General features: G+C 67.7%; 99 protein-coding genes and 1 pseudogene (1 of these 100 cut by a window edge). 65 read left to right on the plus strand and 35 right to left on the minus strand.

The genetic code is table 11. From position 1 onward, the window contains the following. A protein-coding gene (locus AC06G6_RS03685) for a hypothetical protein (RefSeq protein ID WP_479826462.1) crosses the window boundary here: on the plus strand, positions 1–697 show its 3' portion. It extends 329 nt beyond the left edge of the window; the window shows 697 of its 1,026 coding nt (coding positions 330–1,026); its start codon lies beyond the left edge, outside the window; the stop codon is at positions 695–697. A gap of 100 nt (positions 698–797) precedes the next feature. Here the strand turns inward: AC06G6_RS03685 and AC06G6_RS03690 are convergent, their stop codons facing one another. Continuing rightward, complete coding sequence (locus AC06G6_RS03690) at positions 798–1,451, minus strand: hypothetical protein (protein WP_479826464.1); 654 nt, start codon at positions 1,449–1,451, stop codon at positions 798–800. A 100-nt stretch (positions 1,452–1,551) separates the two neighbouring features. On the opposite strand from AC06G6_RS03690, the gene AC06G6_RS03695 reads away from it, so the two are divergent. From AC06G6_RS03695 to sucD, 6 genes are all read left to right on the plus strand, one after another. Then, a complete protein-coding gene (locus AC06G6_RS03695) occupies positions 1,552–2,406 on the plus strand; it encodes an inositol monophosphatase family protein (RefSeq protein ID WP_479826466.1) in 855 nt (284 codons plus the stop codon). Between the two features lie 331 nt (positions 2,407–2,737). Further along, complete coding sequence (gene pcrA, locus AC06G6_RS03700) at positions 2,738–5,254, plus strand: DNA helicase PcrA (protein ID WP_479828524.1); 2,517 nt, start codon at positions 2,738–2,740, stop codon at positions 5,252–5,254. Positions 5,255–5,262: 8 nt separating this feature from the next. Beyond that, complete coding sequence (locus AC06G6_RS03705; RefSeq protein ID WP_479826468.1) at positions 5,263–6,591, plus strand: glycosyltransferase; 1,329 nt, start codon at positions 5,263–5,265, stop codon at positions 6,589–6,591. Positions 6,592–6,664: 73 nt separating this feature from the next. After that, complete coding sequence (locus AC06G6_RS03710) at positions 6,665–7,372, plus strand: hypothetical protein (RefSeq protein WP_479826470.1); 708 nt, start codon at positions 6,665–6,667, stop codon at positions 7,370–7,372. Positions 7,373–7,597: 225 nt separating this feature from the next. After that, complete coding sequence (sucC, locus tag AC06G6_RS03715) at positions 7,598–8,767, plus strand: ADP-forming succinate--CoA ligase subunit beta (protein ID WP_307463594.1); 1,170 nt, start codon at positions 7,598–7,600, stop codon at positions 8,765–8,767. Positions 8,768–8,779: 12 nt separating this feature from the next. Further along, a complete protein-coding gene (sucD, locus tag AC06G6_RS03720; protein WP_307463597.1) occupies positions 8,780–9,682 on the plus strand; it encodes a succinate--CoA ligase subunit alpha in 903 nt (300 codons plus the stop codon). Between the two features lie 185 nt (positions 9,683–9,867). On the opposite strand, the gene AC06G6_RS03725 is transcribed toward sucD, so the two are convergent. Then, complete coding sequence (locus tag AC06G6_RS03725; protein WP_479826473.1) at positions 9,868–10,350, minus strand: SRPBCC family protein; 483 nt, start codon at positions 10,348–10,350, stop codon at positions 9,868–9,870. Beyond that, on the minus strand, positions 10,347–10,709 hold the full coding sequence (locus tag AC06G6_RS03730; protein WP_479826475.1) for an ArsR/SmtB family transcription factor: 363 nt from the start codon (positions 10,707–10,709) through the stop codon (positions 10,347–10,349). Before AC06G6_RS03730 ends, AC06G6_RS03725 begins: the two co-directional genes overlap by 4 nt. Before the next feature lie 293 nt (positions 10,710–11,002). Here AC06G6_RS03730 and AC06G6_RS03735 point away from each other — a divergent pair, with 293 nt between their 5' ends. The 9 genes from AC06G6_RS03735 (at position 11,003) to AC06G6_RS03775 (ending at position 21,596) form a co-directional block, all read left to right on the plus strand. Beyond that, positions 11,003–11,407: a tautomerase family protein gene (locus AC06G6_RS03735; RefSeq protein WP_479826477.1), complete on the plus strand. Its 405-nt coding sequence runs from the start codon at positions 11,003–11,005 to the stop codon at positions 11,405–11,407. Positions 11,408–11,624: 217 nt separating this feature from the next. Continuing rightward, positions 11,625–12,626 (plus strand): 5-dehydro-2-deoxygluconokinase, encoded by a 1,002-nt coding sequence (gene iolC / locus AC06G6_RS03740; protein WP_479826479.1) that lies wholly within the window; start codon positions 11,625–11,627, stop codon positions 12,624–12,626. Continuing rightward, the gene (locus AC06G6_RS03745) at positions 12,623–13,588 is read left to right on the plus strand and encodes a Cgl0159 family (beta/alpha)8-fold protein (RefSeq protein WP_479826481.1); all 966 of its coding nucleotides are present in this window, start codon (positions 12,623–12,625) and stop codon (positions 13,586–13,588) included. Before iolC ends, AC06G6_RS03745 begins: the two co-directional genes overlap by 4 nt. Before the next feature lie 39 nt (positions 13,589–13,627). Beyond that, on the plus strand, positions 13,628–15,556 hold the full coding sequence (iolD, locus tag AC06G6_RS03750) for a 3D-(3,5/4)-trihydroxycyclohexane-1,2-dione acylhydrolase (decyclizing) (RefSeq protein WP_479826483.1): 1,929 nt from the start codon (positions 13,628–13,630) through the stop codon (positions 15,554–15,556). A gap of 47 nt (positions 15,557–15,603) precedes the next feature. After that, complete coding sequence (locus AC06G6_RS03755) at positions 15,604–17,115, plus strand: CoA-acylating methylmalonate-semialdehyde dehydrogenase (RefSeq protein WP_479826485.1); 1,512 nt, start codon at positions 15,604–15,606, stop codon at positions 17,113–17,115. A 92-nt stretch (positions 17,116–17,207) separates the two neighbouring features. Then, a complete protein-coding gene (locus AC06G6_RS03760) occupies positions 17,208–18,119 on the plus strand; it encodes a sugar phosphate isomerase/epimerase family protein (RefSeq protein WP_479826487.1) in 912 nt (303 codons plus the stop codon). A 27-nt stretch (positions 18,120–18,146) separates the two neighbouring features. Continuing rightward, on the plus strand, positions 18,147–19,160 hold the full coding sequence (locus tag AC06G6_RS03765) for a Gfo/Idh/MocA family protein (RefSeq protein ID WP_479826489.1): 1,014 nt from the start codon (positions 18,147–18,149) through the stop codon (positions 19,158–19,160). A gap of 92 nt (positions 19,161–19,252) precedes the next feature. Further along, the gene (locus AC06G6_RS03770; protein WP_479826491.1) at positions 19,253–20,125 is read left to right on the plus strand and encodes a sugar phosphate isomerase/epimerase family protein; all 873 of its coding nucleotides are present in this window, start codon (positions 19,253–19,255) and stop codon (positions 20,123–20,125) included. A gap of 10 nt (positions 20,126–20,135) precedes the next feature. Next, the gene (locus AC06G6_RS03775) at positions 20,136–21,596 is read left to right on the plus strand and encodes a sugar porter family MFS transporter (RefSeq protein WP_479826492.1); all 1,461 of its coding nucleotides are present in this window, start codon (positions 20,136–20,138) and stop codon (positions 21,594–21,596) included. 28 nt (positions 21,597–21,624) lie between these two features. On the opposite strand, the gene AC06G6_RS03780 is transcribed toward AC06G6_RS03775, so the two are convergent. Beyond that, the gene (locus AC06G6_RS03780) at positions 21,625–22,074 is read right to left on the minus strand and encodes a MarR family winged helix-turn-helix transcriptional regulator (RefSeq protein ID WP_307463632.1); all 450 of its coding nucleotides are present in this window, start codon (positions 22,072–22,074) and stop codon (positions 21,625–21,627) included. 172 nt (positions 22,075–22,246) lie between these two features. Here AC06G6_RS03780 and AC06G6_RS03785 point away from each other — a divergent pair, with 172 nt between their 5' ends. The 7 genes from AC06G6_RS03785 (at position 22,247) to AC06G6_RS03815 (ending at position 29,898) form a co-directional block, all read left to right on the plus strand. Beyond that, positions 22,247–23,518: an MFS transporter gene (locus tag AC06G6_RS03785; protein ID WP_479826495.1), complete on the plus strand. Its 1,272-nt coding sequence runs from the start codon at positions 22,247–22,249 to the stop codon at positions 23,516–23,518. Positions 23,519–23,779: 261 nt separating this feature from the next. Next, complete coding sequence (locus tag AC06G6_RS03790) at positions 23,780–24,775, plus strand: substrate-binding domain-containing protein (RefSeq protein WP_479826497.1); 996 nt, start codon at positions 23,780–23,782, stop codon at positions 24,773–24,775. Positions 24,776–24,828: 53 nt separating this feature from the next. Continuing rightward, positions 24,829–25,878, plus strand: a complete 1,050-nt coding sequence (locus AC06G6_RS03795) for an ABC transporter permease (protein ID WP_479826499.1) — start codon at positions 24,829–24,831, stop codon at positions 25,876–25,878. 16 nt (positions 25,879–25,894) lie between these two features. Next, positions 25,895–26,809, plus strand: a complete 915-nt coding sequence (locus tag AC06G6_RS03800; RefSeq protein ID WP_479826501.1) for an ATP-binding cassette domain-containing protein — start codon at positions 25,895–25,897, stop codon at positions 26,807–26,809. A gap of 148 nt (positions 26,810–26,957) precedes the next feature. Further along, positions 26,958–28,073 carry a Gfo/Idh/MocA family oxidoreductase gene (locus AC06G6_RS03805; RefSeq protein WP_479826503.1) on the plus strand — a complete coding sequence of 372 codons (1,116 nt, stop codon included), beginning with the start codon at positions 26,958–26,960 and terminating at the stop codon, positions 28,071–28,073. After that, on the plus strand, positions 28,073–28,867 hold the full coding sequence (locus AC06G6_RS03810; RefSeq protein ID WP_479826505.1) for a TIM barrel protein: 795 nt from the start codon (positions 28,073–28,075) through the stop codon (positions 28,865–28,867). Before AC06G6_RS03805 ends, AC06G6_RS03810 begins: the two co-directional genes overlap by 1 nt. Continuing rightward, complete coding sequence (locus tag AC06G6_RS03815) at positions 28,864–29,898, plus strand: Gfo/Idh/MocA family protein (RefSeq protein ID WP_479826507.1); 1,035 nt, start codon at positions 28,864–28,866, stop codon at positions 29,896–29,898. Before AC06G6_RS03810 ends, AC06G6_RS03815 begins: the two co-directional genes overlap by 4 nt. A gap of 126 nt (positions 29,899–30,024) precedes the next feature. Here the strand turns inward: AC06G6_RS03815 and iolB are convergent, their stop codons facing one another. From iolB to AC06G6_RS03830, 3 genes are all read right to left on the minus strand, one after another. Beyond that, complete coding sequence (gene iolB / locus AC06G6_RS03820) at positions 30,025–30,921, minus strand: 5-deoxy-glucuronate isomerase (protein WP_479826509.1); 897 nt, start codon at positions 30,919–30,921, stop codon at positions 30,025–30,027. A gap of 130 nt (positions 30,922–31,051) precedes the next feature. Continuing rightward, positions 31,052–31,792: a GntR family transcriptional regulator gene (locus AC06G6_RS03825; RefSeq protein WP_479828525.1), complete on the minus strand. Its 741-nt coding sequence runs from the start codon at positions 31,790–31,792 to the stop codon at positions 31,052–31,054. A 131-nt stretch (positions 31,793–31,923) separates the two neighbouring features. Continuing rightward, a complete protein-coding gene (locus AC06G6_RS03830) occupies positions 31,924–32,709 on the minus strand; it encodes a gamma-glutamyl-gamma-aminobutyrate hydrolase family protein (RefSeq protein WP_479826511.1) in 786 nt (261 codons plus the stop codon). Between the two features lie 53 nt (positions 32,710–32,762). Between AC06G6_RS03830 and AC06G6_RS03835 the strand changes: the two genes are divergently transcribed. The 5 genes from AC06G6_RS03835 to AC06G6_RS03855 all read left to right on the plus strand — a co-directional run bounded on the left by AC06G6_RS03835 (position 32,763) and on the right by AC06G6_RS03855 (position 37,699). Continuing rightward, positions 32,763–33,248 (plus strand): SRPBCC family protein, encoded by a 486-nt coding sequence (locus AC06G6_RS03835; protein WP_479826513.1) that lies wholly within the window; start codon positions 32,763–32,765, stop codon positions 33,246–33,248. A 116-nt stretch (positions 33,249–33,364) separates the two neighbouring features. After that, positions 33,365–34,072, plus strand: coding sequence for a FadR/GntR family transcriptional regulator (locus AC06G6_RS03840; protein WP_479828526.1), 708 nt, complete (start codon positions 33,365–33,367; stop codon positions 34,070–34,072). Between the two features lie 195 nt (positions 34,073–34,267). Beyond that, positions 34,268–35,650, plus strand: coding sequence for an MFS transporter (locus AC06G6_RS03845; RefSeq protein ID WP_479826515.1), 1,383 nt, complete (start codon positions 34,268–34,270; stop codon positions 35,648–35,650). 29 nt (positions 35,651–35,679) lie between these two features. Then, positions 35,680–36,453, plus strand: coding sequence for an SDR family NAD(P)-dependent oxidoreductase (locus AC06G6_RS03850; RefSeq protein WP_307463672.1), 774 nt, complete (start codon positions 35,680–35,682; stop codon positions 36,451–36,453). A gap of 112 nt (positions 36,454–36,565) precedes the next feature. Then, complete coding sequence (locus AC06G6_RS03855) at positions 36,566–37,699, plus strand: LOG family protein (RefSeq protein ID WP_479826517.1); 1,134 nt, start codon at positions 36,566–36,568, stop codon at positions 37,697–37,699. A gap of 4 nt (positions 37,700–37,703) precedes the next feature. Here the strand turns inward: AC06G6_RS03855 and AC06G6_RS03860 are convergent, their stop codons facing one another. Both AC06G6_RS03860 and AC06G6_RS03865 read right to left on the minus strand, forming a co-directional pair. Next, complete coding sequence (locus AC06G6_RS03860) at positions 37,704–38,612, minus strand: matrixin family metalloprotease (RefSeq protein WP_479826519.1); 909 nt, start codon at positions 38,610–38,612, stop codon at positions 37,704–37,706. Then, positions 38,612–39,765 (minus strand): annotated as a pseudogene (locus AC06G6_RS03865) (VIT1/CCC1 transporter family protein). The gene AC06G6_RS03860 and the pseudogene AC06G6_RS03865 overlap by 1 nt, the downstream one beginning before the upstream one ends. A 263-nt stretch (positions 39,766–40,028) precedes the next feature. Between AC06G6_RS03865 and AC06G6_RS03870 the strand changes: the two are divergent. Next, positions 40,029–40,265: a hypothetical protein gene (locus AC06G6_RS03870; RefSeq protein ID WP_479826521.1), complete on the plus strand. Its 237-nt coding sequence runs from the start codon at positions 40,029–40,031 to the stop codon at positions 40,263–40,265. A gap of 138 nt (positions 40,266–40,403) precedes the next feature. Here the strand turns inward: AC06G6_RS03870 and AC06G6_RS03875 are convergent, their stop codons facing one another. After that, the gene (locus tag AC06G6_RS03875) at positions 40,404–41,927 is read right to left on the minus strand and encodes a sodium:solute symporter family protein (protein ID WP_332691341.1); all 1,524 of its coding nucleotides are present in this window, start codon (positions 41,925–41,927) and stop codon (positions 40,404–40,406) included. A gap of 308 nt (positions 41,928–42,235) precedes the next feature. On the opposite strand from AC06G6_RS03875, the gene AC06G6_RS03880 reads away from it, so the two are divergent. Beyond that, entirely contained in the window at positions 42,236–42,811 is a 576-nt protein-coding gene (locus tag AC06G6_RS03880; protein ID WP_160667531.1) for a helix-turn-helix domain-containing protein, read from the plus strand. A 166-nt stretch (positions 42,812–42,977) separates the two neighbouring features. On the opposite strand, the gene AC06G6_RS03885 is transcribed toward AC06G6_RS03880, so the two are convergent. After that, the gene (locus AC06G6_RS03885; protein WP_479826524.1) at positions 42,978–43,802 is read right to left on the minus strand and encodes a DUF559 domain-containing protein; all 825 of its coding nucleotides are present in this window, start codon (positions 43,800–43,802) and stop codon (positions 42,978–42,980) included. Between the two features lie 313 nt (positions 43,803–44,115). Between AC06G6_RS03885 and speB the strand changes: the two genes are divergently transcribed. The 4 genes from speB to AC06G6_RS03905 all read left to right on the plus strand — a co-directional run bounded on the left by speB (position 44,116) and on the right by AC06G6_RS03905 (position 49,337). Beyond that, positions 44,116–45,201 (plus strand): agmatinase, encoded by a 1,086-nt coding sequence (gene speB / locus AC06G6_RS03890; RefSeq protein WP_479826526.1) that lies wholly within the window; start codon positions 44,116–44,118, stop codon positions 45,199–45,201. Further along, positions 45,198–46,898, plus strand: coding sequence for a thiamine pyrophosphate-binding protein (locus tag AC06G6_RS03895; RefSeq protein ID WP_479826528.1), 1,701 nt, complete (start codon positions 45,198–45,200; stop codon positions 46,896–46,898). The genes speB and AC06G6_RS03895 overlap by 4 nt, the downstream gene beginning before the upstream one ends. Before the next feature lie 200 nt (positions 46,899–47,098). After that, positions 47,099–47,578 (plus strand): MarR family winged helix-turn-helix transcriptional regulator, encoded by a 480-nt coding sequence (locus AC06G6_RS03900; RefSeq protein WP_479826532.1) that lies wholly within the window; start codon positions 47,099–47,101, stop codon positions 47,576–47,578. Between the two features lie 10 nt (positions 47,579–47,588). After that, positions 47,589–49,337 (plus strand): MFS transporter, encoded by a 1,749-nt coding sequence (locus AC06G6_RS03905; protein WP_479826534.1) that lies wholly within the window; start codon positions 47,589–47,591, stop codon positions 49,335–49,337. Positions 49,338–49,399: 62 nt separating this feature from the next. Here the strand turns inward: AC06G6_RS03905 and AC06G6_RS03910 are convergent, their stop codons facing one another. Beyond that, positions 49,400–50,152 (minus strand): class F sortase, encoded by a 753-nt coding sequence (locus tag AC06G6_RS03910; protein WP_479826536.1) that lies wholly within the window; start codon positions 50,150–50,152, stop codon positions 49,400–49,402. A 104-nt stretch (positions 50,153–50,256) separates the two neighbouring features. Beyond that, the gene (locus AC06G6_RS03915; RefSeq protein ID WP_479826538.1) at positions 50,257–50,994 is read right to left on the minus strand and encodes a hypothetical protein; all 738 of its coding nucleotides are present in this window, start codon (positions 50,992–50,994) and stop codon (positions 50,257–50,259) included. 445 nt (positions 50,995–51,439) lie between these two features. Between AC06G6_RS03915 and AC06G6_RS03920 the strand changes: the two genes are divergently transcribed. The 6 genes from AC06G6_RS03920 (at position 51,440) to AC06G6_RS03945 (ending at position 59,703) form a co-directional block, all read left to right on the plus strand. Then, the gene (locus AC06G6_RS03920) at positions 51,440–53,173 is read left to right on the plus strand and encodes an ABC transporter ATP-binding protein (RefSeq protein WP_479826540.1); all 1,734 of its coding nucleotides are present in this window, start codon (positions 51,440–51,442) and stop codon (positions 53,171–53,173) included. A 155-nt stretch (positions 53,174–53,328) separates the two neighbouring features. Further along, entirely contained in the window at positions 53,329–55,272 is a 1,944-nt protein-coding gene (locus tag AC06G6_RS03925) for an ABC transporter ATP-binding protein (RefSeq protein WP_479828527.1), read from the plus strand. Positions 55,273–55,319: 47 nt separating this feature from the next. Beyond that, on the plus strand, positions 55,320–55,748 hold the full coding sequence (locus AC06G6_RS03930; RefSeq protein ID WP_479828528.1) for an acyl-CoA thioesterase: 429 nt from the start codon (positions 55,320–55,322) through the stop codon (positions 55,746–55,748). 96 nt (positions 55,749–55,844) lie between these two features. Beyond that, positions 55,845–56,120, plus strand: a complete 276-nt coding sequence (locus AC06G6_RS03935; RefSeq protein ID WP_479826542.1) for a hypothetical protein — start codon at positions 55,845–55,847, stop codon at positions 56,118–56,120. A gap of 93 nt (positions 56,121–56,213) precedes the next feature. Beyond that, positions 56,214–58,445, plus strand: coding sequence for an McrB family protein (locus AC06G6_RS03940; RefSeq protein WP_479826544.1), 2,232 nt, complete (start codon positions 56,214–56,216; stop codon positions 58,443–58,445). Continuing rightward, on the plus strand, positions 58,432–59,703 hold the full coding sequence (locus AC06G6_RS03945; RefSeq protein WP_479826546.1) for a 5-methylcytosine restriction system specificity protein McrC: 1,272 nt from the start codon (positions 58,432–58,434) through the stop codon (positions 59,701–59,703). Before AC06G6_RS03940 ends, AC06G6_RS03945 begins: the two co-directional genes overlap by 14 nt. A gap of 32 nt (positions 59,704–59,735) precedes the next feature. Here AC06G6_RS03945 and AC06G6_RS03950 read toward each other — a convergent pair whose 3' ends face one another. From AC06G6_RS03950 to AC06G6_RS03960, 3 genes are all read right to left on the minus strand, one after another. Then, entirely contained in the window at positions 59,736–60,041 is a 306-nt protein-coding gene (locus AC06G6_RS03950; RefSeq protein WP_479826549.1) for a hypothetical protein, read from the minus strand. Between the two features lie 187 nt (positions 60,042–60,228). Beyond that, entirely contained in the window at positions 60,229–60,660 is a 432-nt protein-coding gene (locus AC06G6_RS03955) for a very short patch repair endonuclease (protein WP_479826551.1), read from the minus strand. Positions 60,661–60,700: 40 nt separating this feature from the next. Beyond that, the gene (locus tag AC06G6_RS03960) at positions 60,701–61,135 is read right to left on the minus strand and encodes a pyridoxamine 5'-phosphate oxidase family protein (protein WP_479826553.1); all 435 of its coding nucleotides are present in this window, start codon (positions 61,133–61,135) and stop codon (positions 60,701–60,703) included. Positions 61,136–61,357: 222 nt separating this feature from the next. Here AC06G6_RS03960 and AC06G6_RS03965 point away from each other — a divergent pair, with 222 nt between their 5' ends. After that, positions 61,358–62,014, plus strand: a complete 657-nt coding sequence (locus tag AC06G6_RS03965; protein ID WP_479826555.1) for a DUF6318 family protein — start codon at positions 61,358–61,360, stop codon at positions 62,012–62,014. A 110-nt stretch (positions 62,015–62,124) separates the two neighbouring features. Then, positions 62,125–62,937, plus strand: a complete 813-nt coding sequence (locus AC06G6_RS03970; protein ID WP_479826557.1) for a PKD domain-containing protein — start codon at positions 62,125–62,127, stop codon at positions 62,935–62,937. A 49-nt stretch (positions 62,938–62,986) separates the two neighbouring features. Here the strand turns inward: AC06G6_RS03970 and AC06G6_RS03975 are convergent, their stop codons facing one another. Both AC06G6_RS03975 and AC06G6_RS03980 read right to left on the minus strand, forming a co-directional pair. Then, the gene (locus tag AC06G6_RS03975) at positions 62,987–63,382 is read right to left on the minus strand and encodes a hypothetical protein (protein WP_479826559.1); all 396 of its coding nucleotides are present in this window, start codon (positions 63,380–63,382) and stop codon (positions 62,987–62,989) included. Between the two features lie 182 nt (positions 63,383–63,564). Beyond that, complete coding sequence (locus AC06G6_RS03980) at positions 63,565–64,329, minus strand: GAF domain-containing protein (RefSeq protein WP_479826561.1); 765 nt, start codon at positions 64,327–64,329, stop codon at positions 63,565–63,567. A 197-nt stretch (positions 64,330–64,526) separates the two neighbouring features. On the opposite strand from AC06G6_RS03980, the gene AC06G6_RS03985 reads away from it, so the two are divergent. The 12 genes from AC06G6_RS03985 (at position 64,527) to AC06G6_RS04040 (ending at position 77,371) form a co-directional block, all read left to right on the plus strand. Continuing rightward, positions 64,527–66,317, plus strand: a complete 1,791-nt coding sequence (locus tag AC06G6_RS03985) for an NAD(P)-binding domain-containing protein (protein ID WP_479826563.1) — start codon at positions 64,527–64,529, stop codon at positions 66,315–66,317. 132 nt (positions 66,318–66,449) lie between these two features. Further along, positions 66,450–67,505 (plus strand): 2,3-butanediol dehydrogenase, encoded by a 1,056-nt coding sequence (locus tag AC06G6_RS03990; protein ID WP_479826565.1) that lies wholly within the window; start codon positions 66,450–66,452, stop codon positions 67,503–67,505. Between the two features lie 82 nt (positions 67,506–67,587). Next, positions 67,588–68,661 (plus strand): alkene reductase, encoded by a 1,074-nt coding sequence (locus tag AC06G6_RS03995; protein ID WP_479826567.1) that lies wholly within the window; start codon positions 67,588–67,590, stop codon positions 68,659–68,661. 260 nt (positions 68,662–68,921) lie between these two features. Next, positions 68,922–69,632 carry a GntR family transcriptional regulator gene (locus AC06G6_RS04000; RefSeq protein ID WP_479826569.1) on the plus strand — a complete coding sequence of 237 codons (711 nt, stop codon included), beginning with the start codon at positions 68,922–68,924 and terminating at the stop codon, positions 69,630–69,632. A 215-nt stretch (positions 69,633–69,847) separates the two neighbouring features. Beyond that, positions 69,848–70,852, plus strand: a complete 1,005-nt coding sequence (locus AC06G6_RS04005; RefSeq protein ID WP_479826571.1) for a sugar phosphate isomerase/epimerase family protein — start codon at positions 69,848–69,850, stop codon at positions 70,850–70,852. A gap of 94 nt (positions 70,853–70,946) precedes the next feature. After that, positions 70,947–72,704: a dihydroxyacetone kinase subunit DhaL gene (dhaL, locus tag AC06G6_RS04010; RefSeq protein WP_479826574.1), complete on the plus strand. Its 1,758-nt coding sequence runs from the start codon at positions 70,947–70,949 to the stop codon at positions 72,702–72,704. Further along, complete coding sequence (locus tag AC06G6_RS04015; RefSeq protein ID WP_479826576.1) at positions 72,701–73,183, plus strand: ribose-5-phosphate isomerase; 483 nt, start codon at positions 72,701–72,703, stop codon at positions 73,181–73,183. The genes dhaL and AC06G6_RS04015 overlap by 4 nt, the downstream gene beginning before the upstream one ends. A gap of 2 nt (positions 73,184–73,185) precedes the next feature. Continuing rightward, entirely contained in the window at positions 73,186–74,172 is a 987-nt protein-coding gene (locus tag AC06G6_RS04020; protein WP_479826578.1) for a 3-hydroxyacyl-CoA dehydrogenase family protein, read from the plus strand. Between the two features lie 33 nt (positions 74,173–74,205). Continuing rightward, positions 74,206–74,973 carry an SDR family NAD(P)-dependent oxidoreductase gene (locus AC06G6_RS04025; protein ID WP_479826580.1) on the plus strand — a complete coding sequence of 256 codons (768 nt, stop codon included), beginning with the start codon at positions 74,206–74,208 and terminating at the stop codon, positions 74,971–74,973. 12 nt (positions 74,974–74,985) lie between these two features. Then, positions 74,986–75,111, plus strand: coding sequence for a hypothetical protein (locus AC06G6_RS04030; protein WP_307463754.1), 126 nt, complete (start codon positions 74,986–74,988; stop codon positions 75,109–75,111). 64 nt (positions 75,112–75,175) lie between these two features. Next, positions 75,176–76,561, plus strand: a complete 1,386-nt coding sequence (locus AC06G6_RS04035; protein WP_479826582.1) for an MFS transporter — start codon at positions 75,176–75,178, stop codon at positions 76,559–76,561. A gap of 12 nt (positions 76,562–76,573) precedes the next feature. Next, the gene (locus AC06G6_RS04040) at positions 76,574–77,371 is read left to right on the plus strand and encodes a triose-phosphate isomerase family protein (protein ID WP_479826584.1); all 798 of its coding nucleotides are present in this window, start codon (positions 76,574–76,576) and stop codon (positions 77,369–77,371) included. A gap of 200 nt (positions 77,372–77,571) precedes the next feature. Here AC06G6_RS04040 and AC06G6_RS04045 read toward each other — a convergent pair whose 3' ends face one another. Then, on the minus strand, positions 77,572–81,213 hold the full coding sequence (locus tag AC06G6_RS04045; RefSeq protein ID WP_479826586.1) for a TM0106 family RecB-like putative nuclease: 3,642 nt from the start codon (positions 81,211–81,213) through the stop codon (positions 77,572–77,574). Positions 81,214–81,441: 228 nt separating this feature from the next. On the opposite strand from AC06G6_RS04045, the gene AC06G6_RS04050 reads away from it, so the two are divergent. The 5 genes from AC06G6_RS04050 (at position 81,442) to AC06G6_RS04070 (ending at position 88,274) form a co-directional block, all read left to right on the plus strand. Further along, positions 81,442–82,056, plus strand: a complete 615-nt coding sequence (locus AC06G6_RS04050) for an SOUL family heme-binding protein (protein WP_479828529.1) — start codon at positions 81,442–81,444, stop codon at positions 82,054–82,056. 137 nt (positions 82,057–82,193) lie between these two features. Further along, the gene (locus AC06G6_RS04055) at positions 82,194–84,656 is read left to right on the plus strand and encodes a Tex family protein (protein ID WP_479828530.1); all 2,463 of its coding nucleotides are present in this window, start codon (positions 82,194–82,196) and stop codon (positions 84,654–84,656) included. Positions 84,657–84,825: 169 nt separating this feature from the next. Further along, complete coding sequence (locus AC06G6_RS04060; RefSeq protein WP_479828531.1) at positions 84,826–86,220, plus strand: OFA family MFS transporter; 1,395 nt, start codon at positions 84,826–84,828, stop codon at positions 86,218–86,220. Between the two features lies 1 nt (position 86,221). Beyond that, positions 86,222–86,353, plus strand: coding sequence for an MFS transporter small subunit (locus tag AC06G6_RS04065; RefSeq protein ID WP_479826588.1), 132 nt, complete (start codon positions 86,222–86,224; stop codon positions 86,351–86,353). Between the two features lie 100 nt (positions 86,354–86,453). Then, positions 86,454–88,274: a gamma-glutamyltransferase family protein gene (locus AC06G6_RS04070; RefSeq protein WP_479828532.1), complete on the plus strand. Its 1,821-nt coding sequence runs from the start codon at positions 86,454–86,456 to the stop codon at positions 88,272–88,274. 104 nt (positions 88,275–88,378) lie between these two features. Here AC06G6_RS04070 and AC06G6_RS04075 read toward each other — a convergent pair whose 3' ends face one another. The 7 genes from AC06G6_RS04075 to AC06G6_RS04105 form a co-directional block, all read right to left on the minus strand. Continuing rightward, on the minus strand, positions 88,379–88,543 hold the full coding sequence (locus AC06G6_RS04075; RefSeq protein WP_479826590.1) for a hypothetical protein: 165 nt from the start codon (positions 88,541–88,543) through the stop codon (positions 88,379–88,381). A gap of 109 nt (positions 88,544–88,652) precedes the next feature. Beyond that, positions 88,653–89,693: an alpha/beta hydrolase gene (locus AC06G6_RS04080; RefSeq protein WP_479826592.1), complete on the minus strand. Its 1,041-nt coding sequence runs from the start codon at positions 89,691–89,693 to the stop codon at positions 88,653–88,655. Between the two features lie 111 nt (positions 89,694–89,804). Then, positions 89,805–91,502, minus strand: a complete 1,698-nt coding sequence (locus tag AC06G6_RS04085; RefSeq protein WP_479826594.1) for an HNH endonuclease signature motif containing protein — start codon at positions 91,500–91,502, stop codon at positions 89,805–89,807. A gap of 88 nt (positions 91,503–91,590) precedes the next feature. Beyond that, a complete protein-coding gene (locus AC06G6_RS04090; RefSeq protein WP_479828533.1) occupies positions 91,591–92,445 on the minus strand; it encodes a YqjF family protein in 855 nt (284 codons plus the stop codon). Between the two features lie 149 nt (positions 92,446–92,594). After that, the gene (locus tag AC06G6_RS04095) at positions 92,595–92,984 is read right to left on the minus strand and encodes a DUF1622 domain-containing protein (RefSeq protein ID WP_479826596.1); all 390 of its coding nucleotides are present in this window, start codon (positions 92,982–92,984) and stop codon (positions 92,595–92,597) included. Between the two features lie 45 nt (positions 92,985–93,029). Next, a complete protein-coding gene (locus tag AC06G6_RS04100; protein ID WP_479826598.1) occupies positions 93,030–93,968 on the minus strand; it encodes an SDR family oxidoreductase in 939 nt (312 codons plus the stop codon). 46 nt (positions 93,969–94,014) lie between these two features. Continuing rightward, positions 94,015–94,917, minus strand: a complete 903-nt coding sequence (locus AC06G6_RS04105; protein WP_479826600.1) for an MSMEG_6728 family protein — start codon at positions 94,915–94,917, stop codon at positions 94,015–94,017. A 215-nt stretch (positions 94,918–95,132) separates the two neighbouring features. Here AC06G6_RS04105 and AC06G6_RS04110 point away from each other — a divergent pair, with 215 nt between their 5' ends. After that, positions 95,133–95,660 carry a hypothetical protein gene (locus AC06G6_RS04110; protein WP_479826602.1) on the plus strand — a complete coding sequence of 176 codons (528 nt, stop codon included), beginning with the start codon at positions 95,133–95,135 and terminating at the stop codon, positions 95,658–95,660. Between the two features lie 190 nt (positions 95,661–95,850). Here AC06G6_RS04110 and AC06G6_RS04115 read toward each other — a convergent pair whose 3' ends face one another. Both AC06G6_RS04115 and AC06G6_RS04120 read right to left on the minus strand, forming a co-directional pair. Next, a complete protein-coding gene (locus AC06G6_RS04115) occupies positions 95,851–96,537 on the minus strand; it encodes a transglycosylase family protein (RefSeq protein WP_479826604.1) in 687 nt (228 codons plus the stop codon). Positions 96,538–96,725: 188 nt separating this feature from the next. Beyond that, entirely contained in the window at positions 96,726–99,362 is a 2,637-nt protein-coding gene (locus AC06G6_RS04120) for an excinuclease ABC subunit UvrA (protein ID WP_479826606.1), read from the minus strand. Positions 99,363–99,410: 48 nt separating this feature from the next. Between AC06G6_RS04120 and AC06G6_RS04125 the strand changes: the two genes are divergently transcribed. Beyond that, a complete protein-coding gene (locus tag AC06G6_RS04125; protein WP_479826608.1) occupies positions 99,411–100,502 on the plus strand; it encodes an adenosine deaminase in 1,092 nt (363 codons plus the stop codon). Between the two features lie 78 nt (positions 100,503–100,580). Here the strand turns inward: AC06G6_RS04125 and AC06G6_RS04130 are convergent, their stop codons facing one another. Then, positions 100,581–101,006 (minus strand): helix-turn-helix transcriptional regulator, encoded by a 426-nt coding sequence (locus AC06G6_RS04130; protein ID WP_479826610.1) that lies wholly within the window; start codon positions 101,004–101,006, stop codon positions 100,581–100,583. A gap of 9 nt (positions 101,007–101,015) precedes the next feature. Continuing rightward, positions 101,016–102,065, minus strand: a complete 1,050-nt coding sequence (locus AC06G6_RS04135; RefSeq protein WP_479826613.1) for a TerC family protein — start codon at positions 102,063–102,065, stop codon at positions 101,016–101,018. A gap of 357 nt (positions 102,066–102,422) precedes the next feature. Between AC06G6_RS04135 and AC06G6_RS04140 the strand changes: the two genes are divergently transcribed. Next, positions 102,423–104,156 (plus strand): SulP family inorganic anion transporter, encoded by a 1,734-nt coding sequence (locus tag AC06G6_RS04140; RefSeq protein WP_479826616.1) that lies wholly within the window; start codon positions 102,423–102,425, stop codon positions 104,154–104,156. Positions 104,157–104,187: 31 nt separating this feature from the next. On the opposite strand, the gene AC06G6_RS04145 is transcribed toward AC06G6_RS04140, so the two are convergent. The 3 genes from AC06G6_RS04145 to AC06G6_RS04155 are packed head-to-tail and all read right to left on the minus strand — an operon-like array spanning position 104,188 to position 106,945. Further along, positions 104,188–104,622 (minus strand): DUF2177 family protein, encoded by a 435-nt coding sequence (locus AC06G6_RS04145; RefSeq protein ID WP_479826618.1) that lies wholly within the window; start codon positions 104,620–104,622, stop codon positions 104,188–104,190. After that, positions 104,619–106,487 carry an AMP-dependent synthetase/ligase gene (locus tag AC06G6_RS04150; protein WP_479826620.1) on the minus strand — a complete coding sequence of 623 codons (1,869 nt, stop codon included), beginning with the start codon at positions 106,485–106,487 and terminating at the stop codon, positions 104,619–104,621. Before AC06G6_RS04150 ends, AC06G6_RS04145 begins: the two co-directional genes overlap by 4 nt. Further along, a complete protein-coding gene (locus tag AC06G6_RS04155; protein WP_479826622.1) occupies positions 106,484–106,945 on the minus strand; it encodes a MarR family winged helix-turn-helix transcriptional regulator in 462 nt (153 codons plus the stop codon). The genes AC06G6_RS04150 and AC06G6_RS04155 overlap by 4 nt, the downstream gene beginning before the upstream one ends. 164 nt (positions 106,946–107,109) lie before the next feature. Between AC06G6_RS04155 and AC06G6_RS04160 the strand changes: the two genes are divergently transcribed. From AC06G6_RS04160 to AC06G6_RS04170, 3 genes are all read left to right on the plus strand, one after another. Then, positions 107,110–107,976 carry a DUF1295 domain-containing protein gene (locus AC06G6_RS04160; RefSeq protein ID WP_479826624.1) on the plus strand — a complete coding sequence of 289 codons (867 nt, stop codon included), beginning with the start codon at positions 107,110–107,112 and terminating at the stop codon, positions 107,974–107,976. Between the two features lie 276 nt (positions 107,977–108,252). Then, complete coding sequence (locus AC06G6_RS04165) at positions 108,253–109,215, plus strand: pullulanase X25 domain-containing protein (RefSeq protein ID WP_479826626.1); 963 nt, start codon at positions 108,253–108,255, stop codon at positions 109,213–109,215. A gap of 129 nt (positions 109,216–109,344) precedes the next feature. Next, positions 109,345–110,139 (plus strand): alpha/beta fold hydrolase, encoded by a 795-nt coding sequence (locus tag AC06G6_RS04170; protein WP_479826629.1) that lies wholly within the window; start codon positions 109,345–109,347, stop codon positions 110,137–110,139. A gap of 278 nt (positions 110,140–110,417) precedes the next feature. Here AC06G6_RS04170 and AC06G6_RS04175 read toward each other — a convergent pair whose 3' ends face one another. After that, positions 110,418–112,202, minus strand: a complete 1,785-nt coding sequence (locus tag AC06G6_RS04175) for a glycoside hydrolase family 13 protein (protein WP_479826631.1) — start codon at positions 112,200–112,202, stop codon at positions 110,418–110,420. Between the two features lie 126 nt (positions 112,203–112,328). Next, complete coding sequence (locus AC06G6_RS04180; RefSeq protein WP_479826634.1) at positions 112,329–113,594, minus strand: mechanosensitive ion channel family protein; 1,266 nt, start codon at positions 113,592–113,594, stop codon at positions 112,329–112,331. Positions 113,595–113,645 lie beyond the last annotated feature (51 nt).

Raw genomic sequence — 113,645 nt, forward strand, 5'->3', positions numbered from 1 at the left:
GAAAGCTGCCCGGGCGGCGTCCCTCCTAGTGATGGACCACGACGACATCGAGATCCACGTCAAGGCCCGCCAAGCACTGATCGCAGCACTGGCAGACAGCGGAAGGCTGGATGAGGCGTGGACTGAGTGTCTTGAACTGGCGGAAGTGGTTGCCGCCGAAGTCGACGACCAAGTTATCGGCAAGGTCTACTGGGTCATCGGAAACGTCGCATTCCTCTGCAACAAAGTGCAGGAGGGTCTTGACTATCACGAGCTTGCGGCGGCGACTTTTTCCCCGGCAAGGAATCTCGACGTCTGGGCAAAATTCAACAAAGCATCCGCTGCCATGCGCCTCGCGGCGGACGTCGCAGACGCCGACACCCTGCGCTGTATCGAACGCGCAGAGCTGGCCACGGACGTGGTAGGCGGAAGCGTCAGCGATTTGCTGCTGCTGAGGCTCAACCGCGGGCACTGGACGTTTCTGGCAGGCGACGTGGAGGAAGCGATCCAGATCCTGGAAAGCATCTGCGTTGAGGTGGACAATACCGGGCCCCAAATTCTCGGCGAGGCGTGCCTATTGCTCGGAAGGGCCAAGGCCGCTACGGGTGACCATGATGCCGCTCAGGAGCAACTTCTGAAGGCGGCCGACCACTTCGAGATGGCCGGCGCCCACCACCGCGCGGAACAGGCCCGGGGGTATCTCGCAGACCAGGCCTGAGCTCGCCGCGCTGACTCTGAGCCCTCTGGTTCCAGTGAGGGGCATGCCCTCCGGGTTCCGCAGCGGATGGACATAGCGGGACTACGTCCAGTGGCTCTGCCTAGGACTGGGCATGTCCCGCGGTGGGAGCCGCGGCGGGGGCGCGCTTGCGACCCAGGAACACCGCGGCGCCGCCGGCCACCAGGCTCAGCACCAGCAGCACCCAGCCTGCGACGGTGAGCCCCGAGGCCAGGGCAACCTGGCCGGCGTCGACCGTTTCCGCGGACATCATCGAGTCGATGGCCGCGTTGCCCCACAGCCGGACGGCCGCGAACAGCAGGGGCACGGCCCACAGCGCCCAGCGCAGCCCCTTGCGTGCCACGTTTATGCCGATGAGCAGCAGCCAGGTGAAGCCGAAGATCAGCGGGAAGAGGGTGCCGGCCGTCTTGTGCACGTAGTTGAGCTGGCCCCGGGCAGCCTCATCCATCGCGAGGCGCAGTTGCTCCACAAAGCCCAGATCGAAGCCCCCGACTAGGGAGTCCGGCATGGCCAGGCCGCCGCTGAGCTGGGTGAGCTGGTTCAGGGTGAGCAGGTGGACGTACCAGAACAGGAACAGGCTCACCACGACACCGGCGATCAGGATCAGGTTGCTGTTGTTCTGGGCCTTCTGCGGGGTCCGGCTGGTGCTGGGGTTGATCACCGACGGCAGATGATGCTGGGGGACGACGGCGTTGGCGCCGTGCTTCTTCATTCGCTGTGCGGGTGTCTTGGCCATGGCACCATTATCGCCCGTGCCGACCGGGAGGCGGGCGCGGCCGGGCGCCGGCCGGACTGGCGCCTGTTCACTGCCGGCGGGCGCCGATAGGCTGGAGCGCGTGACCGAACTAGGAAAGCACCGGCTCGGCCGGCACAGCACCGCTGAACTCAACCCCGCCTTGGACGACTATCAGCTCGCCGAGGCCCTCGTGCGCGAGGCCGGGACCCTGGCGCTGCTTATGCGGCAGGCAGGGCTCGAAGGCCGGCAAAAGACATCCGTTTCCGACGTCGTCACGGCCGCGGACCACGCGGCCGAGGCCTATGTGCTCGAACAGCTCCAGCGCTGCCGGCCCGACGACGGCATCCTCGGCGAAGAGGGCGCCTCCGTGGCGGGCACCAGCGGCAGGACCTGGGTGATCGACCCCGTCGACGGGACCTACAACTTCCTGCACGGCTCCACGTACTGGTGCTCCGCCATTGCGCTCAAGGACCCTTCCGGGGTGCTCCTCGGCGGGATCTACCAGCCGGAGGAGGACAAACTCTGGCTCGGCGGCACAGAGCGCCCCTCCACGCTCAACGGCGAACGGCTGACCACCTTCGGGCCGGACGGCGTTCCGGGCGGTCGTTCCAACACCCCGTTAGCCGAACTTGGTGCCGCAACCTACATCCACCCCACCTGGCTCGCCGACCCGATGTGCGCCATGCCGTGGCACGCCGCCGCGACCTCAGCCGCCGCGCTGCGCATGTTCGGCTCCGGGTCCTGTGACCTCGGCCGGGTGGCCGACGGCGGGCTGGGCTGCTGGTTCCAGCACAGCTGCCCGGAGTGGGACTGGCTGCCGGGCCAGGCGATTGTCCTAGCGGCCGGCGGCGCCGCCGACGTCGTCCGGGTCAACGGGCTCGACTGGTTCATGGCCGGGGGTTCGACGGCGGTCCGGGAGCTCCGCGCCGCCCTGGAATCCGGCTCCGCGGGTTAAGTCCGGGCGGAGAACACCCCCGCCCTCGGCACATGCCTAGTCCTCGCTTCGCCCTCCGGGGGACATGCCAAATCTTCGCTTCGCCCGCCGAGGGACATGCCCATTATTGGCCGCGGAGCATGGACATACTGCCCTTATGCCCAGTGGCCGCGGGCAGGGGAGGGCATGTCCCGCGGGGTGCACTGGGAAGGCCGGGGGACATGCTCATTGTTGGTGGCGGGGCATGGACATGGTGGCATTGTGCCCAGTGGCCGCGGGCAGGGGAGGGCATGTCCCGCGGGGGCGGACGCCGGTGTCAGTGGCACCGCCTAGACTTGTTAACACCATGGATATGTTGTTTGACCCCTACGCCGACGGACCCTTCCAAGCTGCCACGAAGACGGCGGCGAGCACGAAAGCGCCTGCGGGAACGGGGACTGCGACCCTGCACTCCGCGGGAAATGCCGGGCCCCACGGCGTTCACGGGCCTAACCCTGCAGGGGACGCGGACCACCACCGGCTCCCGGGCGCGGCCGAGCTGCTCGAGGGACTGAACCCGCAGCAGGAAGAGGCCGTCAAGCATGCCGGCAGCGCCCTGCTGATCGTCGCCGGCGCCGGATCTGGCAAGACCCGGGTGCTCAGCAACCGGATCGGCTACCTGATCGCCACGCGGCGCGCCCACCACGGCGAGATCCTCGCCATCACCTTCACCAACAAGGCCGCCGCCGAAATGCGGGAGAGGGTCGAAGCCCTCGTAGGCCCCCGGGCCAAGACCATGTGGGTCTCCACCTTCCACTCCTCCTGCGTCCGGATCCTGCGCCGCGAAGCCAAGAACGTTGGCCTGAACTCCAACTTCTCCATCTACGACTCCGCAGACTCGCTGCGCCTCATCACCCTCGTGGCCAAGAACCTGGACATCGACCCGAAGCGCTTCGCCCCCAAGGCCATCCAGCACAAGATTTCGGCGCTCAAGAACGAACTGATCGACGCGGACAGCTACTCCTCCAGCGCCAACCACAACGACCCCTTCGAACAGTCCGTCGCCGAGGTGTTCAAGGGCTATACGCAGCGGCTGCGCCAGGCCAACGCCATGGACTTCGATGACCTGATCGCCGAGACGGTCTACATGTTCCGCGCCTTCCCCGCGCTCGCCGAGTCGTACCGCCGCCGTTTCCGGCACGTTCTCGTCGACGAATACCAGGACACCAACCACGCCCAGTACGCCCTGGTGCGCGAGATCGTGGGCGAAGGCCCCGGCGCGGCCGAACTGACCGTTGTCGGCGACTCGGACCAGTCCATCTACGCCTTCCGCGGCGCCGACATCCGCAACATTGTGGAGTTCGAGAAGGACTACCCGGATGCCCGCACCATCAAGCTCGAGCAGAACTACCGCTCCACCCAGACCATCCTCAGCGCCGCCAACTCGGTCATCTCCCGCAACCCCAACCGGCCGGAGAAGCGGCTGTGGACCGCGGAAGGCGACGGCGAGAAGATCGTCGGCTACGTCGGCGAGAACGAGCACGACGAGGCCCAGTTCATCGCCAAGGAAATCGACCGGCTGCAGGACGAGGGCGATCTGCGCCCCGGCGACGTCGCGATCTTCTACCGCACCAACGCCCAGTCCCGCTCGATCGAGGATGTCCTGGTCCGCGTCGGACTGCCCTACAAGGTGGTCGGCGGCACCCGGTTCTACGAACGCAAGGAAATCAAGGACGCGCTCGCCTACCTGCGGGTCCTGGTCAACCCGGACGACGACGTCAACCTGCGCCGCATCCTGAACGAGCCCAAACGCGGCATCGGCGACCGGGCCGAAGGCGCCGTGGCTTCCCTCGCACAGCGCGACCGGATCTCGTTTATGGCCGCGGCCCGCCGCGCCGACGAGGCGCCCGGGATGGCCACCCGTTCGGTCAACGCGGTCCAGGGCTTCGTGAAACTCCTCGACGACCTCGCCGAGGTCGCCTCCGGATCCGGCGCGGCCGCCGCCCTGGAGGCCGTCCTGGAACAGACCGGCTACCTCGCCACCCTGCGCTCCAGCACCGACCCGCAGGACGAGTCCCGGGTGGAGAACCTCGCGGAACTCGTCGCCGTCGTGCGTGAATACGAGCGCGACAACCCCGAGGGTTCGCTCGGGGCCTTCCTGGAGGGGGTCTCCCTCGTCGCCGACGCCGACCAGATCCCGGACGCCCCGGCCGGGTCCCCCGACCAGCTGGCCGCCGCCGTCGCCGAAGCCAAGCGGCTCGGCGTCGTCACCCTGATGACCCTGCACACCGCCAAGGGACTCGAGTTCCCGGTGGTGTTCCTGACCGGCATGGAGCACGGCCTGTTCCCGCACCAGCGCTCCGCCACCGACCCCAAGGAACTCGCCGAGGAACGCCGGCTGGCGTACGTGGGCCTGACCCGGGCACGGAAACGCCTCTACCTGACCCGCTCCGAGGTGCGCAGTATGTGGGGCCAGAGCCAGTACAACCCCGCCAGCCAGTTCATCGAGGAAATCCCGGCCGAGCTGGTCGAGTGGAAGCGCGAAGGCTCCACCCGCCAGGCCGGCGGCTGGGGCGGCGGGGCCTCCATCGGCTCCAGCCGGTACGGCGGATCCTTCTGGGGGGCCGGCACGGCCCGCGGAACCGAGGCCAGCCCGTCCGCGGGTTTCAACGCCGACGTTCCCGCCGCCATCGCCAAGAACCGCGTGCAGCCGCAGAAGGAAATCGTCGCCGTCAGTGTGGGCGACAAGGTCAACCACACAAGCTTCGGCAACGGCACTGTGCTGGCCGTCGAGGGCGCGGGGGACAAAATGGTCGCGAAGGTGAAGTTCAGCATCGGCGAAAAGCGGCTCCTGCTCCGGTACGCCCCGCTGACCAAGATCGACGCCTAAACTCAGGCATGAAAGTTTTGCTGGCCAGCCAGGCCATCGCCGGACACTTCAATCCCATGACCGGCATCGGCGTCCGTCTGAAGGACGAGGGCCACGAGGTCGGCTGGTACACCGGCCGCACGTTCGCGGGCAGGCTGGACGTGCTGGGCATCCCGCACTACCCGTTCGACCGCGCCATTGAGCACACCGGGGACAACCTCAACGAGCTCTACCCGCAGCGCGCAAAACTCAAGGGACCGATGGCCATCCGGTTCGACGGGGAGCGGATCTTCGCCAGCAACGTCGGGAATTTCTTCGAAGACATCCGGGACGTGCACCAGCGGTTCCCGTTCGACGCCGTCGTGATGGACAGCAGCATGTTCATCCAGCGGCTCGTCGCCGTGGTGCTGGACAAAACGGTGGTCAGCGTCGTCGCCATCGGCAACATGGAAAGCGATCCGCTGGTGCCGCCCTTGTTCTTCGGCTTCTCCCCGGCGCGTACCCCGGCCGACAAGATCCTCCATGCCGGCGCGCGGCTGGTCTCGGAGCAGATCGTCACCAAACCGGCGCGGACCAGCTACGCGCGGCAGCTCCGGGGCTACGGTCTCGTGACCCCCAAGGGGACCCCGATCACCGACGAGACCTACCGGTGGTCGCACGCGATCATCCAGACGGGCACCGCGTCGCTGGACTTCCCGCGGCGGAACATCAACCCGAAAGTCCACTACGTTGGCGCGTTGCTGCCGTACCGGGCGGCCGTTGACCCGGCCGCGACGACCGCTCCAGCCTCCGCGGACGCTGCCGCCGCGGACATCCGGCAGCCGACGGCGGCGCACGGAACCTACCGCCGGACCGTCGTCGTCACCCAGGGAACCGTTGACAACAGGGACCCGGCCAAACTGATCATCCCCACCATCGAGGCGCTGAAAGACACGGACTCGCTTATCGTCGTGGCGAGTGGCGGTGCGAACACCGAAGCTCTGCGACGGCGGTATCCGCAGCCCAACGTGGTTGTCGAGGACTACGTCGACTTTGCCCGGGTCTTTCCCTTCACGGACGTGTTCGTCACCAACGGCGGATTCGGCGGGGTGCTGTTGAGCCTGTCCCACGGCGTTCCCCTGGTGACGGCGGGACTCAACGAGGGCAAGAGCGACGTCAATGCTCGGGTGGCATACGCCGGCGTCGGGGTGAACCTCAAGACTGAGAACCCCAGCGCCGCTGCGATCCGCTCCGCCGTCGACACCGTGCTGGGCGATCCGGCCTGGCGGGAACGGGCGCAGGCGATGCGGGGGCAGTTCGAGGCCGACGACAGTGTCGGCGCCGCCGTCGAGGTCATCAAAGCCGCCGTCGCGGGCTGACGCAGCACCCGGAAGCCCCCGGCATCGGGGCTGACGCCGACAGCCGCCGTTGCACGCCGTCCCTGCAGGCATAATGGAGCCCATGCGACGGACACTTCTGGGGATCCTGGCCGCCCTCATCCTGCTGGCGGCCACGGCGTGCACCGTCACGCACAAGGACCCGGACTATGTCCCGCCCGCACCGCTGCCTGCCCTCGAGCAGCTCACGCAGGCGCCGCTCGCCGATGCGGCCACGTATGCCGTGGGCCAGGACATCCTCAGCTTTGTCACCGACGACCGGAACGTCGTCTGCTCCCTGACCTCGGCCCGCGGCGAGCACGTGAACCTGCCGTATGAGCAGAACGGCTATGCCGACCCCGCCAACAACAAACTGGCGACCGTCCCGGTGGCGCACTGCGAACTGGCGGCCTACCCCGCGCCGGCCGCGAAGGACATCACGGACGACTGCGGCGGGACGGGCCTGGGATACCTCGGCGGCGCCGCGCTGCTCACCCCAGAGCACGCCGGCTACGGCGAATGCCGCTCCGGCGTCACACAGCAGGAAGCCGAATCCGGGCCCCGGGGAAGCCGCAAGGGCCCGATATCCGAGCTTCCCGTCCTCGGCGAGGGCCAGAACCTGGAGCGCAACGGACTGCGCTGCTCGGCCTACAACGGCGGAGTCGCCTGCGGAAACGTCTCCGCCGGCGTCGCATTCTTCGTGTCGCGCGAGCGTTACGAACTGATCTCCGACGCCGGGAAAACAGCCACCCAGGCACCATCAGAGGCCCCAAAAACCCCGTAATCTAGGGGTTTTTCTACGCTCCATAGAATAGTGTCCTTACTCACATAACGGGTACTCTGGGACAGGCCCCTCCCAAGGAAGGGCTAGAGTTCGAAAGAGGAGCATTGCGCCGTGTGGCTCGTTTCCAAGCCAGTCGCAGGGTGCGTTTATTCCGCAGCCCGGTAACCGCGATAACGTGGGGTCCGGCTGTACAGAAACTACTTCGACGTAGAAGGACACTAAACCGTGGACCTGTTTGAATACCAGGCGCGCGATATGTTCGAGGCGCACGGTGTACCCGTGCTTGCTGGCATCGTGGCGCACACCCCTGAAGAAGCAAAGGCAGCTGCCGAGAAAATCGGCGGCGTAACTGTCGTAAAGGCGCAGGTCAAGGCCGGAGGCCGCGGCAAAGCCGGCGGCGTCAAGGTCGCCAAGACCGCTGACGAGGCGTTTGAACACTCCACCAACATCCTCGGGATGGACATCAAGGGTCACACCGTCCACCGCGTGATGATCGCCCAGGGTGCGGACATCGCCGAGGAATACTACTTCTCCGTTCTTCTGGACCGGGCCAACCGCAACTACCTGGCCATGTGCTCGGTTGAAGGCGGCATGGAAATCGAGCAGCTCGCCGTTGAGCGCCCCGACGCCCTGGCCAAGATCGCGATCGACCCGGCCGTCGGCATCGACCAGGCCAAGGCCGACGAAATCGTCGCCGCCGCAGGCTTCTCCGAGGAACTGCGCGGCAAGGTCGCCGGCGTCATCCTGAAGCTCTGGGACGTTTTCAAGAAGGAAGACGCCACCCTCGTGGAGGTCAACCCGCTGGTCCTGACCGGCGCCGGTGACATCGTTGCCCTCGACGGCAAGGTCTCCCTCGACGAGAACGCCGGCTTCCGCCACCCCAAGCACGCGCACCTTGAAGACAAGGACGCTGCTGACCCGCTCGAGGCCAAGGCCAAGGCGCAGGACCTCAACTACGTCAAGCTGGACGGCTCCGTCGGCATCATCGGTAACGGTGCCGGCCTGGTCATGTCCACGCTCGACGTCGTCGCCTACGCCGGCGAGAACCACGGCGGCGTCAAGCCCGCCAACTTCCTGGACATCGGCGGTGGAGCTTCCGCCGAGGTCATGGCAGCAGGCCTCGACGTCATCCTGGGCGACCCGCAGGTCAAGTCCGTCTTCGTCAACGTCTTCGGCGGCATCACCGCCTGTGACGCCGTCGCCAAGGGCATCGTCGGTGCCCTGGCCGAGCTGGGCCACTCCGCGAACAAGCCGCTGGTAGTCCGCCTCGACGGCAACAACGTTGAGGAAGGCCGCCGCATCCTGGCCGAGGCCAACCACCCGCTGGTTACCCTGGCCGCCACCATGGACGAGGGCGCCGACAAGGCTGCCGAGCTCGCCAACGCAGCGAAGTAAAGGGACTCGACTATGTCTATTTATCTGAACAAGGACTCCAAGGTCATCGTCCAGGGCATCACCGGCGGCGAAGGCACCAAACACACCGCCCTGATGCTGAAGGCCGGCACCAATGTCGTCGGCGGCGTCAACGCCCGCAAGGCCGGCTCGACCGTCCTGCACGGCGACACCGAGATCACCGTTTTCGGCACCGTCAAGGAAGCCATGGCCGAGACCGGCGCTGACGTCTCCATCGTCTTCGTCCCCCCGGCCTTCACCAAGGACGCCGTCGTTGAGGCGATCGAGGCCGGCATCGGCCTGGTCGTCGTCATCACCGAAGGCGTGCCGGTACAGGACTCTGCAGAGTTCTGGGCCCTGGCACAGTCCAAGGTCGACGCCAACGGCAAGCAGGTCACGCGCATCATCGGACCGAACTGCCCCGGCATCATCACCCCCGGCGAGGCCCTCGTGGGCATCACCCCGGCCAACATCACGGGCAAGGGCCCCATCGGCCTCGTCTCCAAGTCAGGCACCCTGACCTACCAGATGATGTACGAACTGCGCGACCTGGGCTTCTCCACCGCCATCGGCATCGGCGGCGACCCGGTCATCGGCACCACCCACATCGATGCGCTCGAAGCCTTCGAGGCTGACCCGGAAACCAAGGCGATCGTTATGATCGGCGAAATCGGCGGCGACGCCGAAGAGCGTGCCGCCGACTACATCAAGGCACACGTCACGAAGCCGGTTGTTGGCTACGTCGCAGGCTTCACCGCCCCGGAAGGCAAGACCATGGGCCACGCAGGCGCCATCGTCTCCGGCTCCGCGGGCACCGCCCAGGCCAAGAAGGAAGCCCTCGAGGCTGCCGGGGTCAAGGTCGGCAAGACGCCGTCCGAGACCGCCAAGCTCCTGCGCGAGGTCTTCGCAACCCTCTAGGGCCGAAGCACCACCCAGCACCAACACAACGCGGGGTCATCTCCGGCCCGTCCCACTCGCTGGGATGGACCGGAGGTGACCCTGCGTTGTTTGTTTAAGCACGACGGCGGCAGGCCACCTTCCCCGGGGAGGTGGCCTGCCGCCGTCGTGCTTTCCCGCTTAGCCCGTTCTGCCGGGGCCGGGCCTCAGACTTTGGCGCCGGCCAGGAGTTCGTCGAGCCGTTCGTAGCCTTCGGTCAGCCCGCCTTCCATGCCGGACTGCGCCATGCCGTCGCGGGCCTCCATGCTCGGATAGACGCCGTGGGCCTTCAGCCGGGTGCGTCCGCCGCCGAGATCCTCGAAGGTGAGGAACTCGATGCTGACGACGTCCGGGTAGCCGTCGAACTCGAAGGTCTGGATGGCGAAGTCGTTTTCCCGGACCGTGTGGAAGACGCCGTTGAAGCCGTAGGCGGCGCCGTCCGGTCCCGTGTGGGTGTAGCGGTAGCTGCCGCCGGTCCGGAAATCGTAGTGGTCGATGTCCATCTTCAGCCGCCGCGGGCCGAGCCACTGGGCGACGAGGGCGGGCTCTTTGTGGGCCCGGAACACGTCGGCGACGGGAAAGTCGAACTCCCGCTCGCAATCGATGAAGGGCAGTCCCTCCGGGACACTGAGTTTCAGGGCGTTGGTCATGATGACTCCTCTGCCGGTGTGCCGCGTGCCGCGGCGTTTGATTGGAGCACGGCGTCCAGGCTGCGGAACTGCTCCTCGCGGACCAGCCGGTACTGGTCGATCCAGGCGGTGAGCGCCTCCAGCCGTGCGGGGTTCAGGTGGACGGGCCGGCGCTGGGCGTCACGGGTGCGCGTGACCAGCTGCGCCTGCTCGAGGACCTGGATGTGTTTCGAGACCGCCTGCTTGGTGATCGCGAAAGGTTCCGCCAAATCATTCACGGTGGCCGGGCCCCGGCTGAGCCGGGAGATGATGCGGCGACGGATCGGATCGGCGAGGGCCAGGAAGGCCAGGTCGAGCTGATCGTCGTCGCGTTCGTCCACTGGGTGCCCACCTCCCGTCCCGGATTCAACAGTGAATCTGTTCGTCAACTGCTAATCAACCGCGTAATGAACCTGTGTTCAATCGCGTAATCAACCACATCATTGATCAATCTCTAGGTTGTTAACGCTACGCCTGGCCCCCGGCCCGCGCAAGAGTCCGGTGCGGGGTTGCTGCGCGCCCATCCCGCGACCCTGGGCGGACGCGCAGTGACCGCGCGCCGCTGTTGGCCGCTCTTGCGTCGGCGATTCGAGCTTTGTTAGTATGTCAGGACAAACTAATGAAGGAGTAACGAGTGCCACTCGTGCGAATCGACGTCAACCAGGGCCGGACCCCGGAGCAGCTCCAGGCGCTCAGCCGGGGAATCCACGACGCTATTGTGGCCGAATACGGCATTCCGGAGCGGGACTATTTCCACGTCCTGACCGAACATCCCGCGGGGCAGATCCTGGCCCAGGACGCTGGCCTCGGCTTCGAGCGGACGCCGGACGTGGTGATGATCCAGATCTTCACCCAGGCCGGACGGAGCCAGGAGGCCAAGGAGTCGCTGTTTGCCGCCATTGCGGAAAAGCTGGCCGCGGTCGGGGTCGCCGGCGAGGACGTGTTCATCGGCTATGTCGAGAACACTGCGGGGGACTGGTCGTTCGGTTTCGGCCGGGCGCAGTACGTCACCGGCGAGCTGGGTGTGCCCAGCAGATAGCCCGCCGTGGCGTATCGGCTGCCGCCAAAAACGGCCGCGACGTGCGGGCATTTAGCCCCTCAGTGTCAAGTTGTAAATATGTCAGTACAAACCTTTGACAGTACATGGATTCTAGGGCAGAGTAGTGGATGTGGCCCGGCTCACGCCGGCTTCCTAAGCACCGAAGCTCAGGCTGCGCAAAGGTACCGAGTTCACACCAGAAAGGTCCGCGATCACCGTGACCCACGAACTGCTCACGATCGGGCGCATCAGCGTTGATATCTACCCGAACGACATCGGGGTGGATCTGGAGGATGTCACGTCCTTCGGAAAGTACCTTGGCGGATCACCGTCCAACGTCGCGGTCGCCGCCGCCCGCCACGGCCGCCGCACCGCTGTCATCACCCGCACCGGCGACGACGCCTTCGGCCGCTACCTGCACCGCGAACTGCGCAAGTTCAACGTGGACGATTCCTTCGTCACCGCGGTCAAGGAATGGCCCACCGCCGTCACGTTCTGCGCGATCAAGCCGCCGGAGGACTTCCCGCTCTACTTCTACGGGCGCTTCCCCACGGCCCCGGACCTGCAGATCAACGCCGAGGAGCTGGACCTGGAGGCCATCAGGGATGCCGGCATCTTCTGGTCCACCGTCACCGGCCTCTGCCAGGAGCCCAGCCGCACCGCCCATCTCGCGGCCCACGAGGCGCGGCCCCGCACCGGGCTGAAGCCCGGCCAGTTCACCATCCTGGACCTCGACTACCGGCCGATGTTCTGGGCCTCCGAAGCCGAAGCCCGGGAACAGGTCGCCAGGATCCTCCCGCACGTCACCGTGGCCATCGGCAACGACAAGGAATGCGCCGTCGCCGTCGGCGAAGGCACCCCGGACGAACAGGCGGACCGGCTCCTCGCGGCCGGCGTCGAGATCGCCGTCGTCAAACTCGGCCCGGAAGGCGTCATGGCCAAAACCCGCACCGAGCGCGTCGTCTCCGCCCCGGTGCCGGTGGAAACCGTCAACGGCCTGGGCGCCGGCGACTCCTTCGGCGGAGCGTTCTGCCACGGGCTGCTCTCCGGCTGGCCGCTCGCCCAGGTCCTCGACTTCGCCAACGCCGCCGGCGCGCTGGTCGCCTCCCGGCTGTCCTGCGCCGACGCGATGCCGACGCCGGACGAAGTCACCGGCCTGCTCGCCGAACGCGGCCGTCTCGTACCGGGCACCTACGCCACCGAAGGAGCAACCCTGTGAGTGTCAACCCCGCCGCCGCCACCCTCGCGGTGGACGATGATCCCCGCCGCTACGAACACCTGAGCATCATCCGGCTCGAGGACCCCGACGCGATCGCCCGCGCCGCGAAGGCCCGCCGCCGCCACCCCGGCGTCAAGGCCGGCAAGCAGAACTTCATCGTCGCCGCCGACCACCCGGCCCGCGGCGCCCTCGCCGTCGGCAGTGACCCCGTGGCGATGGCCGACCGCCGGCAGCTGCTGGACCGGCTCCAGATCGCCCTGGCCAATCCCGACGTCGACGGCGTACTGGCCTCCCCGGACATCATGGACGACCTGCTCCTGCTCGGCGCTCTCGAGGGCAAGCTGCTCTTCGGCTCGATGAACCGCGGCGGTCTCTCCGGGCTGGTCAACGAACTCGATGACCGCTTCACCGGCCACACCGCGGCCGCCCTCGAGGCGCTGGGCGCCGACGGCGGCAAGATGCTCACGCGCATCTGCCTGGGCGACCCGGACACCGTGGCCACCCTGGAAGCCACCGCCAAGGCGATCGACTCCCTTGCCGGGCGCAAGCTCATCGCGATGGTCGAGCCGTTCCTGTCCCTCTGGGAGAACGGCAGGGTCCGCAACGACCTCTCCACCAACGCCGTCATCAAATCCGTCGCGATCGCCGAAGGCCTTGGCTCCACCAGCGCCTACACCTGGATGAAGCTCCCGGTGGTGGCCGAAATGGAACGCGTCATGGCGTCCACCACAATGCCCACCGTGCTCCTCGGCGGCGACCCGGACAGCAGCCAGGACGACGTCTTCGCGAGCTGGGAAGCAGCCCTCGCGCTGCCGGGCGTCCAGGGCCTGACCGTCGGCCGGACCCTGCTCTACCCGCAGGACGGCGACGTGGCCGGGGCCGTGGCAACCGCCGCCTCGCTGCTGCACCACACCGCATCCGCCCGCCCCGCATCCGCCCGCGCCGCAGAAGTATCGGAGTAACGTCCCATGGGAACCAGAACTGCCTCAGGAACACGCAGAATGACCGTCGCGCAGGCGGTCGTGGAATACCTGTCCCAGCAGTACACCGTCGATTCGATCGGCGGTGTGGACTTCCGCGAACGGCTGATCCCGGGCACCTTCGGGATCTTCGGCCACGGCAACGTCGCCGGCGTCGGCCAGGCCCTCAAGCAGTACCAGCAGCTCGACCCCACGATCATGCCGTACTACCAGGGCCGGAACGAACAGGCCCAGGCGCACCAGGCCGTCGGCTACGCCCGGCACACCCGGCGCCGGCAGACCTTCGCGATCAGCACCTCGATCGGGCCGGGGTCCTCGAACCTGCTCACCGGCGCCGCGCTGGCTACCACCAACCGGCTGCCCGTGCTCCTGCTGCCGAGCGACACCTTCGCCACCCGCGCCGCGGACCCCGTCCTGCAGCAGCTTGAGCAGCCCTACGCCTACGACATCACGGTCAACGACGCCTTCCGTCCGCTGTCCAAGTTCTTCGACCGCGTGAACCGGCCCGAGCAGCTGTTCTCCGCGTTCCACCACGGCCTCCGGGTGCTGACGGACCCGGCCGAGACCGGCGCCGTGACCATCTCGCTGCCCCAGGACGTCCAGGCCGAGGCCTTCGACGTGCCCGGGGAGTTCCTCGCCGAACGCGAATGGCGGATCCGCCGCCCGGACGCCGACGACGCGGACATCCGCCGCGCCGCCGACGCCATCCGCGCCGCCAAACGCCCGCTCATCATCGCCGGCGGCGGCGTCCTCTACGCCTACGCCAACGAGGAGCTCGCAAGGTTCGCCGAGCTGACCGGCATCCCGGTCGGCAACACCCAGGCCGGCGTCGGCGTCCTGCCCTGGGACCACAAGTTCTCCCTCGGTGCGATCGGCTCCACCGGCACGACGGCGGCCAACGCCATCGCCGCCGACGCGGACCTGATCATCGGCATCGGCACCCGCTACGAGGACTTCACCACCGCGTCCCGGACCGCGTTCCAGAACCCGGACGTGAAGTTCATCAACATCAACGTCGCCGCGATCGACGCCTACAAGCACGGCACCTCCCTGCCGATCGTCGCGGACGCCCGCAAGGCCCTGGTCAAGCTGAACCAGGCCCTCGGCGGCTACCGGATCGGCGCGGACCTGGAGCAGCGGATCGCGGCCGAGAAGGCCCGCTGGGACGCCACCGTCGACGAGGCCTTCGACACCCGCTTCACCCCGCTGCCGGCCCAGAACGAGATCATCGGCGCCACGAGCCGGGCCATGGACGCCCAGGACGTGGTCATCTGCGCCGCCGGGTCCCTCCCCGGGGACCTGCACAAGATGTGGCGCGCCCGGGACCCGTTCGGCTACCACGTCGAATATGCCTATTCCTGCATGGGATACGAGATTCCCGGCGGCCTCGGCGTCAAGCGCGCGGCACTGGCCGAAGCCGCGAGGGGCGGGGCGCAGCGCGACGTCGTTGTGATGGTGGGGGACGGTTCCTACCTCATGATGCACACCGAACTCGTCACCGCCGTCGCCGAACGGATCAAGCTGATCGTGGTCCTGATCCAGAACCACGGCTACGCCTCGATCGGCTCGCTCTCCGAATCGCTCGGCTCCCAGCGCTTCGGCACCCAGTACCGCGCCCTCGACGAGGACCAGCACAGCTTCGACGACGGCGAGCGGCTCCCCGTGGACCTGGCGCTGAACGCCGAAAGCCTCGGCGTGAAGGTGATCCGGATCGAACCGGGGGAGAAGGTCATCGCCGAGCTGGAACAGGCCGTCCGCGACGCCAAGGCGGCGCCCGAACGCGGCGGCCCGATCCTCATCCACGTTGAATCCGACCCGCTGCTGGACGCCCCCAGCTCCGAGTCCTGGTGGGACGTTCCGGTCTCCCAGGTCTCCGAGCTCGACTCCACGAAGCAGGCCTTCCAGACCTACGTCGACCACAAGAGCCGCCAGCGCAAGCTGCTCGGCTGACCCCGGCTTCCTCAGCCACCCCAGATCCCGACCCCCAAGGACATTCCATGAGCACCCTCACCACCACCAAAACCATCCACCACTTCATCAACGGCGCTGAGTCCGCCGGTGACGGAACCCGCACCCAGCCTGTCTACAACCCCGCCACCGGCGCCGTCACCGCAGAGCTGCGGCTGGCCAACCGGGCGGACCTGGACGCCACCGTCGCCGCCGCCCGCGCCGCCGCCGACAGCTGGGGCGACATTTCCCTGGCCAAGCGCACCAACGTGCTGTTCAAATTCCGCGAACTTGTCGCGGCCCACGTCGACGAGCTCGCCGAACTGATCACCGCCGAGCACGGCAAGGTCCTCTCCGATGCCAAGGGCGAGATCGGCCGCGGCCTGGAGGTCATCGAGTTCGCCTGCGGCATCCCGCAGCTGCTCAAGGGCGACTACTCGGATCAGGTCTCCACCGGCATCGATGTGTTCTCGTTCCGCGAACCGCTGGGCGTCGTCGCCGGCATCACTCCGTTCAACTTCCCGGTCATGGTGCCGCTGTGGATGGCGCCGATGGCGATCGCCACGGGCAACGCCTTCATCCTCAAGCCCTCCGAGCGGGATCCCTCCGCCTCGATGCTGCTGGCCAAGCTGTGGAAGGACGCGGGCCTGCCCGACGGCGTCTTCCAGGTCCTGCACGGGGACAAGGAAACCGTCGAGGGCCTCCTGACCCACCCGGACGTGGACGGCATCTCCTTCGTCGGCTCCACCCCGATCGCCCAGTACGTCCACGAGACCGCCACCAAGCACGGCAAGCGCGTCCAGGCCCTGGGCGGCGCGAAGAACCACGCCATCATCATGCCCGACGCCGACCTCGACAACGCCGCGGACCACCTCGCCGCGGCCGCCTTCGGCTCCGCGGGGGAACGGTGCATGGCCATCTCGGTCGCCGTCGCCGTCGGCGAGGCCGCCGACCTGCTGGTCAAGAAGGTCGAGGAGCGCGCCCTGGCCGTCAAGGTCAACAACGGCACCGTGCCTGACGCCGAAATGGGCCCGGTCATCACCCCGGCGTCCAAGGACCGCATCGTGAAGATCGTCACCGAAGCCGAAGCCGCGGGAGCGGCGATGGTGGTGGACGGCCGCGACCTCGTCGTCCCCGGCCACGAGGACGGCTTCTGGGTCGGCCCCACCGTCCTGGACCACGTCAAGACCGAAATGACCGCCTACAGCGAGGAGATCTTCGGACCCGTCCTCGTCGTCGTCCGCGTCGAGGACCTGGACGCCGGCATCGCGCTGATCAACGCCAACCCCTACGGCAACGGCACCGCCATCTTCACCTCCTCCGGCGCCAACGCCCGCAAGTTCCAGCGCTCCGTCACCGTCGGCATGATCGGCATCAACGTCCCGCTGCCCGTCCCGGTGGCGTACCACTCCTTCGGCGGCTGGAAGGCCTCGCTCTTCGGCGACAAGCACATGTACGGCCCGGAGGGTGTGTCCTTCTACACCCGTGGCAAGGTGGTCACCTCACGCTGGCCCGAACCCACCCACGCCTCCGGCGCCTCCTACAACTTCCCGTCCAACTGAGCGTCCCGACTACCCCCAATCGACTGCTCCGCAACCGCCGTTTTGAGCGTCCAAAACGGCACCTGCGGAGCAATCGATGAGAAGGAATGGCAATGACTGAGAACAAGCTGATCATCGGCACCGCGCCGGACTCCTGGGGCGTCTGGTTTCCGGATGACCCCAGGCAGACCCCGTGGGAACGGTTCCTCGACGAGGTCGCCGAGTCCGGCTACAAGTGGATTGAACTGGGCCCCTACGGCTACCTCCCCACCGACCCCGCACGGCTCGCCGAGGAGCTCAAGGCCCGCGACCTGCAGATCTCGGCCGGCACCGTGTTCACCGCCTTCCACCGCGGCCTGGACCAGTGGGAAACCGCGTGGGAACCGGCCCGCAAGGTCGCAGAACTCACCGCCGCGATGGGCGGGGAACACATGGTGGTCATCCCCGCCATGTGGCGCGACGACGTCACCGGCGAGGCCGTGGAAAGCGGCGAGCTCACCGAGAAGGCCTGGGCCGACCTCTTCGCCGGGCACAACCGCCTCGGCAAGACCCTGCTGGAGGACTTCGGCCTGAAGCAGCAGTTCCACTCCCACGCCGACTCCCACGTCGGCGCGCAGGAGGACATCGAGACCCTGCTCGGCGCCACGGACGGCCAGTACCTCAACCTGTGCCTGGACACCGGGCACGCCGAGTACTGCGGGGCCTCGAGCCTGGAGCTGATCAAGAACTACCCGGACCGGATCGGCTACCTGCACCTCAAGCAGATCAACCCGGACATCCTCAGAAAGGTCAACGCGGAAAACATGACCTGGGCCGCCGCCAACCTGGCCGGCGTGATGACCGAACCGCCGAACGGCCTGCCGGACCTGCGCGCCGTCATCGAAGCCGTCGAGGCGCTGAACCGGCCGATCTTTGGCATCGTGGAGCAGGACATGTACCCCGTGGCCTTCGACGTCCCGATGCCGATCGCCAAGCGCACCCGGAACTACCTGCTTTCCTGCGGCTCCCGCACCGCCGTCAACTAGACGTCAACCAGAACTGAGGACAAGACCATGACCAAGACCCTCCGCGTAGCTGTCATTGGCGCCGGCCGTATGGGCGCAGACCACATCCAGCGGCTCAACATCCGCATCCACGGCGCGGAAGTTGCCGCCGTCGTCGACGTCGACCTCGCCCGTGCGCAGGCCGCCATCGAAGGCATCCCGGGCGCCGTCGCCCTGGCCGACGCCGACGAGGCCCTCAACAACGGCGACGTCAACGCCGTGCTGATCGCCACCCCCGGCTTCCTGCACGAGGACATCCTGCTCAAGGCGATCGCCAAGGACATCCCGATCCTCTGCGAGAAGCCGCTCACCCCGGATGCCGAGACCTCCTGGAAGATTGTCGAGGCCGAGCAGAAACTGGGCTGCAAGCGCATCCAGGTCGGCTTCATGCGCCGCTTCGACGCCGAATACGCCGCCCTCGGGAAGATCATCCGCGACTCCGAACTCGGCGAACTGCTGATGCTGCACCACCAGCACCGCAACCCCACCACCCCGGCCGGCTTCACCAACGAGATGCTGATCAACGACTCCGTGGTCCACGAATTCGACGCGATCCGCTACTTCACCGGCGAGGAAATCACGTCCGTCCAGGTCCGCCTCGGCAAGGCCACCCGGAACGCCCCTTCCGGCCAGCACGACCCGCAGCACGTGCTGATCGAAACCGAATCCGGCGTCCTGGCCGACGTCGAGATCTACGTCAACGCCAAGTTCGGCTACGAGGTGGCCACCCAGGCCTCCTTCGAGGACGGCATTGTCAGCATCGGCGGGGACAAGGGGCCCTACACCCGCAGCAACGGCCGCTGGGGCGGCACCATCACCCCCGGCTTCGAGGAGCGCTTCGGCGCCGCGTACGACGTCGAAATCCAGTCCTGGGTGGACGCCGCCCTGCGCGGTGAAATCGGCGGCCCGACGGCCTGGGACGGGTACGCCACCGCCGCCTGCTGCGAGGCCGGCGTCGAGGCGCAGAAGAGCGGCGAAAAGGTCGCCGTGAAGCTGAACGCCAAGCCCGACCTTTACCGCTAACCGCCAGGACGAACGTGTTGGGGGCCGCGGTCTCCATCCCGTTCCGTTCCGTCCCGCGCACAACCTGACTGATCCACCATGGAGTGTCCCACGTGAAAATTGCACTTGATCCAACGCCCTTCCACCACTCGCACAGCCTGCTGGAGTTTCCCCGGGTGGTGGCGGACCTCGGCTACAAGTACATGCAGATGACCCCGCACGCCGATTTCATCCCGTTCTATAACCACCCGAAGGCCGACGACGAACTGGTGGGCCAGCTGGCCAAGGCCTGCAAGGACGCCGGGATCGAGATCGCGTCCGTTCTGCCGGTGCTGCGCTGGTCCGGCCCGGATGAGGACGCCCGCGAAGCGGCCGTCCGGTACTGGAAGCGTGCCATCCAGATTGCCGTGGACCTCGGCGTCAGCACCATGAACACCGAATTCAGCGGACGCCCGGAGAAGGCGGAGGAATCCGAGCGCGCGTTCTACCGCTCGATGGAGGAACTGCTGCCGATCATCGAACGCGAAGGCATCGACCTGCTGATCGACCCGCACCCGGATGACTTCGTCGAGGAGGGCCTGGCGGCGATCCGGGTGATCCGTGGCCTGAACTCCAAGAACGTCGGCCTGGTCTATGTCGCCTCGCACAGTTTCCATATGCAGAACGCGCCGCTGGACATCATGCGCGCCGCGGGGGACAAGCTCCGCCTGGTCCACGTCGCGGACACCATGGACCACCACGCCTCGCACGGGCTGCGCTACATCACCAACCCGCCCGGAAACCCGGTCCGGGTGCACCAGCACCTGAAAATCGGCGACGGCGACGTCAACTGGGATGAGTTCTTCGGCGGTCTCAAGGAGATCGGCTTCCTCGACCGGGAGGACACCGTGATGGTCTCCAGCGTCTTCGCCGAGGACGACAACGCTGCCGAGGTCTCCCGCTACCAGCTGGACACGATGAACAACTACATCGAAAAGGCACGGTAGCGGCCGCCCTATGCAGAAGACGGAAAACACCCTCCCCAGCGCTTCGACCCAGGCCGGGCCCGGCCCCGCCGGCCCGCCCGGTGCTCCCGCGCACCCGAAGCGTTTCATGCGGAAGGTCGCGCTGTTCTCGACCTTCGGCGGCCTGCTCTTCGGCTACGACACCGGCGTGATCAACGGGGCCCTGCCGTTCATGCAGCGCGACCTCGGGCTGACGCCGCTGACCGAAGGCCTGGTCACGTCGACCCTGCTGTTCGGCGCGGCGTTCGGTGCCATCACCGCCGGCCGGCTGTCCGACCGTTTCGGCCGCCGCAAGACCATCATGGGGCTGGCCCTCATCTTCGCCGTCGCCACCATCGCCTGTTCCCTGGCCCCCACGACGGAACTGCTGGTGCTGGCCCGGACCGTCCTTGGCCTGGCCGTCGGCGGGGCGTCGGTGATCGTGCCGGTGTACCTCGCGGAAATGTCGCCGGCAGCCCAGCGCGGGCGGATCGTCACGCAGAACGAGCTCATGATCGTCACGGGGCAGTTCCTGGCCTTTACGTTCAACGCGGTCCTGGGCAACGCCTTCCCCGAGGCCTCGAATGTGTGGCGCTGGATGCTGGTCATCGCGACACTGCCGGCCGTGGTGCTGTGGTTCGGGATGCTGGTCCTGCCCGAAAGCCCCCGCTGGCTGGCATCGGCCGGACGCTTCGGCGAGGTCCTCGAAGTCCTGCGCAAGACCCGCGCGCCGGCCGATGTCTCGACGGAATTCGATGAGGTGCGGCAGGCGGCCCGGGAGGACTACCAATCCAAGCTCGGAACCTTCCGGGACCTCACGGTGCCCTGGATCCGCAGGATCTTTGTGGTGGGCCTGGGCATGGCGGTCATCAACCAGATCAGCGGCGTCAACGCCATCATGTACTACGGCACCTCGATCCTCTCCAGCTCGGGATTCGGGGACCAGGGCGCACTCCTTGCCAACGTCGTCAACGGCGTCACCTCCGTGGCCGCCGTCATCGTCGGCATGTCCCTGATGACACGCGTCCGCCGGAAGTCGATGCTGATCGTCGGCCTGACCGGGACGTCGTCCTCGCTGCTGGCCATTGGCCTGATTTCAATGCTGATCCCGGAAAGCACCCTCCGCGGCTATCTGGTGCTGCTGTTCATGGTGACCTTCCTGGCCTCCATGCAGTCCTGCATCGGCACCGTGACCTGGCTGACGATGTCCGAAATCTTCCCGATGCATGTCCGCGGGATCGGCATGGGCATCTGCGTGTTCGTGCTGTGGATGATCAACTTCCTGATCGGTTTCTTCTTCCCGCAGATGGTCGCCTGGATCGGTGTTTCCATGACGTTCTTCATCTTCGTGGCGATGCAGCTGGCAGCGATCGTCTGGGTGAAACGCGTCGTCCCGGAAACCAAGGACAAGAGCCTGGAAGACCTGGAGCACTACTTCAAGAACGCGGCCGCCAAGCAGCCTGTCAGCGTGTAGCGGTCAGCACAAAGCCCTGCCCCCGGCGCTACACGTGAGCGTGCAGCGTCGGGAGCGCAGCGACCAGCGGCGCCAGTTCCGGCACCTCCTGCGCCTCGGCCAGCGCACGCTCCAGCGTGGCGTCATGGCTGGGCCGGGCCTCCTCGAGCAGCTTGATGCCGCTCGGCGTGAGTTCGGTGTAGATCCCGCGGCGGTCATCGGCGCACAGGATCCGGGTCAGCAGGCCGCGGTCCTCCAGCCGGTTGACCAGGCGGGTGGTGGCGCTGGCGCTCAGTGCCGTGGCGCGCGCCAGTTGCTGCATGCGCATGTGCCAGCCGTCCTGGCGGCTCAGCGCATCCAGCACGGTGTACTCAACGACGGACAGTTGCGCCACAGCCTGCAGGGAGCGCTCCAGCTCCGCCTCGATCAGCCCGTGCAGGGCCGCCAGGGTCCGCCAGCCTTGCGCCCGGACCTCGACGGCGTCGTCCTTGATGCCCATCAGTTCTTCCCTTCCGATCAGCCTGCCCAGCCCCGAAAAACCCCGGAACGACGACAGCCCACAAATTAGTTGCTTGCGCGGCATAGTTGCTTGTGCAACAATAAATAACGCGTCTGCAACTAATAGCTTACGCTTCGCTTTTCTTTCCGTACAGTTTTGAAGGAGCTCCTCCATGCCCATCGGCCTGATAGCACTTGCCCTCGGAGGGTTCGGGATCGGACTCACCGAGTTCGTCATCATGGGCCTGCTGCCCGAAGTGGCCGCAGACTTCCAGGTCAGCGAGGCCACGGCGGGCTGGCTCATCTCCGGCTACGCGCTCGCCGTCGTCGTCGGGGCCCTGCTCCTGACCGCCGCCGTGACCCGCTTCGAGCGCAAACCGGTGCTGGCCGTGCTGATGGTGCTGTTCATCGCCGGCAACCTGGTCTCGGCCGTGGCGCCCGACTACCTGCTGATGATGATCGGCCGCATCATTGCGGCACTCGCGCACGGCGCCTTCTTCGGCATCGGCGCGGTGGTCGCGGCCAGCATGGTCGCCCCCACGAAGAAAGCCGGTGCGATCGCCATTATGTTCACCGGGCTCACGGCGGCTAACGTCCTGGGCGTTCCCTTCGGCACGATGCTGGGCCAGGCCGCCGGCTGGCGGTCCACCTTCTGGGCGATCACGGGCATCGGTGTGCTCGCCCTGGTCGGCATCCTCACCCTGGTTCCAAAAACCGGCTCGGGCCAGGCGGGCGATGGTTCTGCCTCCGGTTCCGCCTCCGGTGCTGCCTCCGGCGGGCTGCGCGGGGAACTGCGGGCCTTCCGCTCCGGGCAGGTCTGGCTCTCCATCCTGGTCACCATCCTGGGCTACGGCGGCATGTTCGGCGCCTTCACATACATCGCCTTCACCCTCACCGAGGTCACCGGGTTCTCCGCCTCCACCGTGCCGTGGCTGCTCATCCTCTTCGGCGTGGGCCTGTTCATCGGCAACACCGTGGGCGGCAAGGCGGCGGACCGGAACGTGGACCGCACCCTGCTCGTGGCGCTCGCCGTGCTGGTCGTCGTCCTCGTGGTCTTCGCCCTGACCGCCGCCAGCCAGCCGATGACCATCGCCTCCATGGTGCTGCTGGGCGGCTTCGGCTTCGCCACGGTCCCCGGGCTGCAGATGCGCGTCATGAAATACGCCGCGGCCGCCCCCACCCTGGCGTCCGGGGCCAACATCGGGGCCTTCAACGTGGGCAACGCGCTCGGCGCATGGATGGGCGGCGTGACCATCACCGCCGGCCTCGGCTACACCTCACCCATCTGGGCCGGTGCCGGGATCACCCTGCTGGGCCTGGGGGTCATGGTGTTCGCCGCGGCCGCCGCGAAGCGGCACGACGGCGGACGCGACGGCGGCACCTCCAGAACCGGCGTCACGGGTCAGGACAGCGAACGGGAAGGTGTGGAACTCCAGCCGGCCTAGCGGCCCTGGGCGCACGATGGATTTGACGACGACGGCGGCCCCCGGCTGCCGTCGTCGGCGTTTTGCGGGCTGCGTTCACCGCCCCGAAAACCCCGCGGTCAGGCGACTTTCTTACGCACCCCACCCCCTTAGTTACGTGATTACATCCTAATGTCAGGACAAACTATTGACATGCGTGAGCTAAATCACCATGATCGAGGTAGGCATTATTCCGGCGGCTGCAAGGTAGCAGCCCGGAGCTGAAATCAAAGGAGATTCACGGTGGCTAAATTTTCCTGGCGCAAGGCGACCCTGGTGGCGGCGGTTGTGCCGATGCTGGCAATGAGTGCATGTTCAAGCACCGGCGGCAAGCCCGCTGACACAGGCAATGCGGCCGGAGGCGGCCAGGTTGCCACGACGGAACGGATGAAGATCGCCCTGATCACCCACGCCCCCGCCGGCGACACCTTCTGGGACACCGTCCGGAAGGGCGCCGAGGAGGCGGCAGCGAAGGACAACGTCGAACTGCTTTACACGGGCGATCCCGAGGCCGGCCGGCAGGCACAGCTGATCGAGCAGGCAGTCGACCAGAAGGTGGACGGCATCGCCGTGACACTGGCTACACCTGACGCCCTCAAGGACGCCCTGAAGAAGGCCTCTGACGCGGGCATCCCGATTGTCAGCCTCAACGCCGGCGAATCGGTCGCCACCCAGCTCGGGGCTTTCACGCACTTCGGTTCCAATGAGCAGCTCGCCGGACAGGCCGTTGGTACCAAGCTGGCCGACGGCGGGTTCAAGCACCCGGTCTGCGTGATCCAGGCGCAGGGGCACGTGGGCCTGGAAGCCAGGTGTGCCGGTGTCAAGGCGAAGGTTCCCGGGACCGAGATCCTGTACGTGAACGGGGCTGACATGACCTCGGTCGAGTCGACGGCCACGGCAAAGCTGCAGGCCTCCTCGGATGCTGATGTCATCATCGGCCTGGGTGCTCCCATCACCCTGACGCTCCTGAAGTCCGTGTCGACCGCCGGGAGTGAGGCGAAGGTTGCCAGTTTCGACCTGAACAAGGAACTGGCGCAGAAGATCGCCGACGGCACGGTGCTGTTCACGGTGGATCAGCAGCCGTGGCTGCAGGGTTACAGCGCCGTTGATGCGCTGTGGCAGAACAAGCGCGGCGGATTCAATATCGGCGGCGGCCAGGCGGTCCTCACCGGTCCCGCAATCATCGACCAGTCCAATGCGGCCGATGTCCTGAAGTTCGCCGAGCAGGGTATCCGCTAAATAGCCCGCTGGCCGGGCCGGTTCACGCCAGCCCGGCAGCAAGGAGATCTATCATGACCATGACCCAGACCAAGACAAAGTCACCGGCGCCCGATGAGCGCGTCGCCAAGCGCAGTCCGTTCCAGAAGCTGCTCGGACGTCCCGAGGTCGGTGCCCTGGTGGGCGCCATCGTCCTCTTCATCTTCTTCGCGTTGGTGTCCCCGACGTTTACCCAGCCCAACGCGCTGGCGACCATCCTCTACGGCTCCTCCACCATCGGGATCATGGCCGTGGGCGTGTCCCTGCTGATGATCGGCGGGGAATTCGACCTCTCCACCGGTGTCGCGGTGATCACCTCGGCCCTGACGGCGTCGATGTTCAGCTGGTACTTCAGCACGAACGTCTGGGTCGGTGTGCTCCTGGCCCTGGTGGTGTCGCTGGGCATCGGCTACATCAACGGCTGGATCCTGATGAAGACCAAGCTGCCCAGCTTCATCGTCACCCTGGCGACCTTCCTGATGCTGACCGGCCTGAACCTGGGCCTGACCCGCCTGATCGGCGGCTCGGTGTCCTCCCCGTCGATCTCCAACATGGACGGCTTCGCCTCGGCCCGGGCGGTGTTCGCCTCATCCGTGACGATCGGCGGCGTCGACGTCAAGATCACCGTGTTCATCTGGTTCGCGCTCGTCGCGGTGGCCACCTGGGTGCTGATGCGCACCCGGGTCGGGAACTGGATCTTCGCCGTCGGCGGGGACGCCAACGCCGCCCGCGCCGTGGGTGTCCCGGTCAAGGCCACCAAGATCGGCCTGTTCATGGGCGTCGGTTTCTGCGGCTGGATCCTGGGCATGCACAACCTCTTCGCCTTCGACACCGTGCAGTCCGGTGAAGGCGTCGGCAACGAATTCCTCTACATCATCGCCGCGGTCATCGGCGGCTGCCTCCTCACCGGCGGCTACGGCTCTGCCATCGGCGGCGCGATCGGCGCGTTCATCTTCGGCATGGCCAACAAGGGCATCGTCTACGCCCAGTGGAACCCGGACTGGTTCAAGTTCTTCCTAGGCCTGATGCTGCTGCTGGCCACCATCGTCAACCTCATCGTCAAGCGCCGCGCGGAACTCAAGTAAAGGGGCCCTGGAAGAAATGAACGCCAAAGAAATCGACCAGCAAACGCTGCTCCAGAACGAAAAAGACCCCCTCACCCACACCCCCGTGCACCTGCTCTCCCTCGAGGGCGTCGGCAAGCACTACGGCAACATCATCGCCCTCTCCGACGTCACCATGGCCGTGGACAACGGCCGCGTCACCTGCGTCCTGGGCGACAACGGCGCCGGCAAATCCACGTTGATCAAGATCATCGCCGGCCTGCACCAGCACGACGCCGGGGTCCTGAACATCATGGGCGAGGAACGGAAATTCGATTCCCCCCGCGACGCCCTGGACGCCGGCATCGCCACCGTCTACCAGGACCTCGCTGTCGTGCCCCTGATGCCGATCTGGCGGAACTTCTTCCTCGGCTCCGAGCTCACGTCCGGCTTCGGCCCGTTCAAGAGCATGGACGTCGAGAAAATGAAGGAGATCACGCTCAAGGAACTCGCCGAGATGGGCATCGACCTCCGGGACGTGGAGCAGCCCATCGGCCAGCTCTCCGGCGGTGAACGCCAGTGCGTCGCGATCGCCCGGGCCGTGTACTTCGGCGCGAAGGTCCTGATCCTGGACGAGCCCACCGCCGCGCTGGGCGTGAAGCAGTCCGGCGTCGTGCTCCGGTACATCCTGCAGGCCCGCGACCGCGGCCTCGGTGTCATCTTCATCACCCACAACCCGCACCACGCCTTCCCTGTCGGCGACCGGTTCCTGCTGCTCAAGCGCGGCAAGTCCATCGGCTACTACGACAAGAAGGACATCACCCTGGACGAACTCACCGCCCAAATGGCCGGCGGCGCCGAACTCGCCGAACTCGCCCACGAACTCGAACAGCTCGGCGGCCACGGCGACATCGTCAAGGAAGTCCAGGGCGAAGTGGCCGAGGTGGCCCAGACCACCGGCAAAACCTACTAGCAGCACGGGGGAGCAGGGCCCGCCCGGCCGGGCAGCCCTGCTCTTTCCTGCGCCGGCCTCCTGCGCCGGCCGGAGGCAGGGCCTGGAAACCGCGGCCCCGCACCGGCCCCACCCTCACACCGTTGTGAACAAATGAAAGGACGAGCCCATGGCTTACCTGAAGCGGGACTCCGCAGACCTTCCCCTGCCCGTGCGGATCGGGCTCATCGGCTCGGGCTGGATGGGAGCCTTCCACGCCGAGAGCATCGCCCGTCGGGTCCCCGGCGCCGAGCTGTCGGCCATCGCTGATCCCAACGTGGAGTCCGCCGCGACGCTGGCCTCCGCCCTGGGCGCCGGCAAGGTGACGGCCGACGCCGCCGACATCCTGGCAGACCCGGAGATCGACGCCGTGATCATCGCAAGCCCGGCGCGCTTCCACTCCACGCTGATCGCCCAGGCCGCCGCCGCCGGGAAGCACGTCTTCTGCGAGAAGCCGGCCGGCCTGGGGCTCGACGAGCTCGACGACGCCCTGTCCGCCGTGGAGGCCGCCGGCGTGCACTTCCAGGTCGGCTTCAACCGCCGATACGCGGAGGACTTCCAGGCAGCCAAAAAGGACCTCGCCGCCGGCACCGTCGGGACGCCGCAACTGCTGCGCTCACTGACCAGGGATCCGGGCACGGGCAGCATTCCACACGCGGCCAGGGTCCCGGCCTGGACCGTCTTCCTGGAAACCCTCATCCACGACTTCGACACCCTGAACTGGTTCAACGAAGGCGCCGAACCGGTGGAGGTCTACGCCATCGCCGATGCGCTGGTGGAACCCGGGCTGCGCGACCAGGGCTTCCTGGACACGGCCGTCGTGACCATCCGCTACAGCAACGGCGCCATCGCGGTGGCCGAGGCAAACTTCAGCGCTCTTTACGGCTACGACATCCGCGGGGAAGTCTTCGGCTCCAAGGGCATGGTGCAGGCCGGGCGGGCCACGGAAACCGCGGCCCGCCGCTACACCGCCGACGGGATGTCGGCCGACACGCCGCGGCTTAACGTGGAGCTCTTCCGGCAGGCCTACACGGACGAACTCGTCGACTTCGCCGATGCCGTGCGCGCCCGGCGGGACGGCCGCAGCGACGACACAGTGCCGGCGCCCAAGCCCTTCAGCCTCACGCCCGGCGCCGCCGACGCCCGGCGTGCGCTGGCCGTGGCGCTGGCCTGCATCGAATCGGTCAAGAGCGGCTCCCCGGCGGCCGTCAACACCGTCGCCGTCCACAAGACGGCGGTCCTCTGATGCGCCTGGCCGTCTGCGCCGAGATGGTCTTCACCGAACTGCCGTTCACCGAGCGGGTGCGACGGATCCACGAGGCCGGCTTCGACGTCGAACTCTGGGATTCGCGGACCAAGGACATTGGCGCGCTCAAGGCCACCGGGGCCGTGTTCTCCTCCATGACCGGCTACACCGCCGGCAGCCTGGTGGATCCCGACACGGCGGACGAGGTTGTGCGGACGGCGGAGTCGCTCATCCCGACCGCACTGGAGCTCGGTGTGAGCCGGATGGTGGTGCACCCGGCGGAACTCATTGAGGGCCACGCCGCCCGCCCGGTCTACCGTTCCAGCGGCCACATGTGGACCACCGGCGCCAGGACCCTGGAACGGCTCGGGAAGCTCGGCGAGAAACACGGGGTGACGTTCTGCCTCGAGAACCTCAACACCATCCTCGACCACCCCGGCATCCCGCTGGCCCGCGCCAAGGACACCCTGGCGCTCGTGCAGGCCGCCGCGCACCCGAACGCCAGGCTCATGTTGGACCTGTACCACGCGCAAATGGGGGAGGGGAACCTGATCGAACTCGTCCGAAGCGCCCTGCCGTACCTCGGCGAAATCCAGGTGGCGGATGTTCCGGGCCGCTGCGAGCCCGGGACCGGGGAAATCAACTACGCTGCAGTCGCCCGGGCGCTTGCGGAGGCCGGCTACGACGGGACCGTGGGCATGGAAGCCTGGGCCAGCGGCGACAGCGACGCGGCCCTGGCGGCCTTCCGCGCGGCATTCACCGTACCGGCACTACACACGAAAGTTGGAGTATGAAAGACGTCATTCTCGGACTGGTCGGGGTGGGGCGGATCGGCGTCATGCACGCCAACAACATCGCCGCGCTCAACGGCGTCCTCAATCCCCAGGGCATCAACGTCCGGCTCCGGCTCACGGACGTCGCCGAAGACCACGCCCGGAGCATCGCCGCGGGGCTCGGTGCCGAGTTCCTGCCCTCGGTGGAGGCGCTCCTCGCGTCCGGACTGGACGGACTCGTCATCGCCACCGGAACCGGGACCCACCCGGAGCTGATCAAAGCCGGGGTGGACGCCGGCATCCCGGTGTTCTGCGAGAAACCCGTCGCCCTGAACGTGGCGGACGCCCTGCCCGTGCTCGACTACGTCCGGGACCGGAACGGCGTCGTCCAGATCGGCCACCAGCGCCGGTTCGACGCCGGCTACCAGGAGGCCCGGCGTGCCTACCAGGCCGGGGAACTGGGCTGGATCCACTCGCTGCGCGCCGTCACCTGCGATATGGCGCCGCCGCCGGTCGAGTTCCTGGCCAGTTCCGGCGGGCTGTTCCGGGACTGCTCGGTCCACGATTTCGACATCCTGCGCTGGCTCACCGGCCGGGAAATCGTCGAGGTCTACGCCCGGGGCTCCAACAACGGGGATCCCGCGATCGGGGAAGCCGGCGACGTGGACACGGCCCTCGCGCTGGTGACGTTCGACGACGGCACCGTGGGAGCCGTCTCGGCCACCCGGTACAACGGGGCGGGCCACGACGTGCGGCTGGAAATCCAGGGCTCGCGGGGCTCGCTCATGGTCGGGCTGGACGACAAAACGGCCCTGGCCTCGGCCGAAGCCGGGGTCTCCTTCCCGGCCGGGGAACCGCACCGGACCTTCGCCGAGCGGTTCGAGACGGCCTACCGCTCCGAGATGGCCGCCTTCGTCGAGCTGATCCTGGGCCGCCGGGACAACCCCTGCACGCCGGAGGATGCCGTGGCCGCTTCCCGCGTGGCCGATGCCGCCCAGGAATCCCTCGCGACCGGCGTGCCGGTCCGCGTGGTGCAGACCGTGGCCGGCTGAGTGACCCGCTGAAAGGACGCTCCACCCCGGTTCCGTCACCGGGGTGGAGTTCCAAAAGAACCCCGGGGCCGTATGGCACCGGGGTTCTTTTGTCCGACTGCGCCGTCCTCCGGACGCGCGGAGCCCTCAGGCGCCGAAGGGCAGCCGCGGGTCCAGATCCTGGCCTTCCCAGGTCTGGCGGATCCAGCCGTGGTGCGGGTCGTCGCTGATGAGCCAGTCGCGGACCGGGCCGGGGCCCGCCATGACGTTGAGGTAGTACATGTCGTAACCGGGGGCCGCCATGGCCGGGCCGTGCCAGCCGTAGGGCACCAGGACGACGTCGCCGGTCCGCACCTCAGCTGAGACATCGATGGGCCGCTCGTCCGAGGCGTACACGCGCTGGTAGCCGATCGCGTCGTCCGCTCCCGGCCGGGCCGGAGCGCCGGGGGAGACCCTGGTCTCGAAGTAGTAGATCTCCTCGAGGTTGGTCTCGCCGTCCTTCTCCTCGTCGTGCTTGTGCGGGGGGTAGGAGGACCAGTTGCCGCCCGGGGTCAGGACCTCGCAGACGATGAAGCGGTCCGCTTCGAGCGCGGCGGGGGTCCCGAAATTGTGGACCTGGCGGGAGCAGTTGCCGGCCCCGCGCAGTTCGACCGGAGTCTCAGCGGCGGTGATCAGGCGCGTCGGGTAGGAGGCCCTGGCCGGGGCGGTCGCCACGGCGACGCGTCCGCCGTCGGCCGATGTGATAGTCACGGCCTTGCCGGTGCCCGTGTAGAGGACGTCGCTGGGGCCGCTGAAGACGCTCGCCCGGCCGGCCAGCCGGTACTCCGCGCCCTCGACGGACACCGTGAAGGACGCGTTAAGCGGGATGACGATGCGTTCCTCGTCCGCCGCGGGAAGTCCGACGGCGGCGGCGGCCCCCAGGGTGGCGACCTTCAGTCCGGTGTGGGCCCACCCGTCCACCGCCAGGGTGGAATCGGAGGTGCCCAGGGAGATATCCCAAGTGCCTTGGGCGGCGGTGCCGAGCGGATAGACCCAGTTGGCCATGAGTTCTGCCTTTTCGTTGTCGCGCCGGAGGACGGCGCGGATGCTGACGTTGGTGGGGCGGGGACGAGGCGCGCAGCGCCAGGCGGGCACAGCCGATCGGCAGGTGCCGTCGCCTGGGCGCTCGTGGCGCCTAGCGTTGGACGAGCGTCATTTCGAAGCTGTAGGAATCCGCGCGGTAGACGTGGTGGCCGGTCTCCACCTGGCGGCCGGTGTCGTCGACGGCGGTGCGCTCCATGGTGACAAGGGCCGAGCCGGGCGTGGTTTCCAGCAGGGTCGCCTGGTAGTCGTTGGCGATCATGGCACCGATCCGCTGTGAGGCGAGCCGGAAGTTGACGCCGCCGTTGCGGAGGATCGCGTAGAGGCCTTGTGAGCCCAGGAGCGCCTCGTCGATGGGGGTGATGTCGTCGCGGACCCAGTTTTCCATCAGCGCCAGCGGTTTTCCGCCGACCTTCCGGAGCCTGGTGAAGTGGTAGACCTTAGAGCCGGCGGGAATCTGGAGTGCTACCCGGGTGGCGGCGTCGGCCTCGTCGTGGGAGAAGCTCAGCACGTCCGTGGTGGGCTTGCTCCCGTTGTTGCTGAGGTCGTCGAAGAGGCTGGAGAGTTCGAGGGGGCGCCGGACCTGGCTGGAGACCACCTGGGTGCCGACGCCGCGCTTGCGCACGAGCAGGCCCGAGCGGACGAGTTCGTCCATGGCCTTGCGCATGGTGGGGCGGGAGAGGTTCAGCTGCGCGGCCAGGTCGATCTCGTTGTCGAGGCGGCTGCCGGGCGGAAGGATCCCGCCGTGGATCGCGGCCTCGATGCCTTGGACCACCTGGTGGTAGAGCGGCACGGGCGAGGACCGGTCGACGTTGAGATTAAGTTGATTCGCCACTTTTTGAATAGCCACTGTTGACGCGCTCCCTTGTGCCCCGGACCCGGGCCCACGTCGGGCCGCCGGTCACGTTCCTTAGCGTATGTTCGCTTGATAGGACATACTGCCTAAGTCCATGGTAGCAGGGCCGTTCAGGCCAGGGGAGAGCTGCGACACACCTCAACAAAGGCGCGGAACGGGGCCAGCCGTTCTTCGGCCGGGAGTTCCTGGGCCTCGGGGTGCCACTGCACGGACGCCACCCAGCGCTCCGGGTCCTCCAGCGCCTCAACCGTCCCGTCCTCGGCAACGGCGGACACAACGAGCCCGTCGGCGACCCGGGCCACGGCCTGGTGGTGGCCGGAGGCAATCTTGACCGTGACGGCTTGCGGAGCGCCGCCGTCGACGGTGCCGCCGAATTCTCCGCCGCCGTACAAACGGGCAACCTTGCTTCCAGCCTGGACCGCGACCTCATGCCAGGCCCACGGTCCGGCCCCGTGTACCGGTTCCGCTTCCCGGTGCGCCACGGTCCCCGGATCCATGTCCTGGATCAGCGTTCCGCCGTAGAGCACATTGAGCAGCTGGTGCCCGCGGCAGACGCCGAGCACGGGCAGCCCGGCGTCGATCGACCGCCGCGCGATGGCCAGATCCAGCTCGTCCTGGGCGCGGCTGACGTCGTAGCAGGCGACGCCGGGTTCCTCGCCGTAGAGCCGGGGGTCCAGGTCGCCGCCGCCCGGAAGGACGACGCCGTCGAGCGTCTCAAGCGGCTCCCCGGGGGCAGTGAGCAGCACCGGCTCGCCGCCGCCGTCGCGCACCAGTTCCACGATGTAATCGAAGAGCGCATTGGCCTCGGCCACTCGAGGATCCGGGTCCGTGGAGCTGCTGAGCCGCACGGGAATCCCGATGCGGGGAGGGGTGCTGGTACGGGGCGGAATCTGCATGGTCTATTCTGCACCAGAACTTCTGCATCACAACGCAGGTCTAGGATGGCCGGATGACCAACAGATATCTCGTGTCCCGCAGCCGCTTCATCGCGGCCGCTCCGGAAGCCATTTTCGAGGTGCTCGCCGCCCCGGCACTGCACAGCGTGATCGACGGCTCCGACACCGTTAAGGGTGCCCAGCCTCGCGGCCCCGAACGGCTCGCCCTTGGCGCGAAGTTCGGCATGGAAATGAACATCAAGCTGGACTACAAGATCCTCAATGCGGTCTGCGAGTTCGAGGAAGGCCGCCGGATCGCGTGGCGGCACTTCGGCGGCCACGTGTGGCGCTACCTGCTGGAGCCGGCGGCCGACGCCGCAGGCAACCCGGGCACGCTCGTCACCGAACAGTGGGACGCGCGGGACGTACGCGCCAGGATCCTGCTGCGCCTGGCCGGTTACGTCCGCCGCCACCCGGCCAACATCGAGCAGACCCTCGCCAAGCTGGACTCCTACATGAGCTCCGGGCAGCGCGAGGCCGGCAACGCCGGGGTTTCCTGACGCCCAGGCGGCGCTGAAACGGGCCGTGCCGCCCTCGGTCGGTCCCGTCATGCCCGGCCGCTTCTGTAGTGTGGATGGCACCGGGAGCAAAGGCAATACTGAAGGTGGGAACCACGATGGGCCGCAGGACACTCGTTGACGACCTCGTCGACGGCCTGCTGGCGGACATCCTTGACGGCAAGCTGCTGCCCCACGAAGCCATTCCGCCCGAAGCCGACATCGCCAAGGCCTACGATGTCAGCCGCCTCACTGTGCGCGAAGCGCTGAAGGCCCTGCGGGCGCAGAACATCCTGTACGTAAAAGCCGGGCGGGGAACCTTCGTCAATCCGTCCGACAACTGGACCGGGCTGGATGCGATCTTCAAAGCCGCCTCGCACGACAGCGGTGAGGAGCAGGTGGCCGTGGGGCTGATTGAGATGCGCCGCATGGTGGAAACCGGAGCCGCCGCTCTGGCGGCCAAACGCCACACTCCCGAACATGCCGACCAGATGCGCAAGTGCATAGCGGACATGAAGCGCTTCCATGAGTCCGGCGATCTGGATGCCTTTGTGGCGGCGGACATCGGATTCCACGATGCCGTGCTGAAGGCCTCGGGCAATCCTTTTGTCCGGGCACTGTTCGCCCAGCTCGGGCAACTCCTTTACGTGAAGCGGCGCGAAACGTCAGCCGTCGAGGAAATCCAGGTGCACGCCATTGAGTTCCACGAGAAGGTCATGGACAGCATCCTGAGCGGCGACGCCGAGCTGGCCCGCCGCAGCATGGACGAGCACATGGACCAGACGTACCAGGACTACGAGCGCTACGTGCACAACCCCGCGTCCTGAGCCGCGGCCTGCGCCGCGGCAGCCGGGGCTTGACGTAATCCACGTCACTCTTCTATGCTCGTTCTCATGCTCTTCCATCAGATGTCTGACATCTGACCCAGTCCACCTGGAATTGTTCCCCGGACTGAACCTCCCCACCATCCCCACGGAGCCCCGCCACCACCGCAGGTGCCGCCCCCGTTACACAGAAGGTCGATGATGACTTCAACCTCCCTCAAGTCCGCTGGACTCGGCGAGCTTGGCGAGCGCACGCTCCGCAAGGTCCGCCGCCGAGTTATGCCGCTGATCGTCCTGCTCTACTTCATTGCCTATCTCGACCGCAATAACGTGGGCTTCGCCAAACTCACCATGAGCGAGGACATCGGCCTGACCGCCGCCGCCTACGGGCTGGGCGCCGGAATCTTCTTCCTCGGCTATGCGCTCCTCGAGATCCCGAGCAACGCAGGCATGTACCGGTTCGGCGCACGCAAGTGGCTGGCCCGCATCCTCATCACCTGGGGCATCTTCGCCACGGGCATGTGCCTGGTGAACGGTGAAACCACCTACTACATCATCCGCTTCCTGCTCGGGGCGGCCGAGGCCGGGTTCTTCCCGGCAATCCTCTTCTACCTGACCCTCTGGTTCCCCGCCGCACAGCGCGTGACCGTCCTCGGCATCTTCATTCTGGCCCAGCCGGTGTCCAACGCCCTGGGGGCCCCGGTCTCCGGGCTGCTCCTGCAGATGGACGGCATCATGGGACTCCACGGCTGGCAGTGGCTGTACATCATCGAAGGCATCCCGGCCATCCTGCTCGGCCTGCTGACCCCCATCCTCATGACCGACCGTCCGCGGGATGCCAAATGGCTCAACAACGACGAGCGTGAATGGCTCACCAACACTATGGAAGCCGAACTGGCCGCCAAGTCCAGCTCGGGCAGCCACAACTTCCTGGCCGGCCTCAAGGACAAGCGCACCCTGATCTACTCCGCCCTCTACTTCGGGCTGGTCTGCGGCATCTACGGACTCGGCCTCTGGATGCCCACCATCGTCGCTGCGCTGGGCAAGTTCTCCACCACCCAGATCGGCTTCATCGTCTGCATCCCGTACACCATCGCCGCCGTCTTCGTGTACTTCTGGAGCAAGCGTGCGGACCGCACCGGCAAGCGCGCCTGGCACACCGCCGTCAGCATGGTGCTGGCCGGCATGGGCCTGCTGGCCGCAGGATACCTGCTGCCCGTGAACCCGATTCTGGCCCTGATCGGACTGACCGCTTCGGCCATGGGCATCTACGGCGCCATCGCACCCTTCCTGTCCATGCCCTCGGTCGCACTGACCGGGGCGGCTGCTGCCGCCGGCCTGGCCATGATCAACTCACTGGGCAACCTTGGCGGCTTCGTTGCCCCCTACGCCGTCGGACTCCTGAACGACGCCACGGGCAACAACCAAAGCGGCCTGCTGTTCCTGTCCCTCTGCCTGTGTATTACCGCGGTGGCCACCTACCTCTACGCCCGGAAACGGCCTGAAGGCGATGCCGCACTGGAACCGGCAGCAGCCGCAGCCGTGACCACTGAACCCCCGGCCCCGGCCAAGATCTCCTGATACCGAAATCCCTGAAGGAAACACCAAAAATGAGCGCAACCACTTTCCCCTCCGAACGCACCGTTGTCCTGACCGGCGCCGCGTCCGTTCGCGGCATCGGCCGCGCCGCCGCTGACCGCATGGCCAGCGAAGGATGGTCCATCGCCATCCTCGACATCAACGCGGAAGACGCCAAGTCAGCCGCCGCCGAGATCGGCTCCAATCGCGCCGTCAAGGCGATCGGCGTCGGGGCCGATGTGTCCGACGAAGCGTCCGTCGACCGGGCGATCACCGAGATCGAAGCCTCGCTTCCGCCGATCGTTGCACTCGCCAACCTGGCCGGGATCAGCTCGCCGACGACGTTCATGGAAACCACCGTGGAGGAGTGGGACAAGGTGTTCGCCATCAACATGCGCGGAACCTTCATCGTGTCCCAGCGGGTCCTCAAGGGCATGATCGAGCGCAAGCTCGGCCGCATCGTGAGCATCTCGTCGATTTCCGCCCAGCGCGGCGGCGGCACGTTCTCGAAGGTTGCCTACAGCGCGACCAAGGCCGGAATCCTCGGATTCACCCGTGCCCTGGCCCGCGAAGTCGGCGAGTTCGGGATCACGGTCAATGCCATTGCCCCCGGCCCGATCGACACCGACATCATGGGTGGAACCCTCACCGATGAGCGCAAGGCGCAGATGTCCGAGGGCATCATGATGGGCCGGGTCGGTACCCGCGAGGAAGTGGCGGCCCTGATCGCCTTCCTGCTGGGACAGGACTCCGGCTACATCACCGCCGCCACCTACGACATCAACGGCGGTCTCCAGGTTTCCTGACCGGATCCCGACCCAAGCACAGGGTGCCCCCGCCGGATTCGGCGGGGGCACCTTCGTGTCGGTGCCCGGTGCCCGCCGGGTCTGGGCTCACGCCGCAGTCTAGGCTGACACTATGAACGCCGCCCGCAGCCTGCACCCGAGTCCGCGCACGCTGGAGGTCGAAAGCCTGGACAGCTTCGACCGGCTGGTCGAGGCCGGGGCAAGGACCATGCAGGGCTGGCACGCCCAGTCGCTGGACCTGCGCGGACGGACCGCACAGCTCGAGGCCATGAACCCGCAGGGCGGGATCTTCCTCGGGTGCACGTTCGACGACGGCGTGGAGGATTCGCTGCGCAGTCGCGGCGCCCTCATCTTCCCCAAGCTCGAGGCGGTGCCGTTTAACCCGTACCGCGCCCGGCTGTACACGCCGCAGGAGCTCTACCAGGGGATCTCCGAGTCACGCTATGAGGACACGCCGGACGCCAAGGTGTACCAGTGGAGCATCCGGCCCGGACAGCGCCACCGCCTGGACGCGACTCTGGCCGCGGCCCTGCACGACCATTCGATCGGCGATGCCCTCGATGAGCTGACCCGTTCGGATCTCTGCGCCGGCCGGACCATGGTGGGCGTGATGGGCGGACATGCCGCACGCCGCGGGTCGGCCGTTTTCGAGGAGGCCGCGCTGCTGGGACGGCTGCTGGCCAGGGACGGCCGGGTGGTTGCCACGGGCGGCGGCCCCGGGACGATGGAGGCCGCCAACCTCGGCGCCTACCTGAGCGAGGCCCCGGACCGGGACTTCCGGCGCGCCCTGGACGACCTCGCCGCGGTTCCCGGGTTCCTGCCCTCGGTGTCGGCGTGGGCGCGGTCCGCCGCCGCCGTCGTCGAACGCCATCCGGAGGGCATGCCGTCCCTGGGCGTCCCCACCTGGTTCTACGGGCACGAGCCGCCGAACTTCTTCGCCACCCACATCGCCAAGTACTTCGCCAACGCCATCCGCGAGGCCATCCTGCTGGAACTGTGCAACGGCGGCATTGTGTTCCTGCCCGGGTCCGGGGGCACCGTGCAGGAGATCTTCCAGGATGCCTGCGAGAACTACTACGGCACCCCGGGCACCATCATGCCGATGGTGCTGGTGGGCCAGGAACACTGGCTGCGGCGTTACCCGGCGTGGCCGCTGCTGCAGAGCCTCGCCGCGGGGCGGCAGATGGAGAGCCGGATCTTCCTGGTCGACACCGTGGAGGAAGCGCTCGCCGTCCTGGACCGCTGAGGGCTTAGAGGTCCTTGCGGCACTGCGCCGAGCCCAGCTCGTACAGGCCGTTCAGGTCCCCGGCGGCCAGGCCGTCCGGGGCGCCGATCTCGGGGTACATCAGCTGTACGGGGTCATCCACATGCTCCAGGCCCATAACGTGGCCGAGCTCGTGCAGGATCACGGCGGTGGCGTACGCGGCCCCGTCCGTCCGGCTGAGGTCCTGGGCGATCTGCGGGGCGTCGAGTTCCAGGCTGCCGGTAACGAAGCTCTTGGGCCCGTCGCCGAAGCTGAAGTGGGTGCTGCCGCCGGTGCCGATCACCGGTCCCGCGAGCTGCGGCGCCTGCTCCGGGGTGGTCCACGCGATCAGCAGGGGCGCCCAGCGCTCCCCGTAGGCGTCCTGCTGGTACGGGATGCGGGACGGGGACGGCGCTTCGGCGGTCGACCCGTCGTCGACAAACGTGATCCCGGTGGCTCGGGAGATCGTCCTGATCGCGTCCTCGACCAGGCGCTCGGCGCCCTCCGGGGCGAGTGCCGCGTTCACCACATAGTGCAGCGGCCGGCACGGCGAATAGCCCACCGGAGTGCCGTCGTCGTTCGTCGCCAGGAACCGGTAGGAGCTACTGGCAGCGGCCGGCTTCTGCGGGCGTCCGAGCGGTTCGTCCTGCTCCTCTATCCCGGGCGGGGGAGTGTCCGTCCGCACGGCCTCGGCGGCTGCGGGTTTCCCGGGCTGGCCGGATATCGCCTTCCCCGGCCCGGTGCCGCGGCCAACGTCGAGCAGGCCGGCGAACCGCGGATCCCCGGAGATGACGCCGGCGGCCAGGAACGCGGCGCCGGCAATCACGGTGGCGGCGGCGAGGCCGCGGATGATCCGCCCCGCGGTGCGGGGGCTGCTGTGCCGCGCGGTCCGGTCCCGGAATTCAGGACCGTCCACTAGGCGACCACGGCGCCGAAGGCCATGCCCAGCAGATACGTCACGCCTGCCGCGCCCATGCCAATGCCCAGCTGGCGGAGGCCTCGGGAGGCGGGGGAGGTGCCGGAGAGGAGGCCGACGACGCCGCCGGTGAAGAGGAGAGCCACGCCGACCAGTATTGCGGACAACACGAGGGCGAGGATACCGGTCATGCCGAAGAGGAAGGGCAGGATCGGAATGATGGCGCCGGAGGCGAAGAAGCAGAAGCTCGACGCCGCGGCGCTCCAGGCGGTTCCGACGGCTTCATGCTCGTCACGGGCCTCCGGCAGTTCCGGCTGCAGCGAAAGGCTGGGATCGCAATCGCAGTCGAGCAAACCCATCCGCTCCGCGACGCGGTGCTCGGCAGCCTCCCGCGACATGCCGCGGGCCAGGTACACCAGCAGCAGTTCGTTGTGTTCGATGTCCAGCGACGGGGCGGCGGCCAGGGTGATCTGCGTGGGGCGGGTCGCCGCCAGGAGCTCGCGCTGGGAGCGCACGGAGATGAACTCGCCCGCTCCCATGGACAGCGCCCCGGCCAGCAGCCCGGCGACACCGCTGAGCAGGACCACGGAACTGCCCACGCCGGAGGCCGCCATGCCCATGACGAGGGACAGGTTGCTGACCAGCCCGTCGTTGGCGCCGAACACGGCCGCGCGGAAGGTGCCCGCGAGCCGGTTGCGGCCCCGGGTGGCGAGCCCGCGAACGACTTCCTCGTGGATTTGTTCGTCGGCGACCATAGCCGGGGTGGCGGTGGGGTCGGCGGCGTACGGGGAACGGCTTTCGGCCCGCTGGGCGAGGGCCAGGACGAAGACCGAGCCGAAGTGGCGGGCCAGGAAGCCCAGGAACTGGCTGCGGAGCGAGGCGGGGCGGGGCCGGCCTGGTCACCGAGCAGCTGCAGCCAGTGCGCCTCGTGGCGTCCCTCGGCTTCGGCCAGGGCGAGCAGGATCTGGCGCTCCTCGCCGCGGCGGTTCTGGGCCAGGTCGCGGTAGACGGCTGCTTCGGCCCGTTCGTCCGCGAGGTACTGCCGCCACCGCTTGATGTCCGCGGGGCTGGGTGTCGTGGCGGGCGCCGTGTGGCGGGGGTCGGACCGGTCGGGTTCGTGGTTGAACGAGTCAGATGTGGCGTGCTGGGACACGGAAGCTCCTGGGCTTGAAAGGGCATGGTTCGGCCCCATTGCGTATCCAGCCTACCGCGTCTTTCCGGGGATTTTCGGCTGGTGAACCTCGGTGCGGGGTTTAGGCGGACCGTAAAAAACGTCGACACCGCGGGGCCTCCCGCAGCCGCCGGAGTCCCGCTCGGCGGGAGCCCTTGACCGCCCGGGTCCGTGGTGTTCGAATGAAAGCCAGGGCGGGCTCTCCGGGGCCTTTGCCGCCACCGCAGTCACACGGAGGTTGCATCATGGACAACATCGGCTCACGTCCTATCCAGCCGGCCCGGGATTCCCTCGAGTCCGATCCCGCCTACGACTACGCCGACGACGCGCCCGTGAGCGATGGCGCGGAGACCGAGGAAGAGGAGCTCTTCGAGGAGGCCGACCGGCTAGTTCCCCTGGACGAGGAGGACTTCCTGGGCGATGAGACGCCCGTGGTGCCCCTCGAAGGAGAAGAATTCCTGGAGCCCGAGGAGAACGAATGATGCCCCCGGCCTAAGAGTTCTGCGGCTTATGCCCGACGGCTTTGTTGCCTCAACGGCTTAAATGTCGACGGCGGCGCACCCTCAGGGGAGCGCCGCCGTCGACTGTTAACTTGTTGCCAGGACCGTGGGGTCAGGACCCTAGTGGGTCAGGACGGGGACCTGCTCTTCCTCGGCGGCGCCGCCGGCGACCCGGCGGTGCCAGTTCGCCATGACCGCGGGATCGGTCGGCTTGGTTAGCAGCGACACCGCGATGTAGACCACCGCGGAGGCCAGCAGGCCGTAGTAGATCGGTTCGTTGGCGTAAATGCCGTCCAGCGGAACCTCGGCGTTGATCTCCAGGATGATCATGGTGCCGAGGGTGATGACCGAGCCCACGGCCATGGAGGCAGCCGCGGCGACACCGGTGCCGCGCTTCCAGACCAGCCCGCCGAGGATGGCGACCAGGAGCCCGCCGACGAGGATGTCGTAGGCGATGGTGAGTGCCGCGACGACGTCCTTGGTGATGATGGCGATGACGATCGCGACGATGCCGAGGCCCAGGACCCACATGCGGTTGGCCCTGACGTCGTGCTCCGGGTTGTCCGTGTCGTCGGTGTTGATGTCCTTGCCGAACCAGCTGGCAACGAACGGCAGGACGTCCGCGCGGGCCACGGTGGCGGCGGCGATCAGGGCGCCGGAGGCGGTGGACATCATGGCGGCGACGGCCGCGGCGAGCACCAGGCCGCCGATGCCGATCGGCAGCAGGTTGGTGGCGACCTCGGCGTAGACAACGTCCTTGCCGAGGGCCTTGACGTCGATGTCCGGGAGGGCAACACGGGCGCCGAGGCCGATCAGGGCGCCGGCCGCGCCGTAGAGGATGCAGTAGATGCCGGCCGTGGCGCCGCCCCAGCGGGCGACCGTGGGGGTCTTGGCGGTGAAGACGCGCTGCCAGATGTCCTGGCCGATCAGCAGGCCCAGGGTGTAGACGACGAAGTAGGTGATGATCGTCTGGATCCCGATGCCGTCGATCTGGAAGAAGCTGGCGTCGACGCGGGCACGGATGCCCTCAAAACCGCCGGCGGCGTTCAGCGTGAACGGCAGCATCAGGAAGAAGATGCCGACCGTCTTGATGACGAACTGGACCTGGTCGGCCAGGGTGATGGACCACATGCCGCCGATGGTCGAGTAGACCAGGACGATCGCGCCGCCGATGGCGATGGCGAGCGCGCGGTCCCAGCCGAAGAGCACCACAAAAATGGTGGCGTAGGCGCCGGTGGAGGTGGCGCAGAGCATGAGTGTGTAGGCGAGCATCACGATGCCCGAGGTCTGGGTGGCGTTGCTGCCGTACCGCAGGCTCAGCATCTGGGACACGGTGTAGATCTTGAGCTTCTGGATGGTGCCGGCGAAGAGCAGGCTGAGCAGCAGCACGCCGGCGCCGATCGCGACCACGAGCCACATGCCGGAGATGCCGAACTTGTAGCCCAGGCCCACGCCGCCTACGGTGGAGGCGCCACCGAGCACGACGGCGGCCATGGTTCCGGTGTAGAGGAACGGGCCGAGGCGGCGGCCGGCCACCAGGAAGTCGCTGTTGTTCTTGGTGCGGGATTTACCCCACCACCCGAACGCCAGCATGGCGACCAAATACACCACCACGATGGCGATGTTGACGAAACTTGCGTCCATTGAGGGCTCCTCGGAGCTGTTCGGAGCAGCCTGAACCGGCCGGGACTCGCTAGGGTGCCGGGGGCAGCTGCTTCATGACGGGTACGGTGACGGGTTGCCGTGGGAGTCGCTCGGGTCGGGTGACTCCACCGCATCCACATGGCGGTTATTGCCCAATAGGCAACACTTGTTGCCACACAGTATGTTGTGATCCGGGTAACAGTCAAGACGCATTACGCGGCGCGGGTGGATCCGGCGTCCTGAGGATGGCGTCCCGTTAGTATTGCTCCAACGATGGGGCCGAGCGGCCGGCCGTGAAAGGTTCCAAAATGAAGGCTCTACCAGTTGAACCGAGCAACGTTCCCGTTGCCATCGGTTCCCGGATCCGTGCCGCTCGCCAGTCGCAGCGGCTCACCATCGAGCAGGTGGCCGACGCCACCGGGCTGACCAAGGGTTTCCTCAGCCGGGTCGAGCGGGACCTCACCTCACCCTCGGTCGCGTCCCTCGTAACGCTGTGCCAGGTGCTCTCCATCTCGATCGGCGACCTCTTCGCCGCCCCGGAAACACACCTCACCAAGAAGAATGAAGGGCCCCGGATCTCGCTGGGCGGCGAAGGGATCGTGGAGCGGCTGCTGACCGCCCGCTCGGAGCGCCGGGTCCAGATCATCCAGGCCGTCATCGAGCCCCGCGGCCGCGGCGAATCGGAGCTGTATGCCGTGGACTGCGACGTTGACGTGCTGCATGTGGTCCGGGGCAGCATCCGCCTGATCCTCACGAATGAGGAATTCGAACTCCACACGGGGGACACCGTGACCTTCCCGGGCCGCGAGCCGCACACCTGGGTCAACCCGACGGATGAAGCCGTCGAGGTCCTCTGGGTGCTGGTCCCCGCCGCCAGCCGCTAGGTTTCCGCGCGTCTGGCTGCGTTCCTGCCCAGTTACCTGCCCAATGGCCGCCCGACGGAAGCGGCGGACCCCGGAGATCCGCGGGCACCCCGGCGGGAGCGCGCCGGTAACTGGGCTGGAACGTCAGGGCCTGCGCCGGGAGCGCGCCGGTAACTGGGCGGGAACGTCAGGGCTTGGGCCGCGGGCGCTGATCCAGCACCGTCCGGATCTCGGCCAGGACGCGCTGGGGTTCGAACCAGATGTGCTCGGGCATGTACCGGAGCACCGCAAAACCGCTCAGGGTCGAGGCGTTGTTCCGGCCCAGGTCCCGGCGCATGGCCTCGCGGCTGGAGTGGAACGCGAAGCCGTCCACTTCCACGATCAGGATCCCCTCGATCAGGAAGTCCACCCGGCCGATGCCGGGCAGGTAGACCTGGGCGTCGTAGCCAATTCCGTGGGCACGGAACAAATGCTGGGCATCGACCTCCACGATGGACTCGGCCCGCAGGTCCAGCTGGCGCAGCGCCTTGCGGACCTGGCCGGACCGGTCGGCCGTGTGCTGGGCCTGCAACAATGCCAGCGGGACGCCATGCAGGCGCATCGCCGATGTCGCGATGGCCGTTGACGCCGGGGGTGCGAGGCATGACATGGCATGCAGCACCACATCCTCGACCGCGGCCAGCGGAAGCGTCGGATGCCCGGAGAACCGTACCGTGCGGTGCCGCACGAAGCCCGCGCCATGGCCGTGGTTGCAGGCCAGGTGGTGCTGCGCCGGCGGTTCCCTGAGCCAGAGTCCGTAGTCACCGGCCGCGCTGGCGCACGTGACGCGGGCGTTGTGCCGAAGCGCTGCCTCGAATTCCGGCCGGCAGTCGGGGAGGGCCAGCACGCCGCGCCGCGGTCGGCGGACCACCGCGGCCAGCCGGGCAATATCCGTCCGCGAAAAGCCGGCCGCCAGCAGTTGCCCGGTCCGGGCGACGCCGCCGAGCCGGGTCAGGTAGTCCAAGGGGTCCATCAAGCCAGTACAGGCGGTGGCGGATACCCGCGAAACCCTGAAACCGGGCTATCTGGACAACGGGGATTGAGGCCGGCCTGCGCTCCCGCCCAGTTACTCGCCGCGGCACCGGACCCGGCCGGCCCAGGAACCCCGGATTTCCGCGGATTCGCGGGGCGCCGGCCGGCTGCAGTGGACAGTAACCGGGCTGGAACGCCGGGACCCGCCAGCGCCCACGGGGGGAATCAGGTAAACATTTGATGCACAAGGGGCAACTTCGAGTGTATGATGGCTGTCACACCCGTCGGTCAATCCTCGAAGGAGAGGCTTTCTTTTGGAAGAGCTGCGCATCGAGGCCAATGGCAACCTTGGCCCCATCGATTCATCCCGCATTCCGCGCTACGCAGGAGCCGCCACCTATGCGCGCCTGCCGCGGCTGGACCAGGTCGCCAAGGCGGACGTCACCGTTGTGGGTGTGCCCTTTGACTCGGGCGTCTCGTACCGCCCCGGCGCCCGCTTCGGATCCAACCACATCCGCGAGGCCAGCCGGCTGCTGCGCCCGTACAACCCCGCCTGGGATGTCAGCCCCTTCGAGAACATCCAGGTGGCCGACGCCGGCGACATGGCCGTCAACCCCTTCAACATCCATGAAGCGATCGAGACCATCCAGCAGAACGCGCTGGACCTGACCGCCTCCGGCAGCAAGCTGGTGACCCTCGGCGGGGACCACACCATCGCGCTGCCGCTGCTCCGCGCCGCCGCCGAACGCGCCGGCCAGCCCATCGCCATGCTGCACTTCGATGCGCACCTGGACACCTGGGACACCTACTTCGGCGCCGAATACACCCACGGCACCCCGTTCCGCCGCGCCGTCGAGGAAGGGATCCTCGATACCGAGGCGATCAGCCACATCGGCACCCGCGGTCCGCTCTACGGCAAGAAGGACCTCGACGACGACCACCGCTTCGGCTTCGGCATCGTCACCTCCGCCGACGTTTACTACCAGGGTGTCCTGGAAACCGTCGCCAAGGTCCGCGACCGGATCGGCAACCGTCCGCTCTACATCTCCGTGGACATCGACGTGCTGGATCCCGCCCACGCCCCCGGCACCGGAACCCCGGAAGCCGGCGGCATCACCAGCCGTGAGCTGCTGGAAATCATCCGCGGCTTCCGCGGGATGAACCTGGTCGGCGCCGACGTCGTCGAGGTCGCCCCCGCCTACGACCACGCCGACATCACCGGTGTCGCCGCCAGCCACGTGGCCTACGAACTCGTCACCCTGATGGCGGACCGCGCGGTGGAAGGCGACCGCTTCGGCAATGCCACCGGCTACGCCGCCCAGGCCCTCGGTCAGGAATCCCGCCGGCCTGGCTTCGCGACTCCGGCGGCCGAGCGCGCCGGGAGCGGGGTTTCCCAGTGACCGGCGTGCGCAACGGCGGCGACCTCGTCGTTGAAACCCTCGAAGCGCTCGGGGCGAAAACCGTCTTCGGCATCCCGGGCCAGCATGCGCTGGGTCTCTTCGACGCGATGGGCCGCGGAAACCTGCACTTCGTCTCCTCCCGGGTGGAGAACAACTCGGCCTTCGCCGCGGACGGCTACTCCCGGGCCACCGGCGAGGTCGGTGTCCTCTTCCTCTCCACCGGGCCGGGCGCTCTGACGTCCCTGGCCGGCCTGCAGGAGGCGTACGCCACCGGCGTCCCGATGGTGGTCATCGCGAGCCAGATCCCGCTCGAGGGACTCGGCGCGCGCCGGAAGGGAATGCTGCACCAGCTCGATGACCAGAAGGCCTCGGCCGCGAACGTCACCAAGAGCCAGAGGCTGATCCAGCATGCGTCCGGCATTCCCTCCGCCATCCAGGACGCGTGGACCGAGGCGATCTCCTCGCCGCAGGGTCCTGTGTGGCTGGAAATCCCGCAGAACGTGCTGCTGGATCCCATCATGGTGCCGCCGGTCGAGGACGCCCTCGCCGAAGCGGCCGACAATCCGCCGCGCGTCGAGCTGGTCCGCGAGGCCGTGAAATGGCTCGCGACGGCGGAACGTCCCGCCATCATCGCGGGCGGCGGAACGCGCCGCGGCCGGGCCGAGAAGTCGCTGCTCTCCATCGCGGAGAAGCTGCGGGCTCCCGTTATCTGCACCCCCGGCGGCAACGGCGCGTTCCCGTGGAACCACGAGCTCTCGCTGCAGGCCTGGATCGAGGACCAGTACATGACGGAGCTGCTCGAGGACGCCGACGTGCTGATCGTGATCGGCTCCTCGCTGGGCGAGGTCACGTCCAACTACTTCACCTTCGAGCCGCGCGGCAGGATCATCCAGATCGACGCCGAACCGCGCGTCCTCGAATCCAACCGCCCCGGCCTGGGCATCCGGGCCGACGCCGGCCAGGCGCTCGCCGCCCTGGACGCCGCGCTAGACACGGCCCTCGACGCCGCCCCGACGGAACCGCACGGAGAGCGCGCGAACTGGCACGGCACCCCGCCGGAGACTCTGGTCAAGGAAACGCTGGCCAAGGTCAAGGCCCGGCTGGAATCCCAGGACCTCGGCAAGGAACTGAAGTTCATGGCGGACATCCGGGAGGCCGTTCCCGCCACCATGCAGACGTTCTGGGACATGACCATCTCCGCGTACTGGGCCTGGAGCTGCTGGGACGCCCGCGAGGGCCAATTCCACTCCGCCCAGGGCGCCGGCGGGCTCGGCTTCGGCTTCCCCGCGGCGATCGGCGGCGCCGTGGGCCTCGAAACCACCGGCACGCCCGGCGGCGCATCAGCCGGACACGCCAGAGTGCTCGCCGTCTCCGGTGACGGCTCGGCGATGTATTCCATCTCCGAACTGGCCACGGCCAAGCAGCACAACGTTCCCGTCACCTGGCTGATTGTCGACGACGGCGGTTACGGCATCCTGCGCGAATACATGGTCGGTGCCTTCGGCAAGGCCACCGCCACGGAACTCGCCCGTCCTGATTTCGTCAAGCTGGCCGAAGCCTTCGGGGTGCCCGCTGTCCGGGTGGCCCCCGAGGGCGTCGGGGACGCGCTCAAGGCCGGGTTCGCCGCCGACGGGCCGAACGTCGTCGTCGTCGAAACCCTGCTGAGGATGTTCGCCCCCACCCACATGGAGGCCTAAGCGCCGCACTCCGCTTCCACCCACATGGAGGCCTCAGTACCACTCCACGCAACCGCGAGGACAAGCAAGCGCGGACCGGCAGCACAGCTGCCGGTCCGCGCTTTCGCATTTAACCGGAAGCCCGGCCGGAAAGGGTTAGTTTCCCAAAGTAACTAAATTCCTGCTATATTGTTGCCTTAGGCAAGCAAAGAGGAGCCGCTATGGCAGTTGCGCCGGACACCGCAGCCAAACTCGTCCACCAAATCTTCGATCTGCAGCGCGCCGTGCGGTGCGTGGCCGCCGTCAAGCTCCGCGGGGAGGACACCGGCGTGGCGCTCCAGGGCGTACTGCGCTTCGTGGGGGAGGGGGAATCCCGCGCCACCGCACTCGCGGAACGGCTCGGCGTCAGCGCCCCCGTCCTCAGCCGGCATATCGCGGAACTGGAGGACCAGGGCTACGTGGTCCGCCGGCCCGACCCGCTGGACGGGAGGGCCCAGCTGATCGCCCTCTCCGCGTCGGGCGTCGCAAAGCTCCGCTCCATCGAGGACCAGCGCGCCGCCGCACTCCTTGGCTTCCTGCAGGACTGGAGCGAGCAGGACGTCGAAGAGACAACGAAAACCTTGCAGAAACTTGCTGAGTCCCTCAGGACGTCAGCCCGGGCAACGACGGCCGGATCCACCAATACGACCGACATTGTTTAAGGAGCGTCCCATGGCAGCAACTACCGAAATGCCCCCGGCACCGGCGGCGGTGATGACCCACCGCCAGATCATGGAGGCCCTGACCGGCCTGCTGGCCGCGTTCTTCACCGCCATTATCAGCAGCACGATCGTCGCGAACGCCCTGCCCACGATCATGTCCGAGCTCAACGGAACCCAGACCGACTTCGCCTGGGTCATCACCGCGGCCCTGCTGGCCAACGCCGCAACCACCCCCATCTGGGGCAAGCTCGCTGACCTCTTCAACAAAAAGATGCTGGTCCAGCTGAGCATCGTGATCTTCGTGGCGGGATCCGTGATGGCGGGCCTGTCAGAGACGATCCCGCTGCTGCTGACCGCCCGCGTCATCCAGGGCATTGCCATGGGCGGGCTCACCGCGCTGGCCATGGCCATCATCGGCTCCATCATCCCGCCCCGCGACCGCGGCAAGTACTCGGGATACATGGGCGCCGTGATGGCCGTGGGCACCGCCGGCGGTCCGCTGCTCGGCGGGTTCATCGTGGACAGCCCGCTGGGCTGGCGCTGGACCTTCTTCGTCTGCGTCCCGCTGGCCATTGTGGCGCTCATCCTGCTGCAGGTCACCCTGAAGCTGCCGCACGTCCGGCGCCCTGCCAAGATCGACTGGCTCGGCTCCATCCTGTTGACCTCCGGCGTCAGCCTGCTGCTGATCTGGGTGTCCTTCGCCGGGAACCCGGACTACTACGACTGGTGGTCCTGGCAGACCGCGGCCATGGTCGGCGGCGGCCTTGCCCTGCTCGCCCTGCTGGTCCTGGTCGAATCCAAGGTGCCGCAGCCGATCATTCCGCTGAAGATCATTTCGCAGCGCACCACCGCCCTGGCCATCCTGGCCTCGGTCGCCGTCGGCGTCGGGATGTTCGGATCCTCCACCTTCCTGGGCCAGTACTTCCAGGTGGCCCGCGGCGCATCGCCCACCGAAGCGGGGCTCCTGACCCTGCCGATGATCGCCGGCAACCTGATCGGATCCGTCGTCTCCGGCCAGCTGATCAGCCGGACCGGGAAGTGGAAGCGCTACCTTGTCGCTGGCTCCATCCTGCTGATCAGCGGCCTCGGACTGACCGGAACCATCGATCACACCACCGACCTCTGGCTGACCGGTCTCTACACCGCGATCCTCGGCCTCGGCCTGGGCCTGCTGATGCAGAACCTCGTCCTGGCAGTGCAGAACACCGTGCGGGCCAGCGACATCGGAACCGCCAGCGCCTCGGTGGCCTTCTTCCGGTCGGTCGGCGGCGCCATCGGCGTCTCCGTGCTGGGGGCCATCATGGCGAACCGGGTCAAGGAGCTCGCCACCGAGGGCCTTGCCGCCGCGGGGATTCCCGCCAGCGGCGGCGCCGGCACCAGCATGGACCTCAAGGACATGCCCGAGCCCGTCCGCGAGATCATGCGGGCCGCCTACGGTGACGCCACAGCGCAGATCTTTATGGTCTCCGCGGTCGTCGGCCTGGTGGCCCTGATTGCGATCCTCTTCATCAAGGAAGAGCCGCTGCGGCGCACCGTGGACATCGTCACCCCCTCCGCCACAGGCGACGACGACGGCGGCGACGGCCGCGCGGCCACGAAGGACGACGGCGGCACGGCCGCCGGGATCGGCGCGGTCAACGGTTCCGCTGCGGAGGCTGGGTCCGGCCCCGCGGCCGCACGGTCCGGCATCGTCGACCTCGACCGGGAATTCGTCGATGTTCTCAGCCAGCAGCGCGAAAGCCAGCGCCGGGGCCGTTAGGCGGCGGGCCCAATAGGCGCCGTGCCCGGTATGCGGCTGCGTTGGCAGGCGGCGGGGCGGACTCAGGATCCCGCCGCGGGGGCGGGAGACGCCACGAGCACTACGTTCTTCCCGAACAGATCCTCCGTGTAGCAGCTGATGAGCACCAGGCGGTTGGGAACGACCTGCCAGATTTGGTGGTCCTTGAGCGTGGATTTGTCCTCGGTGGAAATCGACTCCACCTTGTAGCTGATCTTTCCCGCGGTTGTCGTCACGTCGAAAATGTCCCCCGCGGCGGTGGCGGAACTGAGCCGGTTGAACGGTGCGTCCCGGGCTTCCCAGCTGTGGCCCATGATGTACGTCGTATTGGCGGATCCCGCACCGGGCGTGCCGAAGGTCGTCACCCAGTAGCCATCGAAGGAAACCGGCGGAACGATGGTCCGGGACGCGATGTCGCCCGGGCTCGGATCCAGCGGGTGGACCGCGACGTCGATGCCGGCGGCCGGATATACGATGCGCAGGGGCGCCGCCGCCGGGGGCAGGGCGGGCAGCCGTCCGGCGGCGGCTGGCGCGCCGCCGGTGCCGGGGGCGCCGCCGGCCAGTCCCGCAGCGCCGTCCCCTGGCGCGCTGCGGCTGGGGCTTCCGGCGGCCACGGGCGCCGGGGCTGCCGGCGTGAGGCCGGCCAGCTCGGACCGGGCGGAGGGCCCCGGGCCGGACAGAAAGGTCAGGAGGAGGAAAGCGACCAGACCGCACGCCAGAATCAGCAGATCGCCGCGGTTCCACGTCCGCCGCTTCGCGGTCTTTGATCCGCGGGACGGGGCTCGGAGGAAGGGCATCGGAGCTCCTTCGTGAGTTCGGATGGTCGGGGCGCCGGCCCAGGATTTCGAAAGGGGCGGGGCACCGGCCCGAGCGGACCGGTGCCCCTTCGCCACAGCGGCCCCTAGTGGGTTGCGTCCGCGCCCGGCCCGCGCTCTCTGCGCCTCAGGGCGACTATCGCACCGGCCGTGAGCAGCGCCGCCAGGCCCGCCACCCATCCCGGAAGTCCGGCCTCGGAGTGGCTGGCCACAGCTGTTTGGGCATTGAATCCCTGGTTGACTGCAACAGCGGCACCGGCGCCCGCAGGTACTACAACTGCTGCGCCCTCCCCGGGCGGCACCGCTGCACCTTCTCCGGGCGGAACGACGTCATCCTCGCCTGGCGGCACCGTGACGTCTTCGTCCGGCTTCTCCCCGTCGTGGTCGTCATCGTCGTGGTGAGCCGCGACGCAGCCCTTCGCGGGGACCGGGTAGATGTCGGCCTTGCCGTTGTGCCCGTCCTTATGCCCGTTCAGCCACGCCTGTTCGGCAATGGTGATCACAACATACGGGTTCTTCTCAGATCCCGTCGCGTGGCAGATGGTGACCTTCTTCGAATCCGATCCGTGGTCCCCGCCGTGGTCCCCGTCGCCGCCCGCCGGGCAGCCGCCGGCCGGGGCCGGGACGATGTCGCCGTCGTGCACTCCCTGGGCGTAATGCCCGTTGAGTCCGTTCTCGCTGATCGTGATTTCCACGTAGGGATTCGAGTCCGAGCCGGTCGCATGGCAGATGCTGATTTTGTCGTCCGGGCCGGCATTTGCGGGGGCGCTGGTAGCTAGTAGGGCAAGGCTGGCGATGCCGGCCGCTGCAAGGACTTTCTTCATGGCAGTGCTCCATCTGGATCATTTTGGACTGACCAGACTGCGGGAGTTGGCGATTCTTGGCAGAGCCGACAGCTAACGCGGGTTCCCAGAAGACCTCTGTTTCCCCAGCAGCGTTGTCCAGTAACTGACGACTCCACGCTAGGCCGACCGACGCCAGCGGGCACGAGTAATCGCTACCCGGTGGACTACGGTTCTTTTCCCGGCACTACTGTGGCCGCAGGTGACTACTGTGGCCGAAGGTGCCTGCGTTCCTCGAGGGTTGTGAAAGTACGCCGTATGGATGATTTTCAGTCTCCGATGTTCCACGCGGGCCGGTCGTTTCGTAGAGTTGGATGGCTATGGCTGTCGGCCCCCTTTGCTACTCATGGGAGCATCCGGTGGATGTTTCCCCGCCAGACTTTTCTCCAGCCTCATTTACTCGGTATTTTCCTAAGGACTCGTGGGCATGCTTGTCACTCTCATACGGCGCTATTCGAAGCCGTATCTGCCTTACATCTGGGCAGTCATCTTCTTCCAGCTCGCCTCCACCATCGCGGCGCTGTACCTTCCCAGCCTGAACGCCCAGATCATTGACGAGGGTGTCTCCCGCGGCGACACGGACTACATCTGGCGGACCGGCGGGGTCATGCTCGTTGTCGCCCTGGTCCAGGTCGCCACCGCGATCGCCGGCGTCTACTTCGGGTCCAGGGCCGCCATGGCGTTCGGCCGCGACCTGCGCCGCGGCGTCTTCCGCCAGGTCACGAGTTTCTCCGCCAAGGACGTCAACGTCTTCGGCGCCCCCACCCTGATCACCCGCGGCACCAACGATGTCCAGCAGGTGCAGATGCTTATGCTGATGGGGCTGAACTTCATGGTGGCCACACCCATCATGTGCATCGGCGGAATCTTTATGGCCCTCCGCGAGGACCTCAACCTGTCCTGGCTGGTCTGGGTGTCCGTTCCCGTGCTCGTGGTCGTGGTGGGCTACCTGGTGGTCCGCCTGATGCCGCTCTTCCGGTCCATGCAGAAGAAGATCGACCGGCTCAACGGCATCCTCCGCGAGCAGATCATCGGCATCCGCGTGGTCCGGGCCTTCGTCCGCGAACCCCACGAAGCCGAGCGCTTCGGTGCCGCGAACAAGGACCTCACCGACGTGTCACTGAAAATCGGCGCCCTGTTTGTCCTCATGTTCCCCGCCATCGGCATGATCCTGCACGTCTCCACCGCCGCCGTACTGTGGTTCGGCGGCCAGCGGGTCGACGCCGGCGAGATGCAGGTCGGCGCCCTCACGGCTTTCCTGCAGTACCTGCTGCAGATCCTGATGGCCGTCATGATGGGCACCTTTATGGCCATGATGATTCCGCGCGCCTCGGTCTGCGCCGACCGCATCGGCGAGGTGCTCGACGTCGAACCCTCCATCCACGAGCCGCTGACCCCCGTGGCGCCGGCCGAAAAGGCCGGCCGCGTCGAGTTCCGCAACGTGTCCTTCGCCTATCCCGGCGCCGAAGCGCCGGTGCTCAGCGACATCAGCTTCACCGCCGAACCCGGGCAGACCGTGGCCATCATCGGATCCACCGGCGCCGGCAAGACCAGCCTGCTGGCCCTGCTGCCCCGCCTGTACGACGCCGCGTCGGGGGACGTGCTGCTCGACGGCGTCCCCGTCACCCAGCTGGACCGCTCGGAGATCACGCAGCGCGTGGCCATGGTTCCGCAGCGGCCGTACCTGTTCTCCGGAACCATCGAGCACAACCTGCGCTTCGGAAAGCCGGAGGCCACCGACGAACAGCTCTGGGACGCGCTGACCGTGGCCCAGGCAGCGGACTTTGTGCGCGAGAAGAAGAACGGGCTCGGCTCACGGATCTCCCAGGGCGGCACCAACGTCTCGGGCGGCCAGCGCCAGCGGCTCTGCATCGCCCGGGCCCTGGTCACCCAGCCGAAGGTGTTCCTCTTTGATGACTCCTTCTCCGCCCTCGACGTTGCGACCGACGCCCGGCTCCGCCGCGCCCTCAAAGCGAAAACCGCCGACGCCACCGTCATCATCGTCGGGCAGCGCGTCTCCACCATCGCCGACGCCGACCAGATCCTGGTGCTCGACAACGGCCGGATCGTGGACCGCGGCACGCATGAGGAACTGCTGCAGAGCTCCAGCACCTACCAGGAAATTGTCGAATCCCAGCTGACCGCGGAGGCCGTGGCATGAGCACCAACGAAAAGACCAAGCTCCCACCCTCCGGCACGGAACCATCTGCCGCGGAACTATCTGCCACGGAACCATCTGCCACCGGACCAGACGTCACCGAGCCCGACGACGATTTCTACGAGGAGGAATACACCCCCGGCGAGGCCGACGGCGGCATGTTCGGCGACCTGCCCGCGAAGAAAGCCCAGCACTTCTGGCCCTCCGCGAAGCGGCTGATGGGCCTGCTGGCGCCCGAACGGGCCGGCATCATCGCCGTGCTCGCCATGGTGACAGTCGCCGTCGTCCTCAACGTGGTGGCCCCCCGGATCCTCGGCCAGGCCATGGACGTGATCTTCGGCGGCGTCGTCGGCAAGCAGCTGCCGGCCGGCGGCACCAAGGAGGAGTTCGTCGAGGGCCTGCGCGCCCAGGGCCAGGACAACTTCGCGGACATGCTCTCCAAGATGGACGTCATCCCCGGCGCCGGCATCGACTTCCAGCAGCTCGGCTTCCTGATCAGCGTGGTGCTGGTGATGTACTTCGTCGCCAACATCTTCCTCTGGCTGCAGGGCTACGTCCTGAACATCCTGGTCATGCGGGTGGTCCGCCAGTTGCGCGACGATACCGAGAAAAAGCTCAACCGGCTGCCGCTGAACTACTTCGACACCCGCCAGCGCGGCGATATCCTCTCCCGGGTCACGAACGACGTGGACAACATCCAGCAGGCGCTGCAGCAGGCCTTCGCGCAGCTCGTGAACTCGGCACTGACGGTGATCGGCATCGTCATCATGATGTTCATCGTGTCCTGGCAGCTGGCCCTCATTGCCCTGGTCGCGCTGCCGCTCTCGGCCGTGGCCGCCGGCATCATCGGCACCCGCAGCCAGAAGCTCTTCGCGGCCCAGTGGAAGAACACCGGCGAGCTCAATGGCCAGATCGAGGAATCCTTCTCCGGCCACGACCTCGTCCGGGTCTTCGGCCGCGACGCCGACATGCTGGACCGCTTCGACGAACGGAACGAGGCCCTCTACAAGGCCAGCTTCGGGGCGCAGTTCGTGTCCGGCATGATCATGCCGGTCATGCAGTTCGTGTCCTACCTCAGCTACGTGGGCATCGCCGTCGTCGGCGGGCTGCGGGTGGCCTCCGGCGGGATGAGCCTGGGCGACGCCACCGCGTTCATCCAGTACTCGCGGGAGTTCACCCAGCCGCTGGGCCAGATGGCGGGCATGGCGAACATGCTGCAGTCCGGCGTCGCCTCCGCGGAGCGGGTCTTTGAATTCCTCGACGCCGAGGAACAGGACGCTGAGACCGCCACGGAGCAGTTGCCGGCCAAGACCGACGGCCACGTCGAGTTCCGGCACGTCACGTTCAGCTACACCCCGGACAAGCCGCTGATCGAGGACCTGTCCTTCACGGCGCAGCCGGGGCATACCGTGGCGATCGTCGGCCCCACCGGTGCCGGCAAGACCACCCTGGTGAACCTCGTGATGCGCTTCTACGAACTCCAGGGCGGCAGCATCACCCTGGACGGCGTCGACATCACCCACCTGAGCCGTGCGGAACTGCGGGCCAAGGTGGGCATGGTGCTCCAAGACGCGTGGCTGTTCGGCGGGACCATCTACGACAACATCCGCTACGGCAAGCTGGACGCGACCGAGGAGCAGGTGATGGAGGCGGCGAAGGCCACCTTCGTGGACCGCTTCGTCCGCGCCCTCCCGGACGGCTACAACACCGTCATCGACGAGGAGGGCAACAACGTCAGCGCCGGCGAGAAGCAGCTGATCACCATCGCCCGGGCGTTCGTGGCGAACCCCTCGCTGCTGATCCTGGACGAGGCCACCAGTTCGGTGGACACCCGCACCGAGGTGCTCGTCCAGAAGGCGATGGCCGCCCTGCGCACCGACCGCACAAGCTTCGTGATTGCCCACCGCCTCTCCACCATCCGCGACGCCGACACCATTCTGGTGATGGAGGCCGGCCGGATCGTGGAGCAGGGCGCCCACGCCCAGCTGCTGGACCTCAAAGGCGCCTACTACCGCCTCTACATGTCCCAGTTCGCCGGCGAGGACGCCGAGACCGCCTTCTCGGAAAACACGGCCGACGACGCGACGGCGGTGCACAGTTGAGCGCCGCCGCCCGGGACGCAGAGTCCCGCATCGAGGTGCGGATCCCGATGCGCTGGGGCGACATGGATGCCTACGGCCACATCAACAACGTCCAGGTCGTCCGGATCCTGGAGGAGGCCCGCATCGCGGCCTTCGGGCCGCCGCGCGGTCCCGGCCTGCCCGGGATCGAGCCGCCCGTGCCGCTCTTCAGCGAGGTCCCGGAGGGGACCCTGGCGCTGATTGTGGAACACAAGATCCGGTACGTCCGCACCCTTGAATACCGCAACATCCCGGCTGTGGTGCAGCTGTGGATCGGTGCGGTCAAGGGCGCCAGTTTTGACATCCACTACCTCATCCAGGACCCCGTGACCGGCGAGGACTGCGTCCGGGCCACCAGCCACCTGGCCTTCGTGGAAGAATCCACCGGGCGGGTGCTGCGGCTGACCCCCGAGCAGAAGGAGAAGCTCGCCCGTTTCGCGCCGGTTCCCGCCAGTTGAGCCAAACCGGTCCCTTAGGCTCTACCTCGCTCCACCGATCGTCCCTAGAATAAACAATCCGCGGGCACTCAGCCCCGAAGCCAAGGAGCACAGATCATGGTGAACAAACGAGCTCAGATGATGGCGAAGCGCAGGAGGAACGCACGGAAGAAGACCTGGAAGGAGCTCTCGCCGGCAGCGAAGTTCGGCACCATCACCGCCGCCATCGTCCAGCTCTCGCTGCTGTTCGCCGCGCAGAAGGATATTTCGCACCGGCCGGCGGAGCAGATCCGCGGCAGCAAGATGTTCTGGCGGCTGGCGACCCTGGTCAACTTTGTCGGCCCGGGCAGCTACTTTACGTTCGGCGTCAAGCGGGGCCCGGCGGCCAAGTAGCAGCAGGTCCGGCCCCCGCGCCGGGCTACCGGAGAGTAACTTTGGGCCGCCCCCGTGATGCGGGCGTCCAGCTTAAGCCTGTAAATTGAACGCATGACCCCAGCCAAAAAGCCTGCCATGCACCGCGCCCTCGGCATCTCCAAGGAGATTGAGGATGCGGCGTGGTTTGTCCTGGGGCCCGGGCTGCTGGGCAAAGCTTCGGCTCTGGACGGCCGCACCAAAACGTGGTCGGTTCCGGCCGCCGCGGAGCTGCTGGGCCGCCTCGAACGCGGGGTGCCGGATCCCAAAGCGCCCATGATGACCAACCTGCGGCAGAACCTGGCGGACGCCTCCCGGGGCGCCAAGCAGTTGGCCGTCGAACTGCTCTTCCTGCAGTCCCTGCCACTGGCCCATGAGGTGAAATCCCTCAAGGTCAAGCGCGCGCGGGTGGCCGAGGCCGCCTCCTGGCTGGAGCCGCCGCTGGAACTCCCCGATGAGCTGTTCGCGGGCATAACGGACCACGGTGTCATCCGGGACCGCACCGCGGAGTTCAACTGGACCATCTGGGATCACCTGAAATGGCTCTGCCGGCTGGTGAAGCACGTCGCCCAGCGCCCGTCCGGGGAAGTCGCGGCCGCCGTCAAGGATCCGCTGGCCTTCCACCGCCTGGTGGCCGGCACGCCCGACGACCAGCCGGCCATCCGCCGCAGCATCGAGTTCCTGGTGTGGCCCAGCTACTTCGAGCCCGTTGTGGCCGACGTCGAGCGCCAGGAGATCCGCGACGCGTTCGCCTCCCTCGTGGGCGGTGCGAAGGGCGACAGCGACGAGGACATCTCCGCCGACATCCACCGCATCCGGCTTCACCTCGACGAACAGGCCGGGCAGCGGATCGACTGGTACTCCCGGCAGCTCGTGAGCCAGTGGCGCAAGGTCGGCGACCCCGGCCGGCGGGCCTGGCTGCTGCGCACCCACCAGGACAACGCCGAACTGCTGGGCACCTGGCAGGCCGAGGAATCGGTAACGCTCGACGTCGAGCACCTGCGCCTGCTGGACCCGGGCGTCACCGCCGGGCTGGTCCAGCATGCCGTCGACGAGGACTACAAGCACCTCGGCTACGTGGAACGCGAGGACACCAAAACCGCCGTCTTCGCCTTCCTGACCGTGATGAAGCCCGGCGACCTGGCCCTGTACCAGAGCTCCGGCACCGTCCGGGTGGGCGTGGTGCTCGGTGAGCCCGAACACCACGAGGACAACCGCCGGCTGCGCCGCAAGGTCCGCTGGTTCGACGAGGCCCACACGATGACGGAGCTGCCGCGCCACGTGCAGCGGCAGCTGGCCACCTCCGGCATCGTCGTCGACGTCACCCGCGTCATCGAGGCATTGGAAGCGCTGCTGCCCGCCGAAGCGGAAACCCAGCCTGGCGACGGGACCGGGCCGGCCGCCGTCGTCGAACCTGCCTGCGAGGGATTCCGCCCGTTGACGCCGGAGTTCGCCGCGTCGCTGCACATGGACCTGGAGCCGCTGCAGGAAATCGCCGAGCTGCTGGAGGAGAACCGCCAGCTGGTGCTGTACGGGCCGCCCGGCACCGGCAAAACATACCTCGCCAAGCACCTGGCCGCCCAGCTCGCCGGCGACACCACCGACGAACGCGTCAAGCTGGTCCAGTTCCACCCCTCGTACGCCTATGAGGACTTCTTCGAAGGCTTCCGGCCGGACAAGACGGACGAAGGCCAGGTGTCCTTCAAACTCGTCGCCGGGCCGCTGCGCCGGATCGCCGAGGAGGCTGCCAAGCCCGGCAACGAGAGCAAGCCGTACTTTTTGATCATCGACGAGATGAACCGCGCCAACCTCGCGAAGGTCTTCGGTGAGCTGTACTTCCTGCTCGAATACCGCGATGACCGGATCTACCTGCAGTACAGCCCCAATGAGCCCTTCACGCTGCCGGACAACCTCTACATCATCGGCACCATGAACACCGCGGACCGCTCCATCGCGATGATGGATGCCGCCATCCGCCGGCGCTTCTCCTTCATCGAGCTCCACCCCAAGACCGAACCGGTGCAGGGTTCGCTGCTGCGGTTCCTGCAGGCCCGGGACCTGGACACGACGCCGGCCCTGCTGATGGACGCGCTCAACGACGCCATCGATGAATGGGACCGGGACCTGATGATCGGCCCCTCCTATTTCATGAAGCCGTCCGCGCAGACGCCCAAGGGCCTGCGCCGGATCTGGAAGTACGAGCTGATGCCGCTGCTGGAGGAGCACTACCACGGCCAGCTGAACCGCGCGCAGCTGGAGGAGCGGTTCGGGCTGGACCAGCTGCTTGACCGCCTTGCGCGCGTCTAGCCAGCCAAGGCCCGCCGGCCGGACCGGGGCGCCGGGGTCACAGCCGGTCCGCCGGGTCGTCCTCGACGAGCTCTCCGGCGGCGTGGTCGAGCGGCTCGACGCTGCCAGCGCGGCCTATGTCAATGGCAGCGGCCTGGCCAACGCCTCGCCGATGGGCATGGGCCTGTACCGGATCGAGCCCGTGGGGAAGGTCGGCTCGGTGCGCACCCCGACGGTGCAGCTCGAGGTGCGGCCCAAGGACCGGCTCGGCCTGGACCGGCTCCTGTTCCTGCTCGGCTACGCGGGGGACCAGGGCTTCCGGGAGGACTCCGTCGCCGCGGTCGAGGAAAAGGATCTGTGGAGCGCGCTGGCCGAGTCGCTGGCGCAGCTCGCGGAACGGGCGCTCAGCCGCGGGGTGTTGCAGGGCTACCTGACGGTCGACGAGGCGCTGCGGACGGTCAAGGGCAGGATCCGCATTTCGGACCAGATCTCGCGGCGGCCCGGCATGCTCGTGCCGCTGGAGGTTTCCTACGACGAATTCACCGAGGACATTGCGGAGAACCGTATCCTGCGGGCGGCGCTGGAACGGATGTCCCAGGTCCCGGGCGTGCGGCCGGAGGTGCTCAGCCGGCTCCGCCAGCTCAAGGGCAAGCTCGCGGCCGTAACCCGGCTGCAGTCCGGCGCGCCCCTGCCGGTGTGGCGGGCCAGCCGGATGAACACCCGGTACCAGGGCGCGCTGCGGCTCGCCGAGGTGATCCTGCGCCACGCCTCGGCGGAGGCCGGCGACGGCACCCAGCAGTCGGCGTCGTTTGTGGTGGACATGTCCCTGGTGTTCGAGGACTTCGTCGGGTCGGCGCTCCGCGAGGCCATGGCCGCGTACCCGGGGGAGATGCGGCTGCGGTACAACGCCCTGCTCAACGAAGCCGTCCGCGACTCGGACCGGATCGTGGTGCAGCCCGGCGCCGTGCACCTGCTGGGCGGCCGGCCGGTGATGGTCTACGACGCCAGGTACCAGGCCGCGGCCGACGCCGGGGCGTCACTGTCGGGGGACCACTACCGGATGCTGGCGTACTGCACGTCGCTAAGGGTGCCGACGGCCTGGCTCGTGTATCCGGGCGCGGGAGAGATCAAACTGCGCCGGATCCTCAACACCGATATCGACGTGGTGGAGTTCCCGCTGGACCTGTCGAGGCCGCCGTCGGAAATCCTGGCCGCCGTCGCTGACCTCGCACAGCAATCGTGGGGCGAAGTGGTCCGCCAGGCAACCATCAGCCGCTGACGTCCGCCGTGTATTGGCAGCCGACGTATTAGCTAACCGGCGGTCTGTTCCTCGGAAACGGACAGCAGGTGGCGCAGGAGAGCCTTCTCCGGCTGGCCGGGGTTGTTGGCGACGTGCCAGCTCAGCCGGTCGCGGACCTGAGCCTCGTCAGGGCTGGTATCGGAGAGGATCGCATCAATGATCGCGGATACCTGCCGGCGCAGCGGGCCGAGATCGGGATCGAGATGGTGGGCCCGGTCGGCCTCGGGGGACCGCCGGTGCTCCGGCGGCCGTGACTCGGGGGACGACTTTGACGGCCGAGTTGCAGGCGACGTGGTGGACCTCAGCAAGTGCGGCATCTGGCGCTCTCCCGTGGAGTAGAAGTACGAGTAAATGCGGACTCGATAGAGTCCTTGTCCCCAGATTCGGATATTACCCGAGACAGACCACTCTGTCCCGGAGCGTTGAAATGTTTTTTATGGGCGCTGCAGGGACGTGCAGAAACGACGACGGAGAGCGACCTTAGGGAGCCGGAAGGAGGCCGGCCTATGCGGTCTTTCCCTGCAGGAAGTCATCCAGGTGCTGCTCCAGCGCGGAAACATCCTTGAGCTCGCACTCCCAGACGGTGAGCACTTCCCAGCCCGAGTGCTCCAGCTGACGGCGTTGTTCAGCGTCGCGGGTCCGTGTCCGGGTGCGCTTGGTTTCCCAGAACTCCGCGTTGGCCTTGGGCGCGTGCTGTCCGGCCCGGCAGTCATGGAAATGCCAGAAGCAGCCGTTCACGAAGATCACCTTGTGGCGACCGGCGAAGACCAGATCCGGGTTGCCCGGGAGCCTTCCCCCGCGGGCAGTGCCGTGCAGTCGGTAACGGTAGCCCTTGGCGTGGAGCAACCTGCGGACCAGCAGCTCAGGCTTGGTGTTCTTCCCGCGGATGCGGGACATGTTCCAGCTGCGCCGCTCCGGGGTCAGCTTGTCCGCCATGAATTAAGTCTAGGCGGCGCGTGCCGCCGCCGAGCGGCTGCTAGATCTCACGCTCGGGATGCTCGCCAAACTGGAAATGGCGCCCGCTGACAGCGGTGGGCTGAATTTCGACGTAGAAGTCCTTCAGGGTCGGCACCCACGGCTTGAGCCCCAGGGCTTCTGCCGCTGCGATGTCGGCGGACTGGTCAAGGACTCGGGCCGTGCCGCGCAGGACAACTGACCAGGCCTCGTCGGAGAGGATGCCGTCGGTTTCGAACAGCACTTTGGCATTAATGGTCAGCTCAGCGAGTTTGTTGCCGGGTGCGGTCCGGAGGTAGAGCTTCCGGCCGTTCACGGCGTAGTTCACCGGGAAGATATCGGGTTCGCCGCCAACGATGACCACGAGCCTGCCGTGTTTGGTGCCCTCAATCAGCTTCCAGCTCTGATCGTCATCAAGTACGAGGATGGGGTTTTCGTCTGCATGTTCGAACATCATGGCTTCATTGTTCTGGGCGGTGTAGAAAAACGCCAGAGGCGTCGGCGGGAAAGTCGGCGTGTGTCGGCCGGGGCCGGTGCCGGGCCTGTCTATTCGGAGCGTCGGCTCGGTGCGATCCAGGGCCCCTGTGGATAACCAAGGTGCCCCAAATGTGGTGTCAGTTACCCTTAGAGCATTGATTGGCTTCAGGCGTCTTGATTTCTATCGGGGGAGTAGCTGACCATGACATCTCGCACTTCAATCTTCGACCGCCGCAGACGCATTTTCGCCGCCGCGGTTGCCCTCAGCCTGTTGCCAGTCACAGCCTGCACCGGCGGGGGGACGACGCCAGGCGCAACGGCCGCACCTGAGTCCTCAAGCCCGACGGCGTCGCCGACACAGACGGCCACCCCCACGCCAACGGCGAGCTATAAACCGGCCGATGCCTCGGGCAAGGCCCAGAACGTGCCAATTCCAGTGCTGCCGGAAGCTGCGAAGGCGGAGACGAAGGAAGGTGCAATCGCCTTCGCGAAGCACTGGTATGAGGCTCTGAACTACGCCTATCAAACCGGAGATTTCGTGCCCTTAGATGCGGTAACGGGTGCTGGATGTCGTATGTGTGCGAAGGTTCGCCCCGGCATAGTTGAATGGAACTCGGAGGGCCGTTGGATTGCCGGAGGTCTTGTGACGGTCAAAGGGGCCTTCACGGAATTCGTGAAGACCGCTGACGGCCACTATCAAGTCACTACACAGCTGGAACAACCTGGCGGGTCCCTTCACCGGGCAGATTCCAGCATCGAAAAGTCCGTGGCTGCCTCTCAAGTTCTTGCCGACATAATGACCATTCGTTTCATAGATGGCGGGTGGAAAGCAGCGGACGTCGATCGGCTCGGTGGATGAAAAGAGACCATGGTCTCCGTAGCTCTCTCGGGCACTCCCTAAAGATCCTGGTAGCAGTCATTCTGATTTCGTTGTCCGGCGGAGCTCCCGCTGTCGCCGACACATCGGACGTGTTCTGGAACTCGACTGGCGTTGGCGTTTGGCGCTACGACGCGTCTCTCAAAGTCTGGGTGGACGCGCCCAACGCCGTCCCTGAGAGCCCATACCAATACCGGTTCGATTACCTGTGCTTGGTGGACAATAATTCCTTCGATGTCGACTGTCTCGCCGCGGCGACAGAGTGCAGTGCGGGTGAAAACGGACGCCCCGTCAGGTGGTGGTGGAAGTTGGTGGTGGCGGGACCAAACGATTGGAGCCGGATCGCCCCTGACCGCTGCGTGTATTCCGAGAAACCGGACGACGTGCTGGGTAAGATCGCCGCTCAAATTCAGACGAAGTTTCAGCAGCTTCCCGTGAATGCAGGAAACTCGGTGATGCAACCGAGTCCGCACACGCTCAGAGGCGCCGAGACTAACTTCTATGCGGAGGCCTCTGAGCAAGCATTCACGGTAGAAATGCTCGGCCAGAGTGTCTCAATCGTCGCCAAACCCGTCCAGTACACCTGGAGCTACGGCGACGGTACCTCGCTGGGGCCGCAGACGGCGGCCGGCGGACCGCTCCCGCAGGACCGCTGGGGCGAGAAGACCTCCACCAGCCACGTCTACACCCAGACGGGCGATTTCTCGGTGGTGCTGACGACCCATTTCCAGGGCACCTACTCGGTCAATGGCGGGCCGCCGCTGCCCATCCCGGGGCAAGGGCAATTCAGTTCGCCGCCGCAGACCGTCAGCGTCTGGCGCTCCATCACGCGCAACTACGCCGACGACTGCCTCCGCAACCCGCAGGGCCAAGGCTGCCCCGGCGTCGTACCTCCTGCCCCCTAGCGTCGAGCCGGGCCGTCGGCAGAAGCAAGGGACACCAATGCAATGGGAGCTACGCCCGCAGCTCCCGGTCGAGCCGTTCCATCCGTGCGCTGACCAGCTGACAGCGGGGATCCTGGGGACCCAGCAGTGTGGCCGCCGTGGCCGCTGCCGCAGTGTCCCAGGAGCCCATGTCGCTGCTGCACCACTGAAGCATCAACCCGGCGTCACCGCTGGCCCGGACGGAGGCGCCGACGGCTTCATTGAGTTCGTCGCGCATAAACCCGACCGCGAGGTTGGTCGAACGGTTGAGGAATTTGGCCCGGTACGCCGCGAAGGCCTCGGCGACCCGGCCGTCCCGCAAATGGCCAGCCACCTGTGCGGCATCCGTGACCACCCTGACGGCCGACGAGAACCGGTAGGGGTTCGCTTCCACGACGTTGCCCAGGATGCTGCGTATCCGGTGCATCTCGGTCCGGATCGCGGCAGCGGTGCCCGCGTCGCCGTGGATCTCGTAGGCCAGTTCATCGGCGCTCCAGCCCTGGGTCCGGGACGCCAGCAGGGCCAGGATCTCGGCCCGGCGCAGTGTCAGCGGGCGAGGGGGGCCGCCGTCGAGCGCCGCGGACGGCGCGTCCCCCAGCAGCCGCAGCGTCAGCTGCGACCGGACCCCGGCCTCGGAGCGCCCCGCAGCAGCAGACGCCGCAGCCTGTCCGCTCCTGGGGCCGGCCCAGCCGGCGGGGTGGCGGATTTCAGCAGCTCCTCAGCCAGCCGCACGCCGCAGCGCACCAGCCGCAGGCTGTCCGGCGTGACGGATTCGAACGGGCCGGAAACGTCCAGGACGCCGATGACTTCCCCTGTCAGAGGGTCGCGGATGGGGGAGGCCGTGCAGGCCCAGTCGTGGTGTGTGCGCACCAGGTGCTCGGCCGAGAAGAGCTGAGCGGGGGCGCCCGTCACAAGGGCTTCGCTGATGGCGTTGGTGCCAACGCCCGATTCGGACCAGTCGGCCCCCTCCACGAACTCCAGGGAGTCCGCGAGTTTCAACGCCTGTTTGCTGCCGACGCGCCACAGCACTTCGCCCTCGTGATCGGTCACGATCAGCAGGTGGCGCCCGGTCGCGGTCTCATCGGCCAGCAACTGGGACAGCGCCGGCATCACGGCGGCCAGCCGGTGGCCGGCACTGAGCGAGCGCGCCTCGGAGACTTCATGCCGGTGGATCGGACGGTGCTGGTCCGGATTGATGCCCAGCGCGAGGGAACGCTGCCAGGACTTGACCAGGGACGGCGACAAATGCGGATTCGGAGTGCCGGAAACCGTGGCCTCGTGCGCCTTCCGCAGGGCGCGAGCGTACTCCGCGGGAGCCGAAAACCTCAGGTCAGAGAGCTGCGTGATGGAGCGACTCCCATGCCGCATGCTCATTGTTCCAACTCGCCCTCGAATCGTCGCACCCGGCCAGCTGCCGCCCTCCCGGCCGGCAGAGGCGCGGGCCCGGAGCTTGAGAGCCCTGTGTAACCCGATTGTAACCCCCGGCGGACTTTACTTGTGATGCGGGTCACGGCATGGACTGGACGTCATGCAACGGGACCGGCCCACAGTTAGCAACGGAAAGAGGAAACATGCCTGAGACTCCAAACGGCGTGGTCGGGGCGTGGCTGGCGCGGTTCGATGAGGCGCTGCGCAGCCACAACACGGACGACGCGCTTGAGCTATTCGACGACGATTCGTACTGGCGCGACTTCGTCTCCTTCACCTGGAACCTCAAGACCCTGGAGGGAAAGGAGGACATCCGGCGGATGCTGGACGCGACCCTTGACGACGTGCAGCCCAGCAACTGGACCCTGGCCGAGGACGCCACCGGCGACGCTGCCAACGCCGAGGCGTGGGTGAACTTCGAGACCGCCCAGGCCCGCGGTCACGCCCATCTGCGGCTCCGCAACGGCAAATGCTGGACCATGCTCACCACCATGCAGGAGCTCAAGGGCTTTGAGGAAAAGAAGGGGGCCAACCGGGAGAAAGGCGTCGCCCACGAGATCACCAAGGGACGCAAATCCTGGCTGGAGCTGAAGGAAGAGCAGGAAGCCCGGCTCGGCTACGAGGACCAGCCGTACACCGTCATCATCGGCGGCGGCCAGGGCGGGATCGGGCTGGGGGCGCGGCTGCGCCGGCTCGGCGTGCCCACCATCATCATCGAGAAGAACGACCGCCCCGGCGACTCCTGGCGCAACCGCTACAAGTCCCTGCACCTCCACGACCCGGTCTGGTATGACCACCTGCCCTACATCAAGTTCCCGGACGACTGGCCGGTGTTCGCGGCCAAGGACAAGATCGGCGACTGGCTGGAAAACTACACGCGGATCATGGAACTGAACTACTGGTCCAAGACCGAATGCACCAACGCCCGCTTCGACGAAGCCTCGCAGGAGTGGGTCGTCGAGGTAGTGCGCGACGGCGAACCGGTCACCTTGCGCCCCAAGCAGCTCGTCTTCGCCCTGGGGGTCTCGGGGTATCCCAGCGTTCCCGCGTTCGACGGCGCCGACTCCTTCCTGGGGGAGCAGTACCACTCGTCCAAGCACCCGGGCGGCGGGGACTGGACCGGGAAGAAGGCCGTGGTCATCGGCTCCAACAACTCGGCCCATGATATCTGCGCCGATCTCTGGGAGCACGGCGCGGATGTCACCATGGTCCAGCGGTCCTCCACCCACATCGCCCGCAGCGAATCCCTCATGGACCTGGCCCTGGGCGGCCTGTACTCCGAGAAGGCGCTCGCCAACGGGGTCACCACGGAGAAGGCCGACCTGCTGTTCGCCTCGCTGCCGTACCGGATCCTGCCCGCAGCCCAGATCCCGGTGTACGCGGAGATGGCCGAGCGGGACGCCGAGTTCTACTCCCAGCTTGAGGCCGCCGGCTTCGATCTGGACTTCGGCGTGGACGGCTCCGGGCTGTTCCTCAAGTACCTGCGGCGTGGCTCCGGCTACTACATCGACGTCGGCGCCTCGCAGCTGATCATCGACGGCCGGGTCAAGCTCGCCAACGGCGAGGTCGGCAAGATCACCGGGAACGCCGTCGTCATGGCCAACGGGGCGGAGCTGGAGGCGGACGCCATCATCTACGCCACCGGTTACGGGTCCATGAACGGCTGGCTGGCCGATCTGGTCTCACCCGAGGTCGCCGACGCCGTCGGGAAGTGCTGGGGCTTCGGCTCCGACACTCCCAAGGACCCGGGGCCGTGGGAGGGCGAACTGCGCAACATGTGGAAGCCCACGAATGTGGACAACCTGTGGATCCACGGCGGCAATCTGCACCAAAGCCGCCACTACTCCAACTATCTGGCGCTGCAGCTCAAGGCCAGGATGGAAGGGCTGCCGACGCCGGTCTTTGAACGACAGCCCACGCACCACACGCGCTGACCCGGACGGGCCGTGACAATCACAGCCCCGGGAACCACACTGGGGTGACGGCCTCCTTGTGACAATCCAACGACATGCCGTGGATGCGCCTGACCGGGCGCATCCACGGCCCGTAATGCGAAGGAAAACACCATGAAAGCTGCACGATTCCACGCCCGTGAGGACCTCCGGATCGAAGACGTTCCGGCGCCGGAGCTGCGCCCCGGAGCGGTGAAGATCGCCGTCGCCTGGTGCGGGATCTGCGGGACTGACCTCCACGAGTTCCTGGAAGGGCCGATCTTTACGCCGCCGCCCGGCCACCCCCACCCGATTTCCCACGAGGAAGCACCGGTCACCCTGGGGCATGAATTCTCCGGCACGGTCGAGGAACTGGGGGAGGGAGTGACCGGGCTCGCCGTCGGAGACAGCGTCGTGGTGGAACCCTATATCGTCTGCAACGAATGCGGCCCGTGCCTCAGCGGCCACTACAACCTGTGCACCAAGCTGGGCTTCATCGGCCTGGCCGGCGGCGGCGGGGGCCTGAGTGAGACGGTCGTCGTCGACACCCGGTGGGTCCACCCCGTCGGCGACATCCCGCTGGACGAAGCCGCCCTCATCGAACCCCTCGCGGTGGCCTATCACGCCGTCGGCCGGAGTGACGTCAAGGCCGGGGACATCGCCGTCGTCGGCGGTGCGGGTCCCATTGGCCTGCTCACCGCGGCTGTCCTCAAGGGCCTGGGAGTCACCACGATCGTCACCGAGCTGTCCGCGGCCCGGAAGGACAAGGCGGTTTCCTCGGGCGTGGCAGACCATGTGCTGGACCCGAGCTCGGATGACGTCAAGGCGCGGGTGCTGGAACTGACCGCCGGTGCGGGGGCGGATGCAGCCTTTGAATGTGCCGGCGTGAATGCCGTGCTGGACACGATGCTCGACGTCGTCAAGCCGGCCGGTGTCGTGGTCAACGTCTCGATCTGGGGACGTCCGGCCACCGTGGACATGCAGAAGGTCGTCCTGAAGGAAATCGACCTGCGCGGCACCATCGCCTACTGCGGTGATCACGCGGCCGCGATCAAGCTCGTCCAGGAGGGAAAGGTCGACCTGAAACCCTTCATCACGGGACGGATCGGCCTGGATGATCTCGTGGACAAGGGCTTCGACACCCTGATCCACCACAACGACACCGCGGTCAAGATCATCGTCCACCCGTAGTGATCCGGGTCTCACCCGGAATAGTTGCAGACGCTCCGCAGTTGCAGCCAGTGAACCCAATCCCTGGTGAAAGGAACTGCGCATGCTGTTTTCCCCGATGACTCTCGGCGAGCTGGAACTGCCCAACCGACTTGTGATGGCGCCGCTGACCCGCGTCCGCTCCGGCAAGGAGGGCATTCCCGGCCCGCTGGTTGTCGAGCACTACCGGCAGCGGGCATCCCTCGGCCTAATCGTCAGTGAGGGCACGTATCCCAGCCCCGCCGGCCGGGGGTTCCCGGGCCAGCCCGGCCTGGTCACCGAGGAACAGCTCAAGGGCTGGGCCGATGTCACCGCTGCCGTGCACGCCGAGGGCGGCCGCATCTTCGCCCAGGTCATGCACGCCGGACGCGTCACGCACGAAGACACGAACGGCGGCCACCGGGTGGTGGCGCCCAGCGCCATCGCGATCGACGGCGAGACCCGCACCTACGAGGGGAAGAAGCCGTTCCCCGTTCCGCACGCCCTGACCGCCGAGGAACTGCCGGGCATCGTCCAGGAGTTCGTTACCGCGTCCCGCAATGCGATCGGTGCCGGGTTCGACGGCGTCGAGCTGCACTCTGCTAACGGGTACCTGCTGCACGAATTCCTGGCACCGTCCGCCAACCAGCGCGACGACGTCTACGGCGGCTCGCCCGCGAACCGGGCGCGCTTCGTCATTGAAGTGACCCGGGCCGTGGTGGACGCGATCGGCGCCGACCGGGTCGGCATCCGCATCTCACCCGAGCACAACGTCCAGGGCGCCACCGAACTTGACGCGGCGGATGTCAACGAGACCTACAAGGTTCTGGTGGATGCCCTGGCGCCCCTGAAGCTGGCCTACCTGAGCGTGCTGCACAAGGATCCGACCACCAGTGGGCTAGTGCAGGACCTGCGCACCCGGTTCGGCGGAACCTTCCTGCTGAACTCGGGCTTCGGCGTCATCACCACCCGCGAGGAAGCCAGGACTCTGGTCGCGGACGGCCACGCGGACGCCGTCGTCGTCGGACGCCCGGCCATCGCCAACCCGGACCTGGTCCGCCGCTGGCGTGAGGGACTGCCGGTCAACGAGCCGGACCCGTCCACCTTCTACAGCGACGGCGCCGAGGGCTACACGGACTACCCGGCCTACCAGAACTAGCACCGGCCGGCGGCACCCCGCCGCCGCCGCTGGACATGTCCCGTCTTGGGACGCAGCTCCACCGGACATGTCCCCCCGCCGCCACGAACAGTGGGCAGAATGCCATTCTGCCCACTGTTCGTGCTTAAGGATGGGCATGTCCCGCGGCGGCGTGGGTGAAGAGTGGGCATGTCCCTTGGCCGAGAGGGTACAACACCCCCGATCCGGCCCCGAGGGCACAGTAAAGACCCATGCAACGGCCAGTCCTATAGGATTTGATCATGCAACCAGCTTCATCCGGGAGCCGGCCCGAGGCCCGCCCCGCGGGCCGTCCCGTCAGCCGCCAGGTCCTGGCTGATCACGTTTACGAAGAGCTCCTGGCATCACTCATGGACGGGCGGCTTGAGCCCGGAGCCGCGGTGAGCATCGACGGCACCGCCCGGGAACTTGATGTGTCGCCGACGCCGGTCCGGGAAGCGCTGGCACGGCTGGAGCACACCGGTATGGTGCGGCGAGTGGCACTCAAGGGCTACCGGGTTGCTCCCATGTTCACCAGGGAAGACTTCGCTGAGCTCATGGAGGCACGCCTGGCGATTGAGCCCGTCAATGCCCGCCTCGCCTGCGGCCGGTTGACACCAGGGCGGCTTGCTGAACTGGGGCAGGCGGTTGCTGACCTCAAAACCGCACCGCGAGGGCCGTCGTTCGCCGAGTACCGCGACTATCTGGAAGCGGACGAGAGGTTCCACCGGCTGATCGCGGAATTTACCGGCAACCAGTTCATGGTCGCCGCCTATGGGGCCCTCGGGGGGCAAGTTCAACGTTTCCGCCTCTTCGGGGGCGTGGGCATCACCGATGCCGAAAATGCCATTGCCGAGCACCAGGCCGTCCTGGACGCTTTCGCGTCGGGTGACCCGGAGCAAGCCGCGCTTGCGATGGCGGACCACGTGCAAAAGGTGCGGGGCCGGGCCATCGCCGACGCCCCGGCCGGCTGATCCAGGCCTGATTCCGGGGTGAAGCCGGTCTGACATCGGCCGGATCCACCGTCCGTCTGGCCAGGCCGTTTCTCTAGAGTGCCTCGGGGTCTTCCCCTCCCGGAAAACGTCCTATAGGATCTTCGATTGTTGCCAAGAGCCCGGGATGTGATCTTGACAACACCCTTTAGATAGTAGATCCTATAGGAAACAGGATTCCACGAAGGAGTGAACCCATGGCCTACACAGCCGAAAACTGGCCCATCACGGCAGCCCTGCTTCAGTTCCTGGGCACCGACGCCGCGGGAACCGAGATCAACGACGCCGAGGCCTCCGCCTGGGCCGAGGTCCTTACCGAAGTCAAAGACGCGGGATTCGCCAACGCGGACCTCACTGACAGCTGGGTCCGCCCCGGTGACCTCAGCCCCGCCCGCCTCGCCGAATTCAAGCAGACCGCCGCAAACGTCGGCATCGGCATCCCCGTCATCTCCGCCATCCGCCGCAGCGTCATCGAGGAAGGCAACTGGGAAGCGAACCTCGCGTACAGCCACCGCACCATCGATGCCGCCGCTGAGCTTGGCTGCGAGGTGGTCTCATTCGGGCTGCACCAGGCCATCACGGCGGAGCAGAAGAAGCAGCTCTGGTTCTGGACCGTCGAAGGCTACAAGGACCCGGTCGGGGACAAGGAAACCTGGGACAAGGCCGTGACCCGGCTGCGGGATCTCGGCCGGCACGCGGCCGACGTCGGCGTCCTGCTCTCCCTGGAAATGTACGAGGACACCTACCTCGGCACCGCGGATTCCTCCGTCCAGCTGGTCCAGGACATCGGACTGGCCAACGTCGGCCTCAATCCTGACATCGGCAACCTCATCCGGCTGCACCGCCCGATCGAGGACTGGCGCGAGATGGTCGCCAAGACCCTGCCTTACTCCAACTACTGGCACATGAAGAACTACATCCGCGACGAGGACGTCGCCCGCGACACCTACGTCGCGATGCCGGCTCCGATGGAAAGCGGCCTCATCAACTACCGCGAGGCGTTCAAGGTCGCGCTCTCCGTCGGCTTCCAGGGCATCCTCTGCACCGAGCACTACGGCGGCGACGGCCTGTCCGTCACGGCCAGCAACCAGGACTACCTCCGCCGCCAGGTCCTGCCCAAGACCGACGGCTACGCCCTGGGCAAGAGCCAGGTCGCGCAGGGCCGGCAGCAGCCCGCAGCCACGGCACTGGCCAGCCTCTGACCCAGCTTGGTGCGGCCGTCAAGCCATTTGGGGGGCGGCCGCACCAGGGGATTCCCCTCTCTTACTTCTCCAACACGGATTCAATGAGGAAACCATGACCCAGATCTTCGACAACCCCGCCGACTTCGCGGATGAAGCGTTGGACGGCTTTGTGGCAGCCAACCGCGGGTACGTGGCCCGCGTGGACGGCGGCGTCGTCCGTTCCACCGAGGTCCCGGCCGGGCAGGTCGCCCTCGTCGTCGGCGGCGGCTCCGGCCACTATCCGGCCTTCGCCGGACTCGTGGGACCCGGCCTGGCCGCGGGCTCGGCCTGCGGCAACATGTTCGCATCCCCCGCCGCCGGCCAGGTCTACCGGGTAGCCAAGGCCGCCAACGCCGGCGGAGGGGTCCTGCTGAGCTACGGCAACTACGCCGGGGACGTCCTGCACTTCGGCCAGGCCCAGTTGCGTCTGAACGCCGAAGGCATCCCGACCCGCACCGTCCTCGTCACGGACGACATCGCCAGCGCCCCGCTGGATCAGATTGAGAAGCGCCGCGGAATCGCCGGCGACCTGACCGTCTTCAAAATCGCCGGAGCCGCCGCCGAAGCCGGACTGGACCTGGACGGCGTCGAACGGCTGGCCATCCGGACGAACTACCGCACCCGCTCCCTCGGCGTGGCGTTCGGCGGCTGCACCCTGCCGGGAGCCGACGCGCCGCTGTTTTCCGTCCCCGCGGGACAGATGTCCCTGGGCCTGGGCATCCACGGCGAACCCGGAATCTCCGAGCACCCGATGCCCACGGCCTCGGAACTCGCCGAGCTGCTGGTCACCAAACTCCTCGCCGACAAGCCCCACGACGCCGGCAGCCGGGTCGTGGCGATCGTCAACGGCCTCGGCACCGTCAAGTACGACGAACTGTTCCTGCTCTTCGGAAAGATCGAAAAGCTGCTCCTCGCCGCCGGACTCACCGTCGTGGAACCCGAATGCGGCGAGCTCGTCACCAGCCTGGACATGTCCGGACTCTCCCTGACCCTGCTCTGGCTCGACGAGGAACTCGAGCAGTACTGGGCGGCCCCGGCCGACACCCCGGCGTTCCGCAAGGGCAACCTCGCACCCCGCGCCGCGCGCCAACTGGCCGCCGCGGACGCTGAAGTGGCATCCGCCGTCGAACGCCCCACCCCGGCCGCGGCAGAGCTCGGCCGGCAGGCCGTCGCAGTGCTCCGCCAGGTGCGGGACGTCGTCGTCGAACACGAGGAGGAACTGGGCCGGCTGGACGCGATCGCCGGGGACGGTGACCACGGCATCGGGATGCGCCGCGGCGTGGACGCAGCGGTCACCGCCGCTGAGCAGGCGGCCGCGGCCGACGGCGGCGCCTCGCCGGCGAGCGTCCTGACGTCCGCGGGGGAGGCCTGGAGCGAACGCGCCGGCGGTACCTCCGGAGCGCTCTGGGGATCCGCGGTCATCGCGGCCGGACTGGCACTGGGAAACCGGGACAGCTACAGCGGCGGCGACGCGGCGGCCACGGTCAGCGCCTTCGTCGACGCCATCACCGAACTCGGCAAGGCCGACGCAGGGGACAAGACCATGGTGGACGCGTTGCTGCCTTTCCGGGACACCTTCCTGCTGGCGCTCGACGGCGGTGCTACCGCCGCCGCCGCGCTCGCCGCTGCGGCGGCCGCCGCCCAGACCGCGGCCGACCGGACCGCGGAGCTCCGGCCGCTCAAGGGACGCGCCCGGCCGCTCGCGGAAAAGAGCCTCGGCCACCCCGATCCGGGAGCCGTGTCATTCGCCCTCATCGCAGCAAGGATTTCCGCACACACCGACAACCGGCTCGGCAACCCCGAACCGGCCAAACAAGGAGCACAGGCATGAGCACAGCAGCAGGCTGGCGCGTGATCGTCGGCAACGACGAAGCCGGCGTCGAATACAAGAACGCACTCAAGGCACTCCTGGAGGCCGACCCCCGCGTCGCGTCCGTGCAGGACATCGGCGTCGGCGCCAATGACGCCACCGCCTACCCCCACATTGCCGTTGACGCCGCGCGCAAAGTGGCCGAAGGCGAAGCCGACCGGGCCCTGTTGATCTGCGGCACGGGCCTGGGCGTGGCCATCGCCGCCAACAAGGTCCCCGGCATCCGTGCCGTCACCGCACACGACAGCTACTCGGTGGAACGGTCCGTGCTCAGCAACAACGCCCAGGTCCTCACCATGGGCCAGCGCGTCATCGGCCTGGAACTCGCCAAAAACCTCGTCACCCAGTGGCTGGGCCACCGCTTCGACGAAACCTCCTCCTCCGCCGCCAAGGTGGACGCCATCTGCTCCTATGAGCCCGACTACACGAAGGCAGTCTGATCATGACCGAATCAACCACCACCGCGGCCGCCATCAACGCCGCCCGCAAGATCGCCGTCGTCGGCTCCGGCTACATGGGCGGCGGGATCGCCCAGGTCCTGGCCCTCGGCGGTGCCCGGGTGGCACTGGCAGACGTGTCCGCCGAAGTGGCGCAGAAGAACTACGAGCGGCTGCTGACCGAATCCGACGAGTTCGTCGCCGCCGGTCTCTTCCCGGAAGGCTCCACCGCCATCCTGAAGGCGAACCTCTGGGCCGCCAAGGACATCGAGGAAGCTGTGGCCGACGCCGACTTCATCGAGGAAGCTGTCCCCGAAGTCATCGCCATCAAGCACCAGACCCTCGCCCGGATCAGCGCCGCCGCCCGCCCGGACGCCATCATCGGGTCCAACACCTCCACCATCTCCATCGCGGAGCTGTCCGAGCCCGTCGCCAACCCGGGCCGGTTCCTGGGCGTGCACTTCTCCAACCCCTCGCCGTTCATCCCCGGCGTGGAAATCATCCCCCACGCCGGCACCTCGGCGGCGACCATCGGCGCTGTCCGTGACCTCGTGCACGCCGCCGGCAAGCAGACCGCCGTCGTCAAGGACGTCACCGGCTTCGTGCTCAACCGGCTCCAGTACGCCCTGTTCCACGAGGCCGCCCAGCTGGTGGAGCAGGAGATCGCGACGGCGGAGGACATCGATACCCTGGTCCGCACGACCTTCGGCTTCCGGCTGCCGTTCTTCGGACCGTTCGCCATCGCCGACATGGCAGGACTGGACGTCTACAACTTCTGCTACAAGTCGTTGCAGACGGAATTCCCGGAGCGCTTTGCGACGCCGAAGGTCCTCAGCGACCTCGTGGAGGCCGGAAAGCTGGGCACCAAGACCGGTGCCGGCTTCCTCAACGTCCCCGCCGAGCGCACCCCGGAGCTCATCGCCTACAGGAACAAGGCGTACGTGGCCATGCAGAAGCTCATCGACGAGCTCGGCCCCGCCCCCATCAACTGAGCCCCTCCCTTTGACCCTTTCAGGAGCACTCCCATGAGCACTTTCCCGGCAGAACGCACCGCCATCATCACCGGCGCCGTCTCCGAGCGCGGCATCGGCCGCGCGACCGCCAACTACCTCGCGGCCCAGGGCTGGAATATCGGCATCATCGATCTCGACGACGCCCGGTGCAAGGCCGCGGCCAAGGAACTGGCGGCGGAGCACGGTGTCCAAGCCTTCGGCGCCGGCGCGAACGTCGGCGACGAGGCATCCGTCCGCGCCGCCATCGACGCGATCGAGGCCGAACTGCCGCAGATCGTCGCCCTGGCGAACGTGGCCGGCGTCAGCTCCCCGGTCCCGTACCTGGAACTCGACGCGGCCGAATGGGACCGGGTTCTCAGCATCAACCTCAACGGCGTCCACTACGCCACGCGCCGGGTCGCCGAATCCATGGTCAAGAACCGGATCGGCCGCATCGTCAACATCTCCTCCGTCTCCGCCCAGCGCGGCGGCGGCACCTTCTCCAAGACGCCGTACTCCGTGGCCAAGGCCGGTGTGATCGGGCTGACCCGCTCCACCGCCCGCGAACTCGGCGAGTACGACATCACGGTCAACGCGATCTCTCCGGGCCCCATCGACACCGACATCATGGGCGGCACCCTCAGCGAGGAACGCAAGGACGAACTCACCAAAGACCTCGTGGTGAACCGGGTGGGCTCCACCCGGGACATCGCGGCCGCCATCGCCTTCCTCATCAGCGAGGACGCCGGCTTCATCTCCGGCCAGACGCTGAATGTGGATGGCGGACTCTACATGCACTAGGGAAGAAGCACCGTGGCACAACGCAACAACACCCCGACCTCAGGGTTCGCGTCCTGGAGCAAGGGACGGAAGCTCTACCTCGCCGTCGGAATCCTTGCCTGCCTGGCCGGAATCATGATCATCGCCCTTTCACGCTAGAAGATTTCCGCTCCTGTTCTACCCACCTGATTCGCTCACCTGATTTACTCAACGAGGAGTTTTGATGTCCGTAGTAACAACGTCCACCAGGGACCTTCTGGAAACGCCGGTACTGAAATCGGCGATCTCCAAGGCGTCCCGCCGGCTTATGCCCATGCTGGTCATCCTCTACGTGGTCGCGTTCCTGGACCGCACGAACGTGGGCTTCGCCGAAGCCGCACTGGGTGTGGACAAGGGCATCACCGCCGGCGCCTACGCACTGGGTGCCGGAATCTTCTTCATCGGCTATGCGCTCTTCGAAATCCCCAGCAACCTGTTGCTGACGAAGTACGGTGCCAAGGTCTGGCTCGCCCGGATCGCCATCACCTGGGGCATCGTTTCGGCCTGCTTCGCGTTCGTCCAGGGCGAGACGTCGTTCATCATTCTGCGGTTCCTGCTCGGTGTCACCGAGGCCGGACTGTTCCCGGGCGTCATCATGTTCCTCGCCGCCTGGTTCCCCAACAAGGTCCGCGTCAAGATGTTCGCCATCTTCTACCTCGCGCAGCCCTTCTCGCAGATGATGGGCGCACCGCTGTCCGGCTGGCTCATCAACATCGGCGACCAGGTGCCCGGCGTCCAGGGCTGGCAGGTCATGTTCTTCGTTGAAGGCATGCTGGCGGTGGTCGCCGGTATCGCTGCGTTCTTCTTCCTCATCAACAGCCCGCAGGATGCCAAGTTCCTCACCAAGGACGAGAAGAAGGCACTCCTTGACGTCATGGCACTGGAGGACAGCGTCAAGGAGGAGACCGGTCCGCGCGGCGTGCTCGCCGCCATGAAGAACGGCAAGGTCTGGTACTTCACGGTCATCTACTTCTGCCTCCAGATCGCCGTCTACGGTGTGACGTTCTACCTGCCGCAGCAGGTGGCCCAGTTGACCGGACAGAAAGTCGGCTTCGCGGTGGGCATGATGGCCGCCATCCCGTGGTTCTTCGGCATCTTCGCCTGCTACTTCATTGGCAAGGCCGCCAACACGGTGGTCCGCCGCCGCAACTGGGGTACCGCACTGTTCGTCTCCACCGGCCTGTGCATCTTCGGCTCCGCGTGGGCGGGCGCCAACCAGCTGCCGGTGCTGGGCATCATCTTCATCACGCTGGCCGTCTGCAGCTTCCTGTCCATCGGTCCCATCGCCTGGTCCTTCCCGACGGCGTTCCTCACCGGCACGGCCGCGGCGGCGGGCATCGGCCTCATCAACTCGCTGGGTAACCTGGGCGGCTTTGTGGCTCCGATCCTGCGGACCTCGGTCAACCAGATGACCGCCTCGGACACCGGAACCATGGGCGTCTACGCTCTTGGTGTGCTCCCGTTCCTGGCCGCGGCCATGATGTTCGCGACCAGGCGGTTCAAGAACAAAGCGGACGAGCTTCTGGAGCAGGAGCCCTCCGTCCAGACCGGCGCACCCGGATCCAAGTAGAAAGCAACACCAATGCAGCAGCACCACCCCGGCCAGACCACCAGCGGCAGCATCCTGGTGGGCGTCAGCACCAAGATGTACCTGGGCTACCAGGACAGCCTGGACTGGCTGGGGCATCTGCGCCACGAAGTGGACACCCGTCCGGCCCTCGCGGCCGGGCGGGTTGTCCCGTTTGTGATTCCGTCGTTTCCGCTCCTGCCGGCGGCCGCCGGGCTTCTGCGCGGTTCGCCGCTGCTGCTTGGCGCGCAGAACTGCGGCTGGGCGGACGGGCCGTGGACCGGGGAAGTGGCCCCGTCCATGCTTGCCGAGCTTGGAGTCAGCCTCGTTGAAATAGGGCACGCGGAACGCCGCCGGCATTTCGGCGAAGACGACGCCATGATTGCCCGCAAAGTGAGGGCCGCTACTGACGCCGGGCTGACGCCGCTGCTCTGTGTGGGAGAGCCCGACGGCGGCAGTGCCGCTGCCGCCGCGGAATTTGTGTACCGCCAGATCCGGTCGGCCGTCGAGGGGGACTGGGCGCTCGCGGCCGGGATCGTCATCGCCTACGAACCCGTCTGGGCGATCGGTGCGGCGGAGCCCGCAGGCGCCGGCTACGTGTCCGACGTCGTCCGGCAGCTCAGGAGCCACCTCGCCGCCTCCGGACTGGAGGGTCTGCCGATCATCTACGGCGGCTCCGCCAAGCCGGGCCTGCTGCCACGGCTCGACGGCGTCTCCGGCCTCTTCCTGGGCCGGTTCGCCCACAACCCCGCGAACTTCGGCGCCGTGCTGGATGAGGCGCTCCTGTTGGATGAAGCACGCCAGACTGGCTGAAACACAGCCACGCTTCCCTGCTGGACATGTTCAGTTGCAGCCACGAACGGTGGGCAGAATGCCATTCTGCCCACTTCTCACGCCTAAGACTGAGCATGTCCCGCGGATTCGGGGGCGAAGAATGGGCATGTCCCGCGGTTCGGGGGCGAAGAATGGGCATGTTCCCGCGGCCTTGGTCGTGAAGAATGGGCATGTCCCGTTTAGCGGGCGGCGACCGACCGCTGGCACAGCCCAATGAAACCGCCCAGCTGCTCCAGGCCCTCGGGGTGGGCGGGTAGGTAGTTGGTCAGCTCGGGCGCGCGGACCACGACGGCGCGCCACTGGCCGCGGGACACCGCCACATTGATCCGGTTGCGTGAGAGCAGGAATTCCATGCCGCGCGGAGCTTCAGCCACCGCGGAGCACGCCATGGACACGATCACCACGGCCGCCTCCTGGCCCTGGAACTTGTCCACGGTTCCCACCCGGACGCCGGCCAGAGCCGCGGCCTCGAGCGCGTCGCGGATCACGTTGACCTGGGCGTTGTAGGCGGCGACCACCAGGATGTCCGCCACGGCGAGCGGCCGGGTGCCCTGTTCCGAGTGCCAGCCCAGCCCCAGATGGCGCCGCACCTGGCGGACGACCTCCGCGGCTTCCTCGGCCGACGAGGTGACGTTGCCGCTGTGCTCCACCATGACCGTTTCGATCCCGGCCGGAACCTCTTCGAGCCGCCGGAGGTCCGCCGCCGGAGCCGAGCGCAGCTTCCCCTCATAGGAGAGCTCCGAGACGGCGCGGCACAACTCGGACGTCATCCGCCACGAATCGGCCAGAAAATAGCCCAAGTCCGGCGGCAGCGTGGCATGACCGGCCGAGACCCAGCCCAGGGCTGACTCGTCTACGGGTTCGGGGTGCGCGCCCTGGCTGACTTGCGGCAGTTGCTGGGGATCACCGAGCAGCAGCAGGCGGCTGCTGGCCTGGGCCACGGCGAGGGTGTTGGCCAGTGAGAACTGCCCGGCCTCGTCGATCACCAGCAGGTCCAGCGATCCCGCCGGGACGTTGGCTCCTGTCATGGTCCAGGCGGTCCCGCCGATGAGCGCCCCGCCCGGTGAGCCCAGCAGGCGTGCGACGTCCTTCGCCGACCGCTGCTCCCAGGGGAGCGGCTCTCCGTGCTTCACATCCTTGGCCACCCGCCCCGGATCGACGCCGGCCTTGGCCACAGCGGTCCTCAGCAGGTTTTCGACCACCGCATGGGACTGCCCGACGACGCCGACTTTCCACCCCCGGTCCACCAGCCGGGCGATGACGTGCGATCCCACATGGGTCTTGCCGGTTCCGGGCGGCCCCTGGACGGCGATATAGGAGTGATCGAGGGCCAGCACCGCCGCGGTAATCGCGTCGATGAACCGGTCCGGGCCCTCGCCCGGCACGGGCAGCGCCGCCCCCGAGGCCATCCGCGGCGGAACCCGGCGGATGAGATCCAGGGCCGGATGGCGCGGAAACACCGGCGGGTGGGACTGCAGTCCCGCAGCGGCGGCGGAGGCCAGGGCCCCCAGGGCATCCTCCAGGCTCTTGGTCTGGATGGGTTGGTCTTCGGTCAGCGCGACAGGGACCTGGGAATACGGTTCGGTGTTCTTGCGGAGCTTGTCCCGGATGACGACGGTGTCCTTGCCGTCCTCGTGCCCCAGTTCCAACACCTCGGTGCCGAACCACCCGTTGCGTCCGGTCCCGTTGATCCCGGTGCCCTCCAGCCCGGCCGGCAGCGGCGGCTCATACATGCGGAACCACGTGCTGCCCTCGCGGAGGTCCGAGCCCGGACTGACCGTGCCGATCAGCTTCACTCTCCGCTCCGGAAGCTTGGCGCCGTCCTTCCACCAGTCCTCCAGCACCTCCGCCTCCTCGACGAGGAAGACGTTGCGGTCCTGCTGGTGACGCGTGTCCGGCCCGTTCTCGCAGCGGTCGAAGTGCGCCCACCAGAACGCCTTGCGCTCCCGGCGGTGATAGCTGACCGCAGCCGCCAGCATTGACAAGGCTTTCCGGTCGTCCCCGGACAGCCCGACGGCGGCATCCGCCAGCCCGGCCAGCGCCGCTTCCAGCGGGTCCAGGTCAGCGGCACCCGGCGCGGCATCCAGTGCGGTGTCCGGCGCGGCGTCGGCCGGCTGGTCGCCGGCCGCGGGGATGGCGGCGGACCCGGCACCGTCTCCGGCCGGCCTGATGCCGCGCTCCTGAGCCAGCCCGAGGAGCCAGTTCCGAAGCTCCAGCGTGGAGAGGCAGTCGTATTCGTTGTAGTCGGAGATCCCGGCGAGGATCGTGGCCGCTTCCTCGGCCCGGCCGTCGTCGCGCGCGTCGCAGTAGTGGGCGTAGGCGACCACGGAGGCGCCGGCGTCTTTCACATCCCCGGAACGCAGGTTCGTCCCCATGTACAGCGGTTCGAGTTTCTTGATGCTGTAGGAATTCTCGGAGATCCGGATGCTGTTGCGGACGCTCTGGTAGAGGTCCACCAGGAGTCCGTCCCGCAGCCATTCATCCACGATGTCTTCGCCGGCCACGTGCAGCACGGAGAGCTTCCGGAGCGCCGTCTTCTCGTAGGGGGCGTAGTGGTAGACGTGCATGTCCGGGTAGTCCTGCCGGCGTTTCTGCACGTAGTCGAGGAAATCGAGGAAGGCCTGTTTCTCCGCTTCCCGGCTGTGCGCCCAGAACGGCCTGAACACTCCGGGGACGCCGGGACCCGTCGGCGCTTCGATGACGCCGAACAGGTACTCCAGTCCCCAGACCCCGGTGGCGCTCTCCTGCCACAGCGGATCGCCCTCGAAGTCGAAGAAAATGTCGCCCGCGCTGGGCGGGGGCAGCTCGGCGAGCGTGTTTTCCGGAATCACCCCAAAACGGATGGTGTGTTCTTCGCCGTCCTTGACGTACCGGACCTCTCCATCCGCCGGGCCGATGCCGGTCTGCATCCGGGCCTGGGCCTGCAGGCGCAGCAATGCACCGTTCGCCCCGGGAAGCCGGGCTTCCGCCAGCTCCTTGACGGTAAAGATGCTCCGTTCATGGAGCGCCTTGCGCTGTGCCGAGTTCATCCGCGCCACGAGCAGCAGATCGTCGGTGGCCACGACCTGCTCCTGGCAGTAGTCGCAGCGGCCACAGGCGCTCAGCCCGGGCGCGCCCCACTGCACCGTGCCGGGCTGCGCCAGATGCGAGGAGGTCAAGGCAAGGAAGCGGTCCCGGCGCTCTCGGAAGACCGGCAGGATTTCCGACAGTTTGTGGTGGCTGCGGACGTAGTCAAAACCGCCGCCCGGGACCGGGACCGTGGCGCCGAGGACCAGGGTCACCACCGGGGACGGCGGTATCCCGGCCTTGAGCAGCTGATCGCCGTAGGCGGCAAGCTGGAGCAGCGCGGTCACCTTCGCATGGCGGGCCAGCTTGGAGTCGAAGACGGCGTAGCTGCCGTCGGCCTGGCGGACCAGGAAATCCGAGCGGCCGTGGAACTGGCCGTCGAAAAAGGCGGCCTGGAACACCACGTCGGCGCCGGAGCGCAGGGCGTCCAGGGATTCCCGGTGCTTGGCCAGCAGGGTGGCGCGGTCCATAGTCTGTGCCGGCACGACGTCGTACACGCCGCGTCCGGAGGCCGGATCCCAGTGTCCGAACTCCTCGACGAAACCCTCGAGGACCCTGAGCTCGTGGCGGTCACCCAACACGGCTGCATGCTTGAGCATCTCATCGGCGTCGAAAGCGCCCTTGGGCGAGCGGCCGAGCTTCTCGTCGAGTTTGCGCAGCAGCTGGTACTCGCAGCCGGCGGCCGTGACGAGGTCGCTCGCGGAGAAGACCAGCTCCGGCGCGTTGCCGGCTACTTCCGGTTCAAGAAAAAACACTGTGCCCCCGATGTTGGTGCGCTGCGGACGTAACGGCGTGCTGCTGCCTACGACCTTCGGTCAGCACAGCCTGTCCGTCTGCTATTCAAGCTATCAAAGCCCTCTGACAATCCAGCACGAACCTTAGTCAGGAGCGCGAGCCAAAGGGCCATGAGCCATAAACCAACCACCAGGAACGGGCAAAAGACCGTTGTTTCCTGTCGGAGGATCGGCGTAGTGTCTGAGACCATGACCGAACAGCAGCCCTACGAGCTGGTTCAGCGCTTCGCCCACTTCGAGCTGCGCCGCTATCCCGCGCACGCTGTGGCCGAAATACAGGTCAACGCGACGTTCGACCGGGCCGGGAATGCTGCCTTCCGGCCCCTGTTCAACTACATCAGCGGCAGCAACACCGCCCGCCAGAAGCTGGCGATGACGGCCCCGGTTGTCCAGGAGTTCGGTCCTTCGCAGAAGCTGGCGATGACCGCCCCGGTGCTCCAGAGCGGTCCGCTGCCGGGAAAGGAAGATCCCGCTGACTTTGTGGTTGCCTTTGTGCTCCCCGCAGGGGTGACGGCGGAGACGGCCCCCGTCCCGGCGGACCCCCAGGTCAAGATCCGGACCGTCCCCGGGTCCCTGGCGGCTGCTCTGCGGTTCTCGGGCAGCGGCTCGGAAGCTGCCTTTGAACGGCGCAACACCGGCCTCCAGGCGGCCCTGGTGCTGGCCGGGCTGACACCGGTGGGGCCGCCACGGTTCGCCCAGTTTGATCCGCCGTTCAAACCGTGGTTCCTGCGCCGCAACGAGGTTGTCCAGGACGTGCAGGAGCCTCTTCCACCCTCGGGCGAGCCCGGCCGCGGAGCAGGGTAAGGCAAAATGGCAGGGTGACCCAACTCCCGCAGCGCCCCGCCAGTTCAGCCTCCGCACCGCCGCCCCGGACTCCGTCCGCCGGGACGCAGCCTTCCCAGGCCGCGCAGACCCGGGCCCCGCACACGCAGGAGTCCGGCATCGCCGCGCAGATCGCCGCTGAGCTCGGCGTGCAGGCCTGGCAGGTGAAGGCGGCGGTGGACCTGCTCGACGCCGGCTCCACGGTGCCGTTCATCGCCCGGTACCGCAAGGAAGCCACCGGGACGCTCGACGACACCCAGCTCCGCGAACTCGACGAGCGGCTGCGCTACCTCCGCGAGCTGGAGGACCGCCGCCGGACCGTTCTGGAGGCGATCGCCGCGCAGGGTGCCCTGACCCCGGAACTGCAGGCCGCCGTCGTCGGCGCCGAGACGAAGTCGCGGCTGGAGGACATCTACCTGCCGTTCAAGACCAAACGGCGGACCAAGGCGCAGATCGCCCGCGAGGCCGGGCTGGAGCCGCTCGCCGACGCCCTGCTGAAGCGGCCGGAGCTGGATCCGGAACGCGAAGCCGCCCGGTACCTCAACGCCGAACATTCCATTGACGACGCCGCCGCGGCGCTCGCCGGCGCCCGCTCCATCCTGGTGGAGCGCGTCGCGCAGGACCCCGACCTGGCCGCCACGCTGCGGGAGCGGCTCTGGACGCAGGGCCGGATGGTCTCCCGCGTGAAGAAGGGCAAGGACGCCGAGGGGCAGAAATTCAAGGACTATTTCGAGTTCTCCCAGCAGCCGTCCGGCATGCCCTCGCACGGCGTCCTGGCGCTGCTGCGCGGCGAGAAGGACGGGGTGCTGGAGCTGGATCTCGCCGAGGCTGAACCGAACGACGACGCCGCCCTCACCGCTGCGCGCGGCCGGTACGAAGCCGCCGTGGCCCGGTTCCTCGGGGTCGCCGACCGCGGCCGGCCCGCCGACGCGTGGCTGCTGCAGACCGCACAGCTCGCCTGGCGCTCGCGGGTGCTGGCCCGGCTGACCGCAGACCTGCGGAGCCGGATGTTCGCCGCCGCCGAGGACGAGGCCGTCCGGATCTTCGCCGCCAACCTCCGGGACGTGCTCCTCGCCGCGCCGGCCGGAAACCGCGCCACCCTGGGCCTGGACCCGGGACTGCGCACCGGGGTGAAGGTCGCGGTGGTGGACGGCACCGGGAAGGTCGTGGCGACGGACACGATCTACCCGCACGCCCCGGCCCGGAAGTGGGACGAGGCGCTGCGGACGCTCGTGGACCTGGCCCGGAAGCACCACGTCGAACTCGTGGCGATCGGCAACGGCACCGCGTCGCGGGAGACCGACAAGCTCGCCGCGGACCTGCTCAAGCAGCTCACGGCGTCGGGCGCTGCTTCAGCAGGCACGGCCACGCCCCAGAAGATTGTGGTGTCCGAAGCGGGCGCTTCGGTGTATTCCGCGTCGGCGCTGGCCTCCGCCGAGCTGCCCGGCATGGACGTGTCCCTGCGGGGTGCCGTGTCCATCGCGCGGCGCCTGCAGGATCCGCTCGCGGAGCTGGTGAAAATCGAGCCGAAGTCGATCGGCGTCGGGCAGTACCAGCACGACGTCACGGCCGCCAAGCTCGACCGCAGCCTCGATGCCGTCGTCGAGGACTGCGTGAACGCGGTGGGCGTGGACGTCAACACCGCCTCCCCGGCGCTGCTGAGCCGCGTGGCCGGCGTCGGCCCGCTGCTGAGCGAGAACATCGTGGCGTACCGGAACGAGCACGGCCCGTTCAGCAAACGCAGCGAGCTGAAGAAGGTGCCCCGGCTCGGCGCCAAGGCCTTCGAGCAATGCGCCGGCTTCCTGCGGATCACCGGGGGAGCGGAGCCGCTGGACGCCTCCAGCGTGCACCCGGAAGCGTACCCGGTGGCGCGCAGGATCAAGGCCGCCGCCGGCGGGAAGGCCCCGGCCGCGGGGAGCTTCGCCGCCCTGAACCCGCAGGACTTCGTCGACGGCTCCTTCGGCCTGCCCACGGTGCAGGACATCATCGCCGAGCTCGAAAAGCCCGGCCGTGACCCGCGTCCGGCCTTCGCGGCGGTGACGTTCGCGGAGGGCATCGAGAAGATCTCGGACCTCCGGCCCGGGATGGTGCTGGAGGGGACCGTGACCAATGTGGCGGCGTTCGGCGCGTTTGTCGATGTCGGCGTGCACCAGGACGGCCTGGTGCACGTTTCCGCACTGGCCGACCGCTTCGTGTCGGACCCGCGGGAAGTGGTCAAGTCCGGCCAGGTGGTGCGGGTCAAGGTGCTGGAAGCCGATCCGGAGCGGAAGCGCATCTCGCTGACGCTGCGGCTCGACGACGAACCGGCTTCCGGTGGATCCGGTCCTGGGGGATCCCGTGCCGGTGGACGTGCGGGTGACCGGCCGGACCGCCCGCGGCAGGCGGCTCAACAGGCGCCGACAAAGCAGCCTTCGCAGCAGGCGGCTCAGCAGCCCACCGGTAAGCCGTCCGGTAAGCCGTCCGGCAAGCCGGCACCCGATCGGAGGACCCCCGCCAGGCAGCCGCAGCGGCCCGCTCCCGTGCCGGCGCCGGCCAACACGGCGATGGCGGAGGCGCTGCGGAAGGCCGGGCTTGGAAAGTAGGGTCCGGAGGTAAGCCGACCGCTCATCGCGGATTTCCTACCGCTCGTCGCAAAAATAGTACGTTTGCTGTCGATTTGCACCATGATTGCCGGAGGCAACGGCCGAATTGGGGCCGTTCGCCTCTACGCCGTTGGGACACCGACGTCTTCGACAAGCAATGGGAGCACTTATGGGCTGGCTGGACCGTGAACGAACGATTGCCCCACCCGGATTCAACCGGTGGCTGGTGCCGCCCGCAGCGCTCGCCGTCCACCTGTGCATCGGCCAGGCGTACGCGACGAGTGTCTACAAGACGGCGCTGGTGAAGCACTTCGGCGCCAGCCTGACCGAGATCGGCGTGATCTTCTCGATCGCCATCGTGATGCTGGGCCTCTCCGCCGCCATCATGGGCACGTGGGTGGATAAGAACGGCCCGCGCAAGGCGATGTTCACCTCCGCGATGTTCTGGGCCAGCGGCTTCCTGATCGGCTCGCTCGGCATCTTCAGCAGCCAGCTCTGGCTCGTCTACCTGGGCTACGGCTTCATCGGCGGCATCGGCCTCGGGATCGGCTACATCTCGCCGGTCTCCACCCTGATCAAATGGTTCCCCGACAGGCCCGGCCTCGCGACCGGCATGGCCATCATGGGCTTCGGCGGCGGTGCCCTGATCGCCAGCCCGGTCTCCACCGCGCTGCTGAAAATGTACGACCCGAATTCCGGCGCCAAGGGCTGGGTGGCCAGCGGCGACTCCGTCGGCAAGCTCTTCCTGACCCTCGCCGTCGTCTACCTCGCCTACATGCTGTTCGGCGCCTTCACCATCAAGGTCCCGGCCGAGGGCTGGAAGCCGGACGGCTTCGACCCCTCCAAGGTCAAGGCCGCCACACTCGTCACCACCGACAACGTCTCGGCCAAGAACGCGGTCAAGACCAAGCAGTTCTGGCTCGTCTGGATCGCCCTCTTCTGCAACGTCACCGCCGGCATCGGCATCCTGGAGCAGGCCGCCCCGATGATCCAGGACTTCTTCCGCCAGTCCGACGGCGTGTCCCTGGTCAGCGCCGCCGTCGCCTCCGGCTTCGTCGGGCTGCTCTCAATCGGCAACATGTCCGGCCGCTTCGCCTGGTCCGCCACCTCCGACGTGACCGGCCGCAAGCGCATCTACATGATGTACCTCGGGGTCGGCGCCGTGCTCTACACAGTGCTGGCACTGGGCGGATCCTCCAGCACCTTCCTCTACGTGGCGCTGGCGTTCGTCATCATCTCCTTCTACGGCGGCGGCTTCGCGACCGTCCCGGCCTACCTGCGCGACCTGTTCGGCACCTTCCAGGTCGGGGCGATCCACGGCAGGCTCCTCACCGCGTGGTCCGCGGCCGGCATCGCCGGACCGCTCATCGTCAACGCCTTCCTGGATGCCCAGGGCAAGCCCGGCCAGCTGACCGCCGCGTCCTACCAGCCTGCATTGCTGACCATGGTGGGGCTGCTGATCATCGGCTTTGTGGCCAACCTGCTGGTCAAACCGGTCGACGCCCGGTTCCACGAACCACGCCCGGACCGCGTCCGGGCCGAAGAACCCGCCATGGAGGCCTGAGATGAGCACAGCACAAACGTCGGTGAAACCGTCCACCACCGGGAGACTGGTCGCCGCCTGGGCGCTGGTTGGCGTGCCGCTGGGGTACGGCGTGTACGAAACCCTGACCCGAGTGGCGGCCCTGTTTGGCTGACACCGCTGAAGGGTTCACGGCCACCGCACACGCCGCTGCCGCGTCGTTCACGCCCCCGGCGACGTTCACCACGCGGCCCACACTGCAGGGCACCTTCGGGATGAGCGCATCCACGCACTGGCTCGCGACGGCGGCGGCCCAGGCCGTGCTGGAACGCGGCGGTAACGCGTTCGACGCCGCGACGGCGGGAGCGTTCGTGCTGCACGTCGTCGAGCCGCACCTGAACGGGCCCGGCGGGGACATGACCGGCGTCTTCGTGACCGCGGAGGCACCGGGCACGCCGGTCGTCCTGATGGGTCAGGGTCCGGCCCCGGCCGGGGCCACGGTGGAGCACTATCTCGCCGAGGGCCTGGAACTCGTGCCGGGCTCGGGGGCGCTGGCCGCAGCGGTGCCCGCCGCCGTCGACGCCTGGCTCCTGCTGCTGCGCGACCACGGGACCTGGGAATTAGCCGAGGTGCTGGAATTCGCGATCGGCTATGCCCGCGACGGGCACCCGATGCTGGGCAGGGTCGGGACGACCATCGCGGCCGTGGCGGAGCTGTTCCAGACGCACTGGCCCACGTCGGCCGAGCTCTGGATGCCCGGCGGCGGGATCCCGGCCGAGGGGGAGCTGGTCGGGAACCCGGCCTACGCCCGGACCTTGCAGCGGCTCGTCGACGCCGGGACCGCCGGCCCCCTGGAGTCTCCGGATGTCTCGGCGGGCGGGACTCCTGCCAGGACTCCGGCCAGTATTCCGGCTGGGCAGTCCCGCGAGGGCAGGATCGACGCGGCCCGCCGCGAATGGCGCGAGGGCTTCGTGGCCCAGGCCATGGTGGACTCCGTCCAGACCCCGCACCGGCATTCCTCCGGCACAGACCACCGCGGTGTCCTCACGCTGCAGGATCTCGCGGGGTTCGAGGCCGGCTACGAGCCGGCAGCCACGGTCGAGTTCCGCGGGCACACCATCGCCAAGACGGGGCCGTGGGGCCAGGGCCCGGCGCTGCTTCAGACGCTCGCCCTGCTTGAGGGGTTCGACGACGAGTACCTCGATCCGTCCTCCGAGCTCGGCGCGCACACTATCCTGGAGGCCCAGAAGCTGGCGCTCGCGGACCGCGAAGCGTACTACGGCGACACCGACGTGCCGCTGGAGTACCTCCTGTCCGAGGAGTACTGCGCCGGCCGCCGGGCGCTGATCGGCGAGCGGGCCTCGCACGAGTTCCGGCCCGGTTCGGTACCCGGGCGGACGCCGTACCTGCCGCCGCTGCGCACCCACTACACGCCGCCGGCGCTCGGGGCCGGGGGCTCCGCCGGGCTCGGCGTGGGGGAGCCGACCGTGGCGCCGAGCGGGGAAACCCGCGGCGACACCTGCCATATCGACGTCGTGGACCGCTGGGGCAACATGGTCTCGGCCACCCCCTCCGGCGGCTGGCTGCAGTCCTCACCCGCCATTCCGGAGCTGGGCTTCTGCCTCGGTACCCGGCTGCAGATGACCTGGCTGGAACCGGGCACACCGTCCACCCTGACGCCCGGCAAGCGGCCGCGCACCACGCTGACGCCGACCCTCGTGCTGCGGGACGGCAATGCCGTCACCGCGCTCGGCTCGCCCGGCGGGGACCAGCAGGATCAGTGGCAGTTGCCGTACCTGCTGCGCACGATCGTCGGAGGCTACTCGCCGCAGCAGGCCGTCGACGCCCCCACCTTCCATACGACGTCGATGCCCGGGTCGTTCTGGCCGCGCACCTGGGAGCCCGGCGGCGCCGTCGTCGAGGACCGGTTGGGGGAGGACGTCATCGCGGGACTTGAACGCCGCGGTCATGTCGTCACCCGCGCCGGCGGATGGGCGCTGGGACGGCTCTCGGCGGTGGTGCGTGATCCTGCAACCGGCGTCCTGCAGGCGGCGGCCAATCCCCGCGGCGCGCAGGGGTACGCTGCGGGGCGTTAGGCGTGGACTCGTGCCGGGCGACGCGCAGCGTGGAGTTGTGAGGTCTGCGTTCCTCGTCCTGAGCCTGCCTGACGTGTCGGCTCGGGGGCCGGACGTTCAGGCTCTCAGCAGAGAAATTCGTTGAGCGCGATCAGGTTGCCTTCGGAGTCTTTCAGGAACGCGGATTTCGCGGTGCCGAAGTCCATAACGTCCCCGCTGGCTTTGCCTTCAACGCCGGCGAAGCTAGCCGGGGCCGGCAGGATTGGATTGACGTAGAAGCGGTTGAGCATGCTGTGCCTCCTCGTTCGCAGTGCGATGCCGGATGCTTCCATCGTGGCAGAGAGCGGCCGCCTGCGTCGGGGCCGTGAGGCAACGGCTGTCAGCCGGCCGGTGGGAGTGTCAGCCGGCCGGTGCGAGCCGGTCCATGAAGCGGACCGACTCCTCGGCGATCTGCAGCTGCGCCTGTTCGCGGGAGATGCCCGGCTCGCCGTCCCCGGGTTGCTCACCGTAGTCTCCAAAGAAGGCGTGCACGCCGCCTTCCACTGTTGCGTAAATGGTGGCAGGGGGAAGCATCGGCTTCGACGCCGCGATCTTGTCCGGAGTGGTGAGGCCATCGTTCGAGCCGGAGATCGACAGCACCGCGAGGTCACCGGACTCCGCCATGCTGTCCGCGGGGTACGAGGCAAACAGCAGAAGTCCGGACATTTCGGGGTTGGACTGCGCGAAGTCGGACGCGCTGACTCCTCCCAGCGAGTGCCCACCAACCGCCCACGTGGTGATCTCGGGATGCCGGTCGATGGCTCCGTGGGCCTGGCCTGGGTGCAGCAGGGAAATGCCCAGAGGCACTTTCAAGACGACGACCAGATAGCCTGCGTTCGCGAGCGGGCGCAGGATGTCCTGGTAGGCGCGCGCATCAACCCGCGCCCCCGGGTAGAAGACGAGGCCCGCGCTGGCCTTCGCTTCCGGGGCGAGGGTGATGGTGGTGGCGTCTTCGGTGGTGCTGATGCGCGTGGTCCCGGGCGACTCCAGCGCCTGGCCGGCACTAGCGCCGGGCTGGTACGTAAACGGATTGAGCCACGCCAGAGCCGCGACCAGGCCGAAAGCAACAAACCGGCCCGCGAGGCCGCGGAGCAGCTGCCGGCCTGACACGTGGCGCTTCGCCCGTGGGTGTCCCGTGAGGTCCGTGTGGTTGCCGTGGTTCCAGCGTTCGAGCAGAGGCGAGCGTGTGACCAGTCGGATCATCCAGAGGAGGCCCAGTGCGGCAGCGGCGGAGAGCAGGATGGGCAGGGCGGGGTGGCCACCGAGGACGGCACTGTTGCCCAGCAACATCCAGAGCGGGACAACGATCAGCGCCAAAGCGGCGACGACGCCGGTCCAGTCCAGGACTTCCGCGCTGAGGTGCATCGAGTGTTCGGGGTCGTCCGGTCTGGCATCCTTCACAGTTCGATGTTATCTCCATGATCGAGATAGCTGGATTGTGAAATGTCCCACCGCCACCTTTGATCTTTTCGCCCGCCGCCCGCCCGCAGCCTTGCGGCCGGGCTGGACCCATCAGGCGGCGGTGCCGAGGTCTGCGGGGCGGAAGTAGTGGTTGCGTCGGGGTTTTTGGCGTGGGTCGAGGTGGGGTGGCGGGATGAACCAGGGGATGCCGGTGCGGACCTGGATGGTCCAGTGTTCTTTGTGGATTACGTGGTGGTTGTGGGAGCAGAGAAGTGCCGCGTTCTCGGTGCCGGTGGTGCCGCCGCGGGACCAGTAGTCGATGTGGTGTGCTTCGCACCAGGGTGCGGGGATGGTGCAGCCGGGGAACGCGCAGCCCTGGTCGCGGGCGGTGAGGGCTTTGCGGATATGAGGCGGGAAGACCCGTGAGGTGCGGCCGATGTCCAGGATCCGGCCTTCGCTGCCGAGGAGGATGGGGATGATGTCCGCGTCGCAGGCGATCTTCCGGACCGTGGAGGCGGTGACGGGTCCGGTGAAGAGCAGGTTTCCGGTGTGCTCCGGCGTGGCTCCCGGGCGGAAGGGACTGCCGGCGGTGCCCTGGACGTCCGTGTCGCTGGGCCGGGCGCTGGTCCCGTCGCCGTGTCCGAGCCGGGTGAGCAGGTCGCGGTAGTCGATGGTGACCATGACCTGGGGGCGGAGTCCGCCGGCGGCGGGCAGGGTGCCGGCGGCGAGGGCGAGCTTGGCGGCGCCGACGAGGCCGTCGAGGCGTTTCTGCGGGCGTGAGCGCAGGTCAAGCGGGACATCCACGTCGTCATTCCCGCTGCGATTGCCGCCAGGGTTCCCGCTGTTGCTGCCGTCGTCGGCCGGGGTTCCCGGCGTCTGCGCCGCGGTTGCCGGTGTCTCCACGGTGGTGCGGGGGTTGGTGGCGGTGTTCATGACGGTCAGGAGGTGTTCGAACTGTTCGGCGGTTGCGAAGATTTCCAGGTGCTGGAGTCCGTGGCGGGGTTTGCGGATGAAGGCGCCCTGGAGCTGGCGCAGGAGTTCCTCGGAGGGCTCGGCGCCGTCCTGATCCAGCGCATCGGTCCAGCTCCGGGCCACCCGGGTCAGGAAGTCCGGGTCGTTCTCCACCGCGGTGCGGGTCAGGGCGTGTTCCATCCGGTCGGCGGCCTCGGCGTCGCAGACGTGCCGGACACGGTCCAGGGCCAGGGCAATGATGGTCGCGGCCCGGGATCCGACCTCACCGGCGGCGACGGCGGAGCCGAGTTCCCCGTGCACGGGCGGGAGGGGTTCGCCGGTGAATCCCTGCCGCGGCAGCAGGCTCTCGGCGAGGGACAGCCGGCGGCGGGCCTCGCCGGCGCTGATCCGCAGCCGCGCCCGCAGGAACTCCGTGGTGTTCCGGTACCCGTCATCCGCAACTGCCGGGCTCTCAGCGGCAGCCGGAGCATCCACAGCAACAGCCAAAGCGGCGGTGCCGGTGGTTTCCCGCCAGCCGGTAGTCCACGAGGTGCTGGCTTTCGTGGCGGCGGCCGCGGCCTGTTTCCGGGTCCGGTCCACGGCCCCGGCCGCCACGAGCTGCAGATACTCCGCGACCCGCGAGAGCTCCTCCACGGTGCCGGCGAAATCCGACGCGCCCTGGAACCCCAGCAGCGCCGCGTCCTCGACCGCCGTCAAACCAACTTCCCGGAGGATGGCGAGGGCCTCCTCCACACCGTCGATACCGGGCTGTCCGGCCCGGGAGGATCCGAGGCCGGTGCTGCGTTCAGCGTCCCGGTCCGTGTCCTCGAAAGGAATGAAATCCCTGACGGTTTCCATGAAACAAAATCTACCGTCGAGCTCTGACATTCTTCGCGGTCCGTTACCCGGGCGTAGGAATCCCGTCGTCAGGAGGATTCGGGAAGATTCAGGACCCGCCATCCAGGAACCGTGGCCGGCCAAACTGGGTGCGAACCCCGGGTGAGAAGAGCACCGATTCGGGCGGTCCCGTGACCTTGATGCCAGCCGACGCGACCAGCTGGTCCTCGAGTTGGGTCAACTGTGCCCGGTACAGTGGCCAAGCAGTGTGCGTGTTGGGAACATACAGTGTCCTGTCTCGGAACCGGGTATGTAGACCGAACCGGGCAGTGAGGTGGAGGGACAGCGGATCGGTGGCTTCGACGTCGAACTCCGGGGCAACCGCAAAGTCGCTCCGGGCGCCGCCCCGAAACCGCCGCACCCAGTACCCGGCCCGGGCGCCGGCCGCGCCCGCCAGGAAGGCCGGTTCAGTCTGCCCAGCCGGGCGGGTAGCCGCCCCAGCGGCCCCAGCTGGTCCCGCTAGCCTGCCCGGAGGTCCGCCCTTAAAAGAGGAGGACGGATCCAACGCCCCCGCCCCGCGGAACCCCGCCCGTGACCACACGTAGGGAATTCCGGCCGCCCGCGCAGCCAGCACGACCGCCAGCCGCGTCGCATCCAGGCTGAGGAAAACCACGCCCCGGGTCCCGTCGGGCTCGCGGGAGTAAATCCGCACGTTAATCTCGTTGAAGCTCCCGAAATAGGGAATCCCGGGCCCGCGGCCCAAAGCGGCGCCCTGCATCCGGAACCCGATCAGCCCCACCCAGGCGGATCCGTCGAGGTCGTCCGGCACCACACCCGCCGGCATGAACGGCGCTGCGGCGGCATGAGGGATGCGCCAATGCAGGAAGACCGCGTCCGTCCACCGCTGATCCATGATGATCGGCGTCGGGAGCTCAGGGGCATCGGGCCAGGGATCCGGCCGCATCAAGGCGGGCACGCTAGTTCAGGCGCCGGGCATTGTCCGGAAACGCCCCGCCAGCGAGGAGTCCTCCGGTCGCGTCGGCCAGGGCAAAGGAAGCGGCGGATTCAGTCATGTCCCGAGCCTAGTGGCAGCCTGTGACACCCGGAAGCGGTTCAGCCCGCAGGTGACGCGGCGGAGGAATCTTCGGGTTGTTTCTGCCAGGGCCAGCGGCCGGTGATTTCAAGTTCTAGCGAAAAGCTCAGGAAGGTCCGGATCAGGACGATGATGGCGAGCACACCCACACTTTCATAGGTGGGTGCGACGGCTACGGTTCGAATGATGTCGGCCGCCACGAGCAGCTCCAGCCCGAGCAGGATGGAGCGGCCCAGCAGTTGCCGGTAGGAGCGGTAGACGGAGAGCGGTTCGGCGCCCGCAGGCTGGCCGCGCGGCCGGAATCCACGGAGCGCCATCGGGATGGACACAACGGCGCCAATCACCATGACGGCCACGCCGGCGACGTCCATGTAGCGGCCGGCAGCTTCGATAATCTCCGGAAGTTCCATCGTTCCCCTCACTCGACTGCTGGCTGGCGGCTTGGACGGGACGCCTTAGGGGTACCGTACGCCCAGGCCGGCGAGTATGTCCCGGTAGCCCTCGCGGAAAGTCGGGTACCGGAACTCGAATCCAGTGCTCCGCAACAGCGCATTGCTGCAACGTTTGTTTCCGCCGCGCGACGGCTCGCCGCCGGTCCGCGCACCGCCGCCCTGCGCGTTGCCGCTCGGCTCGCCGCCGCCGCTCTGCGCGTTGCCGCCGCCTTCAGTCGTGCCCGACGGCGGCTGGGGAAGTCCCAGCTCGGCGGCCAGGAAGCTCAGCACCTCGCCCAGCTCGGCGGGCTCGTTGTCCACACCGAGGTATACCGGTCCCGGGACGGGCTCCATGGTGCACAGGTGGACGATCGCGGCCGCGGCGTCGTCGCGGTGGATGCGGTTGGTAAAGCGTGACTCGGCCGGAATGACCGCGGACCCGCCGCGGACCTGGTCAATGAGCCGGGTCCGCCCGGGACCATAGATTCCGCCGAGCCGCAGCACCACCGGAGTGATTCCGGTCCCGCTCAGCCGGGTGGCGAGGAGATCCTCGGCCTCGCGGATGGTCCGGCCCGAGAACCCGCCGGGTGATGGCGTCGTGGTTTCATCAATCCAGTCCCCGCCGGCATCGCCGTAAACGGCGGTGGAGGAGACGAAGAGCACCCGCCGGACCGGGGCGGCGGAGTCCAGCACGGCGTCCAGCACGTTGGAGAGCCCGTTCACGTACGCCGCCCGGTAGGCGGCCTCGGTGGGGGAGTCCGCCGCAATAGCGACGACGACGGCGGTGGTGTCCGCCGGGATGGGCGGCAGTTTCCCGGCGCTCAGGTCAGCCGCGGCACCCTCGATGGCGGCCGGAAGTTTCTCCGGCGAACGCCGCCAGCCGACCACCCGGTGGCCGGCCGCGGCGAACCGCAGCCCCGCCTCGGTGCCCAGATCGCCGCAACCGGCCATAAGTACAGTCATGCTGGCCAGTCTGCCAGTTTTCGGCGGTCACGGCCGCCGAATCCGGTTAGCGCGCCGGGATCGGGAAGAAGACCCGCGGATCCTGCAGCAGTGCCGGGTAGTCAAAGTCCGAGCGGTTCAGGATCTCGTCGACCTTGAAGTTGCGCGCGAAGCGGCCCTCCACGGTAATCGGACGGCCCAGGACCTTGCCCACGGCGAAGGACGCACCGCCGTCGAACGGGATGGCGACGGTCGAGTTGCCCGGAAGGGTGTTGAACGCTTCCTCCTGCTGCTGGCGCTTCCGGGTGGGCTTCTTCACGAGCTGCTTCGGCGGGAGCTTGCGCTGCTTCGCGGGGCGGCGGGCACCGGAATCGGCGTACACGAACTGGTATTCGTCGTCGCCCGCGGCGGCGGCCTTCGCCTTGCCCACCAGCGGCAGGCTGACGGTGTCCAGCTTTTCCGGCTCGGTGTCATCGAGCGGCAGGCGCAGAACCCACATGCGGTCGCCCGCGGGATCCTCCGGCACCAGCTCAAGCCGGGGCTCGGGCCAGACGTATTCCAGGTCGGGCTCGGTATCCGGGAACAGCTCCGTGTAGAACCGCGGGTCCTTGGCGATCAGCCGGGAGCGGTGGCTCAGGTGCAGTTCGGGGGCTCCAAGCCACGGCGGCATGGGGATTTTCGCGGCGTAGTCAGGGTGCGCGGCCTGCGGGGCGAATTCCATGATCTTCTCGCGGGTGGTGTCCTCGCCGCCGCGGGCCGTCCATTCGTCGACCACGGTCAGGCCGTAGAGGGTCAGTGCGGGAACGTACCCCATCCACATCCGGATGGCCGGGTGCGACTGCCAGCCGTACTCCGGAATCACCAGCGCACGCAGGGTCTGCAGCGCTTCGACGCGCTGCTTGCCGAGCCGTGCGCGGTCCAAAGCCGCGGCGCTCTGCTGGAAATCGGGGAACGGGAGAAAAGTCTGCATCTCTCCAGTTTGAGGCCAAGAAGCCAATGCACCAATTGCGGGCGGCCGCGGGTGAGCGTGTTCACATTTTGGAATGGGACAGACAGCCAGATCGTCGGCGCGTAAACTAACACAAAACAGCCCCGCCCCACGGAAGACACGCGCCCATGTCGACGAATCAAGTACTTACACCTGCGGCGCCGCCTGCGCCTGTCCCGTTGCCCAAATACGGACAATTGTTGAGTCCCGACGCGAACGGCATTCTAGTCCTGGAGGAGTTCACGATCGACCCGGCAGCCGCCCGCAAGGAGCAGAACGGGTTCCGGACGGCAATGGCCTCCGTGGCGCTGACCATGCGGCGTCTGCTCGCGCTCCGGCTGTTCATTGCGTTCGTGGCGATCGGCAACCTTCCCCTGTTCCTGCTCTCCAGCGGCTGGGAGATCTACGTCGTCTCGCTGACCCTGGTGGTGGCGGTCCATGCTGCGGTGTCCTGGCTGAACCGTCACGAGCCGAAGATCCGCCAGCGGCGGATGCTGGAACTGCACCTTAATCGGGAAAAAAGCGACAACTACCGGAAAGTCCGCGACGCCGTGAAGTATGTCATCGATGCCCCGGGCCGGATGAACGAGAACCTCTACCTCGAACTGCTCGCCGCCAAGCGGGTGGCGCTGCATCTCGCCATGGGGACCGTGGCCCTGCTGGACACCAGCGACGACACCGCGTGGAAAGTGCGGATCGTCCGCGAGATTCCGCAGGCCGCCTGAGTGCAAACCGCCTGAGTGCAGGCCGCCTGAGTCTGGCCGGTTGACGCCCCGGCCGCCACAGCCAAGGCAGAACATACAAAAGAACGAACACAAGAAGACAGCACGACGCCGGAGGGTCCCCCTGGGGGAACGCTCCGGCGTCGTGGGTTAAGCGCTGCTGTCAGTCGGCCAGGAACCGGCCGGACTCAGCTTAGGCGGGAAGCTGCAGCACCTGTCCCGGGAACACCACGTCAGGATCGCTGATGGTGGCCGCGTTGGCGTCGGCCAGCAACTGCCAGCCGCCGGCGATGTTGAGCTTCTTGGCGATCTTGTCCAGAGTGTCACCCTTCTGGATCGTGTAGCTCTCGCCGCTCAGGGGAACTTCCGCCACGTGGCGCGCTGCCGGGGTGGCTGCCTTCGGCGCGGCGGCCTTGGGTGCTGCAGCCTTCGGTGCCACGGCCTTGGCGGGCGCCTTGGCTGCCGGAGCGGGAACGGCGGCGGGCGCCTGAGTCACGGGTACGCTCTGCGGAGCGACGGCGCCGCCGGTCAGGCCCAGCTTGGCGGCGCAGGACGGCCAGGCTCCCCAGCCCTGTCCGGCCTGTACGCGTTCGGCGACGGCGATCTGCTGCTCACGGCTGGCGTTGGCCGCAGACCCGGTGCCGCCGTAGGCCGCCCAGGTGCTGGGGCTGAACTGCAGCCCGCCCGCGTAGCCGTTACCGGTGTTGATGCCCCAGTTGCCGCTGCTTTCGCACTGGGCCAGGGAATCCCAGACGGAACTGGCGGTGGCGGTGGGGACAGCTGCGTTCGCTGCCGAGGCGGACAGTGCTACGCCGGCGATGGAAACGGCGGCGAGAGTGGCGCCGCGGCGCGCGACAGTGCTGTACGTGGATTTCTTCATGGGGGTGATGCTCCTGAGGGCCACCGGTGCTCGGTCCGTCCCCGGACGTTATCGCACTACTGCCCGCCCCTGACAATAGAGGTCGTTGCGGTGTCTACCGGTCGGGCAGTATGTGGTGGTGGTAGCACCGGGCATTCATGCCCGGCGTCCGGGCATGCCCACTAGGCTAATTCAGACTCCCGCCGTTATCAAGCCGTTATGCCGCCGAGCACCGTTGCCAGGTACGGCGCCGTCCGGCTTTTTTTGGACCGGGCGACGGCGGCGGGCGTGCCCACCGCAATGATCTTGCCGCCGGCGTCCCCGCCGGCCGGGCCAAGATCGATCACCCAGTCGGCGGCCGCCACCACGTCCATCTCGTGCTCCACGACGATCACTGTGTTGCCGGCGTCGACCAGCCGGTGCAGCTGCGCCATGAGGAGTTCGACGTCGGCCGGGTGCAGCCCCGTGGTGGGCTCGTCCAGCAGGTACAGCGAGTGTCCGCGCTGGGCGCGCTGCAGCTCGGTGGCGAGCTTGATGCGCTGGGCTTCGCCGCCGGAGAGCTCGGTGGCGGGCTGGCCGAGCCGGAGGTAGCCCAGTCCCACCTCGCGGAGGGTCTGCAGGCTGCGCGCGGCGGCGGGGACAGCGTCCAGGAACTCCGCGGCGGCGTTGACCGTCATGCCAAGGACCTCTGCCACGTTCTTGCCGCGGTAGGTGACCTCGAGGGTTTCCGGGTTGTAGCGGGAGCCGTGGCATTCCGGGCAGGGGCCGTAGCTGCCGGGCAGGAACAGCAGTTCAACGGCGACGAAGCCCTCGCCCTGGCAGGTCTCGCAGCGGCCGCCGGCGACGTTGAAGGAGAAGCGGCCGGCGCCGAAACCGCGGGCCCGGGCCTCCTCGGTGGCAGCGAACTCCTTGCGGACCGCGTCAAAGAGGCCCGTGTACGTGGCGAGGTTGGAGCGCGGGGTGCGGCCGATCGGCTTCTGGTCCACCTTGACGAGGCGGTCCAGCTGGTCCAGTCCGGAGACCGGGCCGACGCTGAGCGGCCCGGCGGACTCGGCGTCCGCGGACTCCAGGTCCTCGGTGGCCTTCGCGGCGGCGTCCGCCTCCGGATGCAGCCGGGCGCCGACCACCTCGGCGAGGACCTGGCTGACCAGGGTCGACTTGCCGGAGCCCGAGACGCCGGTGACCGCGGTCAGCACCCCGAGCGGGAAGTCGGCGTCGAGGGCGCGCAGGTTGTGGCGGGTGATGTCGCGCAGCTCCAGCCAGCCGGCGGCGTCCCGGCGGGCAGCGTCCCGCGATACGCCAGCGGCGGGGGAGCCGCCGTCGTCCGCTGTTTTCGACTTGTCCGCTTTCCCGGTGCCGTCGACCGGACCCGACCCGTTGGGGAACAGGAACGGCCGGGTCACGGACGACTCCACTTCGGCGAGCCCGGCGACGGGCCCGCTGTAGAGCACTTCGCCGCCGCCCTCGCCGGCGTGCGGCCCGACGTCGACGAGCCAGTCCGCGCGGCGGACGATGTCCATGTTGTGCTCCACCACAAACACCGAGTTGCCGGAGGACTTGAGCTGGTCCAGGACCGCGAGGAGGGGCTCGGCGTCGGCCGGGTGCAGGCCGGCGGAGGGCTCGTCGAGCACGTAGATCACGCCGAAGAGGCCGGAGCGCAGCTGCGTGGCGATCCGGAGCCGCTGCATTTCGCCGGGGGAGAGCGTGGGGGTGGAGCGGCCCAGCGCGAGGTAGCCCAGGCCGAGGTCCAGCAGCACGGTGACGCGTTGGAGCAGGTCCCGGGTGATGGCGACCGCCACCTCATTTGACTCACCGGAGCTCTGCTTGCGCGAGGCGGTCCCGGCCTCCGTGAGTTCGGTGGTGGGGCGGATGATCCCGGCCAGCTCGCTCATGGGCACGGCGTTGAGCTCGGCGATGGTGCGGCCGGCGAACGTCACGGCCAGAGCGGCCGGGGTCAGTCCGGCGCCGCCGCAGACCGGGCAGGGGCCGGTTTCCATAAAGCGCAGCACGCGGTCCCGCATCGTGGTGCTCTTGGAGTCGGCGAGGGTGTGCAGCACGTAGCTCTTGGCACTCCAGAAGCGGCCCTTGTAGGGCTTCGCGACCCGGTCGCGCTGGGGCGTCACCTCCACCACGGGCTGTTCCTCGGTGAAGAGGATCCAGTCGCGGTCCTTTTTGGGAAGCTTCCGCCAGGGGGTGTCGACGTCGTAGCCCACGTGCGTGAGGATGTCGCGGAGGTTCTTGCCCTGCCAGGCGCCCGGCCAGGCGGCGATCGCGCCGTCGCGGACGCTCAGTGAGGTGTCCGGGACCAGCGAAGACTCGGTGACCGTGTGCGCGATGCCGAGGCCGTGGCACTCCGGGCAGGCGCCGGCGGCGGTGTTTGGGGAGAACGCGTCCGAATCGAGCTGGCTGGCGCCGTCCGGGTAGCTGCCGGCGCGGGAGAAGAGCATCCGCAGCGAATTGGAGAGCGTGGTGACCGTGCCCACCGTGGACCGGGAGCTGGGTGTCCCGCGGCGCTGCTGGAGGGCGACGGCGGGCGGCAGCCCCGAGATCATTTCCACCTTGGGGTTGTGGCCCTGCTGGATCAGCCGCCGGGCGTAGGGCGCCACGGACTCGAAGTAGCGGCGCTGGGCCTCGGCGTAGATGGTCCCGAAGGCCAGCGAGGACTTGCCGGAGCCGGAAACCCCGGTGAACGCGACGATCGCGTCGCGCGGCACGTCCACGTCCACGTTCCGCAGGTTGTTCTCCCGGGCACCGCGCACCCGGACAAAGCCGTCCGCGGGACGGTCGGCGCCCAGCCCCTCCAGGGCCGGGACGGAAAGATCGGAAGCATGCTGAGCAGTGTGCATCCAATCGACTCTATCCGTCTCTGCTGCCCGCAGGCATATCCTTACCGAATGGAAACTAACGACGGCGTCGCTGCCACCGGGGACGCTGCAGCGGACAGCCCGGTACCTCCCGCCCCCGAGAGTCCCGCCTTCGCCGAGGTTCCCGAGGAGGTTCACGGCCCGCTCCCGGTCGCTGAGCTCCATCTGCACATCGAGGGAACCCTCGAGCCCGGGCTGATCTTCGCCCTGGCGGAACGCAACGGCATCCAGCTGCCGTACGCGGACCTGGACGAGCTGCGCTCCCGCTATGAATTCACGGACCTGCAGTCGTTCCTGGACCTCTACTACGCCAATATGGCGGTACTGCGGACCGAGCAGGACTTCGCGGACATGACCCGGGCGTACCTGGCCCGGGCTGCGCTCGCCGGCGTCCGGCATGCCGAGATCATGCTCGATCCGCAGGCGCACCTGTCCCGCGGGGTGGCCCTGGAGACCTGCGTGAACGGTGTGGCGTCCGTGCTGGCCGTGTCGGAGGAGGAGTTCGGGATCTCCACCCTGCTCATCGCCGCGTTCCTGCGCGACCTGACCGAGGACGCCGCCCTGGAGGTGCTGGAGAAGCTGCTCGCCATGAACGCGCCGATCTCCGGGATCGGGCTGGACTCCGCCGAGGTGGGGAACCCGCCGGCCAAATTCGAACGGCTCTTCGCCCGGGCCAAGGACGCCGGGCTGCGCCGGACCGCGCACGCCGGCGAGGAGGGCCCGCCGTCGTACATCATCGATGCGCTGGACCTCCTGGACGTCGAACGGATCGACCACGGAATCCGCTGCATGGAGGACCCGGACCTGGTGGAACGGCTGGTGCAGGAGCTCACGCCGTTGACCGTGTGCCCGCTGTCCAACGTCCGGCTCCGCGCCGTGGACACCCTGGCGGAGCACCCGCTGCCGGCCATGCTCGCCGCGGGGCTGAACGTGAGCGTGAACTCGGATGACCCGGCGTATTTCGGCGGGTACGTGGACGACAACTTCGCGCAGCTGAAATCCGTGATCGGGCTGTCCGAGTTCGACTGCGTCCGGATGGCGGCCAACTCGATCCGTTCCTCCTTCGCGAGCGAGGAACGCAAGACCGAACTGTTGGCCGAACTGGCCGCCTCCGGGCACTAACCCCCCCGTTGCCCTATCACTCCTGGTTGCTAAAACCGGCGGATGGGAACCAAAACTGACAGGGCAATATGGGGTTCCTCACGGGCTTTCCGGTGATGGCGCCGCTGCCGCTGGAGGTGCGGGGCCTGAGAAGAGGCCGATCAGTCCGTCGATTTCCCAGTTCGCCGTGGCGGGGTGACGGAAGTGCTGGTGGGGTTCAATGGCGTAGCGGGTTCGCCGTCCGGCCCGGACGCGGTGAAGGTAGCCTCCGTCTTCGAGATCCTTGAGGATCTGGAGGGTTGAGCGCGGGGTGATGCCCACCCTCGCGGCGATGTCGGTAATGCGAGCCTGGGGGTCGGCGGCCACTGCCAGCAGGACGTGCCCGTGGTTGGTGAGAAAGGTCCACGCCGGACGTGTGGGCGCCGGAGACGAAGGCGCTTCCGGGCTGTTCACCGGCCCCTTCTCCAGACCCGTCTCCGGGCCGGTTTGCGGGCCCTTTCCCGGGCCCTGCGGTGAGGCTGTCATGGTTGTTCCTTACTCATGTTCCGCCGACGACGCCGACGGAGCTTTCGTTGCGGAGCGCCGGCGCCACAGTGGTTCCAGCGCGGCGAGCTCCTCGGCTGAGGCGCTCCCGAACGGCGAGTGCGCCGGTGCCGCGGGAGCTTTGCGGCCCTGTCCGCGGGTTGCCCAGAGGCTGGCGCCGATGGACACCCCGAGGATCGTGGCGATGACGGCCAGGGATAGCGGGGTGGGGATATAGTAGATGTCGATCTTGAGGAGCATTTTGATGCCAACCCAGATCAGGACGAGCGCGAGTCCGATCTTGAGGTAGATGAAGCGGTGGATCAGGTCAGCGAGCAGGAAGTACATGGCCCGCAGGCCCAGGATGGCGAAGGCGTTGGCCGTGAAGACCAGGAACACTTCGTCGGTGACGGCGAAGATCGCGGGGATCGAGTCCACGGCGAAGATGATGTCGGTGACCTCGACGAGGACCAGGACGGCGAGCAGCGGGGTGGCCAGCACGGCGCCTTTCGTGCGGATCAGGAAGCGCTGGCCGTGGAAGTCGTCCGTCATGGGCACGTGCCGGCGGAAGAGTCTCAGGACCCGGGACTTCTCCGGGTCCAGGTGGTCGTTGCGGTGGCGGATCATCCGGTAGCCGGTGAGGAGCAGGAACGCCGCGAAGAGGTAGAGCACCCACCCGGCGCTGGCGATGATCGCGGAGCCCGCGGCGATGAAGATGCCCCGGAAGATCAGGGCGCCCACGACCCCGAAGAACAGCACCCGGTGCTGGTATTCGCGGGGTACCGCGAAGTACGTGAAGATGATCGCCCAGATGAACACGTTGTCCACCGCGAGGGATTTCTCGATCAGGTATCCGGCGAAGTATTGCTGGCCAAATTCGGCGCCGTAGATGTGCCAGACCAGGGCGCCGAAGCCCACTCCGCAGGCGACCCACACGCCGGACCACAATGCCGCTTCCCGGACACCGATGACGTGTGCCCTGCGGTGCGCGAACAAGTCCACGGCCAGCATCAGGACAATGACAGCTAGAACGGCCAACCAGGCCCAAAAAGGAACATTCATTACGGGGTACCCGCTTCCAGTCAGTTCAACCAACTGGAGGTCTTTCCCGGCCCCGGGGGGCCTGTCCCGCCGGGCCGCTCAGGGTCGGCCGTACTGACGACGGGACATTCAGGGGATACTCCCCTCCGTGAAAATAGTGAAGCATAGTTCACCTATCAGGGCAAGGGCGGCGGCCCGCCGACGTCGTCGAACTCGGCCGTCCGGGCATTGACGCTCCCATTGCCCTATCACTCCTGGGTGCCAACACCGGCGGATGGGAACCAAACCTGATAGGGCAAAGGGGGTACCGGCCGGCCTTGCCCGGATCACCCCCGGCGGAGGATGCACCGGGCGCCGGTGCCCGGCAGAGTGCTGCTTATGACGACGACCGGACAACGCCGGAGCGGCTGGCTGCGCCAGCTGATGCCAGGGCTCGACGTCGCCGCGGCGTACCAGAAGAGCTGGTTCGGCAAGGACATCGTCGCCGGCATCGTCCTGGCGACGCTGCTGGTTCCGCAGGGCATGGCCTACGCGGAGCTGGCCGGGCTGCCGCCGATCACCGGGCTGTACACCACCGTGCTTTGCCTGCTCGCCTATGCGGTCTTCGGTCCGTCCCGCATCCTCGTGCTGGGGCCGGACTCCTCGCTCGGCCCGATGATCGCCGCTACGGTCCTGCCGCTCGTCGCGTCCGACGGCGACCCGCAGAAGGCGGTCGTCCTCGCGTCGATGCTCGCGCTGATGGTCGGCGTCATTATGGTCCTCGCGTCCGTCGCCAAGCTCGGTTTCATCGCGGACCTCATCTCCAAGCCGACCATGATCGGCTACATGAACGGCCTCGCGATCACCATCCTGGTCGGGCAGCTCCCGAAGCTCTTCGGGTTCTCGGTGAGCGGGGAGGGCTTCATCGGGGACCTCGTAGGCTTCATCCAGGGCCTGGCCGCGGGCGAGGCGGTGGTGGCCGCGGCCGCCGTCGGAATCAGCGGGATCGTGCTGATCCTGGCGCTGCAACGGTGGCTGCCCAAGGTCCCGTCGGTGCTGGTCATGGTGGTGCTCGCGATCGCGGCGACCTCGCTCTTCGGCCTCGCCGACCGGGGCGTTTCACTGGTCGGGGTGCTGCCGCAGGGCTTCCCGCCGTTCACCATCCCCACCCTCGACTTCTCGGACTTTGCCCTGATGTTCGCCGGCGCCCTCGGTATTGCCCTGGTGTCGTTGACGGACACGATCTCGACGGCGTCGGCGTTCGCCGCACGCTCCGGTGAGGAAATCCGCGGCAACCAGGAAATGATCGGCATCGGTGCGGCGAACCTCGCAGCGGGCCTGTTCCAGGGCTTCCCGGTGAGCACCAGCGGCTCCCGGACTGCGGTTGCGGAACGTGCCGGTTCGAAGACCCAGCTCACCGGCGTGACCGGGGCCGTGCTGATCCTCCTCATGCTGGTGCTGCTGCCGGGACTATTCCGGAACCTGCCCCAGCCGGCGCTGGCGGCTATCGTGATCACGGCATCACTATCCCTGGCCGACATCCCGGGCACCATCCGGCTCTGGCACCAGCGCAGGACCGAGTTCAGCCTCTCGCTCGCGGCCTTCCTCGGCGTCACTCTGCTGGGGGTCCTGCCCGGCATCGGCATCGCCGTCGGCCTGTCCGTCCTCAACATCTTCCGCCGGGCCTGGTGGCCCTACGAGACGGTGATCGGGCGGGTGCCGGGAGTTGAGGGCTTCCACGATGTGCATTTCCACCCGGACGCGCAGCACCTGCCCGGCCTGGTGATCTACCGCTTCGACGCGCCGTTGTTCTTCGCCAACGTCAGGCCGTTCCGCGAGAACATCCGGCGGCTGGCCCGCACCGAACCCAAACCGCGCTGGATCGTCATCGCGGCCGAACCGATCACCGACGTCGACACCACCGCCTCGGACGTGCTGCTCGAGCTGGATCAGGAGCTGAACGCGCAGGGCACCTCGCTCGTGTTTGCGGAGCTCAAGCACGGGGTCCGGGTGAAGATCGAACGCTATGAACTGACCAGCCAAATCGACCCGCGCCACTTCTATCGCACCGTCGACGCCGCCGTGGCCGCGTACATGGCCGAGACCGGGGCCGAATGGAGCACGGGAGACTGAATGCCTCGCGTTGCTTTGGTGCCGGCGGGAGCTACTTTGGGGTGACGGCCCGCGTGAACATGCGCCGCAGCAGAGTGGCGGTGAGCCAGGTGACGGCGCTGCAGACCGCGACGCCCCAGGCGATGTCGGTCAGCGCCACCACGGCGGGGAAGTCCTTGAGGACCGCGAGCGCGGTCAGTGCCCAGGTGGCGTAGGTGAAGAAGCCGAACAGAGCGGCTCCCGTCACCCGCTGGCGCAGCGTGGCGTTCGGATCGTTGGGCCGGATGCCATAGTGCACGATCCCCACGACGTAGATCAGGTAGAAGGCGACGGCGCCGGCGAGGTTGACGCTGGGCGCCAGCAGGTCGCCGATCTGGCTTTCGTACTGGCTGTTGGCCACGGTGCCGATCCAGACGACGTCGACGACGGCGAAGATCACAGCGGCGACCGCGAAGGACAGCAGCCACCTCTTGACGTGGGTGCTCATGCCTGGCTCCTTTGGTCCGCGTAGAGGTTGTCGACGATATGGCGCGCGCGTTCGGTGAAGGCGCCGCGCTTGAGTTTCATGGTGGGGGTCACGAAGCCGTTGGCCTCACTGAGATCGGCGAGCAGCAGCACAAACCGCCGCACCTGTTCGGAGCCTGCGATCTTCGCGTTGGCGGCGTTGACCGCCTTGCCGATTGCGGTGAGGAGCCGCGCGTCGTCAATCTGGACGGCGCCGCCGTCGTCCGGGATTCGCAGTCCGGCCAGATCGGCGATGCCCTCGCGTTCCGCCCAGGCCGCGACGGACTCCGGGTCCAGCAGCACGAGCCCGCCCAGGTAGGGCTTTCCCTCTCCGACCATCACGGCGTGCGCCACGAGGGGGTCGCCCTCCACGTAGCCTTCCCAGATGGCGGGGGAGACGGTCTTGCCGCCGGCGGTGACGATGACGTCCTTGATCCGGCCCTTGAGGGTGAGCCGGCCCAGCTCATCGAGCTCGCCCAGGTCGCCGGTGCGGAAGAACCCGTCCGTGAACGCGTCCGTGTTGTCGGCGGGCCTGCGGTAGCCGGCGAACACGCCGACGCCGCGGGCGAGCACCTCGCCGCGGTCCGAGAGGCGCACTGTTGTTCCCGGCATCGGGACACCCACCGACCCGGCCTTGATCGATCCGGGCATGTTCCCGGTCAGCGGGGCGGTGGTTTCGGTGAGGCCGTAGCCCTCGATGACCGGCAGGCCCAGGCCGCGGAAGAAGAGGGACAGCTCGGCGTCCAGCGCTGCGGCACCGGAGAGCAGGTAATCGAGGCGCCCGCCCACCAGCTTCCGGAGCCGGGCGTAGAAGAGGCGGTCGAACAGCGCATGCCGGACCCGCAGGCCCAGCGCGGCCCGGGCGGCCGGGTCGGCGTCGCGGGCTTCGGCGAACCGGCCCCACGCGACGGCGGTGCGCTGCGCTGACGCCCACACCGGCCCGAGGTGTTTTTTCGTCGCGGCGGCCGCGGCGGAGGCCTGGATCTTCTGCAGCACGCGGGGGACCACCACGAGGAAGGTGGGCTTGAGGGCCCCGAGGGCGGGTACGACGTCCCGGGGGTCGGACAGGTGCGCGATGCGCATGCCGTTGGCCAGACAGGTCAGCTGCAGTCCGCGGGCCAGCACATGGGCCATCGGCAGGAAGATGATGGTGTTGCCGCCCTCGCGGACCACCTCCGTGTAGGCGGCGGCCACGTTCAGCACCTGCCCGACGAAGTTGCCATGGGTGATGAGGGCGCCCTTGGGCGCGGCGGTGGTGCCGGAGGTGTAGACGATGGTCGCCACCGAGCCGAGATCTGCCAGCAGGCGCCGTTCCTCGACCGCGCTGTCGGGAATTGCAGCGCCACGGAGTACGAGGTCATCCAGGTCCCCACCGGGGCGGGCGTCCATCGTCCAGATCCCCAGGCGCGGCGTCCCGGCCTGCTCGAAGCCCTGTTCGAGGAGGAGGGCATGCTCAGCCGTGCCGGCGATCGCGAGGCGCACGTCGGCGTCGGAGAGGATCGCGGTCACCTGGGGAGCGGCCGACGTCTCGTAGATCGGGACGACGACGGCGCCGGCGAACCACGCTGCCATGTCAGCCAGCGCCCACTCGTACCGGGTGGGGGACATGATGGCGAGTGATTCTCCGGGCTGCAGGCCGGCCGCGATGATGCCCTTGGCCAGGGCGCGCACCTCGTCAACGAACTGCCGGGTGGTCACCTGGCGCCAGGGATCCGTGATCGCCGCGTCCGGTGCGCGTACCTCGAAGGCGACGTGGTCGGGGGAGGCCCGGAACCGCTGCATGAGCAGCTCGGTCGCGTTCCGGTGACCGGTTGCCTCGGCCAGCAGCGGGGTGGTGAACTCTTTCATCGGGCGTCCTTCTCCGAAAGTGTGTGCAGGTGGTCCTGCATCAGGTGCTGGGCGACGTCGAGGAAGTCGGCGACGACGGCCTGGTGGTCGGCGGGCAGGGCGTTGATGTGCTCGTTCGTGGCGGTCATAAGGGGCCGCATCAGGTTCATGATTTCAAGGTTGGCTGCCGGGGTGACGTTCACCTGGACCTGGCGGCGGTCCTCGGTGTTCCGGTGGCGGGCCATGTAACCGCGGGCCTCCATCCGGCTCACGATCGCGGTGGCGGTGGCCGGCGTGGCACCCAGGTCCTCGGCGAGTTTGCCCACCGTGACCGGTCCCGACTGGGCGAGCGCCGACAGGGCGCGGTAATCGGTGAGGTTGAGCCCGAGTCTCCGGGCGACTTCACGCTCTGTCTCGTTGGCGAGTGAGAACAGTCCCTGCAGGGCCAAGGCGGCCGGGTGGTACGACGACGCGGTCATGGTGCCTCCTCAGGTCCCGGCTTACGGTGCGAGCCAATCTTGTTCGATGAACTATTATTCAATCTTATTTGATCATCTACTAGGATTGCTAAAAACTGCTGATGCCGGCGGTACCTCGTGGGTCGTGCCGGCCGCGGCCGGCTCTGTGTGAAAGGAACTTCCTGATGAAGGATTCAGACCGCAAGGCGCTCATCGCCCTCCCCGTGGTGGTGCTGATCGGGGCGCTTGTCGCCGTGGCCGGCAGCCAGGGCGGCGCCACCCTGGGCGGGATCCCCGTTTTCGCGATGGCGGTCGGGGCCGCGTTCCTCATCCAGTGGCTGGCGTTCATCCCGTCCTTTATGGCCCAGACCGAGAAGTTCTACGACCTGACCGGCACCCTGACCTACACCGCCATCACCCTGCTGCTCATCGTGCTCACGCCGGGGGTTGACGCCCGCGCCCTGCTGCTGGCGGCCATGGTGCTCGCCTGGACACTGCGGCTGGGCACGTTCCTGTTCCGCCGCATCAGCAAGGCCGGCAAGGACGACCGCTTTGACGAGATCAAGCCCTCGTTTATCCGGTTCCTCAATGCGTGGACCATCCAGGGGCTCTGGGTCGTCTTCACGGCGGCTGCAGCGTGGGTGGCGATTACCTCGGCGACCAGGGTGGCGCTGGACTGGTTCGCGCTGGTCGGCTTCCTGGTGTGGGCCGTCGGTTTCGGCATCGAGATCGTGGCCGACAACCAGAAGGGCCGCTTCAACGCCGACCCCGCCAACAAGGGTAAATTCATCTCCACCGGGCTGTGGTCCAGGTCCCGCCACCCGAACTACTTCGGCGAGATCGTGCTCTGGATCGGTGTCGCGATCATCGCCGTCCCCGCGCTGCAGGGCTGGCAGTGGGTCGCCCTGATCTCCCCGGTGTTCGTCACCCTGCTGCTCACCAAGGTCAGCGGCGTGCCGCTCCTGGAGAAGAAGTCCGACAAGAAGTGGGGCGGCCAGGAAGATTACGAGGCCTACAAAAAGAACACCCCCGTCCTGATCCCCAAGCTCTAGCAGCACCCCCCAGGATCCAAACAACGCGGGGTCAGTTGCCGCCCATCCCGGGCCCCGGGATGGGCCGTAACTGACCCAGCGTTGTTCTTGTTACCCGCGAGTACCGGGCCCGCGCTGTTTTTGTTACTCGCGGGTACCACTGTCCGAGGCCCCTCGCGCCCGCCGCCATGGGGTGTAATAGTGGGTCACGACACACAGAGTTAACCGATCCGACTCGCGGAAACTCGATGATCCTTGGCAAAATGCAGGTGGATCAATTGCTTCTAAAGGAGACCCATGGGCGAGAACACTGCCGGAAACACCACCCGTCGACTGAAGGCCGTACTGGATGTACTGGCAGAGGGGGTGTGGACGGGCGAGCAGCTGAACGCCGGAGCGGTGCTGGGCGAGGCAATCGCACGCGTTCCGCTCAACGACTTCGAGCGCGAACTGCTCAGCGGCGGAATTCCCCGCGGCCACAAGACCCTGACCACCGCCACCGCGAAGCTGGTCAAGGCCGGCTGGCTCGTCAAGGGCCGTGCGGGCTGGACCATCACCGAGGACGGCCAGCGCGCCACCGTCGCGTTCGCTGACCCTGCCGCCTTCGCCGCAGCGCTCGACGCCGGAACTCCCGTTCCCGCCGACACCCCGCTGCCGTCGGCGCCCCCCGCCGGAACGCCGGTTCGGAGGGCCGCCGCTCCGACGACGGCTCCCAAGGCTGCCGCTCCCAAGGCTGCTCCGAAAACCACCAAGGTGGCAGAAAAAGTCGCCGGCAAGGCTGCCAAGCTGGTCGAAGAAGCCGTAGCCCCGGTCGCCAAGGCAGTCCGCAAGCGCAAGACCGCCGACAAGCCCGCCGAGGCGCCCGCAACGGCCCCGGCTGCTGCGGCACCCGCCGCCGGTTCGGCGGCTCCCACGGCATCTCCCGCGGCCGCGGCACTCGCCACGAGTGTGGAGACCATCGAGCAGCCGGAAGCCGTCGCCGTCGCGGGTGACTTCAACATCCTGCTGGGCGCCCCCGCCAACTGGGCTCCGCAGTACGACGAATCCCAGATGGAACTGGATCTTGTCGATCAGCTCTGGAAGCTCGCGGCGGATCTCCCGGCCGGCACGTACAGCTTCAAGATCGCACTCAACCGCTCCTGGGACGAGAACTTCGGTGCCTTCGGTGCCTTCGACGGCGCCAACCACGAGGTGCACCACTCCGGTGGCCAGCTGGTCATCCACTACGACCACCGGACCCGCGACATCATCCTGCCGTAGCCGGCGACACGCATTTCTGCTGCCGCTGCGCCAAGAACCCTTCGATGCCTGAATGCGGGCATCGGAGGGTTTTGCGCAGCGCGGAAGACCGAGCGCGTCGTCAACCGCCGACCGGCCTAGCATTGGATTATGGAAACCGTCGAGGTGGATGGGCTGCGGATCGCCTACCAGCGGGCCGGCCAGGGACCGCCGCTGGTCCTGTTCCACGGCGCCGGGGAGGACAGCCGGATCTGGCGCCCCCAGCTGGAGGGTCTCTCGGACGAGTTCACGGTGTACGCCTGGGATGCTCCCGGGTGCGGCCAGTCGGACGACCCCGACCCGGAGATGTCCGCCGCGGAGCTCGGGGCCATCACCGCCGGCTTCCTGCGCGCGGCCGTCCCCGCGAAGCCACACCTCCTTGGGCTGTCGTGGGGTTCCATGGTGGTCCTGGAGCTGTACCGCGAAGATCCCGGACTGCCCGCATCACTGGTGCTGGCCTCCGCCTACGCCGGCTGGGCGGGATCGCTGCCGCCCGAGGAAGTGGAGCGGCGCTACGCCCAGGTGGAGGCCGAGATCGGTCAGCCTCCGGAGAAGTTCATCGACGAGTGGCTGCCCACACTGTTCACGGACAAGGCTGATCCCGGCGTCGTGGCGGAAGCGAGCAGGATCATGGCAGACGTGCGCCCGGCCGGGATGCGGGCGCTGCTGTCCGCCAGCGGCCGGGCCGACTACCGGCCCGTGCTGCCCACCATCAGCATTCCCACGCTTCTGCTCTACGGCGCAGACGACCAGCGGTCCCCGCTGCACGTCGCCCACGAGCTGCACCGCCAGATTTCCGGTTCAAAACTCGCGGTGATTCCCGACGTCGGGCACCTGGCCCACCTGGAAGCACCCGACGCCTTCAACACGGCAGTGCGGACCTTCCTGCACGGCATTGCCGGTTGAGCCGCCCCTCCCGCGGCCTACTTAGAACCGCGTCGGGTCCGGCCGTGGTGGCGGGACCGGGCCGGGGACCGGCCCGGGGTCCGGAATCGGCAGCGGCCCCGGCGTCGGGAACGGCCCGGGGGCCGGTGAAGGACCGGGCTCCGGGATCGGCGCCGGGGGCGGCACCGGTCCGGGCTCGGGAAACGGTTCCCCGGGCTGCGGCTCGGGCGTGGTCGGCCCGGGTTCCGGCGGAAACGGCTCAGGTTCGTGCGGCGGTGGAATGGTCATGGCAGGCTCCCTCACTCGTGGTGGATGGTGTGTGCTGCGCCGGCGCGGAAGACCTTCAGCTCCCACGGCCGGAGATGAAGGCGGGGCACTGCCGCGCCGGCGGGGTAGTTGCTCAGGACCAGCTCCGCGCTGTCCCACACGACGGGAACGTCGGCGTCGTCGAGCGCCACCTCCTGGTCCTGGCCGGAGAAGTTGCCCAGCACCAGCAGTTTGGTCTCCGGCAGCGAACGGACGAAGGCGTAGACATGCTCGTCCCGCGGCAGCAGCATGGTGAAGTCCCCGTGGGACACCACGGGATCGCGATGCCGCAGCGCGATCACCGCCCGGTAGAAGCTGTACACCGAGTCCGGGTCGTCCACCTGCGCGGCGGCGTTGATGTGGTTGGCGTTCGGGTTCACCGCAATCCAGGGGGAGCCGGTGGTGAAGCCGGCGTGCCGCGAGGCGTCCCATTGGACCGGGGTGCGCGCGTTGTCGCGGTTCAGCGGCGCGAGCGCGGCGAGGACGTCGGCGTCGGTGTGGCCCAGGTGGGTCGTGGCCTCGCGGTGGTGGTTGAGGACCTCGATGTCCCGGTAGTCGCTGATCGCCCCGAAGGTCACGTTGGTCATGCCGAGTTCTTCGCCTTGGTAGACATACGGCGTGCCGCGGTGCAGGTGCAGGACGCCGGCGAGCATTTTGGCGGAGAGTTCGCGGTACTTGCCGTCGTCGCCGAAGCGCGAGACCGCCCGGGCCTGGTCGTGGTTGCCCCAGTAAAGGCTGTTCCAGCCGCGCTCCGCCAGGCCGGTCTGCCAGTGCCCCAGGGTCTTCTTGAGGTCCGTGAGCTTGAGTTTCTTGGGCCGCCACTTGTTGCCGTCCTCCTGGTCCAGGGCGACATGCTCGAACTGGAACACCATGTCCACCTCGGCGCGCTCCGGGTCGGTGAACAGGATGGCCTCCTCCACCGTGACGCCGGGCATCTCGCCGACGGTCAGCAGCGGGCCAGGGCGGCCGGCGAAGACCTCGCGGTGCATCTCCTGCAGGAATTCGTGGATCCGGGGCCCGCCGATGTAAAACGGGGTGCCGTCGCCGTAGAGCATCCCGGCGGCGATGGGGCCGTCCGGCAGGGCGGTGTCCTTGGAGATGAAGTTGATGACGTCCATCCGGAAGCCGTCCACCCCCCGGTCCAGCCACCAGTTCATCATCTCGTAGACCGCCGCCCGGACCTCCGGGTTCTCCCAGTTCAGGTCCGGCTGCTTCCTGGAGAAGATGTGGAGGTAGTACTCGCCGGTGGCCTGGTCGAACTCCCAGGCCGGGCCGGAGAACGCCGAGCCCCAGTTGTTCGGTGCCGCTCCCGGGCCGCCGGCGGAGCCGTCCGTGGACGTCTCCCGGGGCGGACGCCACCAGTACCAGTCGCGCTTGGGGTTGTCCTTCGAAGAGCGTGACTCCACGAACCAGGGGTGCTCGTCCGAGGTGTGGTTGACCACCAGGTCCATAACCAGCTTCATGCCCCGGGCGTGCAGCCCGTCCGTCAGCTCCCGCAGTTCCTCGAGCGTGCCGAAGATCGGGTCCACGTTACGGTAGTCGCTGATGTCGTACCCGTTGTCATCCTGCGGGGAGGTGTAGATCGGGGACAGCCAGACGACGTCGACGCCGAGCCGGTGCAGGTAGTCCAGCTTGCTGATGATGCCCCGGAGGTCCCCGATCCCGTCCCCGTTGGAATCGGCGAAGCTGCGCGGATAGATCTGATAGACGACGGCGCTCTGGAACCAATCGCGGGCAGGAACCTCAACGGATTCTTCAGTCGGCTGTTCTACCGTCATGGGGACTCCTCAGCTGGTCCGGCAGCCAGCACCGACGCTGGCTCACCAACGTCTGATTATTGAACAGTTCGCGCGGGCAGGGAAGACCCCGCCGGTGCCATGTGGACGGCACCGGGCAGGGCCGCCTTAGTTCTTCGAGGCGATGCTCTTGTCGCGGTCCTCGAACACTTCCTCGCCGGGGCCGGTGAAGGCCCGGGAGCGCTGGATTGCCTCGATGGATCCGGTGAACAGCTGGGAGTCGTGCGGATCGGCGGGGTGCCGGCCGGGCTCGTCCGCGGCGGAAACCTTGCCCGGCTGCTTCGCGGCGGTGCCGGACGCAGCGGAGGGCGTGCCCGCCCCGAGCGAAGCGGCACCGAGCGATTCGAGCCGGACGTGGGGGAGCGCCGTCGGGTGTTCCTGCTGCAGGAACAGCACCAGCTCCTCGCGGATCAGGCAGCGCAGGTCAAAGAGCGTGGCGCTGTCCGCGGCGCTGACGAGGATGCGCACGCGAACGAAGCCGGCGGTCGCGTCGGTGATCTGCAGGATGCCCACGCGCTCGTCCCAGAGCTCGGTGCCGGCCAGGACCCGCTTGAGTTCGGCGCGCATGTCCTCGACCGGGGCGCGCCAGTCCAGGTCGAACTCCACGGTGCCCATGACCTCGGACTGCCGACGGGTCCAGTTCTCGAACGGGGTGGTGGTGAAGTAGGTGGAGGGCAGGATCATCCGCCGGTCGTCCCAGATGTGGACCACTACGTAGGTCAGGGTGATCTCCTCGATCCGGCCCCATTCCTTCTGCACCACGACGACGTCGTCGACCCGGATCGCGTCCGTGAAGGCGAGCTGGATGCCCGCGAAGACATTGACCAGGGAGGTCTGCGCGGCGAGGCCGGCGACGATCGAGATCACGCCGGCGGAGGCCAGCAGCCCGGCGCCGAGGGCCTGGATGGCGGGGAACGTGAGCATCGCGATGCCCAGCGCCACGATGACGATCAGGGCGACTCCGATCCGGCGGGCCAGGATGACCTGGGTGCGGAGCCGGCGGGCGCGGCGGTTGTCCGCCACGTCCACCCGGTAGCGGGTGAGCACCATGGTCTCGATGATGAGGAACACCGCGACCGCCAGCCACGCGAGCGACCCAATCAGGGCGATCTGCAGCGCGTGGTCCAGGTTGCGGCGCCATTCGGCGTCCTCTGTGGTGAGGCCCAGGGCGATCCGGACGCCGATCAGGCAGAGCGCGAGCCGCAGCGGCAGGCGCGCCACCCGGGAGGTCTCGCGGAGGGCCGGCTGGTTGCGGTTGAGCCGGAGCACAATCCGGCGCACCAGCCAGGAGGCGAGGAGCCCGCCGGCCACGGCGAGGGCCACTGCGAGGAAGGGGGCCAGAAACGGCATGGCGGGATCGAGGACGTCTTGCATTACTTAAGCTCTAGCAAGCTTCCGCGGGCAACTGAAATCTGCGGGGGGCAA

The organism is Arthrobacter sp. CJL-S3, assembly GCF_056711635.1.

What these genes read in the sequence shown, in the direction of transcription:
- AC06G6_RS04115 (WP_479826604.1), bottom strand. Translation starts at nt 96,537, where the DNA reads ATGAAGAAATCCACGTACAGCACTGTCGCGCGCCGCGGCGCCACTCTC.
- AC06G6_RS04015 (WP_479826576.1), top strand. Translation starts at nt 72,701, where the DNA reads ATGAGCACAGCAGCAGGCTGGCGCGTGATCGTCGGCAACGACGAAGCC.
- AC06G6_RS03810 (WP_479826505.1), top strand. Translation starts at nt 28,073, where the DNA reads ATGCGCCTGGCCGTCTGCGCCGAGATGGTCTTCACCGAACTGCCGTTC.
- AC06G6_RS04120 (WP_479826606.1), bottom strand. Translation starts at nt 99,362, where the DNA reads ATGCACACTGCTCAGCATGCTTCCGATCTTTCCGTCCCGGCCCTGGAG.
- AC06G6_RS04070 (WP_479828532.1), top strand. Translation starts at nt 86,454, where the DNA reads ATGAGCGCATCCACGCACTGGCTCGCGACGGCGGCGGCCCAGGCCGTG.
- AC06G6_RS03920 (WP_479826540.1), top strand. Translation starts at nt 51,440, where the DNA reads ATGCTTGTCACTCTCATACGGCGCTATTCGAAGCCGTATCTGCCTTAC.
- AC06G6_RS03725 (WP_479826473.1), bottom strand. Translation starts at nt 10,350, where the DNA reads ATGACCAACGCCCTGAAACTCAGTGTCCCGGAGGGACTGCCCTTCATC.
- pcrA (WP_479828524.1), top strand. Translation starts at nt 2,738, where the DNA reads ATGTTGTTTGACCCCTACGCCGACGGACCCTTCCAAGCTGCCACGAAG.
- AC06G6_RS03780 (WP_307463632.1), bottom strand. Translation starts at nt 22,074, where the DNA reads ATGGGCATCAAGGACGACGCCGTCGAGGTCCGGGCGCAAGGCTGGCGG.
- AC06G6_RS04150 (WP_479826620.1), bottom strand. Translation starts at nt 106,487, where the DNA reads ATGAAAGAGTTCACCACCCCGCTGCTGGCCGAGGCAACCGGTCACCGG.
- AC06G6_RS04075 (WP_479826590.1), bottom strand. Translation starts at nt 88,543, where the DNA reads ATGCTCAACCGCTTCTACGTCAATCCAATCCTGCCGGCCCCGGCTAGC.
- AC06G6_RS03910 (WP_479826536.1), bottom strand. Translation starts at nt 50,152, where the DNA reads ATGCCCTTCCTCCGAGCCCCGTCCCGCGGATCAAAGACCGCGAAGCGG.
- AC06G6_RS03995 (WP_479826567.1), top strand. Translation starts at nt 67,588, where the DNA reads ATGCTGTTTTCCCCGATGACTCTCGGCGAGCTGGAACTGCCCAACCGA.
- AC06G6_RS04160 (WP_479826624.1), top strand. Translation starts at nt 107,110, where the DNA reads ATGAAGGATTCAGACCGCAAGGCGCTCATCGCCCTCCCCGTGGTGGTG.
- AC06G6_RS04095 (WP_479826596.1), bottom strand. Translation starts at nt 92,984, where the DNA reads ATGGAACTTCCGGAGATTATCGAAGCTGCCGGCCGCTACATGGACGTC.
- AC06G6_RS03775 (WP_479826492.1), top strand. Translation starts at nt 20,136, where the DNA reads ATGCAGAAGACGGAAAACACCCTCCCCAGCGCTTCGACCCAGGCCGGG.
- AC06G6_RS04090 (WP_479828533.1), bottom strand. Translation starts at nt 92,445, where the DNA reads ATGCGGCCGGATCCCTGGCCCGATGCCCCTGAGCTCCCGACGCCGATC.
- AC06G6_RS03805 (WP_479826503.1), top strand. Translation starts at nt 26,958, where the DNA reads ATGGCTTACCTGAAGCGGGACTCCGCAGACCTTCCCCTGCCCGTGCGG.
- AC06G6_RS03800 (WP_479826501.1), top strand. Translation starts at nt 25,895, where the DNA reads ATGAACGCCAAAGAAATCGACCAGCAAACGCTGCTCCAGAACGAAAAA.
- AC06G6_RS03875 (WP_332691341.1), bottom strand. Translation starts at nt 41,927, where the DNA reads ATGGACGCAAGTTTCGTCAACATCGCCATCGTGGTGGTGTATTTGGTC.
- AC06G6_RS04020 (WP_479826578.1), top strand. Translation starts at nt 73,186, where the DNA reads ATGACCGAATCAACCACCACCGCGGCCGCCATCAACGCCGCCCGCAAG.
- AC06G6_RS03955 (WP_479826551.1), bottom strand. Translation starts at nt 60,660, where the DNA reads ATGGCGGACAAGCTGACCCCGGAGCGGCGCAGCTGGAACATGTCCCGC.
- AC06G6_RS03850 (WP_307463672.1), top strand. Translation starts at nt 35,680, where the DNA reads ATGAGCGCAACCACTTTCCCCTCCGAACGCACCGTTGTCCTGACCGGC.
- AC06G6_RS03925 (WP_479828527.1), top strand. Translation starts at nt 53,329, where the DNA reads ATGTTCGGCGACCTGCCCGCGAAGAAAGCCCAGCACTTCTGGCCCTCC.
- AC06G6_RS04085 (WP_479826594.1), bottom strand. Translation starts at nt 91,502, where the DNA reads ATGGAAACCGTCAGGGATTTCATTCCTTTCGAGGACACGGACCGGGAC.
- AC06G6_RS04170 (WP_479826629.1), top strand. Translation starts at nt 109,345, where the DNA reads ATGGAAACCGTCGAGGTGGATGGGCTGCGGATCGCCTACCAGCGGGCC.
- AC06G6_RS03845 (WP_479826515.1), top strand. Translation starts at nt 34,268, where the DNA reads ATGATGACTTCAACCTCCCTCAAGTCCGCTGGACTCGGCGAGCTTGGC.
- AC06G6_RS03705 (WP_479826468.1), top strand. Translation starts at nt 5,263, where the DNA reads ATGAAAGTTTTGCTGGCCAGCCAGGCCATCGCCGGACACTTCAATCCC.
- AC06G6_RS03755 (WP_479826485.1), top strand. Translation starts at nt 15,604, where the DNA reads ATGAGCACCCTCACCACCACCAAAACCATCCACCACTTCATCAACGGC.
- AC06G6_RS04145 (WP_479826618.1), bottom strand. Translation starts at nt 104,622, where the DNA reads ATGAGCACCCACGTCAAGAGGTGGCTGCTGTCCTTCGCGGTCGCCGCT.
- AC06G6_RS03940 (WP_479826544.1), top strand. Translation starts at nt 56,214, where the DNA reads ATGACCCCAGCCAAAAAGCCTGCCATGCACCGCGCCCTCGGCATCTCC.
- AC06G6_RS03915 (WP_479826538.1), bottom strand. Translation starts at nt 50,994, where the DNA reads ATGAAGAAAGTCCTTGCAGCGGCCGGCATCGCCAGCCTTGCCCTACTA.
- AC06G6_RS03760 (WP_479826487.1), top strand. Translation starts at nt 17,208, where the DNA reads ATGACTGAGAACAAGCTGATCATCGGCACCGCGCCGGACTCCTGGGGC.
- AC06G6_RS03975 (WP_479826559.1), bottom strand. Translation starts at nt 63,382, where the DNA reads ATGCACCGGATACGCAGCATCCTGGGCAACGTCGTGGAAGCGAACCCC.
- AC06G6_RS04025 (WP_479826580.1), top strand. Translation starts at nt 74,206, where the DNA reads ATGAGCACTTTCCCGGCAGAACGCACCGCCATCATCACCGGCGCCGTC.
- AC06G6_RS04035 (WP_479826582.1), top strand. Translation starts at nt 75,176, where the DNA reads ATGTCCGTAGTAACAACGTCCACCAGGGACCTTCTGGAAACGCCGGTA.
- AC06G6_RS03795 (WP_479826499.1), top strand. Translation starts at nt 24,829, where the DNA reads ATGACCATGACCCAGACCAAGACAAAGTCACCGGCGCCCGATGAGCGC.
- AC06G6_RS03870 (WP_479826521.1), top strand. Translation starts at nt 40,029, where the DNA reads ATGGACAACATCGGCTCACGTCCTATCCAGCCGGCCCGGGATTCCCTC.
- AC06G6_RS03965 (WP_479826555.1), top strand. Translation starts at nt 61,358, where the DNA reads ATGACATCTCGCACTTCAATCTTCGACCGCCGCAGACGCATTTTCGCC.
- AC06G6_RS04155 (WP_479826622.1), bottom strand. Translation starts at nt 106,945, where the DNA reads ATGACCGCGTCGTCGTACCACCCGGCCGCCTTGGCCCTGCAGGGACTG.
- AC06G6_RS03815 (WP_479826507.1), top strand. Translation starts at nt 28,864, where the DNA reads ATGAAAGACGTCATTCTCGGACTGGTCGGGGTGGGGCGGATCGGCGTC.
- AC06G6_RS04180 (WP_479826634.1), bottom strand. Translation starts at nt 113,594, where the DNA reads ATGCAAGACGTCCTCGATCCCGCCATGCCGTTTCTGGCCCCCTTCCTC.
- AC06G6_RS03765 (WP_479826489.1), top strand. Translation starts at nt 18,147, where the DNA reads ATGACCAAGACCCTCCGCGTAGCTGTCATTGGCGCCGGCCGTATGGGC.
- AC06G6_RS04165 (WP_479826626.1), top strand. Translation starts at nt 108,253, where the DNA reads ATGGGCGAGAACACTGCCGGAAACACCACCCGTCGACTGAAGGCCGTA.
- AC06G6_RS04130 (WP_479826610.1), bottom strand. Translation starts at nt 101,006, where the DNA reads ATGACAGCCTCACCGCAGGGCCCGGGAAAGGGCCCGCAAACCGGCCCG.
- AC06G6_RS03840 (WP_479828526.1), top strand. Translation starts at nt 33,365, where the DNA reads ATGGGCCGCAGGACACTCGTTGACGACCTCGTCGACGGCCTGCTGGCG.
- AC06G6_RS03950 (WP_479826549.1), bottom strand. Translation starts at nt 60,041, where the DNA reads ATGCCGCACTTGCTGAGGTCCACCACGTCGCCTGCAACTCGGCCGTCA.
- iolB (WP_479826509.1), bottom strand. Translation starts at nt 30,921, where the DNA reads ATGGCCAACTGGGTCTATCCGCTCGGCACCGCCGCCCAAGGCACTTGG.
- AC06G6_RS04175 (WP_479826631.1), bottom strand. Translation starts at nt 112,202, where the DNA reads ATGACGGTAGAACAGCCGACTGAAGAATCCGTTGAGGTTCCTGCCCGC.
- AC06G6_RS04135 (WP_479826613.1), bottom strand. Translation starts at nt 102,065, where the DNA reads ATGAATGTTCCTTTTTGGGCCTGGTTGGCCGTTCTAGCTGTCATTGTC.
- AC06G6_RS04065 (WP_479826588.1), top strand. Translation starts at nt 86,222, where the DNA reads ATGAGCACAGCACAAACGTCGGTGAAACCGTCCACCACCGGGAGACTG.
- AC06G6_RS03935 (WP_479826542.1), top strand. Translation starts at nt 55,845, where the DNA reads ATGGTGAACAAACGAGCTCAGATGATGGCGAAGCGCAGGAGGAACGCA.
- AC06G6_RS04050 (WP_479828529.1), top strand. Translation starts at nt 81,442, where the DNA reads ATGACCGAACAGCAGCCCTACGAGCTGGTTCAGCGCTTCGCCCACTTC.
- AC06G6_RS03900 (WP_479826532.1), top strand. Translation starts at nt 47,099, where the DNA reads ATGGCAGTTGCGCCGGACACCGCAGCCAAACTCGTCCACCAAATCTTC.
- AC06G6_RS04005 (WP_479826571.1), top strand. Translation starts at nt 69,848, where the DNA reads ATGGCCTACACAGCCGAAAACTGGCCCATCACGGCAGCCCTGCTTCAG.
- AC06G6_RS03690 (WP_479826464.1), bottom strand. Translation starts at nt 1,451, where the DNA reads ATGGCCAAGACACCCGCACAGCGAATGAAGAAGCACGGCGCCAACGCC.
- AC06G6_RS03830 (WP_479826511.1), bottom strand. Translation starts at nt 32,709, where the DNA reads ATGCAGATTCCGCCCCGTACCAGCACCCCTCCCCGCATCGGGATTCCC.
- AC06G6_RS03960 (WP_479826553.1), bottom strand. Translation starts at nt 61,135, where the DNA reads ATGATGTTCGAACATGCAGACGAAAACCCCATCCTCGTACTTGATGAC.
- AC06G6_RS04125 (WP_479826608.1), top strand. Translation starts at nt 99,411, where the DNA reads ATGGAAACTAACGACGGCGTCGCTGCCACCGGGGACGCTGCAGCGGAC.
- AC06G6_RS03835 (WP_479826513.1), top strand. Translation starts at nt 32,763, where the DNA reads ATGACCAACAGATATCTCGTGTCCCGCAGCCGCTTCATCGCGGCCGCT.
- AC06G6_RS03880 (WP_160667531.1), top strand. Translation starts at nt 42,236, where the DNA reads ATGAAGGCTCTACCAGTTGAACCGAGCAACGTTCCCGTTGCCATCGGT.
- iolD (WP_479826483.1), top strand. Translation starts at nt 13,628, where the DNA reads ATGACCGTCGCGCAGGCGGTCGTGGAATACCTGTCCCAGCAGTACACC.
- AC06G6_RS04100 (WP_479826598.1), bottom strand. Translation starts at nt 93,968, where the DNA reads ATGACTGTACTTATGGCCGGTTGCGGCGATCTGGGCACCGAGGCGGGG.
- AC06G6_RS03930 (WP_479828528.1), top strand. Translation starts at nt 55,320, where the DNA reads ATGCGCTGGGGCGACATGGATGCCTACGGCCACATCAACAACGTCCAG.
- AC06G6_RS03710 (WP_479826470.1), top strand. Translation starts at nt 6,665, where the DNA reads ATGGAGCCCATGCGACGGACACTTCTGGGGATCCTGGCCGCCCTCATC.
- AC06G6_RS03855 (WP_479826517.1), top strand. Translation starts at nt 36,566, where the DNA reads ATGAACGCCGCCCGCAGCCTGCACCCGAGTCCGCGCACGCTGGAGGTC.
- AC06G6_RS03980 (WP_479826561.1), bottom strand. Translation starts at nt 64,329, where the DNA reads ATGAGCATGCGGCATGGGAGTCGCTCCATCACGCAGCTCTCTGACCTG.
- AC06G6_RS03990 (WP_479826565.1), top strand. Translation starts at nt 66,450, where the DNA reads ATGAAAGCTGCACGATTCCACGCCCGTGAGGACCTCCGGATCGAAGAC.
- AC06G6_RS03785 (WP_479826495.1), top strand. Translation starts at nt 22,247, where the DNA reads ATGCCCATCGGCCTGATAGCACTTGCCCTCGGAGGGTTCGGGATCGGA.
- AC06G6_RS04000 (WP_479826569.1), top strand. Translation starts at nt 68,922, where the DNA reads ATGCAACCAGCTTCATCCGGGAGCCGGCCCGAGGCCCGCCCCGCGGGC.
- AC06G6_RS04060 (WP_479828531.1), top strand. Translation starts at nt 84,826, where the DNA reads ATGGGCTGGCTGGACCGTGAACGAACGATTGCCCCACCCGGATTCAAC.
- dhaL (WP_479826574.1), top strand. Translation starts at nt 70,947, where the DNA reads ATGACCCAGATCTTCGACAACCCCGCCGACTTCGCGGATGAAGCGTTG.
- AC06G6_RS04105 (WP_479826600.1), bottom strand. Translation starts at nt 94,917, where the DNA reads ATGCAGACTTTTCTCCCGTTCCCCGATTTCCAGCAGAGCGCCGCGGCT.
- AC06G6_RS03905 (WP_479826534.1), top strand. Translation starts at nt 47,589, where the DNA reads ATGGCAGCAACTACCGAAATGCCCCCGGCACCGGCGGCGGTGATGACC.
- AC06G6_RS03985 (WP_479826563.1), top strand. Translation starts at nt 64,527, where the DNA reads ATGCCTGAGACTCCAAACGGCGTGGTCGGGGCGTGGCTGGCGCGGTTC.
- AC06G6_RS03885 (WP_479826524.1), bottom strand. Translation starts at nt 43,802, where the DNA reads ATGGACCCCTTGGACTACCTGACCCGGCTCGGCGGCGTCGCCCGGACC.
- sucD (WP_307463597.1), top strand. Translation starts at nt 8,780, where the DNA reads ATGTCTATTTATCTGAACAAGGACTCCAAGGTCATCGTCCAGGGCATC.
- AC06G6_RS04040 (WP_479826584.1), top strand. Translation starts at nt 76,574, where the DNA reads ATGCAGCAGCACCACCCCGGCCAGACCACCAGCGGCAGCATCCTGGTG.
- AC06G6_RS04140 (WP_479826616.1), top strand. Translation starts at nt 102,423, where the DNA reads ATGACGACGACCGGACAACGCCGGAGCGGCTGGCTGCGCCAGCTGATG.